The sequence below is a fragment of the Pacificoceanicola algae genome (assembly GCF_049341065.1).
Taxonomy (GTDB): Bacteria; Pseudomonadota; Alphaproteobacteria; order Rhodobacterales; family Rhodobacteraceae; genus Pacificoceanicola.
On record NZ_JBMPIX010000004.1, the window covers coordinates 1 to 114,159 of the forward strand.

The 114,159-nt window shown below is 60.0% G+C and carries 103 protein-coding genes (1 of these 103 only partly in view); 59 read left to right on the plus strand and 44 right to left on the minus strand.

Going from position 1 to position 114,159, the window contains the following annotated elements:
* The 3 genes from ACOYQJ_RS07120 to ACOYQJ_RS07130 form a co-directional block, all read left to right on the plus strand.
* The coding region (locus tag ACOYQJ_RS07120) for an integrase core domain-containing protein (RefSeq protein ID WP_422905324.1) at positions 1-342 on the plus strand (342 nt) is incomplete at its 5' end.
* Between the two features lie 257 nt (positions 343-599).
* Positions 600-1,571: a translocase gene (locus tag ACOYQJ_RS07125; protein WP_422905325.1), complete on the plus strand. Its 972-nt coding sequence runs from the start codon at positions 600-602 to the stop codon at positions 1,569-1,571.
* Between the two features lie 22 nt (positions 1,572-1,593).
* Positions 1,594-3,156, plus strand: a complete 1,563-nt coding sequence (locus ACOYQJ_RS07130) for a phosphate ABC transporter substrate-binding/OmpA family protein (protein WP_422905326.1) — start codon at positions 1,594-1,596, stop codon at positions 3,154-3,156.
* Here the strand turns inward: ACOYQJ_RS07130 and radC are convergent.
* From radC to dnaK, 3 genes are all read right to left on the minus strand, one after another.
* Positions 3,148-3,912 carry a RadC family protein gene (gene radC, locus ACOYQJ_RS07135; RefSeq protein ID WP_422905327.1) on the minus strand — a complete coding sequence of 255 codons (765 nt, stop codon included), beginning with the start codon at positions 3,910-3,912 and terminating at the stop codon, positions 3,148-3,150. The two genes, ACOYQJ_RS07130 and radC, sit on opposite strands and share 9 nt — an antisense overlap.
* Before the next feature lie 129 nt (positions 3,913-4,041).
* Positions 4,042-5,187, minus strand: coding sequence for a molecular chaperone DnaJ (gene dnaJ, locus ACOYQJ_RS07140; RefSeq protein WP_422905328.1), 1,146 nt, complete (start codon positions 5,185-5,187; stop codon positions 4,042-4,044).
* Between the two features lie 82 nt (positions 5,188-5,269).
* Complete coding sequence (dnaK, locus tag ACOYQJ_RS07145; RefSeq protein ID WP_422905329.1) at positions 5,270-7,186, minus strand: molecular chaperone DnaK; 1,917 nt, start codon at positions 7,184-7,186, stop codon at positions 5,270-5,272.
* A gap of 204 nt (positions 7,187-7,390) precedes the next feature.
* Between dnaK and ACOYQJ_RS07150 the strand changes: the two genes are divergently transcribed.
* Positions 7,391-7,996 carry an alpha-ketoglutarate-dependent dioxygenase AlkB family protein gene (locus ACOYQJ_RS07150; protein WP_422905330.1) on the plus strand — a complete coding sequence of 202 codons (606 nt, stop codon included), beginning with the start codon at positions 7,391-7,393 and terminating at the stop codon, positions 7,994-7,996.
* Positions 7,997-8,002: 6 nt separating this feature from the next.
* Here the strand turns inward: ACOYQJ_RS07150 and ACOYQJ_RS07155 are convergent, their stop codons facing one another.
* Both ACOYQJ_RS07155 and ACOYQJ_RS07160 read right to left on the minus strand, forming a co-directional pair.
* A complete protein-coding gene (locus tag ACOYQJ_RS07155) occupies positions 8,003-8,620 on the minus strand; it encodes an SH3 domain-containing protein (RefSeq protein ID WP_422905331.1) in 618 nt (205 codons plus the stop codon).
* 93 nt (positions 8,621-8,713) lie between these two features.
* On the minus strand, positions 8,714-9,544 hold the full coding sequence (locus ACOYQJ_RS07160) for an ABC transporter permease (RefSeq protein WP_422905332.1): 831 nt from the start codon (positions 9,542-9,544) through the stop codon (positions 8,714-8,716).
* A 123-nt stretch (positions 9,545-9,667) separates the two neighbouring features.
* Here ACOYQJ_RS07160 and cysQ point away from each other — a divergent pair, with 123 nt between their 5' ends.
* The 8 genes from cysQ (at position 9,668) to ACOYQJ_RS07200 (ending at position 19,116) form a co-directional block, all read left to right on the plus strand.
* Positions 9,668-10,465 (plus strand): 3'(2'),5'-bisphosphate nucleotidase CysQ, encoded by a 798-nt coding sequence (gene cysQ / locus ACOYQJ_RS07165; protein WP_422905333.1) that lies wholly within the window; start codon positions 9,668-9,670, stop codon positions 10,463-10,465.
* 1 nt (position 10,466) lies between these two features.
* Complete coding sequence (locus ACOYQJ_RS07170) at positions 10,467-11,720, plus strand: glycosyltransferase family 2 protein (RefSeq protein WP_422905334.1); 1,254 nt, start codon at positions 10,467-10,469, stop codon at positions 11,718-11,720.
* Positions 11,721-11,843: 123 nt separating this feature from the next.
* Positions 11,844-12,740, plus strand: coding sequence for a UTP--glucose-1-phosphate uridylyltransferase GalU (gene galU / locus ACOYQJ_RS07175; protein ID WP_422905335.1), 897 nt, complete (start codon positions 11,844-11,846; stop codon positions 12,738-12,740).
* A gap of 5 nt (positions 12,741-12,745) precedes the next feature.
* On the plus strand, positions 12,746-13,729 hold the full coding sequence (gene galE / locus ACOYQJ_RS07180) for a UDP-glucose 4-epimerase GalE (RefSeq protein WP_422905336.1): 984 nt from the start codon (positions 12,746-12,748) through the stop codon (positions 13,727-13,729).
* Positions 13,686-14,918 (plus strand): glycosyltransferase family 4 protein, encoded by a 1,233-nt coding sequence (locus tag ACOYQJ_RS07185; RefSeq protein ID WP_422905337.1) that lies wholly within the window; start codon positions 13,686-13,688, stop codon positions 14,916-14,918. The genes galE and ACOYQJ_RS07185 overlap by 44 nt, the downstream gene beginning before the upstream one ends.
* Before the next feature lie 53 nt (positions 14,919-14,971).
* Positions 14,972-15,982: a glycosyltransferase family 2 protein gene (locus ACOYQJ_RS07190; RefSeq protein ID WP_422905338.1), complete on the plus strand. Its 1,011-nt coding sequence runs from the start codon at positions 14,972-14,974 to the stop codon at positions 15,980-15,982.
* Positions 15,979-17,679 (plus strand): DUF5927 domain-containing protein, encoded by a 1,701-nt coding sequence (locus tag ACOYQJ_RS07195; RefSeq protein WP_422905339.1) that lies wholly within the window; start codon positions 15,979-15,981, stop codon positions 17,677-17,679. The genes ACOYQJ_RS07190 and ACOYQJ_RS07195 overlap by 4 nt, the downstream gene beginning before the upstream one ends.
* A 6-nt stretch (positions 17,680-17,685) precedes the next feature.
* The gene (locus tag ACOYQJ_RS07200; RefSeq protein WP_422905340.1) at positions 17,686-19,116 is read left to right on the plus strand and encodes a nodulation protein NodH; all 1,431 of its coding nucleotides are present in this window, start codon (positions 17,686-17,688) and stop codon (positions 19,114-19,116) included.
* 34 nt (positions 19,117-19,150) lie between these two features.
* Here the strand turns inward: ACOYQJ_RS07200 and ACOYQJ_RS07205 are convergent, their stop codons facing one another.
* The 6 genes from ACOYQJ_RS07205 to ACOYQJ_RS07230 form a co-directional block, all read right to left on the minus strand.
* Positions 19,151-19,615 (minus strand): PTS sugar transporter subunit IIA, encoded by a 465-nt coding sequence (locus tag ACOYQJ_RS07205; RefSeq protein WP_422905341.1) that lies wholly within the window; start codon positions 19,613-19,615, stop codon positions 19,151-19,153.
* A 60-nt stretch (positions 19,616-19,675) separates the two neighbouring features.
* Positions 19,676-20,239, minus strand: a complete 564-nt coding sequence (hpf, locus tag ACOYQJ_RS07210) for a ribosome hibernation-promoting factor, HPF/YfiA family (protein WP_422905699.1) — start codon at positions 20,237-20,239, stop codon at positions 19,676-19,678.
* A 258-nt stretch (positions 20,240-20,497) separates the two neighbouring features.
* The gene (lptB, locus tag ACOYQJ_RS07215) at positions 20,498-21,256 is read right to left on the minus strand and encodes an LPS export ABC transporter ATP-binding protein (protein WP_422905342.1); all 759 of its coding nucleotides are present in this window, start codon (positions 21,254-21,256) and stop codon (positions 20,498-20,500) included.
* Positions 21,256-21,747, minus strand: coding sequence for a lipopolysaccharide transport periplasmic protein LptA (lptA, locus tag ACOYQJ_RS07220; RefSeq protein WP_422905343.1), 492 nt, complete (start codon positions 21,745-21,747; stop codon positions 21,256-21,258). Before lptA ends, lptB begins: the two co-directional genes overlap by 1 nt.
* 14 nt (positions 21,748-21,761) lie before the next feature.
* Positions 21,762-22,361: an LPS export ABC transporter periplasmic protein LptC gene (gene lptC, locus ACOYQJ_RS07225; RefSeq protein ID WP_422905344.1), complete on the minus strand. Its 600-nt coding sequence runs from the start codon at positions 22,359-22,361 to the stop codon at positions 21,762-21,764.
* A 19-nt stretch (positions 22,362-22,380) separates the two neighbouring features.
* Positions 22,381-22,995 (minus strand): ribonuclease D, encoded by a 615-nt coding sequence (locus ACOYQJ_RS07230; protein WP_422905345.1) that lies wholly within the window; start codon positions 22,993-22,995, stop codon positions 22,381-22,383.
* Between the two features lie 919 nt (positions 22,996-23,914).
* Between ACOYQJ_RS07230 and ACOYQJ_RS07235 the strand changes: the two genes are divergently transcribed.
* Positions 23,915-24,604: a sugar transferase gene (locus ACOYQJ_RS07235; protein ID WP_422905346.1), complete on the plus strand. Its 690-nt coding sequence runs from the start codon at positions 23,915-23,917 to the stop codon at positions 24,602-24,604.
* 52 nt (positions 24,605-24,656) lie between these two features.
* On the opposite strand, the gene ACOYQJ_RS07240 is transcribed toward ACOYQJ_RS07235, so the two are convergent.
* Complete coding sequence (locus ACOYQJ_RS07240) at positions 24,657-25,460, minus strand: HTD2 family dehydratase (RefSeq protein ID WP_422905347.1); 804 nt, start codon at positions 25,458-25,460, stop codon at positions 24,657-24,659.
* A 33-nt stretch (positions 25,461-25,493) separates the two neighbouring features.
* Here ACOYQJ_RS07240 and ACOYQJ_RS07245 point away from each other — a divergent pair, with 33 nt between their 5' ends.
* Positions 25,494-25,892: a VOC family protein gene (locus ACOYQJ_RS07245; protein ID WP_422905348.1), complete on the plus strand. Its 399-nt coding sequence runs from the start codon at positions 25,494-25,496 to the stop codon at positions 25,890-25,892.
* Positions 25,893-25,954: 62 nt separating this feature from the next.
* Here ACOYQJ_RS07245 and ACOYQJ_RS07250 read toward each other — a convergent pair whose 3' ends face one another.
* From ACOYQJ_RS07250 to ACOYQJ_RS07260, 3 genes are all read right to left on the minus strand, one after another.
* Positions 25,955-26,506, minus strand: a complete 552-nt coding sequence (locus tag ACOYQJ_RS07250; RefSeq protein WP_422905349.1) for an NADPH-dependent FMN reductase — start codon at positions 26,504-26,506, stop codon at positions 25,955-25,957.
* Positions 26,507-26,604: 98 nt separating this feature from the next.
* Positions 26,605-27,273 (minus strand): YiaD family glycine zipper/OmpA-like lipoprotein, encoded by a 669-nt coding sequence (locus tag ACOYQJ_RS07255; RefSeq protein WP_422905350.1) that lies wholly within the window; start codon positions 27,271-27,273, stop codon positions 26,605-26,607.
* Between the two features lie 126 nt (positions 27,274-27,399).
* Positions 27,400-28,236, minus strand: a complete 837-nt coding sequence (locus ACOYQJ_RS07260; RefSeq protein WP_422905351.1) for a methylated-DNA--[protein]-cysteine S-methyltransferase — start codon at positions 28,234-28,236, stop codon at positions 27,400-27,402.
* 92 nt (positions 28,237-28,328) lie between these two features.
* Between ACOYQJ_RS07260 and nth the strand changes: the two genes are divergently transcribed.
* The 3 genes from nth to ACOYQJ_RS07275 all read left to right on the plus strand — a co-directional run bounded on the left by nth (position 28,329) and on the right by ACOYQJ_RS07275 (position 31,241).
* The gene (gene nth, locus ACOYQJ_RS07265; protein ID WP_422905352.1) at positions 28,329-28,973 is read left to right on the plus strand and encodes an endonuclease III; all 645 of its coding nucleotides are present in this window, start codon (positions 28,329-28,331) and stop codon (positions 28,971-28,973) included.
* Entirely contained in the window at positions 28,970-29,959 is a 990-nt protein-coding gene (locus ACOYQJ_RS07270) for an adenosine kinase (RefSeq protein ID WP_422905353.1), read from the plus strand. Before nth ends, ACOYQJ_RS07270 begins: the two co-directional genes overlap by 4 nt.
* A gap of 94 nt (positions 29,960-30,053) precedes the next feature.
* Positions 30,054-31,241 carry a S8 family serine peptidase gene (locus ACOYQJ_RS07275; protein WP_422905354.1) on the plus strand — a complete coding sequence of 396 codons (1,188 nt, stop codon included), beginning with the start codon at positions 30,054-30,056 and terminating at the stop codon, positions 31,239-31,241.
* An 8-nt stretch (positions 31,242-31,249) separates the two neighbouring features.
* On the opposite strand, the gene polA is transcribed toward ACOYQJ_RS07275, so the two are convergent.
* Positions 31,250-34,057, minus strand: a complete 2,808-nt coding sequence (polA, locus tag ACOYQJ_RS07280) for a DNA polymerase I (RefSeq protein ID WP_422905355.1) — start codon at positions 34,055-34,057, stop codon at positions 31,250-31,252.
* Between the two features lie 142 nt (positions 34,058-34,199).
* Entirely contained in the window at positions 34,200-34,379 is a 180-nt protein-coding gene (locus ACOYQJ_RS07285; protein WP_422905700.1) for a zinc-finger domain-containing protein, read from the minus strand.
* A gap of 77 nt (positions 34,380-34,456) precedes the next feature.
* Here ACOYQJ_RS07285 and ACOYQJ_RS07290 point away from each other — a divergent pair, with 77 nt between their 5' ends.
* Positions 34,457-35,374 (plus strand): ABC transporter ATP-binding protein, encoded by a 918-nt coding sequence (locus ACOYQJ_RS07290; protein ID WP_422905356.1) that lies wholly within the window; start codon positions 34,457-34,459, stop codon positions 35,372-35,374.
* Positions 35,375-35,499: 125 nt separating this feature from the next.
* On the opposite strand, the gene ACOYQJ_RS07295 is transcribed toward ACOYQJ_RS07290, so the two are convergent.
* Positions 35,500-35,868: a histidine triad nucleotide-binding protein gene (locus ACOYQJ_RS07295; RefSeq protein WP_422905357.1), complete on the minus strand. Its 369-nt coding sequence runs from the start codon at positions 35,866-35,868 to the stop codon at positions 35,500-35,502.
* A gap of 34 nt (positions 35,869-35,902) precedes the next feature.
* Positions 35,903-37,480, minus strand: coding sequence for a DUF5928 domain-containing protein (locus tag ACOYQJ_RS07300; RefSeq protein ID WP_422905358.1), 1,578 nt, complete (start codon positions 37,478-37,480; stop codon positions 35,903-35,905).
* A gap of 142 nt (positions 37,481-37,622) precedes the next feature.
* On the opposite strand from ACOYQJ_RS07300, the gene ACOYQJ_RS07305 reads away from it, so the two are divergent.
* Positions 37,623-38,441 (plus strand): sulfotransferase family protein, encoded by an 819-nt coding sequence (locus ACOYQJ_RS07305; RefSeq protein ID WP_422905359.1) that lies wholly within the window; start codon positions 37,623-37,625, stop codon positions 38,439-38,441.
* On the opposite strand, the gene ACOYQJ_RS07310 is transcribed toward ACOYQJ_RS07305, so the two are convergent.
* On the minus strand, positions 38,420-39,052 hold the full coding sequence (locus ACOYQJ_RS07310; protein WP_422905360.1) for a TetR/AcrR family transcriptional regulator: 633 nt from the start codon (positions 39,050-39,052) through the stop codon (positions 38,420-38,422). The genes ACOYQJ_RS07305 and ACOYQJ_RS07310 overlap by 22 nt on opposite strands.
* A gap of 96 nt (positions 39,053-39,148) precedes the next feature.
* Here ACOYQJ_RS07310 and ACOYQJ_RS07315 point away from each other — a divergent pair, with 96 nt between their 5' ends.
* Positions 39,149-39,472: a darcynin family protein gene (locus ACOYQJ_RS07315; protein WP_422905361.1), complete on the plus strand. Its 324-nt coding sequence runs from the start codon at positions 39,149-39,151 to the stop codon at positions 39,470-39,472.
* 46 nt (positions 39,473-39,518) lie between these two features.
* On the opposite strand, the gene ACOYQJ_RS07320 is transcribed toward ACOYQJ_RS07315, so the two are convergent.
* Complete coding sequence (locus ACOYQJ_RS07320; protein ID WP_422905362.1) at positions 39,519-40,094, minus strand: DUF1285 domain-containing protein; 576 nt, start codon at positions 40,092-40,094, stop codon at positions 39,519-39,521.
* 69 nt (positions 40,095-40,163) lie between these two features.
* Here ACOYQJ_RS07320 and ACOYQJ_RS07325 point away from each other — a divergent pair, with 69 nt between their 5' ends.
* From ACOYQJ_RS07325 to ACOYQJ_RS07360, 8 genes are all read left to right on the plus strand, one after another.
* A complete protein-coding gene (locus ACOYQJ_RS07325; RefSeq protein WP_422905363.1) occupies positions 40,164-41,171 on the plus strand; it encodes an AAA family ATPase in 1,008 nt (335 codons plus the stop codon).
* On the plus strand, positions 41,168-42,046 hold the full coding sequence (locus ACOYQJ_RS07330) for a DUF58 domain-containing protein (RefSeq protein WP_422905364.1): 879 nt from the start codon (positions 41,168-41,170) through the stop codon (positions 42,044-42,046). The genes ACOYQJ_RS07325 and ACOYQJ_RS07330 overlap by 4 nt, the downstream gene beginning before the upstream one ends.
* Complete coding sequence (locus ACOYQJ_RS07335; protein ID WP_422905365.1) at positions 42,043-44,805, plus strand: DUF4159 domain-containing protein; 2,763 nt, start codon at positions 42,043-42,045, stop codon at positions 44,803-44,805. Before ACOYQJ_RS07330 ends, ACOYQJ_RS07335 begins: the two co-directional genes overlap by 4 nt.
* Positions 44,802-46,841, plus strand: a complete 2,040-nt coding sequence (locus tag ACOYQJ_RS07340; protein ID WP_422905366.1) for a glutamine amidotransferase — start codon at positions 44,802-44,804, stop codon at positions 46,839-46,841. The genes ACOYQJ_RS07335 and ACOYQJ_RS07340 overlap by 4 nt, the downstream gene beginning before the upstream one ends.
* A 76-nt stretch (positions 46,842-46,917) precedes the next feature.
* A complete protein-coding gene (locus tag ACOYQJ_RS07345) occupies positions 46,918-47,451 on the plus strand; it encodes an RNA polymerase sigma factor (protein ID WP_422905367.1) in 534 nt (177 codons plus the stop codon).
* Positions 47,448-49,406, plus strand: coding sequence for a vWA domain-containing protein (locus ACOYQJ_RS07350; protein ID WP_422905368.1), 1,959 nt, complete (start codon positions 47,448-47,450; stop codon positions 49,404-49,406). Before ACOYQJ_RS07345 ends, ACOYQJ_RS07350 begins: the two co-directional genes overlap by 4 nt.
* A 145-nt stretch (positions 49,407-49,551) precedes the next feature.
* The gene (locus ACOYQJ_RS07355; protein ID WP_422905369.1) at positions 49,552-51,708 is read left to right on the plus strand and encodes an esterase-like activity of phytase family protein; all 2,157 of its coding nucleotides are present in this window, start codon (positions 49,552-49,554) and stop codon (positions 51,706-51,708) included.
* Between the two features lie 219 nt (positions 51,709-51,927).
* Positions 51,928-53,655 (plus strand): GMC family oxidoreductase, encoded by a 1,728-nt coding sequence (locus ACOYQJ_RS07360; RefSeq protein WP_422905370.1) that lies wholly within the window; start codon positions 51,928-51,930, stop codon positions 53,653-53,655.
* 33 nt (positions 53,656-53,688) lie between these two features.
* On the opposite strand, the gene ACOYQJ_RS07365 is transcribed toward ACOYQJ_RS07360, so the two are convergent.
* The 8 genes from ACOYQJ_RS07365 to ACOYQJ_RS07400 form a co-directional block, all read right to left on the minus strand.
* Positions 53,689-54,585: a LysR family transcriptional regulator gene (locus ACOYQJ_RS07365; protein WP_422905371.1), complete on the minus strand. Its 897-nt coding sequence runs from the start codon at positions 54,583-54,585 to the stop codon at positions 53,689-53,691.
* A 156-nt stretch (positions 54,586-54,741) separates the two neighbouring features.
* Positions 54,742-55,212 (minus strand): Hsp20 family protein, encoded by a 471-nt coding sequence (locus ACOYQJ_RS07370; protein WP_422905372.1) that lies wholly within the window; start codon positions 55,210-55,212, stop codon positions 54,742-54,744.
* A gap of 127 nt (positions 55,213-55,339) precedes the next feature.
* On the minus strand, positions 55,340-56,116 hold the full coding sequence (locus tag ACOYQJ_RS07375; RefSeq protein ID WP_422905373.1) for a trypsin-like serine peptidase: 777 nt from the start codon (positions 56,114-56,116) through the stop codon (positions 55,340-55,342).
* 35 nt (positions 56,117-56,151) lie between these two features.
* Positions 56,152-56,880, minus strand: coding sequence for a trypsin-like serine peptidase (locus tag ACOYQJ_RS07380; RefSeq protein ID WP_422905374.1), 729 nt, complete (start codon positions 56,878-56,880; stop codon positions 56,152-56,154).
* A 156-nt stretch (positions 56,881-57,036) separates the two neighbouring features.
* The gene (glcF, locus tag ACOYQJ_RS07385) at positions 57,037-58,329 is read right to left on the minus strand and encodes a glycolate oxidase subunit GlcF (protein WP_422905375.1); all 1,293 of its coding nucleotides are present in this window, start codon (positions 58,327-58,329) and stop codon (positions 57,037-57,039) included.
* A 1-nt stretch (position 58,330) separates the two neighbouring features.
* The gene (locus ACOYQJ_RS07390) at positions 58,331-58,681 is read right to left on the minus strand and encodes a hypothetical protein (RefSeq protein ID WP_422905376.1); all 351 of its coding nucleotides are present in this window, start codon (positions 58,679-58,681) and stop codon (positions 58,331-58,333) included.
* The gene (locus tag ACOYQJ_RS07395) at positions 58,678-59,802 is read right to left on the minus strand and encodes an FAD-binding protein (protein WP_422905377.1); all 1,125 of its coding nucleotides are present in this window, start codon (positions 59,800-59,802) and stop codon (positions 58,678-58,680) included. Before ACOYQJ_RS07395 ends, ACOYQJ_RS07390 begins: the two co-directional genes overlap by 4 nt.
* 75 nt (positions 59,803-59,877) lie before the next feature.
* Positions 59,878-61,326: an FAD-linked oxidase C-terminal domain-containing protein gene (locus ACOYQJ_RS07400; RefSeq protein ID WP_422905378.1), complete on the minus strand. Its 1,449-nt coding sequence runs from the start codon at positions 61,324-61,326 to the stop codon at positions 59,878-59,880.
* A gap of 160 nt (positions 61,327-61,486) precedes the next feature.
* Between ACOYQJ_RS07400 and ACOYQJ_RS07405 the strand changes: the two genes are divergently transcribed.
* From ACOYQJ_RS07405 to ACOYQJ_RS07415, 3 genes are read left to right on the plus strand one after another with little or no spacing between them, the layout of a single operon-like run.
* On the plus strand, positions 61,487-61,897 hold the full coding sequence (locus ACOYQJ_RS07405) for a CopD family protein (protein WP_422905379.1): 411 nt from the start codon (positions 61,487-61,489) through the stop codon (positions 61,895-61,897).
* A 3-nt stretch (positions 61,898-61,900) separates the two neighbouring features.
* Complete coding sequence (locus ACOYQJ_RS07410; RefSeq protein ID WP_422905380.1) at positions 61,901-62,611, plus strand: DUF599 domain-containing protein; 711 nt, start codon at positions 61,901-61,903, stop codon at positions 62,609-62,611.
* Positions 62,612-62,647: 36 nt separating this feature from the next.
* The gene (locus ACOYQJ_RS07415) at positions 62,648-62,995 is read left to right on the plus strand and encodes a hypothetical protein (protein WP_422905381.1); all 348 of its coding nucleotides are present in this window, start codon (positions 62,648-62,650) and stop codon (positions 62,993-62,995) included.
* Here ACOYQJ_RS07415 and ACOYQJ_RS07420 read toward each other — a convergent pair.
* Entirely contained in the window at positions 62,987-63,775 is a 789-nt protein-coding gene (locus ACOYQJ_RS07420; RefSeq protein WP_422905382.1) for a hormone-sensitive lipase, read from the minus strand. The two genes, ACOYQJ_RS07415 and ACOYQJ_RS07420, sit on opposite strands and share 9 nt — an antisense overlap.
* Positions 63,776-63,861: 86 nt before the next feature.
* On the opposite strand from ACOYQJ_RS07420, the gene ACOYQJ_RS07425 reads away from it, so the two are divergent.
* The 4 genes from ACOYQJ_RS07425 (at position 63,862) to ACOYQJ_RS07440 (ending at position 67,803) form a co-directional block, all read left to right on the plus strand.
* Complete coding sequence (locus ACOYQJ_RS07425; protein ID WP_422905383.1) at positions 63,862-65,337, plus strand: NAD-dependent succinate-semialdehyde dehydrogenase; 1,476 nt, start codon at positions 63,862-63,864, stop codon at positions 65,335-65,337.
* A 2-nt stretch (positions 65,338-65,339) separates the two neighbouring features.
* Positions 65,340-66,269: a hypothetical protein gene (locus tag ACOYQJ_RS07430; RefSeq protein WP_422905384.1), complete on the plus strand. Its 930-nt coding sequence runs from the start codon at positions 65,340-65,342 to the stop codon at positions 66,267-66,269.
* Complete coding sequence (locus tag ACOYQJ_RS07435; protein WP_422905385.1) at positions 66,266-66,628, plus strand: hypothetical protein; 363 nt, start codon at positions 66,266-66,268, stop codon at positions 66,626-66,628. Before ACOYQJ_RS07430 ends, ACOYQJ_RS07435 begins: the two co-directional genes overlap by 4 nt.
* A gap of 71 nt (positions 66,629-66,699) precedes the next feature.
* Entirely contained in the window at positions 66,700-67,803 is a 1,104-nt protein-coding gene (locus tag ACOYQJ_RS07440) for a 5-methyltetrahydropteroyltriglutamate--homocysteine S-methyltransferase (RefSeq protein ID WP_422905386.1), read from the plus strand.
* Between the two features lie 10 nt (positions 67,804-67,813).
* On the opposite strand, the gene ACOYQJ_RS07445 is transcribed toward ACOYQJ_RS07440, so the two are convergent.
* On the minus strand, positions 67,814-68,317 hold the full coding sequence (locus tag ACOYQJ_RS07445; RefSeq protein ID WP_422905387.1) for a P-loop nucleotide/nucleoside kinase family protein: 504 nt from the start codon (positions 68,315-68,317) through the stop codon (positions 67,814-67,816).
* Between the two features lie 342 nt (positions 68,318-68,659).
* Between ACOYQJ_RS07445 and ACOYQJ_RS07450 the strand changes: the two genes are divergently transcribed.
* Positions 68,660-69,862, plus strand: coding sequence for a M24 family metallopeptidase (locus tag ACOYQJ_RS07450; protein WP_422905388.1), 1,203 nt, complete (start codon positions 68,660-68,662; stop codon positions 69,860-69,862).
* Positions 69,863-69,986: 124 nt separating this feature from the next.
* Here ACOYQJ_RS07450 and ACOYQJ_RS07455 read toward each other — a convergent pair whose 3' ends face one another.
* Positions 69,987-71,033, minus strand: a complete 1,047-nt coding sequence (locus ACOYQJ_RS07455; protein WP_422905389.1) for a LacI family DNA-binding transcriptional regulator — start codon at positions 71,031-71,033, stop codon at positions 69,987-69,989.
* 160 nt (positions 71,034-71,193) lie between these two features.
* Here ACOYQJ_RS07455 and ACOYQJ_RS07460 point away from each other — a divergent pair, with 160 nt between their 5' ends.
* The 10 genes from ACOYQJ_RS07460 (at position 71,194) to ACOYQJ_RS07505 (ending at position 80,242) form a co-directional block, all read left to right on the plus strand.
* Positions 71,194-72,201, plus strand: a complete 1,008-nt coding sequence (locus ACOYQJ_RS07460) for a carbohydrate ABC transporter permease (RefSeq protein WP_422905390.1) — start codon at positions 71,194-71,196, stop codon at positions 72,199-72,201.
* Positions 72,201-73,034 carry a carbohydrate ABC transporter permease gene (locus ACOYQJ_RS07465; protein ID WP_422905391.1) on the plus strand — a complete coding sequence of 278 codons (834 nt, stop codon included), beginning with the start codon at positions 72,201-72,203 and terminating at the stop codon, positions 73,032-73,034. Before ACOYQJ_RS07460 ends, ACOYQJ_RS07465 begins: the two co-directional genes overlap by 1 nt.
* A 22-nt stretch (positions 73,035-73,056) precedes the next feature.
* Positions 73,057-74,331, plus strand: coding sequence for an extracellular solute-binding protein (locus ACOYQJ_RS07470; protein ID WP_422905392.1), 1,275 nt, complete (start codon positions 73,057-73,059; stop codon positions 74,329-74,331).
* A 62-nt stretch (positions 74,332-74,393) separates the two neighbouring features.
* Positions 74,394-75,497, plus strand: a complete 1,104-nt coding sequence (locus ACOYQJ_RS07475) for a glycoside hydrolase 5 family protein (RefSeq protein ID WP_422905393.1) — start codon at positions 74,394-74,396, stop codon at positions 75,495-75,497.
* Complete coding sequence (locus ACOYQJ_RS07480) at positions 75,497-76,552, plus strand: ABC transporter ATP-binding protein (protein WP_422905394.1); 1,056 nt, start codon at positions 75,497-75,499, stop codon at positions 76,550-76,552. Before ACOYQJ_RS07475 ends, ACOYQJ_RS07480 begins: the two co-directional genes overlap by 1 nt.
* Positions 76,553-76,559: 7 nt before the next feature.
* Positions 76,560-77,582 carry an aldose epimerase family protein gene (locus ACOYQJ_RS07485; protein WP_422905395.1) on the plus strand — a complete coding sequence of 341 codons (1,023 nt, stop codon included), beginning with the start codon at positions 76,560-76,562 and terminating at the stop codon, positions 77,580-77,582.
* Positions 77,583-77,840: 258 nt separating this feature from the next.
* Complete coding sequence (locus ACOYQJ_RS07490; RefSeq protein WP_422905396.1) at positions 77,841-78,089, plus strand: hypothetical protein; 249 nt, start codon at positions 77,841-77,843, stop codon at positions 78,087-78,089.
* Between the two features lie 66 nt (positions 78,090-78,155).
* Positions 78,156-78,422, plus strand: a complete 267-nt coding sequence (locus tag ACOYQJ_RS07495; protein WP_422905397.1) for a hypothetical protein — start codon at positions 78,156-78,158, stop codon at positions 78,420-78,422.
* Between the two features lie 10 nt (positions 78,423-78,432).
* Positions 78,433-79,044 carry a DUF1523 family protein gene (locus ACOYQJ_RS07500; protein ID WP_422905398.1) on the plus strand — a complete coding sequence of 204 codons (612 nt, stop codon included), beginning with the start codon at positions 78,433-78,435 and terminating at the stop codon, positions 79,042-79,044.
* 10 nt (positions 79,045-79,054) lie between these two features.
* Entirely contained in the window at positions 79,055-80,242 is a 1,188-nt protein-coding gene (locus tag ACOYQJ_RS07505; protein ID WP_422905399.1) for a leucine-rich repeat domain-containing protein, read from the plus strand.
* 20 nt (positions 80,243-80,262) lie between these two features.
* Here ACOYQJ_RS07505 and ACOYQJ_RS07510 read toward each other — a convergent pair whose 3' ends face one another.
* From ACOYQJ_RS07510 to ACOYQJ_RS07530, 5 genes are read right to left on the minus strand one after another with little or no spacing between them, the layout of a single operon-like run.
* Positions 80,263-81,135: a dimethyl sulfoxide reductase anchor subunit family protein gene (locus ACOYQJ_RS07510; RefSeq protein WP_422905400.1), complete on the minus strand. Its 873-nt coding sequence runs from the start codon at positions 81,133-81,135 to the stop codon at positions 80,263-80,265.
* Positions 81,135-81,884, minus strand: coding sequence for a 4Fe-4S dicluster domain-containing protein (locus ACOYQJ_RS07515; protein WP_422905401.1), 750 nt, complete (start codon positions 81,882-81,884; stop codon positions 81,135-81,137). Before ACOYQJ_RS07515 ends, ACOYQJ_RS07510 begins: the two co-directional genes overlap by 1 nt.
* The gene (locus ACOYQJ_RS07520; RefSeq protein WP_422905402.1) at positions 81,881-84,712 is read right to left on the minus strand and encodes a molybdopterin oxidoreductase family protein; all 2,832 of its coding nucleotides are present in this window, start codon (positions 84,710-84,712) and stop codon (positions 81,881-81,883) included. The genes ACOYQJ_RS07515 and ACOYQJ_RS07520 overlap by 4 nt, the downstream gene beginning before the upstream one ends.
* Before the next feature lie 58 nt (positions 84,713-84,770).
* Positions 84,771-85,523: a TSUP family transporter gene (locus tag ACOYQJ_RS07525; protein ID WP_422905403.1), complete on the minus strand. Its 753-nt coding sequence runs from the start codon at positions 85,521-85,523 to the stop codon at positions 84,771-84,773.
* Entirely contained in the window at positions 85,520-86,653 is a 1,134-nt protein-coding gene (locus tag ACOYQJ_RS07530; RefSeq protein ID WP_422905404.1) for a citrate/2-methylcitrate synthase, read from the minus strand. The genes ACOYQJ_RS07525 and ACOYQJ_RS07530 overlap by 4 nt, the downstream gene beginning before the upstream one ends.
* Before the next feature lie 36 nt (positions 86,654-86,689).
* Between ACOYQJ_RS07530 and ACOYQJ_RS07535 the strand changes: the two genes are divergently transcribed.
* Positions 86,690-87,541 carry a phosphate acyltransferase gene (locus ACOYQJ_RS07535; RefSeq protein ID WP_422905405.1) on the plus strand — a complete coding sequence of 284 codons (852 nt, stop codon included), beginning with the start codon at positions 86,690-86,692 and terminating at the stop codon, positions 87,539-87,541.
* 59 nt (positions 87,542-87,600) lie between these two features.
* Here the strand turns inward: ACOYQJ_RS07535 and xsc are convergent, their stop codons facing one another.
* Together xsc and ACOYQJ_RS07545 are read right to left on the minus strand one after the other, a co-directional pair.
* Positions 87,601-89,379 carry a sulfoacetaldehyde acetyltransferase gene (gene xsc, locus ACOYQJ_RS07540; protein ID WP_422905406.1) on the minus strand — a complete coding sequence of 593 codons (1,779 nt, stop codon included), beginning with the start codon at positions 89,377-89,379 and terminating at the stop codon, positions 87,601-87,603.
* Between the two features lie 261 nt (positions 89,380-89,640).
* Positions 89,641-90,810, minus strand: a complete 1,170-nt coding sequence (locus ACOYQJ_RS07545) for a glycosyltransferase family 4 protein (RefSeq protein ID WP_422905701.1) — start codon at positions 90,808-90,810, stop codon at positions 89,641-89,643.
* Between the two features lie 210 nt (positions 90,811-91,020).
* Here ACOYQJ_RS07545 and ACOYQJ_RS07550 point away from each other — a divergent pair, with 210 nt between their 5' ends.
* The 3 genes from ACOYQJ_RS07550 to ACOYQJ_RS07560 are packed head-to-tail and all read left to right on the plus strand — an operon-like array spanning position 91,021 to position 94,223.
* On the plus strand, positions 91,021-92,418 hold the full coding sequence (locus tag ACOYQJ_RS07550) for a hypothetical protein (RefSeq protein WP_422905407.1): 1,398 nt from the start codon (positions 91,021-91,023) through the stop codon (positions 92,416-92,418).
* A 3-nt stretch (positions 92,419-92,421) separates the two neighbouring features.
* Complete coding sequence (locus tag ACOYQJ_RS07555) at positions 92,422-93,720, plus strand: glycosyltransferase family 4 protein (RefSeq protein ID WP_422905408.1); 1,299 nt, start codon at positions 92,422-92,424, stop codon at positions 93,718-93,720.
* Entirely contained in the window at positions 93,717-94,223 is a 507-nt protein-coding gene (locus ACOYQJ_RS07560; protein WP_422905409.1) for a DUF1697 domain-containing protein, read from the plus strand. Before ACOYQJ_RS07555 ends, ACOYQJ_RS07560 begins: the two co-directional genes overlap by 4 nt.
* Here ACOYQJ_RS07560 and ACOYQJ_RS07565 read toward each other — a convergent pair.
* Positions 94,214-94,705, minus strand: a complete 492-nt coding sequence (locus ACOYQJ_RS07565; protein WP_422905410.1) for a serine O-acetyltransferase — start codon at positions 94,703-94,705, stop codon at positions 94,214-94,216. The genes ACOYQJ_RS07560 and ACOYQJ_RS07565 overlap by 10 nt on opposite strands.
* A 232-nt stretch (positions 94,706-94,937) precedes the next feature.
* On the opposite strand from ACOYQJ_RS07565, the gene ACOYQJ_RS07570 reads away from it, so the two are divergent.
* From ACOYQJ_RS07570 to ACOYQJ_RS07580, 3 genes are read left to right on the plus strand one after another with little or no spacing between them, the layout of a single operon-like run.
* On the plus strand, positions 94,938-96,992 hold the full coding sequence (locus ACOYQJ_RS07570) for an acyltransferase family protein (protein WP_422905411.1): 2,055 nt from the start codon (positions 94,938-94,940) through the stop codon (positions 96,990-96,992).
* Complete coding sequence (locus ACOYQJ_RS07575) at positions 96,989-98,554, plus strand: GMC oxidoreductase (protein WP_422905412.1); 1,566 nt, start codon at positions 96,989-96,991, stop codon at positions 98,552-98,554. The genes ACOYQJ_RS07570 and ACOYQJ_RS07575 overlap by 4 nt, the downstream gene beginning before the upstream one ends.
* Complete coding sequence (locus ACOYQJ_RS07580; protein ID WP_422905413.1) at positions 98,551-99,318, plus strand: SDR family oxidoreductase; 768 nt, start codon at positions 98,551-98,553, stop codon at positions 99,316-99,318. Before ACOYQJ_RS07575 ends, ACOYQJ_RS07580 begins: the two co-directional genes overlap by 4 nt.
* A 6-nt stretch (positions 99,319-99,324) precedes the next feature.
* Here ACOYQJ_RS07580 and ACOYQJ_RS07585 read toward each other — a convergent pair whose 3' ends face one another.
* Positions 99,325-100,089 carry a WecB/TagA/CpsF family glycosyltransferase gene (locus ACOYQJ_RS07585; RefSeq protein ID WP_422905414.1) on the minus strand — a complete coding sequence of 255 codons (765 nt, stop codon included), beginning with the start codon at positions 100,087-100,089 and terminating at the stop codon, positions 99,325-99,327.
* Positions 100,090-100,349: 260 nt separating this feature from the next.
* Between ACOYQJ_RS07585 and ACOYQJ_RS07590 the strand changes: the two genes are divergently transcribed.
* The 6 genes from ACOYQJ_RS07590 (at position 100,350) to ACOYQJ_RS07615 (ending at position 108,654) form a co-directional block, all read left to right on the plus strand.
* Positions 100,350-101,474, plus strand: coding sequence for a Gfo/Idh/MocA family protein (locus ACOYQJ_RS07590; RefSeq protein ID WP_422905415.1), 1,125 nt, complete (start codon positions 100,350-100,352; stop codon positions 101,472-101,474).
* Positions 101,462-102,433, plus strand: coding sequence for an NAD-dependent epimerase/dehydratase family protein (locus tag ACOYQJ_RS07595; protein ID WP_422905416.1), 972 nt, complete (start codon positions 101,462-101,464; stop codon positions 102,431-102,433). Before ACOYQJ_RS07590 ends, ACOYQJ_RS07595 begins: the two co-directional genes overlap by 13 nt.
* Entirely contained in the window at positions 102,430-103,647 is a 1,218-nt protein-coding gene (locus tag ACOYQJ_RS07600; RefSeq protein WP_422905417.1) for a glycosyltransferase family 4 protein, read from the plus strand. Before ACOYQJ_RS07595 ends, ACOYQJ_RS07600 begins: the two co-directional genes overlap by 4 nt.
* A complete protein-coding gene (locus ACOYQJ_RS07605) occupies positions 103,644-104,603 on the plus strand; it encodes a glycosyltransferase family 2 protein (RefSeq protein WP_422905418.1) in 960 nt (319 codons plus the stop codon). The genes ACOYQJ_RS07600 and ACOYQJ_RS07605 overlap by 4 nt, the downstream gene beginning before the upstream one ends.
* An 11-nt stretch (positions 104,604-104,614) precedes the next feature.
* The gene (locus tag ACOYQJ_RS07610; protein WP_422905419.1) at positions 104,615-106,711 is read left to right on the plus strand and encodes an NAD-dependent epimerase/dehydratase family protein; all 2,097 of its coding nucleotides are present in this window, start codon (positions 104,615-104,617) and stop codon (positions 106,709-106,711) included.
* Positions 106,712-106,932: 221 nt separating this feature from the next.
* The gene (locus tag ACOYQJ_RS07615) at positions 106,933-108,654 is read left to right on the plus strand and encodes a CpsD/CapB family tyrosine-protein kinase (protein WP_422905420.1); all 1,722 of its coding nucleotides are present in this window, start codon (positions 106,933-106,935) and stop codon (positions 108,652-108,654) included.
* 143 nt (positions 108,655-108,797) lie between these two features.
* Here the strand turns inward: ACOYQJ_RS07615 and ACOYQJ_RS07620 are convergent, their stop codons facing one another.
* From ACOYQJ_RS07620 to ACOYQJ_RS07630, 3 genes are all read right to left on the minus strand, one after another.
* Positions 108,798-110,123: a GumC family protein gene (locus ACOYQJ_RS07620; RefSeq protein WP_422905421.1), complete on the minus strand. Its 1,326-nt coding sequence runs from the start codon at positions 110,121-110,123 to the stop codon at positions 108,798-108,800.
* Between the two features lie 255 nt (positions 110,124-110,378).
* The gene (locus tag ACOYQJ_RS07625; protein WP_422905422.1) at positions 110,379-111,047 is read right to left on the minus strand and encodes a 4'-phosphopantetheinyl transferase family protein; all 669 of its coding nucleotides are present in this window, start codon (positions 111,045-111,047) and stop codon (positions 110,379-110,381) included.
* On the minus strand, positions 111,044-114,159 hold the 3' portion of the coding sequence (locus ACOYQJ_RS07630) for a MupA/Atu3671 family FMN-dependent luciferase-like monooxygenase (RefSeq protein WP_422905423.1). The gene runs 1,462 nt beyond the window's last position; only the last 3,116 of its 4,578 coding nucleotides appear in the window; the start codon falls outside the window, past its right edge — the gene reads right to left on this strand; it ends in the stop codon at positions 111,044-111,046. The genes ACOYQJ_RS07625 and ACOYQJ_RS07630 overlap by 4 nt, the downstream gene beginning before the upstream one ends.

A 114,159-nucleotide genomic window follows, 5' to 3' on the forward strand; every position in this document is an offset into this window, starting at 1 on the left:
GCTACCGACCGTCCTCCGCTTCATCCCGCCGCGACACCGAGCAAGTGCGAAATCAATGGGGCGTGGCCGTCGCTTACGGACCTATGGGCCTACGCCAACGACGTCACGCTGGACTTCTCAAGGCCGGGTAAGCCGACGGACAACGGGTTCATCGAGGCCTTCAACAGCAAACTTCGGTCGGAGTGCCTGAACGCCCATCGGTTCATGAGCCTTGCCGACGCCCAGGAAAAGTTGGAAGGTTGGCGTAGACACTTCAACGAGGATCGTCCCCACAGCGCGATCGGATACAACGTCCCGATTGCCTTACATTATCCTGATGACGTTACCAGCCCGTCATCGTGAAACAGCCCGGAAAATCCGGCTTCCGGTGGTCCAACCTTGGGGAGCAGAGCACCATCCCGCGGACTCTCGTTATGAATGAGGGACCGGCAGGGGGCAGGTCACAGAACATCTGCGTGTCAGGGTCGACCTGCAGCGCTTTGGTTGCGCATTTCAGCACAATTGCGCCAGAAATGCCGCAATGACTCCGCCGAGGCGCCAAAAGCCTGCCACCATTGAGAGCCAAGATGTTTCCAATCTGTTAATCAAGGGAGGCCGTCATGGCACGTCTCAAGAGCTATATCATTGGTGGCGTCACCCTGATCTGCGCATTGGCGATCGGTTACATCATGCAATACGGCATTGCCCTGCCTTCTGGCGGCAAAGCAAACTTGGAAGAGCCTATCGAGGTCGGAGATATCACACTGACGTCCTCGGGCCTTGGTGCGCCGCGCCTGCCAATCGAGGGGCTACAGCAAAGCGCCCTACCGCAACCCCCGGTTCGCTCTGCTCCGGTGCAATTGGCCGCGTTTGATGCGCCGATCCCGCCAGAGGATGAGCCAGCAGGGTTCGCCTGCGACATCGAGATGAACGCGACGACAACCGCAGGCGCGATGGTGTCTTTGACGCTGGACGCGCCGTGTCACGCCAGCGAGCGCGTGACCATCCATCATCAAGGCATGATGTTTACCGAAGTCATGCAGCCCGACGGAACGCTTCAGATCAATGTGCCCGCGCTTGACGAAAACGCCACCTTTATCGCCGCCTTCACAAACGGAGAAGGAGCGACTGCCAAGACCGATGTCACCTCGCTGCCCTTCTATGATCGCGTCGCAGTGCAATGGAAAGGCGAAGCTGGTCTTCAGCTGCACGCCCGTGAATTCTCGGCCGACTATTTCACCGATGGCCATGTCTGGTCTGCCTCCGCTGGCGATCTGGGTCGTGCAGCCAATGGCGAAGGCGGCTTTCTGGTGCGCCTTGGGCAAGAAAGCTCCCCTGATGCGCTGATGGTCGAGGTCTATTCCTTCCCCTCAGGCACCGCAAAAAAAGGTGGAGACGTTCTGTTGTCGATCGAAGCCGAGGTAACTGCTGCCAACTGCGACGGCCATGTAGAGGCACAAACACTGCAAATCCGCGAAGGTGGCAAGCTGAAGGTTGGTGATCTGACACTCGAAATGCCCGAATGTGACAGCGTTGGTGACTTTCTGGTGTTGAAAAACATCGTCGAAGACCTGAAAGTCGCCGCACGTTAAGAAGCGGTAAAGCAGGTTTCTCATGCGATATTTTTGTGCGGCGGTTCTCGCCGCACTTTTCTTTGTACTGGGTCCGGTGAGCGGAGCATTGGCGCAGGATATCACGCTGCGTTCGCGCGATGGCGGGGTTGAACTGACCGGCACTCTTCTGGGCTTTGACGGTGAGTTTTATCGCCTTCGCACACAGTACGGCGAACTGACGGTCGATGGCTCTGGCGTATTTTGTGAAGGTGTCGGCTGCCCTTCGCTTACTGATTACGTCGCCGATCTTTCTATCTCGGGATCGGCCACCATCGGCACTGTCCTGATGCCCGCCTTGATCGAATCCTTCGCGCTGCGCACAGGTTTGAGCGCTGTGCGCGAAGATCTGGATCCTGCGCTTTTCCAGTACAAGCTGACCGATACGAAATCGGGCAAGCTGGTCGGCCGGTTCGCGTTCCGCGTCAGCAACACCGACGAAGGCTTTGCCGATCTGCTTGGCGATGACGCCGACATCGTGATGGCGCTGCGAGAAATCCGGCGCAGCGAAGTTGCCCTTGCCCGGGAGGCCGGGCTTGGCGATCTGCTGCACCCCAATCGCAGCCGGGTACTGGCGCTTGACGCCATGGTGCCGATCGTGGCGCCGATCAATCCGGTCGATGCGATTTCACCAACGGACCTTTCGCGTATTCTGTCGGGGAATCTTGTAAACTGGCGAGAATTGGGCGGCCCGGATGCCCCTGTCACCGTGCATCTTCGCGACGCCGGGTCCGGGTTGTCTCAGGGTGTGGAGGATCGGTTGCTGACCCCAGCGCGCTCCGAGCTTAGGGCCGAGGTGATCCGCCACAGCACCAACGCGGAACTGGCCACCGCGATCGCGCGCGATCCTTTTGGCATTGGCCTTGCCAGTTTTTCCGAAATTGGAAACGCAAAGCCGCTAGGGCTGACTGGCCCTTGCGGGTTCCAACTGCGCGCCGCCCGACGCAGCATCAAGACTGAAGATTTTCCTTTGACCGCGCCGATGTTCCTTTACCTGCCGGCCCGTCGTCTGCCTGCGCTGGCGCGGGAGTTTCTGACCTTCACCCGCTCACCTCCGGCGCAAATCGTTATCCGGCGCGCGGGCTTTGTGGATCAGGCCCCCGAGGAGGTCCCGGTCGATCTGCAAGGCAACCGCTTTACTAATGCCATCCTCGTGGCTGAAGGCGAAGGCGGGCTGGACGAGCTCCGTCGAATGACCCGAACCCTCTCCGAAATGCGCCGCTTGACGACCTCTTTCCGGTTCGAGGCCGGATCGTCACGGCTGGATGCGCAATCGCGATCGAACGTGCAACAATTGGCCCGGTCGCTCGAAAGCGGTGCCTATGACGGGCGGAAACTGGTTTTTGTCGGCTTTTCTGATGGGCAGGGGCCCGCGCAAAGCAACATGGCCATCGCCCGAAAGCGCGCCGAGACGGTGCGCCGCGCCGTTCTGGAAGCCGCGGAAACCGCCGACACCAATCAGGTCGAAATCCTGACCGAAGCCTTTGGCGAAGCCATGCCGATGGCCTGTGACAACAGTGCTTGGGGACGGCAGGTCAATCGACGGGTCGAGGTCTGGCTAAAGTAGGCCTTCGGCGCGAAAGCTCAGCTCGCGCGATTTTCCAATAACCAGATGATCGTGCAGTGTGATCCCCAAGGCATCGGCTGCCAGCCTGATTTGCTCGGTCATTTCGATATCAGCGTGGCTCGGGGTGGGATCCCCAGAAGGGTGGTTGTGCACGAGGATCATTGCAGTGGCATTCAGTTCCAGCGCACGTTTGACCACTTCGCGTGGGTAAACGGGCACGTGATCGACGGTGCCGCGCGCCTGGGCCTCATCAGCGATCAGGACATTCTTGCGGTCCAGATACAGCACACGAAACTGTTCAATGTCGCCATGTGCCATGGCGGTCTGGCAATAGTCCAACAGCGCGTCCCAACTGCTGAGCAAATGTTTGCGGATCACCCGAGACCGCGCCAACCGGTGCGCCGCCGCCTCAACGATCTTCAGTTCGGTGACAACCGCGTCACCCAGTCCTTTAACCTGCTGCAAACGCGCAATGGGCGCCGACACCACGCCGTTGAAATCGCCAAAGGTTTCCAACAACTCCCGCGCCAGCGGCTTGACGTCCCTGCGGGGAATGGCGCGGAACAGGACCAGTTCCAGCAGTTCATAGTCCGGCAGAGCATCGGCACCACCAATCAGGAACCGTTCGCGCAGGCGCGCGCGGTGATCCTTGATGTAACTGGGCAAGCGGTCAGATCGCGGCAACACCGCTTGGGGCGCTTCGTCGTGGTCGAAAAGCGCAGCCTGGCTGTCAGAGAAATGCGGGCCTCGGGTCATGACCTGAGCATGCGGCAGATTTGGTTAGCGGCGGGTTAACAAAAGCAAAGGGCGGAGGTTTCCCCCCGCCCTATCAACTCAGACTTCAAGCTGACGGATGAAACGCCATCTTCGGCGCTGATCATCAGTTCACCCTTTCATGGAATCCCAGAAGTTCTTGACCGAACTAAAGAAACTGGACGCCTCTGGATTGTTGTCCTCGCTCAGGTCCTCGAACTCGCGCAACAGTTCTTTCTGCCTTGAGGTCAGGTTCACAGGCGTTTCTACCGCCAGTTCGATGAACATGTCGCCATGACCGCCGCCGCGCAGCGCGGGCATGCCTTTGCCACGCAGACGCATCTGACGGCCCGACTGGCTGCCCGCAGGGATTTTCACTCTGGAACGCCCGCCGTCAATGGTCGGCACCTCGATGTCTCCACCCAAGGCGGCCGCGATCATGGAAACCGGAACACGGCAGTGCAGCTCGGTTCCTTCACGCTCAAAAATCTTGTGCGCTGTCACCTCGATAAAGATGTACAAATCACCTGGAGGACCCCCGCGCATTCCGGCTTCGCCTTCGCCGGCAAGGCGAATACGCGTGCCAGTCTCAACCCCGGCGGGGATGTTCACAGACAGCGCACGATCCTTGTGGACGCGGCCATTGCCACCGCATTTACCGCAGGGATTCTTGATAATCTGGCCAAGGCCCGAACAGGTTGGGCAAGTGCGTTCGACAGTGAAAAAGCCCTGCGTTGCCCGCACCTTGCCCATGCCGGAACAGGTCGGGCAGGTGGTCGGTTCAGCACCGCCTTCAGAGCCGGACCCGCTGCATTCATCGCATTGTACCGAGGTCGGGACATTGATGGTTTTCTGCAACCCGCCAAAAGCCTCTTCCAAGGAGACGCGCAGGTTATAGCGCAAGTCTGCACCCCGCGCCGCGCGTTGACGCCCGCCCTGACGGCCACCCATGAAGTCGCCGAAAAGATCGTCGAACACATCCGAGAAAGCGCTGGCAAAATCGCCGCTTCCACCCATGCCGCCGGGCCGACCACCGCCGCCGCCCATGCCGCCTTCGAATGCCGCGTGGCCAAAGCGGTCGTAGGCCGCCTTTTTCTCGGCGTCCTTGAGGACCTCATGGGCTTCGTTGGCTTCCTTGAACTGCGCCTCGGCCTCGGGGTTGTCGGCGTTGCGGTCCGGGTGCAGTTCCTTGGCCTTCTTGCGATAAGCCTTTTTGATTTCGTCTGCTGACGCGCCCTTGGAGACCCCGAGCACGTCGTAGTAGTCACGTTTGGACATGATCTGCCCTCCTTATACCGGAACAAGGAGGGGCCGGTCCGGCGTCCGGACCGGCCCCAACTTGGTTCCGCAGGCGAAAGCCTTAGGCCCGCTTGTTGTCGTCGAGATCCTCGAAGTCCGCATCAACGATGTCATCATCTGCCGGACCAGAGCTGTCCGCCGCTGCGGGCTCATCATCACCCTGCTCGGACTGCGCCTTGTAAATCGCTTCGCCCAGACGCATCGCGACTTCGGTCACGTTCTGGATGCCAGACTTCAGTTTGTCCGCGGTCGCGTCGTCTTTTTCAAGCTCGTCCCGAAGGGCAGCAACGGCCAGTTCGATGGCTTCGACGGTCGAGGGATCAACCTTGTCGCCGTGTTCTTCGATCGACTTCTCGGTCGAGTGGATCAGACTTTCCGCTTGGTTGCGGGCTTCGACCAACTCCTTGCGCTCTTTGTCGGATTCGGCGTTTTCTTCCGCCTCCCGAACCATCTTTTCGATGTCCTCGTCCGACAGACCGCCGGAGGCCTGGATCGTGATCTGCTGTTCCTTGCCGGTCGCCTTATCCTTGGCGCCCACCGACACGATGCCGTTGGCGTCGATGTCAAAGGTCACCTCGATCTGGGGCATGCCGCGCGGCGCGGGCGGGATGTCCTCAAGGTTGAACTGGCCCAGCATCTTGTTGTCGGCGGCCATCTCACGCTCGCCCTGGAATACGCGGATCGTCACGGCCGACTGGTTGTCTTCGGCGGTCGAGAAGACCTGAGACTTTTTCGTCGGGATCGTGGTGTTCCGGTCGATCAGACGGGTGAACACGCCACCCAGCGTTTCGATGCCCAGAGACAGCGGCGTCACGTCCAGAAGGACAACGTCCTTCACGTCACCTTGCAGAACACCTGCCTGAATGGCGGCGCCCATGGCAACCACTTCGTCCGGGTTCACACCCTTGTGCGGCTCTTTGCCAAAGAACTTGGTCACCTCTTCGATGACTTTCGGCATCCGGGTCATACCGCCAACCAGAACGACTTCGTCGATGTCCGAGGTCGACAGGCCCGCGTCTTTCAGAGCAGCCTGACATGGCTTGATCGAGGCTTTGATCAGGTCACCCACAAGGCTTTCCAGCTTGGCGCGGGTCAGCTTCATCACCATGTGCAGCGGCTGGCCGTCCTTGCCCATCGAGATGAAGGGCTGGTTGATTTCGGTCTGGCTCGCCGAGGACAATTCGATCTTGGCCTTTTCCGCCGCCTCTTTCAGACGCTGCAGGGCCATCTTGTCCTTGGTCAGGTCAACGCCGTTGTCCTTCTTGAACTGCTCTGCGAGGTAGTTGACGATGCGCATGTCAAAGTCTTCACCGCCAAGGAAGGTGTCGCCGTTGGTGGACTTCACTTCGAACAAGCCGTCGTCGATTTCCAGAATGGTAACATCGAAAGTACCGCCGCCAAGGTCATAGACCGCGATGGTGCGGGTTTCTTTCTTGTCGAGGCCATAGGCAAGCGCAGCCGCGGTCGGCTCGTTGATGATGCGCAGCACTTCGAGGCCGGCAATCTTGCCAGCATCTTTGGTGGCCTGACGCTGGGCGTCGTTGAAGTAGGCGGGCACGGTGATAACGGCCTGCGTCACTTCTTCGCCAAGATAGGACTCAGCGGTCTCTTTCATCTTGCCCAGAATAAAGGCCGAAATCTGCGAGGGCGAATATTTCTGGCCCTTGGCTTCGACCCATGCGTCGCCATTGCCACCGTCAACGATCTTGAACGGGACAATGTTCTGGTCCTTCGTGACTTCCGCATCCGTAGTGCGGCGGCCGATCAGGCGCTTGACGGCGAAAATCGTGGCTTCGGGGTTGGTCACGGCCTGCCGCTTGGCGGGCTGACCGACGAGCCGTTCGTCGTCTGTGAAGGCGACGATAGAGGGTGTTGTACGTGCGCCTTCCGAGTTTTCGATGACGCGCGCGGTGCTACCATCCATGATAGCAACGCAAGAGTTAGTTGTGCCGAGGTCGATACCGATCACTTTGGCCATTTTCGATCCCTTTCTAAAGTCAAGGCGATGTCACGAGACGTCGGACCCATTTTGGCATCCTGCCCCGCATTTCTGAGGCCTTTGGGGATTGCCCCGCAGGCGGCTTCGGAGGGTATATAAGGAGGGGAATTGCCCCCTGCAAGCACCGCACAAGGCGCATTTGACCGGAAAATTGCAACTATTGGCCCGGAAAAGGCAAAAGCGATGGATGATCCGTTAACTCTCAAGGGATTCCGCATCTATCCCGACTATCTCGATCGGTCGCAACAAGCGGCTATGATCGAGGATTTACGCGGCGTTTTGCGGGCTGCGCCGCTGGTCCAACCCGTCACACCGCGGGGCAAGCCGATGTCCGTGCGCATGTCTGCCGCCGGGCAGTTTGGCTGGGTGACCGATCGAAGCGGGTATCGATACGAACCGCGCCATCCAAGCGGCGTGGACTGGCCCGCGATCCCTGCCTCGGTTCTGTCGGTCTGGGATGCGCTGGCCGCCTGTCCGCGCCAGCCGGAATGCTGCCTGATCAACTGGTACGGCGAAGGCGCCCGCATGGGACTGCATCAGGACAAGGACGAGGCGGATTTCACCTGCCCGGTTCTCTCGATCTCTCTGGGGGACGAGGGGCTGTTTCGCATGGGGAACGTCGCGCGCGGCGGCAAGACCGAGTCGCTTTGGCTGCGTTCGGGCGACGTGGTCGTGATGGGCGGCGCTGCGCGTCTGGCGCATCACGGAGTGGATCGGATCCGGTTCGGATCGTCCACTCTGTTGCGGGATGGCGGACGGATCAATCTGACTCTGCGGGTGGTGACCTGAACCGCCTCAGTTGCCGCTGTCCAATGTACAGCACCCGCTGTAAAATGCCCTGTCCGCCCCCTCAAGAATAAGCGCGACCGTCAGGCCGAATTCCTGATCCGACATGCCGTCGTCGCAGTACCCCGGAGCGATCACCGCGCTCATTCTGTCCGGGCCGCTTTCGCCAAAGATCGCGTAGGGCCAGAACCGTCCGCTGGCGGGGGTCAGGTTGCCAATGGCATAACTCTTCGCATCCCCGAATTCGTCAAACGTCGCAGTCTGGCCCTGTTGGATGGACAGCCCCCAGAACGGTTCCGTCCCGGAACAGGACAAAGCCTGCCACTTTGGCAAATAGCCGTCCGGCACGGCTTGCATATACCGAAGCGACGCCCAGCCCGACTGCTCACCCAAGTTGACGAACCCCCATTTTCCCGCACCGTCGGTCTTGATCACTTCGACCCCGGCTTGGCTCGGGCTCAGTGTCCCGACGATCTCTGAACTGGCGTTTGGTTCCCTGCGCACATTCAGAACGTCGTCTTGCGCCACATCAACAACATCATAAAGCGCCGGAAAGTCCTGCGCCGCGGCGGGAAGGCCAAGGCAAAAGGCCAAACAGGCCGCGAGGGGGAATAACAGTCGGGACATCAGAAAATTCCTTTGAGCATGAATAATGCCTAAATCCTAACCTGAAAGCTTCAATCGACCCAGCGTTGAATCCCTGACGTTGCCGAACCCGTCCTAGCGCCGCGCGCTCCACGACGCCGAGGCGTGTTTGCGCGTGAAAAACTCACCCATCAGGCCAATCATGATCAACACCAGCGACAGGTACAGCGCGTATTCCCAATTCGAATTGCGCGGGTTGTAATCGACAAAGGCGTAGCCGCGCGACTGGTCGATGCTGTGGAACAGTGGATTCCAATCGAACATTACCAGCATATAACCAGGCATGGCGTTGGCCACGAACATCTTGCCCGAGGCGATCATGTTTGCCCGCTGGTAGACCGTTGAAATGATGCTTACCGGCGTTGGGAACCAAGGCTTGACCGCAAGGAAAACCATGCCGATGGCCGCGCCAGAGAACCACGACAGAAGGATCATCGCCAAACAGCCGATTGGATCGTGAATCTCCTGCAAAACGAAGGGGTTAAAAGCCACATCATAGACAAACATGATGGCCAGAAGCGAAAGCAGCTGGATGTACAACGTGCTCAGCATCGCAGAGGCAATCGCAATCGCGGTATTCATCGGCGCATGCTGCATCATCGGGCTGGCCGGCCCTTCTGATCCTGCCACAGCGCCAAGGGTCTTGGAGTGCGTCATGTAAAGGAAAACACCAGTCATGATGTAAATCATGAAGTCGCCGCGAATGGCCGTGCCACGCATCCCGAGAATCTGGAACATGAAAAAGAACGCCAGCACAAATATGACGGTTTGCAGCATGTTCATCAGGATCGCGAGAATGGCATTGCCATGCGTCTTCCGCACCGCCCTGACCGAGTTATGATAGATCAGTTCGGCAATATAGACCGCAGAACCCAACCGCGAGCGGGGTTTGTTAACCTGAAACATGCGCTCACTGCTCCGATGCGAGGCCCGAATTGCGGCTTCTTGCCGTTCTTTACATTTCGCACCATAAGGCGGGTAGGTTTTCAAATCAATAAATCCGCACGCGCTGCGAACAGGAGTATTGCCGTGAACTATTCCCAATTGGTCTCTGTCATGCGCCGCCTTGCTCTGGAAGCGGGCGACAAAATCATGGACGTCTACAACGCTGACGACTTTGATGTTAAGGTCAAATCAGACGACAGCCCCGTGACCGAAGCCGATGAAGCCGCCGATGCCCTGATCTCGGCCGGGCTTCGGGCGGAATTTCCTGACGTGGCCCTTGTCACCGAAGAACAGGCGGACAGCCACGAAGTGTCGGCGATGACCTTCCTGATCGTCGACCCGCTGGACGGCACAAAGGAATTCATCAAACGGCGCGGCGATTTCACCGTGAACATCGCGCTGGTCGAAGACGGCGTTCCGACACGCGGCGTGGTCTATGCACCGGCGCGAAACCGCATGTTCTACACCGACAGCACCGGTCATTCGGTCGAGGAAATGGGCCCATTCGACGTTGACGCCCCGGGCGAAACCAAGCCAATCAAAGTGTCCGAGCCGAACAACAGCGCATTGATGGTTGTGGCCTCCAAATCGCACCGCGATCAGGCAACCGACGATTACATCAACAAATATTCCGTCAAGGACATGAAAAGCGCGGGATCGTCGCTCAAGTTTTGCCTTGTTGCGACGGGTGAGGCAGACCTTTATCCGCGCGTCGGCCGCACGATGGAGTGGGACACCGCAGCTGGTCATGCGGTTCTCAATGGCGCTGGCGGACGGGTTGTCCGCTTTGATGACCACAGCCCGCTGGCTTATGGCAAACAGGGGTTCGCAAACCCATTCTTCATCGCCTACGCGCCCGGTGTGGATCTGAAAGACGCCTGATATGGACTGCGCGCCTGTCAGCGTCATAGTGGTCAGCCAAGCGCGGCCACAGGCGCTGGCGCGCTGTCTGAACGGGCTGTCACAACTGGATTATCCGACATTCGAAGTGATCCTTGTTGCCTGCGCCGAAGGGCTAGCCGTTGCCCGGGCGCGGCCCGAGGCAGCGCAGATGAAGCTGATCCCCTTTGACGAGGCGAATATCTCGGCCGCACGCAACGCCGGAATTGGAGTGGCTGCGGGTGAAATCATCGCCTTTATCGATGACGATGCTGTGCCCGAGCCGCTGTGGCTGCAGCATCTTGCCGCCCCCTTTACCGCATCCGAGGTTGCTGCCGCGACTGGTTATGTCATCGGGAGAAACGGGATTTCCTTTCAATGGCGCGCCCGCTGTGTCGACCGTTTCGGGCAAACCGAGGATCTCGCTTTGGAAGGCACGGAACCAGTGGTTCTGCCCCCGCAAAAGGGCCGGGCGATCAAGACTGAAGGCACCAACATGGCCGTGCGCCGGGATACCTTGGCAAAAATGGGCGGCTTCGATCCAGGGTTCCGGTTCTATCTCGACGAAACCGATCTCAACATCCGACTGGCCCAGGAGGGGCTGGGAACCGCCGTCGTTCCTTTGGCGCAGGTGCACCACGGTTTTGCAGCCAGTGCGCGGCGCGGTGCCGACCGCACACCACGCGACCTGACCCAGATCGGCGCCTCTCAGATGTTGTACCTGCGCAAACACGCACCCGAGACAGAGCGGAAAAAGGCGTGGAAAGCCTTTCGCCGCGAACAACGTCTGCGCCTTATACGCTTGATGCAGCGCGGACCTTTGGGTTCGGACGATGTCTGGCGTCTGATGCGCAGCCTTGATCGCGGTGCACGCGAAGGCGCCGCGCGCAATTTCGCACCGCTGGTCCCGCTCCCCCCGTCCTCGGAAAAGTTTCGACCGTTCCCCGGACGCCCGGGCGCTCCGCGCAAGTTTCTGTCCGGACGGTTCTGGCAAGCCTCCGCTTTGCGGCGAGCTGCCGCCAAGGCGGTCGAAAACGGCGAGATTGTCAGCCTGTTCCTGCTGTCGCCCACAGCGCGATATCACCGAGTGCGCTTTACCGAAAACGGTGTGTGGGAACAGACCGGAGGACGCTTTGGCCGCAGCCTGCGGAATGCTCCTATACTGCGCTACCGGCGCTTTTCCACCCGCATCAGGTCGGAAATCACCCGGATCGAGCCAGTTCGTGGTGGATTTGACGACAATAATGCGAAAAAATAGGCACAAACGCGGACTGTTTTAGCAATCATGTTATGTTTGACCTACACTATTGAACAACACGCTATAGTGCTGCTGCAGCATCCGTGCGATAAGCGCGAAGTGAATTGAGTAAGGAGCAAGGTGATGCGTAAAAAGGTAACGAAAGCGATCTTCCCCGTCGCAGGTATGGGAACCCGTTTTCTTCCAGCCACCAAGTCGGTCCCGAAAGAGATCATGACCTTGGTTGATCGCCCCCTTGTTCAATACGCCATCGACGAAGCCCGCGCTGCTGGCATCAAGGAATTCATCTTTGTGACCTCGCGCGGCAAAGGCGCGCTTGAGGACTACTTTGACCACGCGCCGCAGCTGGAACAGGAGCTGCGCAAGAAGGGCAAGGATGACCTGCTTGAAGTGCTGAAATCCACCAACATGGACTCCGGTGAGATCGCTTATATCCGCCAGCACCGGGCGCTTGGCCTTGGCCATGCGGTCTGGTGCGCGCGCCGGTTGGTCCACAATGAACCCTTTGCCGTGATGCTGCCCGACGACGTGATCGCCGCCGAAAAGCCCTGCCTTCAGCAGATGGTCGAAGCCTACGAAGAAACCGGCGGCAGCATGGTTGCCGCGATGGAGGTGCCGCAGGAAAAGACATCTTCCTACGGTATTCTTGACGTCAAAGAAGACATGGGCTCCATGGTTTCGGTCAAGAACATGGTCGAAAAGCCTGCCGCTGGCACCGCTCCGTCAAATCTGGCGGTGATTGGCCGGTACATTCTGTCGCCCAATATTTTCAAGCATCTGAACAAGATGAAGTCCGGCGCGGGCGGTGAAATCCAACTGACGGATGCCATTGCGCAGGAGCTTCTGCCCGAAGGCGACGGTGTTTTCGGCTATCGCTTCCGTGGCCAGCGTTTCGATTGCGGGTCGAAGGCAGGGTTCCTTCAGGCCACCGTGGCCTTTGGCCTTGCCCGCGATGATCTGCGTGATGATCTGGAAAGCTACCTTCAGGAAATCATGGCAGCCAAGAAGGCCGCGGAATAACCAAAGTGACAAACGTACTTGTAACTGGCGGCGCGGGCTACATCGGTAGCCACGCGTGCAAAGCCTTGAAGCAGGCGGGATTTACCCCCGTCACCTATGACAATCTGGTCACCGGCTGGGAAGACGCGGTAAAGTTTGGCCCCTTCGAAAAGGGCAGCTTGTCTGATCGCGCCCGTCTGGATGAGGTGTTTGCGCGCTATCAGCCCGTCGCCGTCATGCATTTTGCCGCGCTGTCTCAGGTCGGCGAGGCGATGGCCAAGCCCGGCATCTACTGGCGCAACAATGTCGAAGGTTCATTGACCCTGATCGAAGCTGCCGTTGCGGCGGGCGTCATGGACTTCGTGTTTTCCTCGACCTGCGCGACCTACGGCGAGCATGACAATGTGGTGCTGGACGAAAACACGCCGCAGGAACCGCTGAACGCCTATGGCGCCTCCAAGCGTGCAGTCGAGGACATCCTGCGCGATTTCGAGGCCGCACATGGGCTGCGACACGTCATTTTCCGCTATTTCAACGTGGCGGGTGGCGATCCGGACGGCGAGGTGGGCGAGCATCATCGCCCCGAAACGCACCTGATCCCCGTGATGCTTGAGGCGATCGATGGCAAGCGGCCCGCACTGACGATCCATGGAACCGACTACGATACGCCTGACGGCACCTGCATCCGCGACTACGTGCACGTCTGCGATCTGGTCGATGCGCATGTGCTGGGGTTGAAGTGGCTTCAGGACGACAAGGGCAGCCACGTCTTCAACCTTGGGACCGGCAAGGGGTTTTCCGTGCGCGAAGTCATTGATGCGTCGCGCGCTGTCACCAACCTAGACGTGCCCTATTCCGAAGGTCCGCGCCGCGCCGGAGATGCGACCAAGCTGGTGTCCGGTTCGACCCGCGCCGAGGCGGACCTGGGCTGGAGTCCACAGCGTTCATCACTGCCGCAAATGATTGGTGACGCGTGGAATTGGCATCGAAATGGGCATTACGACAAATAGCCCAGCCGCCGCGCGGTTGCTGGACCTGACCCGTCTGGTTCGCCGCGCCGGACGTCCCTTTACGGGTGTGGATCGCGTCGAAAAAGCCTATCTGGACCATTTTCTTTCGCTGGATACGCCGCTCTTTGGGCTGGTGCGCAGTGCGCTTGGTTATGTGCTGCTGGATCGCGCCGGCTGCGCCAAACTGCGTGATAAGCTGACCGACCATGATTTTGGCCCCGCGGACCGCCTGTCCCGGATCAAGCGCGGAATGGATCCGCTGCGCGCCCGGGCCGAGGCGGACCTGCGACGCATCTGCCGTGACCGCTGCTTGCCGATCAGCTTGCCACGGATGCTGCGCAAACATTTGCCCAAGGGCACGTGCTATTTGAATGTCGGGCATTCCAATCTGACGGACCGCGTGATTTCTGCGTTGCGTTTGATCCCCGGCGCCCGCATCGGCGTTATGATCCATGACACGATCCCGTTGGATTTCCCGCAGTATCAGCGAAAGAAGACTGCCGAGGCCTTTGCGCGTTTCCTGAAATGCGCCGTGCGCCGCGCCGATCTGATCATCTGCAATTCGCGGCAAACCAAGGCCGATGTCCTGCGCCACGCCGCACCGCAGACGCCCAAGACATTGGTCGCGCATCTGGGGGTTCACGAACCGACACCCGGCATCGCGCCGTCGGGGCCTTGGGACGGGCATCCCTATTTCGTTTGCCTTGGAACAATCGAGCCGCGCAAGAACCATGCCTTGCTTTTAGACCTTTGGGGCGACATCCCCGAGGCGCACTTGCTGATCTGTGGCCATCGCGGTTGGGAAAACGACGCCATTTTTGCCCGGCTAGACGCAAAGCCACCCCTCGTGCACGAACTGCCCGGTTTAAGTGATCCGGAGGTATCCGGCTTGCTCAAAGACTCTCGTGGTCTGCTGTTCCCCAGCCTCGCCGAAGGCTACGGCCTGCCCCCGATCGAAGCCGCGGCGATGGGGGTTCCGGTTGTGTGCAACGACCTGCCAATCTACCGGGAAGTGCTTGGAAATATTCCCGTTTACGCGTCGGTCTCTGACAGGTATCTTTGGCGCCACGAGATAAGGGGTTTGGCGAATTCGGATCAAAACCGCGGCGGGGCAGAAAAAAGTGCTGGGATGGGGTGGCAACCGCCCTCATGGGACGCGCATTTCAAGACCGTGTTAAGGATGATCTGATAGCCGCTTGAGTGGTACAGAGCCGTATCAACGGCCATCTTAGGGGCATACAGTTGGGCGCATGGCGGTCATATCGGCTTCGGCTCCAGCGAAAGCGCTGGCTTATTCGCGCCTTTCGCAAACGGCGTGAACTGAACCCCGTCACCAATCGCACCGCCAATATCCAACCCTCGGACATCTTGCTGTTTTGCACGCAACGCAACGAAGGGGTGCGCCTGCCTTTCTTCCTGCAATACTACCGCGACATGGGCGTGAACCACTTTTTCTTTGTCGATAATGACAGCGATGATGGCTCGCTCAACTACCTGTCTCAACAAGAGGATTGTTCGGTCTGGACGACCCCGGCAGGGTACAAGCGGTCGCGATTTGGGGTCGATTGGCTGAACTGGCTTTTGAGGAAGCACGGACATGGCCATTGGTGCCTGACCGTTGATCCGGACGAATTGTTCCTTTACCCGTTCTGCGACACTCGCCCCCTGCGCGCGCTGACCGACTGGCTGGATGCGTCTTCGATCAAATCCTTTTCGGCGATGCTGCTCGACATGTACCCGAAAGGGCGGATCGACCAGCAGCCATACATGCCCGGCCAGAACCCGCTTGAGATCGCGTCGTGGTTCGATGCCGGGAATTACACGCTGAAAAAGAACCCGAAGTTCGGAAATCTCTGGATACAGGGCGGCCCCCGCGCCCGCGTGTTTTTCGCTGATGAGCCCGAGCTGGCCCCAGCGCTGAACAAGATCCCGCTGGTCAAATGGGATCGGAGCTATGCCTACGTCAGCTCAACCCACAACCTGCTGCCGCGCGGGCTGAACCTCGTCTACGATGAATGGGGCGGTGAGAAGGCAAGTGGCATTCTGCTGCACACCAAATTTCTGGAAACCTTCACCGAAAAAGCCGCCGAAGAACTGGACCGCGGCCAGCATTACGGCGCGTCGCGTGAATATCTGGCCTACGCGGATGGGATCAAGGACAACCCCGAGCTTTGGTGCAAATGGTCCGAGAAATACATCAACTGGCGACAGCTTGAGATTTTGGGCCTGATGTCCAAAGGAAACTGGGCATGACGGTAGGGGTCGTCATGCTGGTACACACCGCGCTGGACCGGGCCGAACAGACCGCCCGTCACTGGGCGCGCGGCGGTTGTCCGGTGGTGATCCACGTCGATAAGATGGTGCCAAAACCCACTTACAATCGCTTTGTCGCAAAGCTGGCCGATGTGCCCGACATCATCTTTTCCAAACGACATCGCTGCGAATGGGGCACCTGGGGTCTGGTCGCCGCCAGTCAGGACGCGGCAGAACTGATGTTGGAGCGGTTCGAAGCCGTCAGGCACGTCTATCTTTCCTCCGGGTCTTGCCTGCCGCTGCGACCGGTTCACGAGTTGCGGCAATATCTTCGTGACCGCCCCCGCACCGACTTTATCGAAAGCGCCACAACTGCGGATGTTCCCTGGACCGTTGGCGGCCTGGACGAAGAACGCTTTACCCTTCACTTCCCGTTTTCCTGGCGCAAGCATCGCTATCTTTTTGACAAATTTGTCGAGGCGCAGCGCCTTATCCGCTACAAACGCAACATTCCCGAAGGCGTGGTGCCGCATATGGGGTCGCAATGGTGGTGCCTGACGCGCCAGACCCTGTCTGCGATCCTCCAAGATCCTGCCCGGCCCAAATATGACGCCTATTTCCGACGCGTCTGGATCCCGGATGAAAGCTATTTCCAGACATTGTCGCGGCTGTATTCGACCAATATCGAAAGCCGTTCTCTGACTCTGTCCAAGTTCGACTTTCAGGGCAAACCGCACATCTTCTACGATGATCATTTGCAGCTGTTGCGGCGATCCGATTGTTTTGTGGCGCGCAAGATCTGGCCCCATGCCGAACGGCTCTATCAGGCCTTCCTGACAGATCCCGAGCGCGCCATGTCGCGCCAAGAACCCAATCCCGGGAAGATCGACCGTATCTTTGCCAAGGCGGTGGAACGTCGGACACGTGGCCGCCCCGGCCTTTATATGCAAAGCCGTTTCCCGAACTTTGGCTGGGAAAACGGGATGACCGCCGGGAAATACTCGGTGTTTCAGGGCTTTGCAGAACTGTTTCAGGACTTTGGCCCATGGCTGGCCAGAGCGACCGGGGCGCAGGTGCATGGTCACCTGTTTGCGCGCGATCGGGTGGAATTTGCTGGCGGGCAGACCGTCATAAACGGGGCGCTTTCGGGCAACGCGAAACTCCGCGATGCAAACCCCAAGGCATTTCTGACCAACCTTCTTTGGAACACCCGGGGCGAACGGCAGTGTTTCCAATATGGTCCCGCCGACAACCCCGATATCAATTGGCATATAGCGCGCGACCCCAACGCGCAGATCAGCGTCATCTCGGGCGCCTGGGCGGTGCCACTGTTCAAATCCAATGCCAATTTCGCCGACCTTCGGGCCAAAGCCGCCTTGTTGCAAAAGATCGAAAGCAAGATGCTGGACGAACTGCGCAGCCCCGATGTCAAAGCGCGCGTGCGCATCTGGACAATGGCCGAGTTCATCGAGGCCCCGATGGAGCCCCTGCAGATTATCATCGATGAGATCGGCCAGAAGTCTCTGCGCCGACTGGCCGAAGCGCCTCGGCTGGAAGACCTTGCCGGTTTTGGCCAGTTCCTGCAGAATCTCAAAAATCAGGGGATGCACCCTTATCTGATGGGTGATTTCCCGGTTGACCCCATACCGCGCCATATCCGCGACCAAGCCCGCAAACCCTATCTGATCAAGAAATAGGCCCACATGTCCGACCGTTTCGACTGCTTCGTTGTCTTTGCCGAAATGCGCACCGGGTCCAACTTCCTTGAGGCGAACCTGAACGCCTTTGACGGGATCACCTGCCACGGCGAAGCGTTCAATCCACACTTCATCGGCTACCCCAAGTCCGAGGATATACTCGGCATTACTCAGGATGAACGGGATCGCGCGCCCATCAATCTATTGGAACAGATCCGCGAACGCACCCCGGGCGGGATTGGCGGTTTTCGCTATTTCCACGATCATGACCCGCGGATACTTGACGCACTCCTGACCGATCCGCGTGTCGCCAAGATCGTCCTGACGCGCAACCCGGCTGACAGCTATATCAGTAAGAAGATTGCGCAGGCCACGGGCCAATGGAAGCTGACCAACGTCAAACGCCGCAAGGACGCCAAGGCGCAATTCGACGCGGCCGAATTCAAGACCCATCTGGCCGATTTACAGGACTTTCAGGTGACCATCATGAAGGCGCTGCAAACCACGGCGCAAACCGCGTTTTACGTCGCTTACGAAGACCTTCAGGATGTCGAGGTGATGAATGGCCTTGCCCGATGGCTCGGCGCGACTTCGCGGTTGGACAGCCTGAACACCGCGCTGAAACGGCAGAACCCCGAGCCGACGTCTGAGAAGGTTGAGAACTTTGAGCAGATGGCAGACGCCTTGGCGCAGCTGGATCAGTTCAATTTGTCTCGCACTCCGAATTTCGAGCCACGTCGGGGGCCTGTGGTGCCCTCTTACATTGCCGCTGCAAAGACGGCGCTATTGTATATGCCAATCCGCTCAGGTCCCGAGGCGGCGGTGACACAATGGCTGTGCGAACTGGACGATGTGCAAGAGGGGGATTTACCCAGCAAGTTCACCCAAGGATCGCTGCGCAACTGGAAGCGCGAGCGTCCCGGGCATCGCAGCTTTACCGTAGTGCGCCACCCGCTGGCCCGCGCACACGAAGCCTTTTGCACGAAGATCCTGACCACGAAAAAAGGCAGTTTTGCCGGGATCCGCAAAACCCTGCGCCGCGCCCATAACCTGCCGATCCCCGAAGGTGAGCCTGACGCCAGCTATGACGCGGCCGCCCACCGCGCGGCCTTTACGGCTTATCTGGCATGGGTCAAAGCCAATCTTCAGGGGCAGACCGCTGTACGCGTCGATGGGCATTGGGCGACGCAGGCGCAATGCATTCAGGGGATGGCGGAATATACGCTGCCTGACATGATTGTTCGCGAAGACGAGATGGAAGGAAATCTGCCCGCCCTCGCGATGCAGGTCGGTCATCCCGCGCCGCTCGACCCCCGGCAGGTGCCCAACCAAGCGCCCTTTTCCCTGGCCGAAATCTATGACGACCAGATCGAGGCGCTGGGCCGTGAGGCCTATCAGCGCGACTACGTGATGTTTGGTTTCGACGACTGGTCCTAGAGCGTTTCGGCTTTTCCGAAAAGCCCTGTTCGCGTCAGGCGGCTTTGACCGCCTCCGACTCAGTCAGGATCGTGTAAAGCGTTGCGGCGTCCGGATTGGCCCGCAGTTTGGCGCAAAGATTTGCCTCACGCAGGGTGCGGGACACCAGGGCCAGCGCCTTGAGATGCTCAACGCCCGCCTCTTCGGGGGCGAAAAGGGCAAAAATCAGATCGACAGGCTGGCGATCCACGGCTTCGAAATCAATCGGCTTTTCCAGAAGGATGAAGGTGCCAACCACCTGATCCAGCCCTTCGATGCGTGCATGGGGCAAAGCAACGCCATGCCCCACGCCTGTTGGACCAAGCGACTCGCGCTCCATCAATGCTTCGACGGTCGCACCGGTGGGCAGGCCATGCGCTGCCCCGGCAAGATCGGCCACATCGTGCATCAGGCGTTTCTTGCTGGAAACCGCACTGACGACCTTTACGGCCTCGGGTTTGAGTAGGTTTGTAAATTTCATGCTCTGCCCGTCTGCTCGACCATCGTTACTTTTTTATTAACGCGACCGCTAATTCGGGATTTATGGATCAATCCACCCGATATTGCCATCCTCGCGTCGGTAAACGACGTTCAAGCCATCCTTCTTTTCGTTTCGGAACACCAAGACCGGAGCCCCGGCCAATTCCATTTGCATCACCGCTTCACCGACGGTCAGCGACGGGATGGAGGTTTCCATCTCGGCCACAATGATTGGCTGCAGCGATTCAGGTTCTTCTGCATCCACGTCCGCATCCGAAGCGAGGATATACGAGGATGCCCCGAGAAGTTCAACGGGTTCCGTCCGGTCCCTATGGTGATCTTTCAACCTGCGCTTGTAGCGACGCAGCTGTTTGTCCATTTTCTCAATGCAGTTGTCAAAAGCGCCGTAAATTTCAGTCGCATGTGCTTTGGCCGAAGCGTTCAATCCGGTAGAAAGATGAACAACGGTCTCGCAGACATATTCATGAGCGCTTTTGGAAAAGATGATGGTCGCGTCGGTCGGTCGCTGTGAATACTTGTCCAGCGCGGTGCCCAGCTCATTCTTGACATGAATCTGCAGGGCTTCGCCAATATCGATCTGCTTTCCCGTAATCTGATAGCGCATGTTGAGTCCTTTTTTGTTTTCACCAGCAAACAAGACGGTTCAAGGCGCGGACGCCCCTTGGTCTGGTTTGCTGGTCAGGGAAGACACGCCAAAGCCGCAGTTTGCGAACATTGGCCCCCAGAAGTGAAGGATCTGTCGTTCAGCCATACAGCAAAGCGGCGTGTCATACCCTCATTTGAGAGGAGAATGCCCCCGGCTGTCAATCGAAACCGAGTAAAAAGAACGCGTGAACAAGAAACAACCTGTCGCCAAGGCGCGTCAGCCCATGCGGAAACTGTCGCCAAGGTAAACGCGTCTGACATTTTCGTTCCGAACCACCTCTTCGGGGGTGCCGGACATCAAAACCTTGCCGTCGTGCAGGATATACGCCCGGTCCACGATTTCGAGCGTTTCGCGCACGTTGTGGTCGGTTATCAACACGCCGATGCCGCGCTTTTTCAGGTCAGCCACAAGGTGCCGGATGTCCCCGACGCTGATTGGATCGACGCCAGCGAAAGGTTCATCCAGCAGCAGGTACTTGGGATCGGCGGCAAGACAGCGCGCGATTTCAACTCGGCGCCGTTCGCCCCCCGAAAGGGCCAAAGCCGGTGCACGGCGCAGATGCTCAATAGAGAATTCGCCTAGCAACTCTTCAAGCCGTTCGCGGCGGCGGTGCCGATCCTTTTCCACAATATCCAAGACCGAGGCGATGTTGTCTTCGACGCTAAGCCCCCGGAAAATCGACATTTCCTGCGGCAAATAGCCAATTCCCAAGCGCGCACGGCGGTACATCGGCAGATATGTGGCGTCGCGCCCGTCGATCAGAACCTCGCCCGCATCTGGATTCACCAATCCGGCAATGGCGTAGAATGACGTAGTCTTGCCTGATCCGTTCGGCCCGAGCAGCGCAACGACTTCGCCGCGATCAAGACGCAAAGTCACGTCGCGGATCACCACTTTCTTGCGGTAGCTTTTGCGCAAATGGTTAACCCTGAGACCGCTGGTCCCTTCGGTTACCGTCAGGTCGGGGCGGGCCATTACTGGTCCTCGCCCTGCTGAAGTATCGTCTTTACCCGGCCCGACATTGTTGCCGCGCCGGTATCAAGGTTCACCACCATCTGTTGCGAAGTCAGCGCATTCGGCCCCTGCGTCAGCAGCACGTTGCCCGACATAACGACCGTGCCACCGTTGATGTTGTAGTCGGCGCGTTCTGCCTCGGCGGCCTCTTCACCGCTGACAAGCGTTACGCCGCCGGTGGCTTCGAGCCGGTCAATCCGGCCCTGGCTTTCGGAGTAGACCACCAAGACGCGCGGCGCAGCCAGACGCATGTCGCCCTGAACGATCACGACATTCCCGGTATAAAGCGCCGTTCCATCCTTTTGGTTGACCGCAAGAGAGTCAGCCGTGACCTCGACCGGGGCCTTGGTATCTTGTTGAAGTGAGCCGAATTTGACCTCAGTGCCCTGTTGAGCCGCGGAAATAACGGGAAGCCCCGCAACAAGAAGGGCAAGCAATAAACGTCTGATCATTTGGCAGCACTCTTTCAATCTTGTGGCAGGTATATCAGCTTTACCCCGTCGGTGAAAAGCAGTTGCACATCGCCATCCTCTCCGACGGCTTCGATCCGCATCTTTCCTGCCTCAATTGTACCCAAAGGCCCCTCGCCCTGCACCGGGCCACCGCTTTCGGCCTCGATCTTGTCGATGGCGGAATTCAGCGTCTCGGTCGTCAGGACATATCCGGTCGAGCTTTCGATCGTCACGCCACCTTCCATCACCGCCATCTTGTCGCTGTCACGCAGCGTGGCATGCAAAGCGTTCAGCAGAATTTCACTGCCGTCGTTCATTCGCATCCGCGCAGCAAGCTCCTCTGCGCGGATCACGCCGTCGCCTTCTGGCGTTGCCGTGCTGGCGGTCATTGTCAGCATGTCGCCTCTTTCCGTGGTGCCCGCGTAATAGGGCGCCCCAACCCGCTCGCGGGAGGCGCCTTCGCCGGGCAGGCCTTCGGCAAAAGGCATATCCAGAACTTGTTCAGTGCTGCGCGACAAAAGAAACAGAGTGGACAGCAGGATCAGCGCGGCCAAAGGCAGCAGGATCTTCAACCAAGCAATGACTTGGGAATACAGCCCGTCGCCGCGCGCCATGGCCTATGCCCCCGTTTCGTCAGGCATGGGCGAAGATGTCCGTTTCCGGCCAACCCTCGAGATCCAGTATCGCGCGCGTCGGCAGGAAATCAAAACAGGCCTGCGCAAGGTCCATCCGGCCTTCGCGTTCGAGCATTTGGTTCAGCACATCGCGCAACCGGTGCAGATGCAGCACGTCTGAGGCGGCATAATCCATCTGCGCCTTGCTCAGTTCCGCCGCCCCCCAATCGCTGGATTGCTGCTGCTTCGAGATATCGACGCCGATCAGCTCTTGGGTCAGAGCCTTGAGGCCGTGGCGGTCGGTGTAGGTGCGTACCAGACGGCTGGCGATCTTGGTGCAATAAACCGGCGCGGCCAAAGCGCCGAAAGCGTTGTACATCGCAGCTATATCGAACCGGCCAAAATGAAACAGCTTGAGGATAGAGGGATCTTTCAAAAGGCGGGCAAGGTTCGGCGCCTCGGTCTGGCCTTTTGCGATCTGAACCAAGTGCGCATGGCCGTCCCCGCCAGACAGTTGCACGACACAAAGCCTGTCCCGATGCGGGTGCAGACCCATCGTCTCGCAGTCGATCGCCACCATAGACCCCAGATCGAGATCGCCGGGCAGGTCGCCCTGATAAAGATGATTGGCCATAAGCTACCCTTTCGCTGCCCGGTTCAGACCTGCAGCACATATCCGCAGGCAGAGCCGCATTCAACTCTGCTCACCGTCCGGGTCCGCCACATTTCGACGGCAGTTATCTTAAATGTGGCGCGATTCGGGCGGATGTGGGCCAAAATATGGCGTGAGCGCGCCTTGATTCGGACACATTCGATCACGCAAATGATGGGCGTGTAACATTTCGTGAGCGTCGGCACTCGCCTGTTAATTGTTCCAATTTCCTTAAAACTTTTCTGTTCCCGACTGGCATACTCCAGGTACCACAGAGGCTTTGCATTGCAAAAAATTCGCTGGCGGGTCGCTAACTCCCTCAAGAACCTACTGTTTCCCGTTTTGGCTAGGAACGCAGGTTTCGCTATCTACGCACCGCCAATTCGCCAAACGGTTGACCTCTTTTTCCCGGATCGTCGACGATAGGGAAACAATAGCGCCTCCATTGTCACCAAAGGGCACACGGCCTCCAGAGCAGGATGTGGAGTATTGTCGCTGCGCCAATCTCAATCGCCCGAAAGATCCGGGGAAAATTCGCGCCGATACGTCACGTATGCCTGATAACCCTCAAGAAGCCCAATAAAAGAAGACGTTTCAACCATAAAGTGCGCCCGAAACCCTTTGTTGACGGTGGAGGCCACTCAAGGGCATAAAGTGGAAGTCGAGCGATAAGGACACAATTTGGTCTGAATTCGCGCAATACGGCACTTGGGGGTTGGTGCTTCCACTTGGGAGTAATGGTTAGTCTGCTGAGTTTTATCCGATCGGTTTTCGGGTAGTACATCAAAGCCAAATTTCGGCGCAAGATTTCAACATCGCTTCTGCGGTGAATAATATTCTTTTGCCTGCAAATTTGATCAGCGCTCACCACGCTCCGTCTCGAATGACTTAGGAGGTCATCTTGACATTGCATCTTCGCCAGCCGCTGCCCACGGCAAGTATCGAGACCCTGATTGACGAAGCCCTTCTTTCGCGGCCGCGTCCGGCAGTGTATCGTGACCATCTGAAGCGCATTCTCGACGTCGCCTTGATAGCTTTTGTCGCCTTTCCTGTTCTGCTCATCATGATCCCGCTGGCACTTCTCATTGCAAGCGACGGCGCATCGCCTTTGTATTTCCAAAAGCGCGTGGGCCGAAACGGACGCATCTTTTATATGTGGAAATTGCGCTCGATGGTGCCGAACGCCGACGCCCTGCTTGAGGCGCATCTTTCCGCAAATCCCGAGGCCCGCGCCGAATGGAATCGCGACCAGAAGCTGAAGAACGACCCACGCATCACGCGCGTCGGCCGCCTCATCCGAAAGACTTCGCTGGACGAACTGCCCCAGTTGTGGAACGTCCTGCGCGGCGACATGTCGCTTGTCGGGCCGCGCCCGATGATGGTCAACCAGCAAGACCTGTACCCCGGCACCGCATATTACGCGCTGCGTCCGGGCATCACTGGTTTCTGGCAGACCTCGGTCCGCAACGAATCCAGCTTTGCCGAGCGCGCCGGATTTGACACCGACTACCTGCGCAAACTGTCGTTCAGCACCGACCTCGCCGTGCTGCTGCGCACCGTCAAGGTCGTGCTCAAAGGCACCGGCTGCTGAATCACTTTCTCTCTCGCCAAAGAAAGAGGCCTCGCCATCTGGCGGGGTCTCTTCATATCTCGATCTGCGCGTGCATGCACTGCCGCCCGTCGGGCCCGCGCACCCACATGTCGGTGCCATTCTGGCAAAACGTTGCCGTCTCGAAATGCAAAAGCGGGGCAGTGGCCCGAAAACGGAAGCTTCTGAGCGGAGCGGTTTTCGATGCCATTAACATCAGCTTTTGCGCCAGCAGGGGCCCGTGCACCACAAGCCCGTCATACCCTTCGACATCGCGCGCATAGTCCAAGTCATAATGGATACGGTGGCCGTTGAATGTCAGCGCAGAATACCGAAACAGCAGCGTTGAATCAAATTTCGCCTCTTCGGTTTGCTGCTCATCGCTTCGTGCCTGTGGCGGAACAGAACGCGGGGCATTGGGGTCAGGATCTTCGCGATAGACCAAATCATGCAACTCGGTCACGCAAAGCTGCCCGGCCTGAGACACCTCATGGCGCAGGGTGACAAACCCCAATGCGCCCGTCCGCCCAACTTTCTTGTCGACCTTCACAACTGTGCTGACCTTTTCCGCAGTCTCCCCGGCGCGCAGCGGCGCATGAAACGTCAACGCACCTCCGGCCCACATCCGCCGTGGCAACCCCAGATCAGGGATCAGCCCCTGGCCAACACGCGGATGCCCGTCGCGGCCCAGACCTTCCGGGGGCTGGGGCACCCAGAAATACAGCTGGTGAAAGAACGGCGGCAAAGGGCTGCCAGCTTCAATGTCCGGAGCGTCGCCTATCGCAACCTGAAACGCTCTGGCACGTGCGGGATCCATAAGGTCGGTTTGACGCTGCTTGGCCAAAGGCGCATCCTGCATGGGCTTTCTCCTATTTGCCGGACTATTCCAGCCATGCCCATCGCCGTCCAGTCCCTCGATCATCTTGTTCTGACCGTCGCAAACATCAGGAAAACCTGCGATTTCTACCAAAGCATCATGGGGATGACGCCCGAAACTTTCACCCCCGCCGACGGCAGCACCCGCTGGGCGCTCAAATTCGGTGCGCAAAAGATCAATCTTCACCAAGCCGGGCAAGAATTCGACCCAAAGGCCAGCAATCCAAGGCCCGGCTCTGCCGACCTTTGCCTTCTTTCGGACGCACCAATCGCCGAATGGCAAAACCACCTCTCTGAAAATGGCGTTTCCATCGAAGAAGGCCCCGTGCACCGCACTGGTGCCACAGGGCCTATTCTGTCGATCTACCTGCGCGATCCTGATGGCAATCTGATCGAGATTTCAAACCCGGCCTGATACCCTTAATTGGTCCGCGAAATTCCAGCGCTGCGGGGGCTGGCGCCCGCGCTGCGCCTCGGTCAGCCGCGCATCCTAAGCGCTTCTCGGCGCAACTCACCCATCAACTCATCCAATAGCTTGATCCCAAGCTCGTTGGTCAACCGGCCCTGATCATCCCATTGTTGCGCCGTCTGGGCGACCGTGACCTCCGGCCCGGTCAACAGGCGCGGGCGGAAAGGGGACAGGACCAAGCGGGCCATGTTCTGCGATCTCTCGCCTCCGGCACGCCCCGCCGCTGCCGAAACGATGGCCACGGGCTTGTCCCGCCAAGGGTTGCCCTCTGTCCGGCTGATCCAATCCAACGCATTCTTGAGCGCGCCAGTAATCCCCTTGTTGTATTCCGGGCTGGCAACGATCACCGCATCCGCTTCGGCGATCTGATCCGCCAAAGCCTGCACCTCGGGCGGGATGCCGTTTTCTTCCTGTAGGTCCTGATCGAACAGAGGAAAACGAATGTTGCCTTCAACAAAGCTCGCCTCGCCGAAACGTCGCGCTGCTTCCTGCAAAAGCAGCCGATTGGTGGACGCTTTGCGCAGCGACCCACTGATGCCTACCAATTTCAATTCGCTCATCTGTGCACTCCATGCTCGCGTTGCTGTAAGTACCTACAACGCAACAACGCCGCGGCAAGCCGCGGCGTTGTGTGAAGCCCTGTGCGAAAATGCGCAGATCAGCTGTTGGGGTAGATCACGATCTCGACCCGGCGGTTCTGCGCCTTGCCTTCCGCGGTCAGGTTCGACGCGATCGGCTGATCCTCGCCGCGGCCAATAACCGAGATACGGCTGCCCGGAACACCTTCCGAGATCAGGACATTGGCAACCGACTGTGCACGGCGCTGCGAAAGGTTCAGGTTGTAAGCCGCGTCACCATCGCTGTCGGTGTGGCCGATGACCTGAGCCGTAGTGTTCGGATAGGCCAGCAGGCTGGCCCCGACGTCGCGCAGATCGGCCACCAGAGCGGGGCGCAGCTGTGCGCTGTCGGTTGCGAACAGGATGTCCTGCGGCATGGTCACGATCAGACGGTCGCCGGTGTTGCGGATCGTCGTGTTCGGTCCAAGCTGCTGGCGCAGTTCAGCCTCTTGCTTGTCGAGCTGGTTGCCGATGGCAGCACCTGCCGCTGCGCCGACAAGCGCGCCGGCCACGGTTGCGCGGTTACGCTCGCCGACATCGCTGCCGCCAGCCAGACGGCCGGTAATGGCGCCAAGGCCAGCACCGATCAACGCGCCTTGCTTGGCCTGACGGTTGGGATCGTTTTGATCGAACATGGGACCGGTGGTGCAGGCGCTTAAGCCAAGGGATGCCACAGCGGCCAGAAGAATCGGGAATTTTGCCCGGATCATATTGCGTGCCTCTTATGTTAGTCGCCCCGACTTCATGGGGTCTTTCACTTTTGATATACAATAACATGGGTTGTTCCCGCACGCATGTCACGGGGAAATCGGCGAAGCTCCGCGCATGCAGAGGCGCTAGGCGTCTTCCCGCGCCGCCTCCCATGCGAGAATGGCGCGCTTGACGGGCAGCCCCCAATGATAGCCGCCAAGTCCACCAGATTTGCGCAGCGCGCGGTGACACGGGATCAGATAGCTGATCGGGTTACGCCCAACGGCGGTTCCGACGGCGCGCACGGCCTTGGGATGCTGTATCGCTTCGGCAATTTCAGAATAGGTTGTTACATGCCCCGACGGGATCTGCATCAACGCTTCCCAGACCTTGATCTGGAATGGCGCCCCGATCAGGTAAAGCGGCAAGGGTCCGTCCTGTTTCACCCCAAAGGCGTTCAGAACCCAAGGACGCAGGCGCATGGGGTTTTCGACGTACTCGGCCTTGGGCCACCGGCCGACCAGATCCTCCATCGTCTCGTCGGCCGTGGTTTCGGCGGCAAAGCCGATGCCGCAAATGCCCTTGTCGGTGCCCATGACCAAAGCCGGGCCGAAGGGGCTTTCGAACCAGCCCCAATAAATCACCATCCCGGCACCGGCGCGGGCATAGTCGCCGGGGCTCATTGCCTCCCACCTCAGGAACAGATCGTGCAAGCGCCCACCGCCGGAAAGCCCGGTTTCATGCGCAGTTTCAAGCGTCGTAAACCGCTGTTGCAGAAGCGATTTGGCATGGCCCAGCGTCAGATACTGTTGGTAGCGCTTCGGCGACACCCCAGCCCATTTGCTGAACAAGCGTTGAAAATGCGCCGGACTCATGCCGATTTCGCGGGCCAGATCTTCGAGCGTGGCTTGCGGGCCCAGAACATCAACCGCATCAATGGCGCGGCGCATGACGTTGTAATGATATCCTTGATCGTCAGGCATGGTCATCTCCTTTACCACAGGTTTATCCGGCAACACCTTGTATAACGACCCGAATATTGCGCATCCCGATACTGCGGGGCATAACCGCTGATATGGCCAAGCAGCTTGATTATCATACGATCCGCGAGATCTTTACCCGCTTTCAGCAGTCCGAACCCGAACCCAAGGGCGAGCTGAACCACGTCAACGCCTATACCTTGGTGGTGGCGGTGGCGCTGTCTGCCCAGGCGACCGACGCGGGGGTGAACAAGGCCACGGAAAAACTGTTCAAGATTGCGGACACGCCGGAAAAGATGCTGGCGCTGGGCGAAGACGGTGTGATCGAGCATATCAAGACGATCGGCCTGTACCGCAACAAGGCCAAGAACGTCATCAAGCTGTCGCGCATTCTGGTCGACGATTACGGCTCTGAGGTGCCCTGCTCCCGCGCCGCGCTGGAAAGCCTGCCGGGCGTGGGTCGCAAGACAGCCAACGTCGTGTTGAACATGTGGTGGCACTATCCGGCGCAGGCCGTGGACACGCATATCTTTCGTGTCGGAAACCGCTCGGGCATCTGCCCGGGCAAAGACGTGGTCGCCGTCGAACGCGCGATCGAAGACAATATTCCAGTAGATTTCCAACAGCACGCGCATCACTGGCTGATCCTTCACGGGCGCTATATCTGCGTTGCGCGCAAACCAAAATGCAAGGCTTGCCTGATAAGTGACCTATGCCAATTTGAGGACAAAACGTTATGAAGAAATACAAGGTTGTGGGCATCGGCAACGCCGTGGTCGATGTGATTTCGCGCGCCGAGGATACCTTCCTGAACCTGATGGGGATCGAAAAGGGCATCATGCAACTGGTCGAACAGGATCGGGGCCAGACACTGTATGCCGCGATGGAAGGCCGGGTTCAGACGCCGGGCGGCTCGGTCGCCAATACCATTGCCGGGGTTGGCACGCTGGGCCTGCCCACCGCCTTTATCGGTCGCGTACATGACGACGCTCTGGGCCATTTCTACGCCGATGCCATGACCAAAGAGGGGATCGATTTCGTCAACGCGCCGGTCGAGGGCGGCGAATTGCCGACCTCGCGCAGCATGATCTTTGTCTCGCCCGATGGCGAACGCTCGATGAATACATACCTCGGGATTTCTGCGGAACTGGGGCCGGATGACGTCGACGAAGACGTAACCAAACAGGCCGAGATCGTTTTCCTTGAGGGCTATCTATTCGACAAGGACAAAGGCAAAGACGCCTTCCTTCGCGCTGCGCGCACCTGCCGCGCTGCCGGTGGCCTTGCCGGCATCGCCATTTCCGACCCCTTCTGCGTCGAGCGGCACCGCGGCGATTTTCTGACCCTGATCGCCAACGAAATGGACTATGTCATCGGCAACGAGGCCGAGATCCGATCGCTGTATCAAAACGACGATCTGGATGGAGACTTGAAAGCGGTTTCGGACATCTGCCCCTTGGTGGTGTGCACACGTTCGGGCGATGGCGTGACCATCATTCGCGAGGGCACACGCACCGACATTCCCGTGGAAAAAATTGTTCCTGTCGATGCCACCGGTGCGGGCGATCAGTTTGCCGCGGGCTTCCTTTACGGTTTGGCAACGGGCGCCGACATGGAATTGGCCGGGCGCATGGGCTGTGTCGCAGCCACCGAGGTGATCAGCCATATGGGTCCGCGTCCCGAGGCAAACATGCAAGCGCTCTTTCGTCAGAAGGGCCTGATTTAGCGCCGTTTTTCACGCACCATTAACGAAACTTCTCTTCCCGTAGCCGATCGTCAAGAGTAGCCTCTCATGTAAGGTATTTTTATCGGAGCATTTTTTGACCCGTTTCATTGTCCTCCGCGACAGGTCGGGCAACTGGCGCAGACCTGCCGTTCCATCGCTGAACGCGATAGAACCCACCCGTCCGGATGAACCGGCCGAGCCTGAGATTACGACCGTAGAACTCTCGCCCAAGTATGTTGATGAGATTGAAAAAGATCCGTCTTTCCTTGGTGTGTCACCCGTCGTTCCGACCAGGCTGCTGGCGCCCGAGCCAATGGACGAGTTGCGGGCCGACGAGTTGGTGCCGGGATGGGGGCAAAGCGCCATCGGTGCGGATCGGACTCAGTACACCGGCAAGGGGGCGCGAATCGCGCTGCTCGACACAGGGATAGACACCCAACACCCTGCTTTTGCCAAAATTACACCGATGACACGCGATTATGCTGGCACCGGTATCGAAGACGCCAACGGCCATGGCACACATGTCGCAGGCACGGTTCTGGGGCGCGATATGGGCGGGATGCGCATCGGGGTGGCGCGCGGCGTCACGTCGCTGTTGGTTGGCAAGGCACTGACAGACAGCGGCCATGGACGGTCAGAAGATTTTCTGCGTGCGCTGCTGTGGGCCCGGGATCAAAAGGCCGATGTCATCGGGTTTTCACTGGCCTTCGACACCGCCGCCCATATCGAGATGCTCACAGCCAATGGCTATCCGATGACGCTGGCGACTATGGCAGCGGTTCATGCCTATCGCGGCAACCTTCGGATTTTCGAAAATCTGCTGGGTATGATGGACCCTGCGACCCGCCCACTGGTGATGGGGGCCATCGGCAACGATTGTCTGCGTACCATATCGCCGGAATTTGAAACCGGACCCGCTGCGCCGTCGGCGGCACGCGGCGTTTTGACCATCGGTGCGCTGGGCCCTGGTAGCGCCGGCTTTTCGCCAGCCCCGTTCAGCAACATCGGCCCATCCCTGATGGCACCCGGGGTTGGCATTGTCTCGGCCAGCGCAGGCGACGGTGTCCGCAGCATGAACGGCAGTTCAATGGCCTTGGCCCACGGTTTGGGCGTGGCCGCCTTGTGGGCTGAGCATATGCGGGAAACCGGTCAAAAAGTGAATGCACAGACCCTCGCAACCAATTTGGTCAGCGCGGCAACAACCGATGGATTATCGCCGCACCTGACCTTGTTTGAACGCGGCCAAGGCTTGATCCAGGCGCCGCGCAGCACCTTGGAATAACGCCCAGTTCAGTGCGCCTCGGCCCAGTTGGCGCCTTGGCCTGCATCCACGATCAGCGGAACGTCCAGTTTCACCACAGGCTCGGCCGCGCCCTGCATGATTTCGCGCGCGGCGCCAACCAGGTCATCGACCGCGGCCTTTTCGACCTCAAAGATCAATTCGTCATGCACTTGAAGCAGCATCTTGGCGGGTAGTCCCGCTATGGCCTCAGGCATCCGAACCATGGCACGTCGGATGATATCCGCCGCTGTGCCCTGAATCGGCGCATTGATCGCCGCGCGTTTGGCAAAGCCTGCGCGCGGGCCTTTGGCAGCGATCTCGGGCGTGTGGATCACCCGGCCAAACAGGGTTTCTACCCGCTTATGTTCTTTGGCGAACTCGATGGTGTCGTCCATATAAGCCTTGATGCCAGGGAAGCGTTCGAAATAGCGATCTATGAAACCCTGCGCCTCGGCCCTCGGAATGCGCAGATTTCGGGCAAGACCAAAGCCCGAAATGCCGTAGATCACGCCAAAGTTGATGGCCTTGGCCTGACGGCGGATGTCCGGGGTCATCTCCCCCATCGGCACATTGAACATCTCGGACGCGGTCATGGCGTGGATGTCTTGCCCCTCGAGGAACGCTTCTTTCAGGGCGGGGATGTCCGCCATATGCGCCAGAATGCGCAGTTCGATCTGGGAATAGTCGAGGCTCACCAGCACCTTGCCTTCTTCGGCCACAAACGCTTCGCGGATGCGCCGCCCTTCCTCGGACCGGACAGGAATGTTCTGCAGGTTCGGATCGTTGGAGGCCAGTCGCCCGGTGTTCGCCCCGGCGATCGAGTACGAGGTATGTACCCGCCCGGTTTCCTTGTTGATGTGCTCTTGCAGCGCATCGGTGTACGTAGATTTCAGCTTTGACAACTGCCGCCAGTCCAGCACCCGTGCAGGCAGGTCGTGTTCGGTGGCAAGGTCTTCGAGAATGTCGGCCCCTGTGGCATAGGCTCCGGTCTTGCCTTTCTTGCCCCCCTCAAGCGCCATCTTGTCGAACAGGATTTCCCCAAGCTGCTTGGGTGAGCCAATGTTGAATTTCTCACCAGCCAATTCGTGAATCTCGGCTTCCAGTCCGGCCATTTTCTGGGCAAAGGCGTTCGACATGCGGCTCAGAACTTCGCGATCCACTTTGATCCCGGCCATTTCCATGTCTTTCAGAACGGGAACCAAAGGCCGCTCCAACCCCTCGTAAACACGGGTCACATGCTGCAGGTGCAACTGCGGCTTGAAGGTCTTCCACAGGCGCAAAGTAACATCTGCATCCTCGGCGGCATATTTCACCGCCTCGTCCAGCGGGACCCTGTCAAAAGTGATCTGCTTTTTGCCGCTGCCGAGCAGGTCTTTGATCGGGATCGGCGTATGGCTCAGATAGCGTTCGGACAGGGTGTCCATGCCATGCCCATGCAGCCCGGCGTTCATCGCGTAGGACATCAGCATGGTGTCGTCGATCGGCGCAATATTCACGCCGTAACGAGCAAAGATCTTGGCGTCGTATTTCATGTTCTGACCGATTTTCAGAACGGCCGGATCTTCCAGAAGGGGTTTCAACGCGTCCAACGCGGCGTTCAGACCGATCTGCCCTTCGGCCAGATCGTCGCTGCCAAACAGATCGTCCGTGGCGGTTGCGCGGTGGATCAGCGGGATATAGCAGGCCTCGCCCGGCTCGACGCTTAGCGAAATGCCGACCAGATCGCAGGCCATCTCGTTCAGACCCGTCGTCTCGGTATCCACGGCCACATAGCCACGCTCGTTTGCCTTGTCGATCCAGAGCTGCAAAGCCTTCATGTCCGAGACGCATTCGTATTTTGACGGGTCGATCGCTGGCCAATCCGGCGCCTTTTCAGGTGGGTTGGCGCCCTCGGGGGCGGTGTCGGGCATGGCCGGGGCCTCGACATCCAGCTTGTCCGCAATGCGTTTCGTCAGGGTGCGGAATTCCATTTTCGTCAGGAATTCCAGCAGCTGTTCAGGCACCGGTTCCCGCACCTCAAGATCATCCAGCGTAAAGGGCAGCTCCATGTTTTCGTCCAGCTGCACGAGCCTTTTCGACAGTTCGATCTGTGCGCGGTTGTCGATCAGAGTCTGCCGCCGCTTGGGCTGCTTGATTTCTTCGGCCCGATCCAGAAGCTCTTCGAGCGAGCCAAATTCGTTGATCAGCAAAGCCGCCGTCTTGATCCCGATGCCCGGGGCGCCCGGCACATTGTCCACGCTGTCGCCGGCCAAAGCCTGCACATCGACCACGCGTTCAGGCCCAACGCCAAACTTTTCCTCGACCCCTTCGCGGTCGATCAGCTTGTTCTTCATCGGGTCCAGCATCTCAACACCGCCGCCGACCAATTGCATCAGGTCCTTGTCCGAAGACAGAATCGTCACGCGCCCGCCCGCCTCGCGCGCCTGCCGCGCAAGCGTTGCCATGATGTCGTCCGCTTCAAAACCTTCAAGCTCTTCGCAAGCAATGTTAAAGGCCTTGGTCGCTTCACGCGTCAGCGGAATCTGCGGCCGCAGGTCTTCTGGCATGGCCTCGCGGTTGGCCTTGTACTGATCGTACATATCATTGCGGAAGGTGTGGCTGCCCTTGTCGAAAATCACCGCCACATGGGTCGGCGCGTCCGAGCCGTTGTTGCCGTCGATATATCGCTGCAACATGTTGCAGAAGCCGGAAACTGCGCCGATCGGCAGTCCGTCAGATTTGCGCGTCAGCGGCGGAAGCGCGTGGAATGCACGAAAGATAAAGGCCGATCCGTCGATCAGATGCAGATGGCATCCCTTGCCAAAATTGCCCGCCATGCTCGCTCTCCCGAAGTGCTGTTCGGGGGATGGTTTGCCATGATCCGGCATCCGTTGCCAGAGACGGATTTCGACACCCTGCCTCAGGCTATCGGAGTCTTGAAAGAAACAGCGCCTGGATCAACGGCCGCAGAAGGCAGGATCAAACCTTGCCTTCAAAATCCTTGTGCACGTATTTCGCGTCGCAATACGGGCATTCAACAAAGCCGACCTGCTCGGGGATCTGCAACCAGACGCGCGGGTGCCCCAAAGCCCCTTCACCGCCGTCACAGGCGATACGGTTGCTGTCAACGATCTTCGTTTCGGGCGCCTCGATGGTCATGGAACGCATTCCCTTTTCACTGGCTTTGCACTACCTGCGTTATGGGCCAAGAGCCAAGCAGGGGCAAGAGACAGAGCATGACGCAAGACGCAATCCGCATATCCGGTCTGAAGAAAACATACGAAGGCGGTAAACAGGCGCTCAAAGGCATTGATCTGTCGGTTCCCGCAGGCTCGGTCTTTGGGTTGCTCGGCCCGAACGGCGCAGGCAAATCGACGATGATCAACATCCTCGCCGGACTTGTGACAAAAAGCGCCGGACAGGTCGAAATCTGGGGGTGGGATCAGGATCAGAACCCACGCCAAAGCCGCGCCGCCATCGGTGTCATGCCACAGGAACTCAACCTTGATCCCTTTTTCACCCCGCGCGGCGCACTCGAAGTGCAGGCAGGGCTCTATGGCGTGCCCAAATCCCAGCGCCTCACCGCGGAAATCCTCGAAATGGTTGGCCTGACCGACAAGGCCGAGGCCTACGCCCGCACGCTTTCCGGCGGCATGCGCCGTCGTCTTCTGCTGGCCAAGGCCCTTGTCCACAGCCCGCAAGTCCTGGTGCTGGATGAACCCACCGCCGGTGTTGATATCGAGCTGCGTCAGATGCTGTGGAACAACGTCCGCAAGCTGAACCGCGACCGCGGCATGACCATCATCCTGACAACCCACTACCTCGAAGAGGCTGAGGAAATGTGCGACGAAATCGCCATCATCAACCACGGCGACCTTGTTGCGCGTGACAGCACAAAGAACTTACTTGGCCAACTCGACGCCAAGACCATGGTCATCCAGCCAGATTCTCACCCCGCCACGCTACCAGAGGCCTCCGGGATCACTGTCGAAACCCGCGAAGACGGCACCCTCGCGCTTAGCTACCACGCGGCACGAACCTCAGCCGAAGAGGTCCTCGGCGCGGTGCGTGCCGCTGGCATCCGAATCCGCGACGTCCGCACCGAACAGGCCGACCTTGAGGATGTGTTCCTCTCGCTGACGCGGAGCAGATAGGCTTCATTGGTCCCAAAATATCCCGGGGGAGCGCCAAAGGCGCTGGGGGCAGAGCCCCCGACCCCCGAGGCTAGAGCCGCAGGCCGTTAACGAAATCTCCTGTGCGCCGCAGACGCCCCTTTGGATTAACCCCGGCTCAACATCCGGCCAAGATTGCGCCCGGCAAGCACGTGCACATGTAAATGCGGCACTTCTTGCACGCCATTCTCGCCCGCATTCGAGATCAGGCGCCAGCCATTCTCGGCCACGCCTTCCATCTTGCAGACGTCTCCCACCGCGCGGACATAATCGACAATCTCCGCCTCCGTGGCCTCCTGAGCGAAGTGGTCGAAACAGACATATGCGCCCTTGGGGATCACCAGAACATGGGTCGGCGCTTGCGGTCGGATATCACGAAAAGCCAACGAATGCTCGGTCTCCAGCACCGTGCTGTTCGGGATCTCCCCACGCAAGATTTTGGCAAAGATATTCTGGTCGTCGTAAGCGTAACCCATGTCAGTCCTCAATTTTCGGCCGCCGTTTCGGGCCCTAGTCAGCATATAGATAATCTGTCTTCGCGAGTTCCATCGCCTTCTCGTCCGAAATCGTCAGAAACTCGGCCAGCGCCCGCGCATTCACTTCGGGCGCATCGGCTTCGCGAATGCGCAGGAAGTTGTCAAAATGCGCGTCCCGGATCTGGTCGCTTTCGTGGATCATGTCATTGCGCACTGTCGGCAACAACCGCTCAAGCGTTTCGCGGGGCGTGCGTTCGCCAGCCAGCCCGACACGTTTGGCGTGGCCAATCAGGTATTCATCCGAAAACAGACACTCGATCTCGATCATGCGCGTCACTGACCTGTCCCGCCCGAAATCCTCCAGCAGATCAAGGTTCGCGGGGTCGATGCACACAATCAGCCGATCCGTCTCGTAATAGTCGTAGAGCATCCGCATCAGCGCCCGCCGATGCCGGTGCCTCTTGCCCATCGTGGACTGAATTCCGCCAAGGTCAGGCAGCGGGCAAGCCTCTTCATTGAACAGGTATTCGATGCAAGGGATGTTGGTCATCAAACGCACACGTTCCAGCAGACGCTTGGCCACGTGCCACTTCTTGCACACCACGATCAATAGTTCGCGTTCTCGCCCCAGCGAGCTTTCCTTTTCCCAGAACCGAGAGGCAAACCTCCGCCCGATCCGGCCCTTTTCGGTCAGGAATTTGTACAGCGACCGCCCTTCGTTCGAAATCTGGAACCGCACCCCTTCCGAGGCATAGAGCACCCCCAATCGTCGGCGCAGTTCCGTCGCATCGGGGCTGATCTTGCGGGCGAACAGGAAATCCTGACTCAGCAACAGATCGTAGTGATCGTTGTAAAACGTCACCGGCATCCCGTAATCCGAGAACATCAAAAAGGTCAGCGTCCTGCTGTCGATTTCATGTGCGGGCACCAGATGCCGCACGAGCGTCTGAAAAAATGTCTCATCCGGAATCCAGGTGGTCCGGAAGAATTTCATCACATCGCGGCGCTTGCGGGTGAAATCAAGGATCCACTCGATCGTCCGACGGCGCAGGCACCACCATTGGCTGCCGATCATCACTTCAAGATCTTCGGGGATCTTCCGCGTCAAGCCCAGACGCCGCTGGGTTTCGAACATCGTATAAAACCGCCGTTTCTGGCTGCGTTCGTTGAACCAGTGGCGATAGATCAGACGTTCTTCTTTCCAGCCAGTCTTGATCCACTCCGACTGAAAATAATCAAAGCTTTCAATGTAGTCGCAATCACGCCGGTCCAGAAATTCATGCGCGTATTCGGCTGATTTGATCGCCATGCAATCACCAGACAGCATGTAAAAATGCGTCGCGCGAGGAAAGCGTTCGACCGCCGCCTCAACCGCGTGCAGCGTCGCCTGAACCAAGCTCCATTCGCCCCAACCGCATTTGATCCGCTTCTTGGCAAAGGTCACGTTGGGATTGTCTGCCAGCGCCGCACGGATTTTCCGGTAGGCCGCATTTGGCGCACGGCCGTCGAAATGGATCGACATATAGTCGCCCACGGCCGTCAAACTCTGCGCCTGCTTGATGATGGCGTCAGGATCTTTGTGACACAAAAGAATGAAGGCAATTTTTGCCATTCCGGAAACGAGCCGCCCTACTTTTGCCAGATTGTTTATGTGATAAGGGTGAACGTGCGTTGAATAAACCTGCTTTCTTTGCTTTTTTTAAGGGAATTTCGTCTCAGATCGAGAGTAAAGCAGATCGTTTGGAGGGGTGTTCATGGGGTTCCCAGGCACTTGGATGACAGAAAGTCAGAGTGTTGTTTACAGAGTTGTGCCCAAATGTGCCTGTTCGACCATCGGTCAGATCATGTATTATTCGGATCACGGCGAATTTTTCGACGGTGACATCCACGATGCCACCGAAGGCATGCACAAATGGGCCATCGAAGAAAGCCAGCCGGCGATCAAGGCCAACGTAAAGACGCGCACATCTTATACTTTTACCTGTGTCCGCAATCCCTACACCCGGATCTTATCCTCGTTTTTCGACAAGATTTGCGGTATTCAGCGCAATGGCAAACGCTACCGCGGCAACCTTGTGCCTTTGTTGATCCAGAAATACGGGATCGAGGTTGGCGGCAAGGACGGTAAGGATGAGTTTGACCAGATCAAAAGCTTTCGCCGCTTTTTGCTGTTCACCCGCGACACCATTCGCTGGCGGCGTCCGATGGAGCCTGACATCCATTGGAGCGCCATGTCAGGGCACGTCAGCACCTTTATCGTGAATGGCGGGCGCTATAACAAAATATTCTGGACCGAGCAGTTCAACGACGGCATGCAACAGGTTCTGGACAGCATCCAAACGCCGCATCAGGTCGATCTCGCGAACATTCCGCGCTTTAACGAATCCGAAGGCCACGGCCCCAAGCGTCTCCACCCGGTCGAAGACTATTTCGACGATCTGTCGATGCACCTTATGAAGGAAATCTATCACCGGGATTTTGCGCTGTTCAAATACGACTTCGACAACCCGGGGAACAAGATGCCCATCGGGCCGATTGATCTGGACGAGATTCACGCCAAACTGGGCGACTGATCAGGCAACTCGTCCGCGTCCCGCTTTGGCAAGGGCAAGTCCAGATATCCGCAGACCGCGCGATAGGCGCGCTCGGCCAGAGCATCCGTGTCGGTTTCGCCAGCTGCCAGCGCGGCGTGGACCATGCCCGCCGTCATGCCGGACAGATCGGTGGCTGCGGTCTCGGGCTCGGGCACGTAGTGATTGGACAGAACCTCGGTCAGTTGCGCGTGGACCAATGCCTTTGACTGCCGCGTTTCTCCATCCAAGGGCAGGGTTTTCTCGGCCTCTTCAAGAATCCGCGACAGTTTTGGCGCCCTTGCATGGTGCCGGATCGAGGCTTTGAGGATAATCCAGACAGTTGCCTGCAAATCCTTCCCGTCACAGCGCCGCATCGCGTCAGCAATATCTTCGCGCATCTGAGCCATTTGGCGGCGCACCAATTCGGCTGCTATGGCGTCCTTGTTCGGAAAATACTGATAAAGCGATCCGATACTGACCCCGGCCCGCTCGGCCACCAAATTGGTGGTCAGCGCCGCCATTCCGCCATGCTCCAAAACCTGAGCCGCCGCGGTCACGATCGCCTCATACGAGGCGCGCGACCGGCTTTGGAGCGGTGTTTTGCGAGGCATGAGAGGAGGATCGACAGCCATGAGGAATGCGAGTTTGAAACCTGAGCAATTCCTCAGATCATGCCAACACCAGTCAACAAATCAAGGAAATTCCCGGTGACCATAACCATATTTATCCTGCTGCGCGCCCTGCCAGCTTGGCTCGCCTTGCCCCGCTCTGACCGCGACGACATTGCTGAAAAGGCCATGGCAAGCTCGGGCCTCGCGGCATGCGGCGCTCTTCGTTTGTATGATTGCGAAGCCTTCACTGCCCGGTGCAGCGACATGGCCGTGGTCGAAACCACGGATCTGCAAGGTTTCTACTTTGCGATGGAGCGCCTTCGAGACAGCCCGCTGTTCGCGGTGCCCTATTTTGAGCTGATCGACATCCTTCCAGGCATTGAAAACGGCTTTCGCCAGTTCGCGGAGGGCGGGAGGTAAGGCACGCAAACGCGTCGCCCAACCCGCAAATGAGCAATTACTCAGATCACGGCAGTTCGGCCGATGGAATAATCGGAAAGAATTCACCGTCGGACCACAGACCGAACCAATCCTCGTGATGCACGCCCAAATCGATCAGACGGTAAAAGCTTTTCCGGTCAATCAGCGCCTCAAGATCGGCACGGATATGGATATAGGGCGACGGCTCGCCGGTTCCGGGATCACGGTCAACCCGGATAGGATGGTCGGGACCGGCAAGCGCGTAATCGCCGACATGGGTCTCAAAGGTCAGGCGTTGCGCTTTGCCTTCGCCAGCAGCTTCAAAATCCACGGCGACGAAGGGCGCATCGTCGACGGTAATGCCAACCTTTTCAACCGGCGTCACAAGGAAATACTTGTCCCCGTCCTTCCGCAGAATGCTTGAAAAAAGTTTCACCAGTTCGAACCGGCCAATCGGCGTTCCCAGATAGAACCAAGTCCCGTCGCGCGCGATGCGCATGTCCAGATCACCGCAGAACGGCGGGTTCCATTTGTGCACAGGCGGCAGGCCCTTGCCTTTGGCCGAGCGGGCCGAGGCTGCAATGCCTTCGGCAGATGGGGTCACGACATTTTGTCCGCTCATAACTTTTGCCATTTCCTTCCCAAGAGATACACTCATACCCAAGTATATAGTCCAACTAGGAGAAATAACATGGCGCAGGCCGAAGATCTGGTCGCCGATATCGAGGCACTTGAGGTCCGTCTGGCTGAGGCCAAGCGTTCGATCACCAGCCGTTTTATCGGTCAGGAACGGGTGGTTGACCTGACTCTGTCGGCTTTACTGTGCGGCGGTCACGCGCTGTTGATCGGCCTTCCGGGGCTGGGAAAAACCCGTTTGGTCGAAACGCTGAGCACGGTCATGGGCCTCAATGGAAACCGCATTCAGTTCACGCCTGACCTGATGCCCGCCGATATTCTGGGCTCGGAAGTGCTCGAAACCGGGATGGACGGTTCGCGTGCCTTCAAATTCATCGAAGGCCCGATTTTTTGCCAGCTTCTGATGGCCGATGAGATCAACCGCGCCTCGCCGCGCACCCAGTCCGCTTTGCTGCAGGCGATGCAGGAAAAAGTCGTCACGGTCGCGGGCCAAACCCGCGTACTAGAGGCGCCGTTTCACGTTCTCGCAACGCAAAACCCGATTGAGCAGGAAGGCACCTACCCCCTGCCCGAAGCCCAGCTGGACCGCTTTTTGGTACAGATCGACGTACCCTACCCCGATCGCGGAACAGAAAAGGACATCCTGCTGGCGACGACCGGCGTCGAAGAGGCCGAGGCGCACGAGGTCTTTGACGGTGCCAGCCTGATCGCGGCGCAGCACCTTCTGCGGCGCATGCCGGTTGGGGATGCCGTGGTCGAAATGATCCTCGATCTGGTCCGCGCGTTCCGACCGGACGATCCCGCCGCACCTGACCGCGTCCGCGAGATGGTCGCCTGGGGTCCCGGTCCGCGTGCCGCGCAGGCGCTGATGATGACCGTTCGGGCGCGCGCGCTTTTGCAGGGACGTCTGGCACCTAGCCCCGAAGATGTTCTGGATATGGCCCGCCCGGTGCTTGTTCACAGAATGGCGCTGACCTTCTCGGCGCGGGCGCGCGGCGAGGATCTCGGCGCGCTGATTGACGAGATCGCGGGCAGCATGTCGCGGAGCGAGGCCGCCGCGTGACAGCCACCGTCACAACCCTTCGCCAGAATGCTCAGGAAGAGGCCAGCCGTTTTCCGGCATTGCTGGCCCGGGCCGAGCAATTGGCCGGAACCGTCCTGCTGGGCGAACATGGCCGTCGGCGTGCCGGGATGGGTGACGATTTCTGGCAATATCGCCCGCTGCGCCCCGGTGACAGCTATCGCCAGATCGACTGGCGGCGCTCGGGCCGTGGCGACGAGCAGTTCGTGCGCGAACGCGAATGGCAGATTGCGCAAAGTGTTCAGGTCTGGGTCGATCCCGGCGCCTCGATGCGCTTTTCCAGCAGCAAGGAGCTGCCTTCCAAAGCGGATCGCGCCCGGCTGATCGCTTTGGCTGCTTCGATCCTGCTGATCCGCGCCGGTGAGCGCGTTGGCTTGACCGGTTGGAGCCTGCCGCCGCGCCGCGGCGACATTCAGATCCTGCGTCTGGCCGAGGTGTTCAGCGCAGAAGGCCAGGATGACTATGCCGAACCCGAAGCTCGCGGCATCATCCCGCATTCGCGCGCTCTGTTCGTGTCGGATTTTCTGGGTGACATCACAGCGGTCGAGGCTGCGTTGACCAAGGCCGCCGACCGGGGTGTACGCGGACTGCTATTGCAGGTTCTGGACCCCAGCGAAGAAAGCTTTCCTTTCCACGGGCGCACGATATTTGAAAGCATGGGCGGTAGCCTGGCCTTTGAAACGCTCAAGGCCGGGGAGTTGCGCGAAAAGTATCTTGAGCGCCTTGCCGAACGCAAAGCCCGGTTGGAAGACCTCTGTCGCCTGACCGGCTGGCAATTCAGTTGCCATCACACAAACACCAGCGCGCAAGCGGCGCTGCTATGGCTGTATCGGGCCATGGACGGGGGCCACGGATGACTTTGTTTGGTGCACTTGGGTTTACCGCACCCTGGCTTTTGCTGGGCCTGTTGGCGCTGCCGATCCTATGGGTGATCCTGCGCGCCGTGCCCCCGGCCCCCATCCGGCGACTGTTTCCCGGCGTGGTCCTTTTGCTTGGCCTGAAAGACGAAGAGCAGGTGACCGACCGCACGCCGTGGTGGCTGTTGCTGCTGCGCATGTTGGCGGTCGCCGCCGTGATCATCGGCCTCTCTGGCCCCGTGCTGAACCCCGAGAACGAAGGCGAGGCCGCAGGTACCGGGCCGCTGCTTGTGGTGATGGACGCCAGCTGGGCCTCGGCCAATGACTGGCGCGCGCGCATGACCTCGCTTGAGGGGCTTCTTGCCAAAGCCGGGCGAGAGCAGCGCCCCGTGGCGCTGATGCGCCTGACCGATCCGCAGCCGGTCCAGTTCCTGTCTGCTGATGTGCTACGCAGCCGGTTGACCGGCATCCTGCCCGAACCGTGGGAGCCGGGGGCCGAACGCGTCGCCCAAGCCATCGAACTGCTGCCGGAGGAAGGATTTGACAGTTGGTGGATGTCTGACGGTCTGGCCCGTGACGGGCGCGAAGATCTGCTGAGCGCGCTTGAAGGCAAAGGTCGGGTCAGCGTCTTTGAAAGCCCCCGATCGCTTTACGCGCTGGAACCCCCGCGCTTTGCCGATGGCAACTTGCAGATGACCCTGCACCGTTTGCGCCCGGGCCCAGAGGTGCAGGTGACTTTGGCGGGCAATGGGCTGGACCCGGCTGGCAATCCTGCGGTGCTTGTCCGCTCACCCGTCACCTTTGCGGCAGATGCGCTGCTGGCCGAGACCGAGCTTGCCATCCCCGCCGAAATGCGCGCCCGCATCACCCGGTTCGAAATCGAAGGCAACCGCAGCGCCGGTGCCGTGACCTTGCCGGACGACAGCCTGCGGCGGCGCGAGATTGCCCTGATCGCCGGGCGCGAGGATCGCGAAGGGCTCGAACTGCTGTCGCCGCTGCATTACCTCCACAAGGCTCTGGCCCCCAGCGCGGACATTCTGGATGGTGCCCTGTCCGACATTCTGCCCGCCAATCCAGATGTGATCGTTCTGGCCGATGTGGCCACCCTGTCCGCCGCCGAGCAGGACGGTCTGGATGAATGGCTGAACAACGGCGGCATGCTGCTGCGCTTTGCCGGTCCGCGTCTGGCCGCCTCGGATGTCAGCCGCGACGCCGAAGACCCGCTGATGCCGGTACGTCTGCGCGCCGGAGGCCGCACCGTCGGCGGCGCCATGAGCTGGGGCGAACCCAAGACACTTGCCCCCTTCCCCGATGACAGCCCGTTTTTCGGCCTGGCCATTCCGGAGGACGTGACCGTAAATTCGCAGGTGATGGCGCAACCTGATCCCAATCTGGCGGATCGCGTGATCGCGCAACTGACGGACGGCACTCCGCTGGTCACGCGTAAACGCGTGGGGCAGGGCCAGATCGTGCTGTTCCACGTCACTGCCAACGCTGAATGGTCCAGCTTGCCGCTTTCGGGACTGTTCGTGCAGATGCTAGAACGATTGGCGGTATCGTCGTCCGCCGCTCAGCCCGAGGCCGAGGATTTGGAAGGCACCATCTGGCAGCCGATCCGGGTTCTCGATGCCTTTGGCGTACTGCGCGATGCGGGCACCCTGCCCGGTGTCGCGGGCGAAGATCTGGTGGCCGCGCGCCTTGGTCCCGATCTGCGCCCCGGTGTCTATCAGGGCGAAGATCGCAGTATTGCACGGAACGTCGTGACCGCCGAGACCGAGCTTGCGCCGGTTGTCTGGCCGGACCGCATTCCCGTTCAGGGTCTCAGCACGCCGCGCGAAACACCGCTGGCCGGTTGGCTGCTGGGCCTTGCGATCGCGCTGCTGCTTGCGGATGTGATCGCCTCGCTTGCACTGTCGGGACGACTGCGGGGGCCAAAGGCGACCCCGGTCATGGTGCTGCTGGCAGCACTGGCACTGAACCCGCAGGGCGCGAAGGCGCAGGATGACGATCGGGCGATCGCCGCCACCTCCGAAGTGGTTCTTGCCCATGTTCTAACCGGCGACACGCGGCTGGATGACCTTGCCGATGCGGGGCTCAAGGGGCTGTCGGATACGCTGTTCTTCCGCACCTCGATCGAGCCGGCCAATCCGATGGGCGTTGATCTGGAAACCGACGAACTGGCGTTTTTCCCACTGCTCTATTGGCCAATAACGCCCGACCAGCCAACGCCTTCCGATGCCGCTTATGCCAAGCTGAACGAATACCTGCGATCAGGCGGGATGATCCTGTTTGACACGCGCGATGCGGATATTGCGGGCTTTGGCGCCAATACACCCAACGGGCGCAAGTTGCAGGAACTGGCGCGCCCGCTGGACATTCCTCCGCTGGAGCCGATCCCCGAAGATCATGTCCTGACCCGCACCTTCTATCTGTTGCAGGACTTTCCAGGCCGCTATGTCGGCCGCGATGTCTGGGTCGAGGCAGCGCCGCCAGATGCCGAACTGATCGACGGAATGCCGTTCCGTAATTTGAACGACAATGTCACGCCTGTGGTGATCGGTGGCAACGATTGGGCTGCAGCATGGGCAGTGGATGCGCAGGGTGCCCCGCTGCTGCCGCTGGGCCGCGGCTATAGCGGCGAACGCCAGCGCGAAATCGCCAACCGCTTTGGCGTCAATCTGGTGATGCATGTGCTCACCGGGAACTACAAATCCGATCAGGTGCACGTGCCTGCTTTGCTCGACAGGTTGGGACAATGACCGGACAGATCGTATTTGACCCCCTCTTGCCGTGGTGGCTGGTGGCCAGCCTCGGTGCCCTGGCCCTTGGCGGCGCTCTGCTTGCGCTTTGGCGTGGGTTGTCCGGCTGGGCCTTGCGTCTTTTGGCGGGGGCTGTGCTGGTCGCTGCGCTATCGCAGCCGTCTTACCAGATCGAAAACCGCGCGCCGCTGGCCGATATCGTGTTGATGCTGGTCGATCAAAGCGCCTCGCAGCAACTGGCCGAACGGGCAGGTGTCACCGCAGACACCGCCGATCAGCTTGAGGCGCAGCTGAACGCCCGCCCCAATACCGAAGTCCGGCGCATTCCCGTGGGCGATGGTGAAGGCGATGCCGGAACCCAGCTTATGACAGCGCTTTCCACCGCCATGGCGGAAGAGCCGCGCGGGCGCATCGCCGGGGTCTTCCTGCTGTCCGACGGCCGTTTGCATGACCTCGAGCGCGCCCCCGATTTGCCCGCCCCGATGCACCTTCTTCTGACCGGGCGCAGCAGTGACTGGGACCGGCGGCTGATCGTTCGCAACGCGCCTGCCTTTGCCATCCTTGGCGAAGAGGTGGAGCTGACCCTGCGCGTCGAAGACGATGGCGCGACCCCGGGCGATCGGTCCACCCCGCTTCTGATTTCGGTCGACGGCGAGGATCCGCAGGAATTCAACGTTCCTATTGGCGAAGACCTCAACCTGCCCATAACCCTGCCGCACGGCGGGCTGAACGTGATCCAGTTCACCGTCCCCGAAGCTTCGGGCGAATTGACCGACCGAAACAACACCGCGCTTGTGCAGATCAACGGGGTGCGCGACCGTCTGCGCGTGCTTCTGGTCAGCGGCGAGCCGCATCCAGGGGGGCGCACATGGCGCAACCTGCTGAAATCCGACAGCAGCGTCGATCTGGTGCATTTCACCATTCTGCGCCCGCCGGAAAAGCAGGATGGCGTGCCCGTGAACGAGCTGTCCCTGATCGCTTTCCCAACGCGCGAGCTGTTCCTTGAAAAGATCGACGATTTTGATCTGATCATCTTTGACCGCTACAAACGGCGCGGAATTCTGCCCTCGATCTATCTGGACAACATCCGCAACTATGTCGAAACCGGCGGCGCCGTTCTGGTTGCTGCAGGGCCGGATTTTGCCAGCGCGGATTCCATCTATCGCTCACCCCTTGCCGAGGTTTTGCCAGCTGAGCCAACCGCCCGCGTGGTCGAACAGGGCTATCGCCCCAAGGTGACGGATCTGGGCGAAAGGCACCCGGTGACCGCTGGCCTGCAAGGCGCCGACACATGGGGCCGCTGGATGCGCCAGATCGAACTTCGCCCCGATCGCGGCGAGGTCGTCATGTCCGGAGCTGATGACCGCCCGCTTCTGATCCTCGACCGCGTAGGCGAGGGGCGCGTGGCGCTCTTGGCCTCGGATCATGCCTGGCTGTGGTCGCGCGGCTTTGAGGGCGGCGGGCCGCAACTGGAACTTCTGCGCCGGCTGGCGCACTGGATGATGAAGGAACCCGAACTGGAGGAAGAGGCGCTTTGGGCCGAGGCCACGGGCCAGACCATGCGCATCATACGCCGCTCTCTGTCGGACGACGTGGGCGCCGTGACCATCACCCATCCCGATGGCACGACCGACGAGGTGCCGCTGTCCGAAGTCAGCCCGGGCCGTTTCGAAGCGCTGTTTCAAGGGCCTGAAATCGGCCTCTACCGTCTGGAAGAAGGCGACCAAAGCGCCGTGATCGGTCTTGGCCCCGCCGCGCCGCGCGAGTTTGAGCAAACCATCGCAAGCGGAGAGGCGCTGAAACCGTTGATCGACAACCTGCGCGGCGGCATTCCGCGGATAGAAGAGGGTCTGCCGCAAATCCGCAATGTCCGCGAAGGCCGCCCCGCTGCAGGACGCGGCTGGATCGGGATCACCCCGCGCGCGGCCTATGAAACGCTGGACGTCCGCCAATCACCGCTGCTGCCCGCGTGGCTGGTGTTGATCCTTGCCTCGGCTCTGATTGTCGGCGCTTGGCTGCGCGAAGGGCGGAACTGAGACAAGAATTTTGCAGAAAATTCTTTTCGATCCCAAGGAATGGCCAAGCCAGCGCGTCTGATCCAATGTGATGCGCATGAAAGCCAGTGATGAGGACCTTGCCCGCGCCGCCGCAGATGGCGACCGCACGGCCTTTGCCCTGCTGATAAGCAGGGTGCATGACCGTGTCTTTGCGTTGGCCTTTCGCCTGACCGGAAGCCGCGCCGATGCCGAGGATCTGACTCAGGATATCTGTGCCGCCCTGCCCGCCAAGCTACGCAGCTTTCGCGGCGAGGCACGGCTGACCACTTGGCTGTATCGCATCACGGTGAACGCCTCGCGCGACCGGTTTCGCAGACTGGCCACACATACCCGCGCCGCCGAAGGTTGGGGCGATTGGGAAATCAGTCGCAGGGCCGCAGATGCCGAGACCGCCGAGCGAATGGATTGGCTGCGGCTGGCAATGGACGCGCTGACCCCGCCCGAGTTGCGTGAAACGCTGGTTCTGGTGCTCGAAGGGTTAAGCCATGCCGAGGTGGCAAGCATCCTTGGCGTTTCGGAAGGCACCATAAGCTGGCGCATCTCCGAGGCGAAAAAGAAACTGAAACAGATGAAGGAGGCCGAGGCATGAGCGACGATCTGGACGATCTCAAACGCGCATTGGACGCGGCCACGCCTGCGCCTGACCCGGACAAGCGCGCGGAGAATATCGCACTCGCGATGAAAAATTTTGACGCGCTCCAAGGAAACGGAGTCGCGGCGCGTCACACCTCTGACCGCCCCAAAGAGGGGCCTGTCAAAGGAGTGATGAAAATGCTGACCAAAACCCTGTCCTCGCGCGGCGTTCTGACCGCGACCACGGCCCTTGTGGCCGTCGCCATGGTGGCCCTGATCCCGGTCTTGCAGGATATGCCCGGCCCGAAAGGCCCCGGCTTGACCGTGACTGAAAGCGACGCGGTGCATGAAACCGGTAGCAAGGGCGCTTTGGAGCCTGTGATCCTGCCCGACGCGGCAACCGAAGAAGCACCCGAAGACGAGGCCGTCATCGTCTTTGATGACGCGGCCGCATCCAATATCGCCCCGGCACCGAGCGTACAATCGCGAGCAGCAGCACCAGCGGCGGGCGGCGCATTCATGAAGGCCGAGGGCCCGATCACCCTGCCCGCGCCGCCCCCTTCAGACAGCATCATCGCGCCCGAAGCCGATACCGAGGCCTTTCCGCAGGCCGAAGCGAACCCGATCAAGGTTACTGCAGAAGACCCGGTTTCGACCTTTTCGATCGATGTCGACACGGCCTCCTGGTCGATCATCCGCAATTCGCTGACTGCCGGGTATCTGCCGCCGAAAGAAGCCGTGCGGATCGAGGAGATGGTCAACTATTTCCCCTATGATTACCCCGCGCCCGAAGGCGACGCGCCTTTCCGCGCCAGCGTTGGCGTCAGCGACAGCCCATGGCGTGCAGGCACGCAAATCGTGCACATCGGGTTGCAGGGCGCCCTGCCCGCCACGCGCCCGGCGATGAACCTCGTCTTCCTGATCGACACCAGCGGCAGCATGGATCAACCCAACAAACTGCCGCTTTTGAAGCAGTCTTTCCGGCTGATGCTTGGCCAACTTGGCGCCGAAGACTCGGTCTCGATTGTCACTTACGCTGGCAGCGCTGGCCGGGTACTGGACCCGACCCCCGCCACGGAGCGCGACACCATCCTTGCCGCGCTTGATAATCTGCAAGCCGGTGGCGGAACCGCCGGCCAGGCTGGTCTGCAACAGGCCTATGACACCGCCAAGGAAATGACCGAAGACGGCGAGGTGTCCCGCGTGATCCTTGCCACGGATGGCGATTTCAACATCGGGATCAGCGATCCGGACGCTCTGAAAGATTTTATCGCCACGCAGCGTGACAGCGGCACTTACCTGAGCGTTCTGGGCTTTGGCCGCGGCAATCTGGACGATGCCACGATGCAAGCGCTTGCACAGACGGGCAACGGCATGGCGGCCTATATCGACACCCTGTCCGAAGCGCAAAAGGTGCTGGTGGACCAGTTGACCGGCGCCTTGGTGCCAATCGCCGATGACGTCAAGATTCAGGTCGAATTCAACCCAAGCACCGTCGCCGAGTACCGGCTGATTGGCTATGAGACCCGGGCGCTGCGCCGCGAGGATTTCAACAACGACAAGGTGGACGCGGGCGAGATTGGCGCAGGCCATCAAGTGACCGCGATTTACGAAATCACGCCCGTCGGCTCGGACGCGCGCATGACCGATCCGCTCCGCTATGGCGCGCAGACGGTGACAAGCGACAGCACTGAACTTGGTTTCTTGCGCCTGCGCTACAAGGCGCCGGGGGCCGATGACAGCCAGTTGATCGAAACCCCGATCACCAAGGGCACAGCACCGCTGCCCGACGCGGATTTCGCCTTGGCTGTGGCGGGCTTTGGGCAATTGTTGCAGGGCTCAGACCTGCTGGGCAATTTCGGCTATGATGAAGCCATTGCCTTGGCGCAAAGCGCGCGTGGCGATGACCCCTATGGCTATCGCCAAGAGGCCGTGACCCTGATGCGGCTGGCACAAAGCCTGTCCAAATAACGGATGCGCCCCGGGCATGTCCCGGGGCCACGCCCCCCCGTTTCGACAGGGGCGGGTTACTTTCAAAGCCTTGTTACCAAACCATCATGCCCCTGTTACAACTCATCGGCACTCCGGCGCGGATACGTTATGACAGGGGGATCCCATGACCCGTATGCTTTGCCTGACCAGCGCCCTTGCGCTGATCGCCGGCGCCGCCAGCGCCGAAATGAATTTCAACCGCATTGCCAGCTTTGCCACGCCGCACAATATGGCCGATGGCGAAGACCGGGCCCGCGAAAGCAGCGCCGAGATTATTGCCGCCAGCGAGGACGGCATGACGCTGATCTATACCGATAGCCCGCTGGGTGTGGTGGGGCGCGTCGACATCACCGACCCGCGCGCGCCGAAACCACTGGGCAACACCGATATGGGAGGCGAGCCGACCTCGGTCACGGTGATCGGCAACACTGGTTACGTCGCGGTGAACACTTCGGAAAGCTACACCAATCCGGGCGGCAAACTGGTCGCGCTTGATCTGGCCTCGGGCGAAATTACCGCAACCTGCGATCTGGGCGGCCAGCCCGACAGCACCGCGCATGACGACGCCGGAACGTTCATCGTCGTCGCCATCGAGAACGAGCGCGACGAGGATGCAGGCGATGGCCGCGTCGGCCAGATGCCCGCCGGTTGGGTATCGAAAGTGACGATCACGGATGGCCAGCCCGACTGCGCCTCGATCCAGAAGATCGACATGACCGGTCTTGCGCAAATCGCCCCCGAAGACCCGGAACCCGAGTTCGTAGACGTCAACGGTTTGGGCGAGATCGTTCTGACCATGCAGGAAAACAATGAAATGGTGGTGATCGGGGCCGATGGTGCCGTGATAAACCATTTCTCGGCCGGTGCCGTGGACCTGACGCGGATCGATACCGAGGACGACCGCGCCTCGCTGGAATTCACCGGCGCGCAGATGGGCCGCCTGCGCGAACCTGACGGCGTGCAATGGTTGGACGACACGCATTTCATGATCGCCAACGAGGGCGATATGGATGGTGGATCGCGCTCGATCACCGTTTTTGTCAAGGACGGGACCGAGGTTTTCGAATCCGGCTCGGATTTCGAAACCGCGATCATTCAGGCCGGGCATTACCCGGACAAACGGTCGGACGCCAAGGGAGTCGAGCCCGAGGGCATGGAGTTCGCCAGCTTTGGCGGGACACCCTACGCCTTTGTGCTGGGCGAACGTTCCTCAACCGTCAGCGTCTACGACGTGACCGACCCGGCCAACCCGGCCTTCAAACAGGTTCTGCCGTCGGGCATCGCGCCGGAAGGGATCATCGCGATCCCGGACCGCAACCTGTTCGTCACCGCCAACGAAAAAGACCTTGGCCCAGAAGGCGGCGTGCGGGCTCATGTGATGATCTACGAATATCAGGACACGCCGGCGACCTATCCGCAGATCACCTCGGCGGGCGCTGACACGCTGATCGGCTGGGGTGCCAATTCCGGCATGGTCGCTGGCAAAGATGGCGTGGTCTATTTCGTCAATGACAGCTTTTACGCCTTTCAACCGACGATCTTCACCGTTGACACAAATCAGACCCCGGCGCGGATCATCAAAGCATTGCCAGTGACGCGCAACGGCCAGGCTGCACAAAAGCTGGACATGGAGGGGATCACCCTCGATGGCGACGGCGGGTTCTGGATCGCCTCCGAAGGCCGGACGGACCGCCTTGTTCCGCATGCGCTGTACCACGTCAACGCCAAGGGCGAGATCAAAGAAGAGATCGGCCTGCCATCCGAGTTGATGGCGGTCGAAAAGCGCTTTGGCTTTGAAGGCATCACCAAGGTTGGCGACACCCTTTGGATGGCCATTCAGCGAGAATGGAAAGACGATCCCAAGGATCACGTCAAACTGCTGTCCTATAACCTTGAAACCAAGGAATGGGGCGCGGTGCTGTATCCCAAGGCGGCGCCCGATACCGGCTGGGTTGGCCTGTCCGAGATCGTGGCACATGGTGACTGGTTCTATGTCATCGAGCGCGACAACCAGATCGGCGAAGCAGCCAAAATCAAGAAGATCTATCGCATCCCAGCAGCTGATATGCGGCCCGCGCCGCTGGGCGGCGATCTGCCCGTTGTCAGCAAAGAAGAGGTCCGCGACCTGATCCCCGACCTTCAGTCTTTTGGCGGCTATGTGGTCGACAAGGTCGAGGGGTTGGCGATTTTTGAGGACGGCAGCGCGTGGGTCAGCACCGACAATGACGGCGTCGATGACAGCTCGGGCGAGACCTTCTTCTGGAGCCTCGGCAAGCTTTAAACACCTCCAATAGCTCAATAAATCAACCCCGCGTCCTTCGGCGTGGGGTTTTTCGCGTCGTTTTGCCTGTGCAATTTCATGCATCTACGACCACGATAACCTTGATCGAATAATCGAATTCCGTGAACCTTGGCCCATTGGTGCAACATATTGCATAGTCAACGCGCATGCCAAAGGAGGAGGGTCTTTGGCAAAGCGTCAGGACCAGGGAGGAAACCTATGTTTCGCAATCATCCGAGCCCGCTTTCTGCGGGGGATATCGTCAACGCTTTGGAAGCAGCCCTTTATCGCGGCAAGATCGGCAGACGGCGGTTCATGCAGCTTGCCTTGGCTGCCGGGGCCTCGCTCAGTGCCGTGCGCGCCATGGCGCAAGACGGCGGTGATGCCGCGATCACCCAGCTGTACAACGCGCGGGCGCTGCAGGCGTCCTATGACTATGTGGTGGTTGGGTCTGGCACCGGCGGCGCAACGGTGGCCGGGCGGCTGGCCGAAACCGGCGCTTCGGTTCTGGTGCTGGAGGCTGGCGGGACAGATCAACTTGAAGCCGTTCTGAACCCGGCAATGTGGCCCACCAACCTACGCTCTGAGCGGGACTGGGGCCATACCGCTGATGCGGCTGACAGCGTGAACGGCCGCCAGATCATCCTGCCGATGGGTAAGGTTGTGGGCGGCGGATCGTCGATCAATGTGCAGATCTGGGCGCGCGGCCACAAGAACGACTTTGACATGTGGGCCGACGAAGCCGGTGATGCGGCATGGAACTACGACAGCGTTCTGGAAATCTACAAACGCATCGAGGATTGGCAGGGTGTCGAAGACCCTGCGCGGCGCGGCAAGGGCGGCAAGGTCTGGGTCGAGCAAGTCCAAGACCCCTGCCCAATCGCCCCCGCCATGCTCACCGCCTGCGAAAGCGTCGGCATCCCGGCCTATGCCGACATGAACGGCGAGATGATGGAGAAAGAGGGCGGCGCGGCGCTGGCAAACGTCCGAATCAAGAACGGGCGGCGGGTGAACATCCCGCAAAGCTATCTGTACCCGGTTCTCAAGCAGGGCAACGTGACGTTGCTGACCGGGGCCGAAACGACCAGCCTGATCATGGACGGCACCAAGGTCACTGGTGTGAACTTTGTCAAAGACGGGCAGATGAAGTCCGTCGCTGCCTCGTCCCGCGTGGTGCTGTCCGCGGGGGCGATCAACACGCCAAAGATCCTGATGCTGTCGGGGATCGGTCCCAAGGCCGAACTGGACCGGATCGACGTGCCAACCATCGTGGATCTGCCCGGTGTCGGTCAGAACTTTCAAGACCACGTTCTCGTCGCGGGTTGCATCTGGGAATACAACGAACCACAGGCGCCCAAGAACTCGCTCGCCGAGGCAACCTTTTTCTGGAAGAGCGACTCGGCGCTGGATGGGCCGGACATGCAGCCTTTCCAGATCGAAGTGCCCTATGCGACCGAGGTCACCGGGCCGGAATATGGCCCGCCCGCGGGGGCTTGGACGATCTCTCCGGGGCTTGTGCGACCCAAAAGCCGGGGGCGCGTCTATCTGGACAGCAGCGATCCCATGGCACAGGCCAAGGTCGATGCAAAGTTCCTGTCCCATCCCGACGATCTGACAGCCGTGGTGCGGTCGATCGAGCTGTGCCGCGAGATCGGCAATTCGGAGGCGATGAAGGATTTCGTCAAACGCGAGGTCATGCCGGGCCCCCTTTCGCCCGAAGCCATGCAGAACTTCGCGAAGAACGCTGCGGGAACCTATTTCCACGAAAGCTGTACCTGCAAGATGGGCCGGGACGAGATGTCCGTCGTGGATGCCAACCTGTCAGTCTATGGGGTCGAGGGGCTGACCATCGCCGATGCCTCGATCATGCCGCGCGTCTCGACCGGCAACACCATGGCGCCAACCGTGATCATCGGCGAACGGGCGGGGGATATCCTTACAGCATAAGACGAATGGCGGGGGCGGTCGTTGCTGCCCCCGTTACCCTCGGATCAGGTTGGGCAGCATTTCGGCCAACAGATCCCAGACGATCCGAACCTTTGGGCTGGTGCGCAATTCGCGGTGTGCGACCAGCCAGACTGGATAGGCGATCAGCACCTCCGGCAGTACGCGGCGCAGGTCCCTGTCAGCATCGCCAAGCCCGCAGGGGCCAACCCCGATGCCCAGCCCGGCGCGCGCCATTTCCCAATGAACCATGTGGTTTGTGGCCGTCACCGAAAAATTCTTTTCGGTCACCGGGATACCGCGCTTGTTCAGGGCCTGGATAAAGCTGGCGTTGTCTTCGAGGCCAATAAATTCGGCCTCCACCAGATCATCCGGCTGACTGACAGGGCCAAGTCTGTCCAGATAAGCGGGCGTGGCATAAAAGCTGCCCCGATCTTCAGCCACCAATTTGCCGATCAGGTCGGGCTGGTCCGGGCGCGCGTTGCGAATGGCGATGTCGGCCTCGCGGCGTTTGAGATCGCGGATGGCGTTCGAAGCGACCACCTCAACCTTTATCCCCGGCGCGATATCGCGCAGGCGGCGCAGGACGGGCGGCAACAGCCACATGGAATAGATTTCCGAGGCGGTGACGGCGACATGCCCCTCGACCTCTTGCGCCTGTCCAGACGCCGCGAGCGAGACGGCAGCGGCAGCTTCGCCCATGGCCCGGACATGGTCCATCAGTTGCGTGCCTGCCTTGGTCAGAACCAGCCCGCGACCGACACGTTCGAACAGCATGACGCCAAGCTCTTCCTCCAACGCGGTGACCTGACGACCCAAGGTTGGCTGGGTCATCCCCAAAGCCCGCGCCGCCGCCGAAAGGGACCCCTCTTCGGCGGTGACAAGAAACGCCCTCGCGCGGTTCCAATCGAAGGTGACTGAACGCCAATCCATACGACATTGCATGGATTGGTGGGAGTTTTGTCAATGTCTTTTCAGAATCAAAGGGGCCACAGCGACAGCCGAGCAGAATTTCCGCCAAGATTGACAGCAGACGCAAAAAGGCCCCGGGCGGGAGGACCCGGGGCCTTCGGTGCCCGCAAATAAGGCTTAGTTGACAGTTTTCGCGTCAACCACGTCTTTTTCCACCGAGACGGTCGGCGTGGCGATTTCGATCTGGCGCGGCTTCAAGGCCTCGGGGATTTCCCGTTTCAGGTCGATGTGCAGCATGCCGTCCTCGTGGGTGGCCCCCATGACGCGGACATGATCGGCCAAGTGGAAACGACGCTCGAAGGCGCGGGTGGCGATGCCGCGATGCAGGAAGGTCTTGCCTTCGTCTTCCTCGGCTTTGCGTGCCGAGACGACAAGCGCCTGTTCCTTCACCTCGACCGAAAGGTCGCGATCCGAGAAGCCTGCGACGGCAATCGAAATACGATAGGCGTCGTCGGCGGTTTTCTCGATGTTGTAAGGCGGATAGGTTTGCTGGCTGACATCGCTGGACAGGACACGGTCCATCATGTCTGCGATCTGGTCAAAGCCAACGGTTGCCCGGTACAGCGGGGCGAAATCAAAGTGTCGCATGGGAATCCTCCATTTGAGCGAAACCAATTTTGCGGCGCCCTCCCATCAGGGACAGACGTCAGAGTTGTACCAGAGCCCGATCATCGGCACCCCGGTGCCATTCAAATGGGGAGGAAAATTTGCCGTTTCAACCCCCGCCGGGTGTCACGAAACGTGCGCCGATATTGTTGCGCTCTCCGACGCCGACACGGCGGGCACCCTTGGTCACAATCGGACGGGCCGCATCGGATCGCAATCGCGCCATGAGCGCCTGAACCTGATCCGGCAGGGTCATGCCCAAGGCGACTTTGCTGCCACCCTCCAGACTTCCCATCGCCGAGATCACCGACAGGATGCGCAGTCGTCCGTCTTCACGCACAAAGACCGGTGCGCCGCTGGATCCAAAGGTCACGTCACAGTCGAAAGTCAGAATACCGTCGCGATAGTGCCCGGTGAGGGCGCAGCTTGCCTCCCGCGAGAGGACTTCGGCGCGTCCCTGCCCGTAGGAGACAACGCTGACCGCGCTGCCCTGCGCTGGAGCGCTGGCGACCCTGAAGGGATTGGCCTCGGCGGCGTGGATGGCGCGGTCAAGCCGCAAAAGCGCCACGTCGCGTGGCACCATCGAGGCATCGTGCGACCATGTGGCCGCCCTTTGGTAACCATCAGGCACAACCCATTTCACCACACGGCGATCTGCGATGGACTGGCCGCGATGATACCCCGCACGAAAGCGGATACGCTCGGCCGCAAGCGGTTGGCCGTTTTGGTCAAAGACACAATGCGCAGCCGTCAGAACGATATCGCGGGCAATCAAGGTTGCGGTGCAAAATCCGCCGCCCGAGTCAAGACGGCCCACAGCCTCCCATCCCAGCAACTCGCCGCGCCGGTCCATCACATCAAAGTTGGCCTGTTGCGCAGAGGCCATAGCCCCCAAAACCGCCAAAAGAAGAGTCAGAAATCCTACGGCTTTATGAATTTGGCACCTGTATCCTTGCGATCCCCGGCCGCTTGCCGGACCAGACCCGAGGTCAGACCGGCCCCGTTGGACAAAAGCGCGCGCAAGGTGTCCAGCGGGCCCTCAAGCGATGTCGCCAAGGAGATTGGTTTGCCATTGGTTTCGTCCTTTGCTTTGGCCGAAACGATCGACACAATGCTGGGCGTGCCATCCTTGTCAAAGGTGAAAACCGGTGAGCCTGACGCGCCAAAATCGACCTCGCAGGACAGGATCAGTATGCCCTGCTGCCGCGAGATCACGTTACACATCTCTTGCAACGACGGCGCTTCCGAGCGGTTGTGCGCGTATGAAACCACGCCCACTTCAGCGCCCTGTTCCGGGCGCGGGTGGGTCGCGAACGGAGTAATCGTGGTGTTGCGGATCGGGTGTTGCAATTCGATCAGCGCAAGGTCCTTGCGGACGCGGTTGGTATCGGTCGGGCCGGAAAAATCGTAATCCGGCAAGTGCACTGCCTGACGAACGCGCCGATAGGCCGCCGCGCGGCCATTGCGCCAGCCGGCCAGAAACTGGATCTCGTCCGTCGGAACAGCCGCCCCCGTGGCTGGATCAAACAGGCAATGCGCGGCGGTCAGAACAAGGTCTGGCGCGATCAATGCGCCCGTGCAAAAGGCGTCGCCAGCGATCTCAAGACGACCGACAGCCTCCCACTTGCGGCCATCTTGGCGACTTTCCATTGAGAAAAGCCCCTGCGCCTGAACCGCTGCGCCCCAAAGGAGCGCGACAAGAATCGCTGTAAATCGCACGTAATCAATCCGCTTTTTGCCTAACCAATTAAAAGAACGGTGCGGCAAAAATAGGGCAAGCGCTAGTTTGTATCTGCGACGTCTTTGCTATTCATCTGCAGACAAAGCGCGCGGTTTGGGACCGCCCGTCGCCCAATCAAGCAGTTCCACCGTGTGTACGATCGGCACGTCAGTGCCCGAGCCGATTTGCATCATGCACCCAATGTTGCCCGCTGCGATGATATCCGGACTTTTCGCCTCGAGCGTGCGGACCTTGCGCGCCTTCAGTTGCTGCGAAATCTCTGGTTGCAACAGGTTATATGTGCCCGCCGATCCGCAGCACAGGTGGCTGTCGGATGGCTCGACAACCTCAAAGCCCGCCTTTTTGAGCAGCGTCTTGGGGTGGGTCTTGATCTTTTGGCCGTGCTGCAACGAACAGGCCGCGTGATAGGCCACGCGCAGCCCTTTGGTCTGACCCGGTGCAATCTCAAGCTGCATCAGGACTTCGCTGATATCCTTGGCCAAACCGGCCACTTTCGCAGCCTGATCTGCCAAGGGATCGTTGCGGAACATATGGCCATAGTCTTTGACCGTCGTGCCACAGCCCGAGGTATTGATCACGATGGCGTCCAGCCCGTCGCCTGCCATTTCCTTGCTCCAGGCGCGAATGTTTTTCGCCGCCGAGGCGTGGCTTTCGCTCTCTTTACCCATGTGATGGGTCAGCGCGCCGCAGCATCCGGCGCCCTTTGCGACAACCACCTCGGCGCCGAGCCGCGTCAGAAGCCGGATCGTGGCGTCATTGATATCGGTGTTCAGCGCCTTTTGCGCACAGCCTGTCATCAACGCCACACGCATCTTTCGCGTACCCTTTGCGGGAAAGCTTTGCGGGTCATCGTTCAGACTGACCGGCGGAATGGTCTTTGGCGCCATCTCGAGCATCGCCTTCAGGCGTGGGTCAGGCATGAAGCGCGCAAAGGGCCGTCCGATCTTAGCCCCCAAAAGTGCCAGCCGGAAGCGCGTTGGATAGGGGATGATCCGCGCCAGAATCCAGCGCAGGGCGCGATCTGACCAAGGCCGCTTGTGGTGCTTTTCGATGTAGGCGCGGGCATGATCGACCAGATGCATGTAATGCACGCCGGACGGGCAGGTTGTCATGCAGGCCAGACAGGACAAGCAGCGATCCACGTGCTTGACGGTTTTTTCATCCGGGACGCGCTCGTTTTCCAGCATGTCCTTGATCAGGTAGATTCGCCCCCGGGGGCTGTCCAACTCGTCCCCCAGTACTTGGTAGGTCGGACAGGTCGCGGTGCAAAATCCGCAATGCACGCAGCTGCGCAGAATTTCATTCGCGCGGGCTGTGCCGGGGTCTTTTAACTGGGCGTCGGTAAAATTCGTCTGCATGTCAAACCATCAATCGGGCCGTGGCCAATCCGAACCACGGGAGCGTTGTTGTCAAAAGAGCGATCACGGTCAGCCAGCGGCTGGCGCGGGGTCCGGTCATATGTCGGCGGACCGCCAGAGCGACCATGCCCACCGCGAGAACCCAAGCCAGCCAAAGCGCGACAAGCGATCCCACCGCCCTGTCCGCGCCCATCTGCTGCATTCTCAGAGCCAGCATGACAGCCCCCACCACGCCGACGCCAAGAACAATCAGCGTCGAGGGCTTGGCCGGCAGTCGCAAGATCAGCGCGCAAATCAGGGGCCCACCGATAAAGGTCACGACAAAGGCGCCGACCGTCATCAGAAACATCATGCCATAAGCCCCGGATTGAGAATGCCGCGCGGGTCAAATTTTTTCCGGATTCCCTGGGTCAATGCCGCCACGGGCGCGGGTTCCGGCTGAAACACCGGCAAGGCGCGGCGGCTGGCTTCGCTGCCTCGGATCAAGGTAGCATGGCCGTCAAAGGTGCCGAGTTTGGCGCGGGCATCCGCGCCTTCGGGCATAAGCGCCCAGATCAACCCGCCGCCCCAGTCGTACAACAAAGCATTGGCGCCCAGACGCGCGGTCAGACCCGGCGCATCGGAGGGTTTGCAACTGATCCGCCAGACATCGCCAGCAGCATCCTGCATGGGGGCCACGTCGCGCACCCAGCGCCAGCCCTCGGCGACCTTGGCGGAATCACTCTCGACCCGGACCGCATGATCCTTGAACATCTGCGAAAGCTGCCCGGCACGGTAAGCCACCGAGTGGGTAAACCCTTCGATCCGCAGCATCGTGACGGGCGTGTCGTCCAAGCCGATCGGCACATGTGCCGCGCCGTTGATCTCGAAAGGAGAGCCCAGCGCCCGCGCCATGACCTTGACCGCCTCGGCGTCATCAAGACCGTCGATCAGGATACTGGCCGCCGCCTCGGGTGTCGGCAGGACTTTCAGACTGACCTCGGTCAGCACTCCCAAAGTGCCCCAACTGCCAGCCATCAGCTTGACCAGATCATAGCCGGTCACGTTCTTCATCACGCGACCGCCGTTCTTGACCACCTGCCCCGCGCCGTCGACAAAGCGCACGCCCAGCAGGAAATCGCGGCAGGCCCCGGCCTGTATCCGGCGCGGCCCGCTGACATTCGCCGCGACGACACCGCCAATCGTCGGCTCGCCCCTGGTGCCCAGCAAACCGCGATAATCCATTGGCTCGAAGGCCAGCCTTTGGCCTTCGGCGTCAAGCGCGGCTTCAATCTCGGCCAAGGGGGTTCCGGCCTTCGCAACCAGCGTCAACGATCCCGGTTCATACAGCGTAATCCCCGACAGCCCCCCGGTTTCAAGCACCTCGCCCGAAATCGCCCGACCAATCGAGCGTGTCCCGCCGCCGCGAATATGCAGCGGCCCGGTTGCCCCGGCAATCATCTCGGCCAGTTCGGCCTCGGTCTCAGGTCTCATGGTTTCACTGATCCTCAAATTTCGCGAAGAGTCGTCACTGATGCGCCATTGTTTCGGCGCAGCGTCAAAGCTCAATCATTCCGCCGCCAAAGGCAAAGCGCGCCGCCCTTCGGACGCGGCAAGCGGAAACACCTTGGCGGGGTTCAACAGCCACCTTGGGTCGAACACATCCTTGATGGACATCTGCGCCTCAAGATCAGCGGGGTCATACTGATCCACCATCAGATCGCGCTTTTCGATCCCGACGCCATGTTCGCCCGTCAGACAGCCACCCACCTCGACGCACAGCTTGAGAATTTCCGCCCCGAAAGCCTCGCACAATTCCAGCTGGCCCGGCTGGTTGGCGTTGAACAGGATCAAGGGGTGCATATTCCCGTCACCGGCGTGGAACACGTTCGCCACGTCCAGCCCGAATTCCTTGGACATCTCACCGATGCGGCGCAGCACATAGGGCAGTTCCGACACCGGGATCGTCCCGTCAAGGCACATGTAATCGTTGATGTTGCCCATCGCACCAAAGGCAGACTTGCGACCTAACCAGATGCGCGCCGCTTCGTCCGCATCCTTTGCCTCGCGCAGCTCGACCGGGTTGTGTCGGCGGGCGATGGCAGTGATCTTTTCCAGTTGTTCGGCGATTTCGGCCTCGGAGCCCTCGACCTCGACGATCAGCAGCGCCTCGCAATCGGGGTAGCCTGCCTTGGCGAAATCTTCGGTCGCGCGGATGCAGGGCGCATCCATGAATTCGATCGCCACGGGCAGAACGCCCGCCTTGATGATGTCGCTGACGCAGGCGCCCGCCACCTCATTACTGTCATAACCGATCAGAACGGGCCGCGCGCCTTCCGGTTTGCGCAAAATGCGCAGAGTGGCCTCGGTCACGACGCCCAGTTGCCCTTCGCTGCCGCAGATCACGCCCAACAGATCCAGCCCGCCCGCATCCAGATGCGCGCCCCCGATCCGGGACACGGTACCGTCCATCTGCACAAGCGTCACGCCCATCAGGTTGTTGGTCGTCACGCCGTATTTCAGGCAATGCGCCCCGCCCGAGTTCATGGCTATGTTCCCGGCAATCGCGCAGGCCAACTGCGAGGATGGATCGGGCGCGTAAAAGAAATCCTCTTCTTCTACCGCGCCGGTGACCGAAAGGTTCGTCCGCCCGGTTTGCACCCGGATAAAGCGGTTCTCATAATCGGTTTCGAGCACGTCGTTCATCCGCGCCACACCTAGAATAACACTGTCTGCCGTGGGCAAAGCGCCCCCCGCCAGCGAAGTGCCTGATCCGCGCGGAACAACCGGAACCCCCTCTTCAAAGCAGATGCGCAAGACCTTGGAAACTTCTTCGGTGGACGATGGCAGAACAGCGGCCAAAGGCGGACAGCGATAGGCGGTCAGCGCGTCACATTCGTAGGCGCGCGTCTCGGCGATGTCGTCGATCACGGCGTCGGCTGGCAAAACCGTGCGCAATCGCGCAACGATGGCCGCCTTGCGGGACAGGATATTGGCATCAGGTTCCGGCATCTGCATGGGTAATCCCCCCTTCGCGGGCGTGGCGCATAGATCCAGCCAACGCAAATCACATGAATTGGTAATTTTATATAACCAAAATCCCGATTTTGCGAGTCCCAATTCGCCGCATCCCGCGCTGCATCTTGCACTTCGCCGTGCTTCGGGGTCAGGTGCGCCTATGACATGGGTGAAGATCATACATATTCTTTGCGTGATGGGCTGGATGACCTCCATTTTCGCCGTGCCGCGCGCCATCATCTATTGGAAGCGCGAATATGAAAAGCTTGGGGAAAACGGTCCCTTGGGCGACCTGACTTATCGGCTGTACCGCTTTTCGGCGGGCTTGGCCGTGATCGCCTTTATCACCGGGCTCTGGTACGCGCACTGGCTGGGCTGGCCCGCCTGGGTGCACCTCAAGATCACGCTGGTGCTGCTGCTTCTGGGGCATTACCTGTGGACCGGGCGGCTGGTGAAGCGCGCGCAACAGGGGATTTTCACCGAATCTGACCTTTACCTACGCATCTTCAACGAGGTCAGTGTAATCGGCACCATTGCGATCCTTTGGGTCGTCGTGGCCCAGCCCTTCTGAGCCATGGACCTGACCCAGCGCCTTGCCCTGTTTTCCACGCTCGATTTTGTCGCTGTCGGGTTGCTGGTGTTGGTCTGGCTGGTCTCGACCCAGATGATCGAGCATTCGCCGAAATCGCGCCCATCGACCTCAAGCCTCATGGCGCAGTACCGGCGCGAATGGATGGTCCAGTTCGTCAGCCGTCAGCCCCGGATCTTTGACAGCCAGATCGTTGGCCAGTTGCGACAGGGAACCGCCTTTTTCGCATCGGGCAGCATGATCGCCATTGGGGGCGGCTTTGCCTTGCTGGGCAATACCGAACGGCTGCGCGGCGTGGCGCAGGACCTGACGCAATCCGCCGATCCGCTCTTTGTGTGGGAAATCAAGCTGTTCCTGATGCTGGCTTTCGCCGCCAATGCCTTTCTCAAGTTCGTCTGGTCGCATCGGCTGTTTGGCTATTGCGCCATTTTGATGGCCGCAGTGCCAAATGATGAAACCGATGCATTGGCCCTGCCCCGCGCCGCCAAAGCAGGCGAGATCAACATTATCGCGGCCCGCAGCTATAACCGCGGGCTGCGGTCGGTCTACTTTGGCATTGCATCTGTTGCATGGCTTGCGGGCGCCCCTGCGCTGATCGCGGCGGGGCTGTTTACGGCGGGCGTCATTTTGCGGCGCGAATTTGCCTCGCAGTCGCGGGCGGTTTTGCTGACCACAATCGACCGCACGGACACGTGACTTTGCGCGGCGCTTGGGCCTGATAGGTTGACGCGCATGAAATTTGCCATTGCCCTCACCCTGCTTGCCAACGCCGCCATCGCCGAGCCACCCAAGGTCATTAAGGTCACAACCCGTACGCAGGGCGACAGCCACAGCTTTTCCGTGACCCTACGCCATCCCGATACCGGATGGGATCACTACGCCGACGGCTGGCGGATCGAGACCGAGGACGGAGAGGTTCTTGGAACCCGCGTCCTTGTCCACCCGCACGAGACCGAACAGCCATTCACCCGTTCACTTGGCGGCATTGCCGTGCCAGAGGGCGCAACGCGGCTGTATGTCCGGGCGCGCTGTCTGCTGGATGGCTGGAACACGGAACGTACCCCCGTCACACTACCCTAGCAGCCTGGCCACCATGTCGCTGCCCGGATCGGCCAGCGCCTCAATGACATCGAAATGGTGCTTACCCGGCTCGACCACATGTCCACAGCCCCATGCCTTGGCCAAAGCCTCGGCCTGCTCCAGAAACGCCGGACGTTCGTCGGCCCCGACCCAGACGGTGACAGGCACCTCAGGCGCCGGATGCAAGGCCGGGCTTTCGGCCTGAGCCTCGTCTTCGTCGATCCTGAGGTCCGCGTTCATCGAGGTCCGCATCATCGGGCGCAGGTCCGCCACGGGTGAGATCGGCATGACATGGGCCAGACGGGCGCGCACATCATCGGGCAGCACTCCGGGTTCGGCCATGCGGGCCGCCAGATGCCCGCCGGCAGAATGCCCGGTCATCCGGATCGGCCCCGGGATCTCGTGGGCGACCACGGCGATCGCCTGTGCCACTTGCCGCGTGATGTCGGCAATTCGCACGCGCGGGCAAAGATCGTACGAGGGCAAGGCCACCGCCCAGCCGTGCTCTACCGCTCCTTCCGCCAGATGGGACCACAAAGACCGGTCGAATTTGAGCCAATAGCCGCCGTGGACAAAGACACAAAGACCCTTGGGAACGCCTTCGGGCAGGAACAAATCCAGCGCCTGCCGCGTTCCGTGTCCGTACATGACGCCCAACCGCGCTTTGCCGGTGACGGACAGGCGTTTGCGAAAGGCATCGGCCAGCGCCTCCCATTTGGGAGGAAACTCAGCCGCGTCAGGAATATAGGCGGCATTGGCATAGGCATCATCAAGTTCCATAAAATTCCTCTAACTGGCCCTATACTTTTACCTCACCAAATGTTCTGCCTTTTGCCAAGAGATTCAAACACATTCAGGAGGATCCGATGCTTGATCAGTCCACAAATCTCAAAAGCCTGCTGAAGGATCCCAGCCTTCTCGAAACACGCTCCTATGTGAACGGCCAATGGGTCGAGGGCGACGGCACCTTCGATGTGACAAATCCCGCGCGCGGCGACGTCATCGCCGAGGTCGCCGATCTGTCACGCGCTCAGGTCGGGCAGGCTATTGACGCCGCCTATGTAGCGCAAAAGGACTGGGCCAAATGGACGGGCAAGGAACGCGCCGCCGTGATGCGCAAGTGGTTTGATCTGATGATGGAAAATCAGGACGATCTTGGCACCATAATGACCGCCGAGCAGGGCAAACCGCTGGCCGAAGCCAAGGGCGAAATCGCTTATGGCGCTTCTTTCGTCGAATTCTTTGGTGAAGAAGCCAAACGCATCTACGGCGAGACAATCCCCGGCCACCAGCGCGACAAACGCATCACGGTGATGAAACAGCCCATCGGTGTCGCGGCTTCGATCACGCCTTGGAACTTCCCCAACGCCATGATCACCCGCAAGGCTGCGCCCGCACTGGCCGCTGGCTGCGCCTTTGTCGCGCGCCCTGCAGCAGAAACGCCTCTGTCGGCCATTGCCTTGGGTGTTCTGGCCGAACGTGCCGGCATCCCGGCGGGTGTGTTCAACGTTGTCTGCTCTTCGCGCTCCTCGGATATTGGCAAGGAATTCTGCGAGAACCCAAAGGTGCGCAAACTGACCTTTACCGGCTCGACTGAAGTGGGCCGCATCCTGCTGAAACAGGCGGCGGATCAGGTGATGAAGTGCTCGATGGAGCTGGGCGGCAACGCGCCTTTCATCGTGTTTGACGACGCCGATCTGGATGCTGCCGTCGAAGGCGCGATCCTGTGCAAGTTCCGCAACAACGGCCAGACCTGCGTCTGCGCCAACCGCATCTATGTGCAGGCCGGGGTCTATGACGCCTTTGCCGAGAAGCTGAAGGCACGCGTTGAGAAAATGAAGGTCGGTGATGGCCTTGAAGAGGGCACGGATCTTGGTCCGCTGATCAATTCCGACGCCATCACAAAAGTGCAGGAACATGTGGCGGATGCCACCGCCAAAGGCGCAAAGGTGATCCTTGGCGGCGGCGAGCCCATTCAGGGGCCGGGCTATTTCCTGCCCCCGACCGTCGTCACCGGCGCAACGCAGGACATGGCCTTTTCAAAGGACGAAACCTTTGGCCCGCTGGCACCGCTGTTCAAGTTCGAAAACGAGGATGACGTGATTGCCATGGCGAACGACACGATCTTTGGCCTTGCCTCGTATTTCTACGCCAAGGACCTGTCCCGTGTGTACAAGGTCGCCGAGGCACTGGAATACGGCATCGTCGGGGTCAACACCGGCATCATCTCGACCGAGGTGGCGCCCTTTGGCGGGGTCAAGCAATCCGGCCTTGGCCGCGAAGGCAGCCATCACGGCATCGAGGATTACCTCGAGATGAAATACGTCTGCATGAGTGTCTGACCATGGGCGGGTCTGAGCCGCGGATTGCGCGGCTCTACCTCTATCCTGATCTGCGCCGCCGCGTCGAAGAGGGGCGGCGCGGGTTCCTGACCACACTCTGCGGCGTGCTGCGCGACAACGGGTTTGACGTCCGGATATGCGGCGATGATCCCGATGAACTGGCAAAGGCACGCGACCGGTCGGGATATTCGATCGTTCGGATGATCGATCCACCATCACCGCGCGGCGTGACCTTTCGCCGAACCTATTTTGCGCCTTTCTGGCATATCGAAGGCAGCGCCGCGCGCTGGGATTGGCCTGTGGCCAAGGCCAGCTTTGATCCGGCAGATGTGAAACCGCACAAGGCCGAAAGGTTCATGACCAACATGCGGGCCCGCCACTTTCCCGGCGCAACGACATCCCGCGATGGGTTGGTCCTGATCCCGCTGCAAGGGCGCCTGCTGGAAAAGCGCAGTTTTCAAACCTGTACCCCGCTGCAAATGGTTCAGGCGGTTCTTGAGCATGACAAGACTCACCGCATCCACGCGACGCTGCACCCAAGCGAAACCTATTCCCCGCAAGAGATTGCCGCGCTTGAAGACCTCTCCCATCGCTTCCCCCGCCTGAGCTATGGCAAAGGTGAAACAGACCGGTTTCTTCCGGTCTGCGACTATGTCGTCACGATGAATTCCTCGGTGGCTCTGGCGGGATATTTCCTTGAAAAACCTGCCGCATTGTTTGGCCGCATCGATTTCCACCACATCGCCGCGAAGGCGCATGACCTTGGCGCTGAAGCGACCCTTGGCGCCGTCCCCGACCTGCGACCCGACTATGCCGCCTATCTCTGGTGGTTTCTGCGTGATATGGCCATTGATGATAGTCGCCCCGATGCCGAAACGCGCATCGTGCAGGCGCTGGTTCGCGCCGGATGGCCCATGAAAGGTGCGTCATGACCGATCTTCTGACACCGGAACCGCGACCTTTGCCAAGCCTGCTGGAGGATTGGGCCGCCGCGGCACGCAGCGGAGCAGGCTCGCCCTGGCTGAGCGCGGCTCAGGCCGAGGCGCTGGCCCGGTATGCGCTTGCACAAGGAGAAGGCGTTCACTTGATGGAGGCCGCCGCCTATACCCTGCACGAACCGCCGCGCGATATCGGATGGGAAATTCTTGGCGCGGATCCGCAGGGCGAAAACTGGGACGACCATCGGGACCCCGCGCGCGCCTTCGCCCTGCTGCGCCAAAAGCTGACGATGGCGCGCCGCAATGGCGCGCGACTGCAGTACAAGCTGTGGCTCAGAACGGCCGGGACTTGACCTTTTGGACCCGTTTTCCCGAATAGAAAAACGTGTCATGACATTGGCGAACACAACCGGGAGACCCAAACATGAGTGATGCACCCAGACCGCCGTTCCGCGCCGACCACGTTGGTAGCCTGTTGCGCCCGAAGGCCGTTGCCGAAGCGCGCGCCGCTGGCCTGAAAGGCGACGCCCTGCGCGAAGTCGAAGACCGCGAAATTCCGCGTCTGATCAAGATGCAGGAAGACGCCGGGATCAAGGCGATCACCGATGGCGAAGCGCGCCGCGCATTCTGGCACTACGATTTCATGGACATGCTGACCGGCCTCGATATCGAAGAGGACGAGGGCGAAGGTTTCAACTTCAAGGGCGTCAAATCCCCCGGCGTCTTTCCCGCAATCAACGGTCCGCTGGATTTCCCGGACGATCACCCGATGCTGGAGCACTTCAAATTCGTCGCGCAGCACACCACTCAATGCCCGAAAATCTCGGTTCCCGGCCCATCGGCTGTGCATTTTCGTCTGAACCCGGACCGCATCCGCTATGAGCCCTACCGCGATATCGAAGTGCTGTTTGATGCGATCACCAAGACCTATCAAAAGACCGTCGCCAAGTTTTACGAAGCGGGTTGCCGCTATCTGCAACTGGACGACATCTTTTTCGCCTACCTTTGCGATCCCAAGCACCGCGCCGAAAAGGCCGAGGCGGGCCTGGACCCCGATTGGCTGATCAGCAAATACGCCGACATGATGCGCAACGCCATCAAGGACCGCCCGGAGGATATGACCATCGGGATGCACATGTGCCGCGGCAACTTTCGCAATGCACACGCTGCCGAAGGGGCCTATGACCAAGCCGCCGAGGCGATCTTTTCCACCGGTGTCGATATCTTCTTTATGGAGTATGACACCGAGCGCGCAGGCGGCCTTGAGCCACTGAAGCTGCTGCCGAAAGGCAAACAGCGCATCATGCCGGGCTTTATCACCACCAAATCCGCCGAACTGGAAAGCATGGACTGGCTCAAGTCCAAGTTCGACGAGGCGTCCAAATACGTCGACATGGATCAGCTGGGCATCGCCCCGCAATGCGGCTTTGCCTCGACCGAACATGGCAACGCCCTGAGCGAGGACGACCAGCGCCGCAAACTGGAACTGGTCGTGCGCTGCGCCGAGGAGCTTTGGGGCGGCGTATGACCCGCCCCGACTACGACTGGTCCGCCCACCGGTGCAAAACGACGTCAAAACCTTCGTCGGCGGTGGGCGGGACAAAATGTTTGGACAGCTGCGCAAACTGGTCTTCGCTCAGCGCGAAGGGATGGTCGCCACTGGCGTTTCGAGCACGCAGTCTTTCCAGACAAACATGATCCGGCACATCGAGGACGTGCAACCTATGCGCGGCCTTCGTTCTGTGCAGAATGTCCCGCATCCACGCCCGCTGCGCGACGGTATTGCCCGGGAAATCCAGCACGACGGACATCCCCGCGCCCAGCAGGTTGGCCACATGCGGACCCATCACCTTTTGCAGCCGGGACGCGTTGCGCACATAGTCGGCGATCGAGCCCATCTGGTCGGCGTACAGAACCGAAAGCCAGTCATCCTCGGCGATGACGACAGTGTTTGGTTGCGCGCCCAACTGGGCGGTCAACGTGGATTTACCAGAGGCAGCTTTCCCGCACACAAGGTGCAGGGTTGGTTGTTGTTGAGACATGAGAATACCGAAATTGGCGCGGACTGCGCGCATGTAAGTTCAAATTGGATGCAGGATACCCGGCCCGGCGTATCAGGCCGGGATGGTAATTCGGTTGCTCTGGCAAACGACCAGGTTTCGAGTACGGGTTCTCATGCGCCATAAATTACAAGAAAAGTGGTGTCTGGTGCAACGTCCCGCTTGCGAAGAGGCTTGCCAAACCACGCGGCCCAGCGCATCTTCGCGCCAAGGGCAGACGATGGCGTCGTCTTTTTCAAAGCCCTGATCCGTCCTGAACGCCGGGACCTTGCTTTGCCAATGCGGTGGGGGAAGGTTCCCCTTCGCGCTTCTCAGGAGGGTTTCATGGAACGTCCCCAACAGTACCGTTTTCATCAGGGCGAAAAGGTTTTGCCCTTTGCGTCCGAGGAATATGACGCGCGCCTTGCCGGGCTACGCGAACGGATGGACGCGGCCGGTGTGCAGGCCTGCGTTTTCACCTCGATGCACAACATCGCCTATTACTCGGGCTTTTTGTATTGTTCCTTCGGGCGGCCCTATGGCCTTGTGGTCACCGATACCGAAAGCGTCACGATCAGCGCCGGCATCGACGCGGCGCAACCTTGGCGGCGCAGCCACGGCGACAACATCACCTACACTGATTGGCAGCGGAACAACTATTGGCGCGCGATTGAATCCGTGATCGGCACCGGCAAGGCCATCGGTTTCGAAGGTGACCACCTTACGCTGGCTCAGCGCGACCTTCTGGAAGATTTCCTGAAGCCGTCGGTTACACTCGACATCGCCCCCGCCACCATGCGCCAGCGGATGCACAAATCCGAGGCCGAGATTGCCCTGATCCGCCACGGCGCGCAGGTTGCCGACGTGGGTGGCTATGCCATCAAAGACGCCATCAAGGCAGGCGTGCGCGAGATTGACGTTGCCATGGCGGGCCGCGACGCGATGGAACTTGAGATCGCCAAACGCTTTCCCGATGCGGAATACCGCGACACATGGGTCTGGTTCCAGTCCGGCATCAACACCGATGGCGCCCATAACCCGGTCACCGCGCGCGCCTTGCAGCGCGGCGATATCCTGTCGCTGAACACCTTCCCGATGATCTCGGGCTATTACACCGCACTCGAACGCACCCTGTTTGTCGAAGAGGTCGATCCGGCATCGCTGAAGATCTGGGAGGCGAACGTCGCCGCGCACGAATACGGCATGGCCCTGCTGAAACCCGGCGCCTCCTGCGCCGAGGTAACGAACAAGATCAACGCATTCTTTGCAGAACGCGACCTGCTGCAATACCGCACCTTTGGCTACGGCCATTCCTTCGGTGTGCTGTCGCACTACTACGGGCGCGAGGCCGGGCTGGAGCTGCGCGAAGATATCGACACGGTGCTGGAACCGGGCATGGTCATCAGCATGGAACCGATGCTGACCATTCCCGAGGGCACCCCCGGCGCGGGCGGCTACCGCGAGCATGACATCCTTGTCATCACCGAAGACGGCAATGACAACATCACAGGCTATCCCTACGGGCCAGAGTTCAACGTGGTCAGCTAAACTCCACAGCGCCCCGCTTCACATCGGGGCGCTACATTTTCGTCCGGACCACCCCTTTATTGGATGTTCTCTTTGCGGACAAAACGCCTTTTCGCGGCGGCTGCGCCAATGACTGCTTTGGGTGTCAGTCGGTACGAGCTTGAGCCGCGCCAAGCACGTGCGATTGCCGAGTGACCACTGGACACTCCATTCGCTCAATTGAGGGCAATTCATTAATCTTCAGCAGTTCTTTCACGCTCCATTGGCCCATTTCACGATGGGGTAGCAAAACGGTGCTGAGACCGGGTGAAAGATGTTGGGCAATTTCCTGATCGTCATATCCCATGACTGCGATGGTCTCACCAATAATCTCGCCAAGTTCCTTGAGTGCCTCGTAGCAGCCGACCGCCATCAGATCGTTGGCGCAAAAGATGGCGTCGGGGCGGGTCTTTCCAGCCAAAAGTTTCAATGTGGCCTCGCGGCCCCCACTGGGCAGGAAGTTGCCTTCGACGATGAGGCTCGGGTCAACCGGGATACGGGCCGCGCGAAGCGCGCGTTCGTAGCCTTCCATCCGCTGGTCAGAGGCTTCCATCCAGCTTTCACCTGAAATGAACGCGATGCGGCGATGCCCTACTGCGAGGAGTGCTTTTGTCGCTTCTTCTCCACCGCGCCGTTCGGCTGGGACGACGGATGCGTATTTGCCTGCCGCGTCATAGCAATTCAGCAGTGTTGCACGGTGGCGTGCCAAACCGTCTGGCGGTACAACTTCGCGGGTCAGGATTGAGCCGTAGATGACGCCGACAACGCCGTCATGCGCCCATTTCTTGAGAACCTCCGCCTCATATTGCGCATCGCCCCCCGTCATGACGACTTCGACGATGATGTCGTTTTTCCAGGCTTCTTCCTGGACGCCTTCAATTGAGATTGCGGCAAAGGGACTGGTTGCGATTTCGTCCAGCATCAAGCCGATGACACCAAGGCCAGCGGACTTTGGGGGACGGCCTGCACCGCGCGGGCGATAGCCCAAAGCGTCTACCGCGTCCGTCACCCGTTTGCGGGTTTCGCGGCTGATGCGCATGTCCTCCAGACCATTCAACACAAACGAAACGGTGGATTGTGAGACGCCAGCGTGAAGGGCGACGTCCTTCATCGTGACGCGCGACGTGCCTTTTTCATTAGGTTTTCTTGCCAAAATTATATTCCTTGCTTTGCGCTAATAAATATTGCTAATAATTTTAGCACAAGAAGAATCAACGCACTTTGGGAGGAGGCGATCGATGGCTTCGCGGTCAAAACTATCGCAGACGCAAGCCGCTTGGCTTTTGCTTGCGCCATTCCTCATCACCTACACCTTGTTCCTGATCTATCCGTTCTTTCGTGGAGTCTGGATATCGCTGCACGATTGGAACCTGCTGGCCGTCGCGTTCAACCCTGACGCAAAAGAATTCGTGGGCCTGCGAAATTACGAAAGGGTGATGTGGGGCAAAGGCATCACATGGTCCGTTTTCAACGCCCCTATTTTGCAGTCGCTCGGCCTCGCGGGCGCCGTGCTTTCGATCTTCCTCTCCCGGATGGGCCGTTTGAGCCGCTTCAATGTGATCGCCCTTGGCGTCGTTTCAGTGCTCTTGGTTGTCCTCCCCGGCTTTCATCCGGGAGAAGGAGGACGTTGGTATGACCGGCGGTTCTGGCCTACGGTCGGCAACACGCTGGTGTTTGTCGGCTTTGCAGTTCCCGGTGTGACCATTTTTGCGCTTCTGTTGGCGTCAGCGCTCAACCGCGAAACCCGTGCGATGGGCATTCTGCGAACATTGTTTTTCCTCAGTCAGGTGCTCTCGGTCACGGTTGTGACGTTGATTTGGCAAATTATGTTTTCGCCGCGTCAGGGCTTGATTGCGAACATCACTGAAACCTTCGGTGGCACGCCGATTAACTGGCTAACAGATCAACAGTTCGCCATGGCGGCGATTGTCATCGCGACAGTTTGGTGGTCACTCGGCATTGCCATGATCCTGTTTCTGGCGGGACTTCAGGACATCTCCAAAGATATTTACGAGGCTGCTGCGCTCGACAATGCGCGCGGCTGGAAAGCCTTCTGGTTCATCACCCTACCAAACCTGACACGCACGATTTCGGTCGTCGTGATCCTGCAAATCATCCTGCATTTTCAGGTTTTTGGTCAACCGCACCTGATGACCCAAGGTGGTCCGAACGATTCAACGCAAGTGCTCGTCCGCTACATCTATCAGACCGGTTTCCGCGATAGCGAACTTGGCCGCGCAAGCGCCATGGCCGTGTTCTTGTTCCTCATCATGGGGTCGTTCTCGATCATCCAATTCGTAATCGGGCGGGAGAAAGACTGATGAATCGCAGCTATTACTGGCTTGTCCTCGGCCTCTCGATCCCCGCATTTCTGTGGCTCGTGCCAACACTTTGGATGGTGTCGCTGTCGTTCCAACCCAACGAGGTTCTGGCCCGAACAACATCATCGACCTTCTTCGGTCTGATCCCGCTGCCCTTTACAGCGGAGAACTACGCAGCGCTGTTTTCGTTTGGCCAGACGCCGTGGTGGTTCATGAACTCGATCATCGTGGCAGTTGGTATGACGTTGGGCGTTCTGTTTGTCTCAACCACCGCAGGCTACGTGCTGGCGCGGATGGATTTTCCGTTCAAGCGCACAATCATGGTGATCTGCCTGATTGGTCTGATGGTTCCCGAACAGGCCGTGTTCATCCCGCTCTATACGATGTTCGCCGAGTTTGGCTGGCACAATTCTTATCACGCATTGATCCTGCCGCGCATGGCTGTGCCGATCGGGGTTTTCTTGATGATGCAGTTCTTCAAGGCGATCCCAAAAGACATCGAGGAGGCCGCCCGTTTGGACGGTGTCACATGGCTCAAGATTTTCTGGTACGTCATGCTGCCGCTGGCGCGCCCTGCCATGATGACGCTTGCCATCCTGACGTTCCTCTATGCTTGGAACGACTACCTCTGGCCGCTCGTCAGCGCCCAGCAGCGGGAATACTTCACGATCACCTTGGGCCTTGCATCCATTCAATCAAACTTCGCGCAATCAGAAGGGCTGGGCCGTGTCATGGCCTCGGGCGTGATCGCGTCCCTTCCGGTTGTCATCTTGTTCCTGATTTTCCAGCGGTACGTGGTTCAAGCCATGACGGCCGGCGGATCAAAGGGCTAACGCACACTAAGGGAGGAAACTTATGAAATATGCGCTTCTAACGGCGGCTATGGCCGCAGGGATAGCCACAACGGCACCCGCACAAGAGATTACATTGGGCCGGTTCTTCGGAGCATGTGAGGACGCAGGTACGGACACCACTGCATCCGCAGGTGAGGCCTGCATCATTCAGTCTATTATCAACGCCGCCGATGCCGAGCTTGATGGGATCAGCATCAACACCCTGCCCACTGACTGGGGCAATTACTACGATCAAGTCAAAGCCGCCTATGCGGGTGGTACGCCCCCCGACGTTCACGTCATGCACCGACACCGTGTGCCCGAGTTTGCCGGTCTTGGTGCAATCGCCGAGATTTCCGGCGAGTTGGAAGCAGCCGGCATCGACCCATCCGACTGGTCGCCAGCAGCTTTGGATGCTGTCAGTTTCAATGGTGGCATCTACGGCGTCCCAATGGATTTCCACGCCAACCTCTGGCACGTGAACATGGACCTGATGGAGCAAGCCGGTTTGGTTGCAGATGGCAAGCCTGTGCTGCCAACGTCACCGGATGAGCTCCTTGCTCATGCGCAGCAGTTCAAGGACGCGACCGGGCAGGATTACCTTGCCGCTGACTTTGCCCAGTTCCCATTGGGTGTGCGGACGGTTCTGGCGCTCTTGTGGCAGCAGGACGCCAACATCTTCACAGATGACGGCACGGCGACCATCAACACACCCGAAGCGCAAAATGCTGTCACGGCCATCACCCAGCTGTTTGATGCCGAGTTGGCCAATCCGCAGCTAAACTACGCAGACAGCCAGCAAGCGTTCCTGAATGGCGAGGCCGGAATTTTGGTCAACGGCACATGGGTCGTTGATTTCTACACTGCTGAAGCCGCTAAGGAAGAAGTCGGCCTCGACAACTACTATGTTGCCGACTTCCCGACGTTGTTCGCAACGGGTGCGACTTGGGCCGACAGCCACATGTGGGCAATTCCTGCATCCCTTGAGGGAGAGCAGCGTGCCGCTGCGTTGAAGGTCATGGCGTTCATCAACGACCATAACATCGATTGGGCCCGCACTGGCCACATGTCGGTTCGCACATCTGTGGTTGAAAGCGCAGCCTACCAAGGCTTGCCGCATCGCGATGAATACACCGGCACAGCCGCCATCGCACGCGACACGCCACCGTCTGAGCGTTACGGCGCAATCCAGGACGTGCTCAACCGTGAGCTTCAGGCCATCTGGCTGACAGACAAGCCTGTTGGCGATGCATTGGCTGACGCAGAGATCGAAGTTCAGGACCTGCTGGACCGCTAAGAAACCTACCGCCCCGTTGCAACCAGCGGGGCGGTTCACGTTTTACGAACAAAGGTGCGCCCATGACCCGTTGGACAAGCAAACACGCCAAAGACTGGTGGCAAGGCCGCCCTTGGGTCTGTGGTTTCAACTTTCTACCCTCGACCGCTGTCAACTTCATCGAAATGTGGCATCCCGATACCTTCGATATGCCGACGATTATACGGGAACTTGGTTGGGCGGCCGACATTGGTTTCAACGCAATCCGCGTCAACTTGCCGTATCTTGGTTGGGTTCATGACGCCGACGGGCTTATGGATCGACTCGATCAGGTAATGGACGTGGCCCACGGTCTTGGCATCGACACAATCCCATGCCTGTTTGATGATTGCGGATTTGGCGGGGATGAACCTGTTTGGGGATCGCAGGCCGAGCCAGTGCCTGGCGTTCACAACAGTCGCGCTGTCGCCTCACCGGGTCGGGCAATTGTTATGGACCCCGAACAGCGTGAGAGCTTGCAAGCCTACGTTCAGGCAGTCGTTCGCAAGTTCCGTGACGACCGCCGCATCCTGTTCTGGGATTTGTATAATGAACCCGGCAACCGGATGAATTTTTCGGATGGTGATTTTGAGCATTACGCTTCTGCACTTGAACAAAGCGCTTTGTCACTGATGGAAAGCTGCTTTGAATGGGCAAGGTCACAATATCCGATCCAACCGCTGACGGTCGCAGCATGGACTACCCCACTGCCGGGCGATGACAGTCACCCTTACCAAACCGAGATTGACCGCAGCGCATTGCTGCATTCAGACATTGTCACATTCCACGCCTACTGGAACCGCGCACGTGTGTCCGAATTTATAGACGTTCTGACCGTCCTCGACCGCCCGATCCTGTGCACCGAGTGGATGGCCCGCGCTGTCGATAGCCAGATCAGTGACCAACTCGAGCTTTTTCATGACCGTCTTGTCGGATGTTTTCAATGGGGGCTGGTCAAGGGTCGCACGCAGACGTGGGTGCCGTGGCCAGACGAGTTGGTCAAGGCGCATGGCGGAGATCCGAGCCGTGACATCTGGTTCCACGATTTGCTGCATGAGGACGGGCGACCCTACGACGAACGAGAAATTGAAACCATCAAGCGGCTTACCTCAAGCGAAGCGCGGATGCATGAAAGGACGGCAATCTGATGTCAGGCGTCACGATGAATAACGTCGTCAAGAAATATGGTGACGTGCAGGTGATCCACGGGATCGACATGCAAATCGAAGACGGCGAATTTTGTGTTTTCGTCGGCCCGTCCGGATGTGGCAAGTCAACTTTGTTGCGCATGGTCGCGGGATTGGAAGAGACAACCGCTGGCACGATGACCATCGGTGCGCGGGACGTGACAAAACTCGACCCGTCTGATCGTGGTGTCGCGATGGTTTTCCAGACTTATGCGCTCTATCCGCATATGACCGTGAAGGAGAATATGGGCTTCGGCCTGCGTATGAACGGCCACGCCAAACCCGAGATTGAAAAGAAGGTTGCTGAAGCCAGCCGCATTCTGAAACTGGATGAATATCTGGACCGAAAGCCCGCGGCACTTTCGGGTGGTCAACGACAACGTGTTTCCATCGGGCGTGCCATCGTCCGCGGCCCCGAAGTTTTCCTCTTCGACGAACCCTTGTCCAACCTTGATGCCGAATTGCGGGTCGAGATGCGGGTTGAAATCGCCCGTCTGCACAAGGAAATCGGTGCTACGATGATCTACGTGACCCACGATCAGGTCGAGGCGATGACGCTGGCCGATAAGATCGTGGTGTTGCGGTTGGGGCAGATTGAACAAGTTGGCTCGCCGCTAGACCTGTACCGTGATCCCGACAACAAATTCGTCGCAGGATTTATCGGCTCGCCTGCAATGAATTTCCTCGATGCGACAGCAGGCGAAGACGGAGTGACGATCCCGTCCTTGAAGATGACCGTCCCGAACCTGTCGGGCGCGACTGGTAAGGCCATTACAGCCGGACTGCGCCCCGAGCACCTTGAAATCGATCCAGCAGGCGATGCCCTGCACGTTGATTTGGTGGAAAGCCTGGGCGGTGTGTCCTTCGCCTATCTGGTTTCGGACACCGGCGAGAAAATTGTCATCGAAGAGCGCGGGGATGAACGGGTCAATGAAGGTCAACGTGTGGGCCTGAAGTTTGATCCCAAGCGGCTCTACCTCTTCGACGCCGAAACAGAACAGCGTCTGCGCGGATAAGACGCCTGTGACACCGAAAATTCAGCCCTTTGGAATGCTGCCGGATGGAACACCGGTGGACCGTGTATCCATTGTCGGCGGGGGGCTGACTGCGAATATCCTCACCTACGGCGCAACGGTTCAGGATTTGCGGCTCGACGGGGTAGACCATCCACTCGTCCTTGGTGCGCCTGTGCTGAAGCCATATCTTGGGCCGATGACGTATTTCGGCGCGATCGTCGGACGGTTTGCGAACCGGATTGCTAACGGAAAGTTCAGCATAGGCGACGAAACTAACCATGTTCCGGCCAATTGGCTCGGTCGCCATGCCTTACATGGTGGCCCGGTTGGTACAGGGCAGAAAGTCTGGAAAATTGGCGCGCTCTCCGCAGACAGCCTGCGCCTTGATCTGACTTTGCCGGACGGAGATATGGGGTTCCCCGGCGAAATGTCGGTAAGCGCACGCTTTTTCCTTGGCGGTGACGGTGACCTTGCCATCGACATTCAGGCAACGACCGACGCCCCAAGTCCTTGTTCCTTTGCACATCATGGATACTTCAATCTGGATGGTGGTGCCGACATTACGAACCATTTACTGTGGATAGATGCGCAATCTTACCTTCCCGTCGATGATGATCTGATCCCAACTGGTGAGGTGGCAGACGTGGCAGAAACACCCTTTGATTTCCGCACAGCGCGCGAGCTTGAATCAAGGAGAATTGATCACAACTTCTGCCTGTCCGCCCGCCAGGTTCCCCTACGACCTGTGGTCGAACTATTCAGCGGCGAGAGCGGGATCGCCATGCGTGTCGAAACCACCGAGCCAGGGCTTCAGATCTACGATGGTGGGTACATCCCGAAAGAGGGACTGCCTGGGCTGGATGATTATCGCTACGGACCGTTCGCAGGGATCGCGATGGAAACGCAAAGCTGGCCGGATGCGCCAAACCGCCCCGATTTTCCGAGTGCCATACTCCTGCCGAGTGAGACATATTCTCACCAGATCCGCTATCGCTTTCAACGGAACCGCAGGCAAGTTGGGTGGGATTAGAAGGCCGATTCATCATCCTGGGACGGCGGAAGTTACAAGGGTAATGCTATTGCCTGCAGCCAATTGAGCGGACTTTCATGCATCGTGCAGCATCCGGTAAAATGGGCTCAAACCAGCCATACCGATTTTTCGCTGACCGCCTGCGTTGACCCCGGCGAAGCAAACGCACATCTATAAGTCATGCTCATTGGTCTCGCCCTTCCTGTCGCTTTGCTCATACTTGCTGCAATCCTTGTGACGCGGGGGATTGAAGCGTTGATGCCGGAAAGCATGGCTGGGATCGTCGCGACATTTGTCCTTTCACTGCTGTTGCTTTGGGCCTTTTCGGCAGGCCTGTTCGCGGCGCTGTACTTTTGGCGCGGCGTGACTTTCGCCTCATTCTTTGGAGAGTCGCAGGGCTGGCGGCATTTTCTTTGGCTGGGGGCCAAAGCCGCTCTTGTCTGGGGGCCAATCATGTTGCTGGTTGTCATCACCGCCCCGAGCCGCTGGAAAGAGTCCGTATGGTGACGCACGTCCGGGTCTTGATTTTCCCGCGCCGTCCAGTCAGGTGAAGGGCAAAGGGGACCAAGGTTCATGTATGCGCTTCTTCAGCTATTGGTGGTCGGCTTCATCATTTTGACCGTGGTCTACGTGGCCCTGTCGATTTATTCGCGCCGCGTGCGGCGGGCCAAGCTGATCAACGAGTGGAACGACGAGGGCCGGATTGGCGATCGCGAAACCTTTGTCGAAGAAGGCCTCAAGGACTATGATCACTCGCTCAGGCGCAAATTGATCCTTGGGGTTTACGTGGTGCCTTTGGTGTTGATTGGCACTATCATCTATCTGACGAATTTCCGCTAAGGAGGCCAGGATGGTCTATGTGAAATGGGTGTTTATCACGGCGTTCTGGCTGCTGGTCGCGGCGTTCCTGCACTATACGCTGCCGCAGCACGATATCGCGCGCATCACCGACACCTATGAAAAGCGGATTGATCCGGGCGAAAACAGCCTGTTCTGGGCGCAGGCCGACGTGGGCACCGATGGGACACTGCAAAACCGCGATGTGTTCTTTATCCAGACCCGCCGTCGCGGCGATGACGTCATGGTTTACCGCAACGAGGACACCGGCTGGGGTTGGCCGCCGTATTTCAAGTTCGACACCTCGAACCTTCAGGCCGAGGCGGCTGACCTCCGCTCGATCGCGAGCGATCCGCAATGGGTGGTGATCACCCACTATGGCTGGCGGAACGAGTTCATGACGATCTTCCCCAACGCCATATCCGTGCGTCCGGTCGATGACCCGGACGTGCGCATTATCCCCTGGCTGAACATCTTCATCCTGACTTTGCTTGCCGCCACCTTTTGGGCTCTCCGCGTTCGCTGGGTCCGCTTCCGCGAACGCCGCATCGACCCTGCGCTGGAAAGCGTCGAGGATTCGGTACACGCAGGTGGCAGCCGTTTGCGGCGCTTTTTCAGTCGTTAATAGGGCCATCATGCGAACTGTTTTTCTGACCTTTGCCTTGTGGATGTTGGCCGCGCCCTTGGCGGCACAGCAGGACTGTGTCGAGTTTCTAGGCAAGTGCCACAACACCGGCAGCAGTTACGTCACCGTGAAACTACGCCAAGACGGTGCCGATCTAAGCGGGATCGGCGTTCTGGACTGGGCAGAATCGGTGGAATTGATCGGACCCGAAGGGCAACGTCCACCGGTGTCCATCGCGGCGCTGGCCAATCTGCCAAATCTCAACAATCTGAGGTTGGAGAACCTGACCGTTTCAGACCCCGGTGCCCTTGGTGAACTTCAAGTCGAGGATCTGGGATTCAAAAGTGTCTCTGCGGACGATTTCTCTGGTCTGGCCCGCGTGGCGCAATTGCGTAAACTGCGCTTTGTGAATGTGTCCGGCCTGCCCGGTCTGAAGCTGGCCAACCTGCCGCCGCTGGTCGATCTGACCTTGGTCGACACACCCTTGCCCGCGCTGGACGGGCTGGAGCGGCTGACCGACCTGCAAAGCCTTGTTCTGGCAAATACAGGTGCAACTGATCTGTCGGCTGTCGCGGCGCTGAACCTGCGCAGGTTCATCATGCGGGGCGAGCGGCTGGACGACCTGTCGATGCTGTCCGGCAGTCCCAATCTGGCGTTTCTTGTCCTCAATGGCTCTGAGGTCACCTCGCTGGACAGTCTTCCGCACCCGGACAGTTTGATGAATCTCAGCGCCTTGGACAGTGCACTGGAAGATATCTCAGCTCTCTCGGTCGCCAAAAAGCTGCGCAATCTTGATCTGCGCGGCAGCAAGGTTGCGGATGTGACCGGAATCCACCATCTGCCGCTGCTCGAAGAACTGGACCTGCGCGAGACACCCGTTTCTGACCTGTCTCCACTTGCCAATCTGCGCGCGCTGAAAAAGCTATGGCTGACTGACACGAAGGTGGCAGACCTAGGGCCGTTGGCCGGGTTGCCGTCGATCGAACAACTTTCGATCTCAGGCATTCCCGCCACGCAGGCTTATGCGCTGGCGGCGCTGGACAAGGTGACGATCCTGTGGATGAACCACACACGCGTGGGCGATCTGAAACCTTTGCTGGACATGGACGCCCTGCAAGCGCTGCGGATCGATGATGAAAAAATGGTCGCGCGGGAGCGTTTGGAACAGTTCATCGCCCAGCGGGTCCTGCCCGAGTAGGCGCGGACCATACGGGGGCCTTACCGTTTGCCGTAGTAAAGGCCCACAACGTGCTCTGCCTCGGCAAAGAACAGCCAGCGGGCGGTCAGTACCCCCGCGACGTGCGAGAGCACTGCCAGCGCCGCCAGGATGTGGTTGAATGGCAAGGCAAGGCAAAGAATGGGCAGTACGCTCATCAAGGCCAGCGCGATCACCCGCAGTTTCGCGGCATGTTTGCGCCCCACGACAAAGACCATTTCGCGCAGCAAGTAATTGTTGCCGGTATGCGGCGGCTCGAACGCGCGGGCGGTGCCGATCGGACCAAGACCGGTAGCCGTCGCAAGTGTGGTGCCAGACTGGGCAAAGCGTTTGTCACCATCGTACCAGATATACATCTGCACCAGCCCCGACAACACCAACCCCGCCGCGGTGATCGAAACCCTGCCGGACAGCAACGCACCGCCCGACAGGCTGAGAAGCAAGAACAACAGCGGTGTCGTCCAGTGATGCCAACGCGGCACAGTCTTCAACTGCGCATAGATCATCGAGGTCGCAAAGACGGTGGCAAGGCAGAGTATCGCGGCCAGCCAACCCAGCGGAGCAATATGGATGTCAAAAAACACCAAGAACAGGGCGTATAGACCCGAAAGGCCAAGCGCCGCCAAGGCCAGCCATGCTTCGCGCGACAGCCAGCTTGTGCGCCATTGCGAAAACGCCTTGAGTGCGCGCTCCTTGCGGCCAAGGTGAAAGGCCGAGGCCATCAGCCCGCCCACGGCCAGCAGATAGGCGATCAGGAAAAAGACAAAAGCCGTCCCGCCAGTGGGCGGTATGGCGTCGATGCCAAGCCAGAACAGCAGGCCAAAGCCGAGGCCGGAAAAGGTGGTAAATGCGATGATCGATGGAGCCGGATGCATCAGAGCTTCTCCAACGCTTTGTCGAGCCAGCCAAGAAAGCCACGCGGTTCTTCCGCGACAGGCGCAAGGAAGGGGGCAAGCACATCGACCTGCCCTTCCCACGTGTCCTTGGGGCGTGGCGGCAGGTATTTGTTGACGGGTTTGGTGCCTTGTTCTGGCATCAGGTCCACCCCGCCGCGCTCGGCCACCAGTTGGCTGACGGCGCTGCTGGGGTCACCAAGATCGCCGAAATGCCGCGCGCCTGACGGACATGTACGCACGCAGGCCGGAACGCGATCCTCCTCGGGCAGATTTTCGTTATAGATCCGGTCGACGCAGAGGGTGCATTTCTTCATCACCCCCTCGGCGGCATCCAGTTCGCGCGCGCCATACGGGCAGGCCCATGCGCACAAACCACAGCCGATACAATCGCTCTCGTTCACCAGAACGATGCCGTCCTCTACACGCTTGTAGCTTGCGCCGGTGGGGCAGACGGTGACGCAGGGCGCGTCGTCGCAATGCAGGCAGGATTTGGGAAAGTGGATCAATTGCGCCGCGCCCGACTCCGGCTGCACCTCGTAGCTGTGCACGCGGTTCAGAAAGCTGCCTGTCGGGTCGGCGCCGTAAGGGTCCTGATCGGACAAAGGCGCGCCGTAATTCTCGGTGTTCCAGCCTTTGCAGGACACCACGCAGGCGTGACAACCAACACAGGTATCCAGATCGATCACAAGTCCAAGCTTGGTTTGGGTCGAGGTCGGAAGATCGGTCATGGCTTCACCTTCCAGCGCAATTCAGTCGGGGCGGGCGGCACGGGCGAGCTTTGGGCAGAGAAACTCGGCAGGCTTTCCCCGGGCGATTTCGTCTTTTCAAGTCGCACACGCAGATCAAACCATGCCGCCTGCCCTGTGACCGGGTCCGAGTTGGACCAGCGCAGCCCGTCGCCTTTGGGCGGCAAAAGCTCGTGGATCAGATGGTTGAGCAAAAAACCCTTGGTCGCCTCGGGCGCGTCCGGGTCCAGCGCCCATGCGCCTTTGCGCTTGCCGATGGCGTTCCAAGTCCAGACCGTGTCTTTGTTCAGGGCGGCCATATGGGCGGCAGGAACGGTGATTTCCCCGTGGGACGAGGTGACGCGCACCCAATCGCCGTCAGACATGTTCAGCTTTTCCCACCAGTAGGTCGGCAGATACAGCGGGTTATGACCATGGATTTGCCGTAGCCACGCGTTTTGCGAGCCCCAGGAATGATACATCGCCATGGGACGTTGCGTCAGGGCGTGCACCGGGAATTCGGCAGGGTCTTCGTGCGCGTCTGACAGCGGGGCATACCAAAGCGGCAGGGGGTCCAGCGTGGCCTTGATCCTTTCGCGCAGATGCTCGGGCGGTTGATGCGGGCCTTTCCCTTCGGCAGCGGACTGAAAACGGCGAAGCGGTTCGACGTACAGCTGGAACAGATAGGGCGCGGGCGCATCAAACAGCCCCATTTGCACGGCCCAGTCCTGATAGGCCATGTTCCAAGGCTTGTAGAACTGGGCCTCGTCCGGGATGTGGAAGGTGGCAAAGCCGCCGTTCGCAATATAGCTGTCGATCTGGGCGATATTGGGATCCCCCCGACCATGGGTCAGACCGCGTTCGGACATACGCCAGCCCGCAAGCGGGCCGATCCCGGGCTTGCGCAGGTGGTTGGTGATGTAATCGGCGTAATCGGCATAACGCGCCTCGCCGTTGTCATCGACAAATCCGAGCAGGCCCAGCCGCGCCCCAAGGTCGATCAGCACGGACTGAAAGCCGCGAACATCGCGGTCAGGCTGCACCACTGGCCAGCGGATCGCGTCCGCGGCCGCGTCCGGTTCGGAAATCGGGCGATCCAGCAGCGAAATGCAATCGTGCCGTTCAAGGTAAGTGGTGTCTGGCAGGATCAGGTCGGCATAGGCCACCATTTCCGAGCTGTAGGCATCGGAATAGATGATCCGCGGGATCACGTATTCTCCGTCCTCGTCGGTATCGGTCAGCATCTCCATCACCGCGCGGGTGTTCATCGACGAATTCCACGCCATGTTCGCCATGTACAAGAACAGCGTGTCGATCTTGTAGGGATCTCCGGCATGAGCGTTCGAGATGACCATATGCATCAAGCCGTGCGCCGAAAGCGGGTTTTCCCAGGTGAAGGCCTTGTCGATGCGGATCGCCTTGCCGTTGGCGTCCAGTGCAAGATCAGCCGGACCCTGCGGATAGCCTAGGTGCGGGCCATCCAAGGGTGCGCCGGGCGTGGCGGTAAAGTGCGGTTTCGGATGCGTCTCGGCCGCCTTCGGATAGGGCGGTTTAAAGCGCATCCCGCCGGGTGTTTCGACCGCGCCCAGAAGGATCTGCAGGATGTGCAGTGCGCGGCAGGTCTGAAAGCCGTTGGAATGGGCCGAAATCCCGCGCATGGCGTGAAAGCTGACCGGGCGCCCGATCATCTTTTCGTGCCGGTCACCGCGAAAATCTGTCCAGGGTTGGTCAAGCTCAATCGCCTCGTCAAAGGCGGTGCGGGCCAGTTCGGCGGCGATGGTTCGGATGCGCGCGGGCTCGATCCCGGTCTTTGGGCCGATCTGTTCCGGGGCATACTGCGGATCCAAATAGCGTTCCGCGATCTTGTGCATGACAGCGGCGTGGGTGATGCCCGCCTTGCGGAAATGGCCGGTCAGATCCGGCTTTACGCCCGGTTGATCGAAAGCTGTCAACTTGCCGGTCACGCGGTCGATGACCTGCGGCTTGCCGTTTTCATCGCGCAGAAACAGGCCATAGTCGGGCGACTTCGGATCGCCATTCAGGATCACCGGCGCATTGGTGAAACGGGCAAGGTAATCAAGATCGATCTTGCCCGCTGTCAGCAGGCAATGGATCAGCGACATGATGAACAACCCGTCCGTGCCCGGCATGATGCCAATCCATTCATCCGCCACGGCGTTATAGCCGGACCGGATCGGGTTCACTCCGATCACCTTGGCCCCGCGCTCCTTGAGCCGACCGATCCCCATCTTGATCGGATTGGAATCGTGATCCTCGGCCACACCAAAGATCATGAACAGTTTGGTATGCTCCCAATCCGGCGAGCCGAACTCCCAGAAGGCGCCTCCCATGGTGTAGATACCCGCCGTCGCCATGTTGACTGAGCAGAACCCACCATGCGCCGCGAAATTGGGCGTACCAAATTGCTGCGCCCAAAAGCCGGTAAAGCTTTGGCTTTGATCGCGTCCGGTGAAAAAGGCGAGTTTTTCGGGCGCCTCGGCACGCAGGGGGGCCAGCCAACCAGTGGCAATCTCCAACGCCTCGTCCCAAGTAATTTCCTCAAACTTGCCGGACCCGCGCGGTCCGATGCGTTTCAAAGGCGCACGCAGGCGCGAGGGCGCATTGTGCTGCATGATACCGGCGCTGCCCTTGGCGCAAAGCACCCCTTTGTTGACCGGGTGATCGCGGTTGCCCTCGATATAGGCGACCTTGCCGTCCTTCATATGCACGTTGATCCCGCAGCGGCAGGCGCACATGTAGCAGGTGGTCTTGCGAACCTCGTCCGATACATGGGGCGAGGTGTTCAAGGCTGGCTGCCGGTATTTTGTCATGCGTTAACTCCCTGAATCGCGACGCTAACGCCTTGGCCGTGTTGTGCAAGGCCCCACATCAGCTAATCCCCAATCTCAAAAGTCCCATGGCCGCGAGTGAAATCAAAAGGCCAAGGCAAACGGGGCGGTAATAGGGTTCCCACTTTGGAGTGAACAGCGCGCGGCCCAGAAACAGCCCCGCCAGTGTCGGCACGATCAGAACAACGGCGCGCAGAGCGGCTTGTCCGGTCATCGTGCCCACCACCAGATGGCTGATCAGCCCAAGTGTGCCGCCGCCGAGGATGTAGATATTCAACGTACCACGCATCTGCCGTGCGGGCAGACCCCGAACCAGCGCATAAATCGCGATGAACATGCCGCCTGCCCCGGAAATCCCGGTGATCAGTCCGGCACAAAATCCGCTGAGCATTGTGCCGGGACGCGTGGCCAGAAACAGCAGGCGCAGCCGGGCCAATTGCGCCAGTGCCAAAACGATCAGCACCAATAGCGCTAGCGTCTTGGACACACCGGGATCGAGCGACAGGCTGAACAACAAGCCGAGCGGCAAACCCAACGCAGAACTGACAATCAGCGTCAGCGCTGTGGTACGCTCGGCATCTGCCCAGCCGCCTTTCATCAGGATCAGGCTCGCCGCCATTTCCAGAAACCAGAAGACCGGAAGCAGCTGGACCGGAGAGATAAAGCTCGCAAGGATCGCCATGGCCAGCGCCGACAGGCCAAAACCCGCAAAACCGCGGATCGCGCCCGCTGCAAAGCAGGAGCCGATAGCCAATCCCGCGACGCCGGGCGGTAGATCGAGAAGACCGCTCACCTTTGGTCGATGGCCTTGTAGGGGCGCGCTTCGGGACCGTTGTACAGGGTCAGCGGACGGATCAGGATATTACTGCGTTGCTGTTCAAGGCATTGAACCAGCCAGCCCGGCATTCGGCCGATGGCAAAGATCGGGACATACAGGTCCATCGGAATGCCGTGCAACTGATAGATGACGCCAGAATAGAAGTCGACGTTCACGTTCAGGCCGTGGCGGGCATAGGGCTTCATCGCCTCGACCACCGCTTGCAGGATCTCGTACCACTCGGGCGCCCCCATTTCTTCGCCCAACTTGCGCACACCGTCGCGCATATGACGCGCGCGCGGATCTTCGGCGCGATAGACGCGGTGGCCAAAGCCGGTGACAGCCTCACGGTTGCCGCGTTTCTCTTTGACATAGGCGGCCGCGTTTTCGGGTTTGCCGATCTCTTGGACCATCTTCATGACATCCTCTGCGGCGCCGCCATGGGCAGGGCCTGCGAGGGTGGACAGGGCAGTGACCATGGCCCCGTGCAGGTTTGCTTCGGTCCCCACAGTCACCCGTGCCGCAAAGCTTGAGGCATTCGCCCCGTGCTCAGCGTGCAGAATGAAATCGACATCCGCCAGCCGCGCCGCGTCATCTGACGGCTTTTCCCCCTTGAGCATCCACAGCCAGTTGGCGGCATGGCCGAGGGTCCGTTCCGCTGGCACCGGGTCGCGACCATTGCGGATCGCTTCATGCGCAGCGATGATCATCGGCACCTGTGAGGTCAGTCGAATACCGTTCTTCAGAAACCCCTCTTCGCCCTTTTCATGGCTGGACGGTTCCAGCGCAGCAAGCGCGCTGACACAGGTGCGTAGCACGTCCATGGGATGGCCGTCCTTGGTGGCGCGAATGATGTCGTAGATCTGCGGCGGCAATTCGCGCGCCGCCTTGAGCTGGGCGTCGAACCCGGCAAGCTGCGCCTCGTTGGGCAATTCGCCGTGGATCAGCAGGTAGCAAACCTCTTCAAAGGTGCTGTGCTGCGCCAAATCGTGAATTGTGTAGCCGCGATACAGCAACTCGCCTTTGGCCCCATCAATATGGCTGACCCCGGAGCGCTCGAAATAGATGCCTTTAAGCCCTCGGTTGATCTTGACGTCGTCGCTCATTGCGGGCTCCTTTTCGAGTGAACAGAGGAGGATGGCATGCCGATCCTGGATGAGATTTTCGAAAGCGCCCGTGGGCGCGGCGCGCGGGTTGTGTTCCCCGAGATGGCGGATGCACGCGTGGCTGAGGCCTGCAAGAAGCTCAAGGCAGACGGGCTCTGCGAACCCCTGCGCCTGTCAGAACCAACCGAGGCGCAATTGGCCGCTTTGGTCGACGCGCGCGGCATGAAAGAAGGCATCGCACGCAGGATGCTGGCCAAGCCCTTGTTTCGTGCGGCAGCCATGGTCGCAGCAGGAGAGGCGGATTGCATGGTCGCGGGCGCCGACAGCCCAACCCGGCGGGTGATCGAAGCGGCCAGCATCGGGATTGGATTGGCTGACGGGGTCGCCCTGCCATCATCGTTTTTCCTGATGGTCTTCCCGGATGGACGTGAGATGGTATTTGCCGATTGCGCGGTGAACGTTGCGCCGGATGCAGAAGGGCTGGCCAGCATCGCGCGCGCATCCGAGACATCAGCCAAGGCGCTTCTGGGCGCGGCAAGGGTCGCGCTGCTGTCCTTTTCAACCGGAACCAGCGGCGCGGGCGACAGCGTCGAAACCGTGCGTCGCGCCGCTGAGATCGGGGGCTTTACCGGCCCGGTGCAGGCGGACGCGGCGTTGAACCCGCGTATCGCGGAAAAGAAGGGGATGGGGGCGGGGGACGCCAATGTGTTGATCTTCCCTTCCTTGGATGCAGGCAACATTGCCTACAAGCTGGCGCAGGAGTTGGCGGGCGCGCAGGCGCTTGGGCCAATCTTGCAAGGCTTTCGCCACCCGGTCTGCGATCTGAGCCGGGGGGCAAATGTCTCTGATATCGTGGCGGCCACGGCAGTGACCGTCGCTTTGACCTAGGCGGGGCCAAATCTCTTCCAAAGAGATTTGCAAATTCCTTTGAAAGGAATTTGTCGGCCTCAAACTCTCTGTGGTCGCATGTCGGCCTTGTCGATGCCGGCCACCACGTTGGGTTTCTTCATCGCATCGCGGCGGAAGGGTTCGCCAAGTTCTTGGTTGATCAAAGCTTCGATCAGCGTGGTCTTGCCATGTTCCATCTGGTCCTTGATCGCCTTATCCAGCGCCGCTGTCAGTTCATCCATCGTACGCGTCTTGACACCTTGCAGACCGCAGGCCTTGGCGATGTCGGCATAAGACACATCCTCGTCCAACTCGGTCCCGACAAAGTTGTCGTCATACCACAAGGTCGAATTCCGCTTTTCCGCCCCCCATTGGTAATTGCGGAAGACGATCTGCGTGATGGCCGGCCATTCAGCACGCCCGATGGCCGTCAGTTCGGTCACCGAGATGCCAAAGGCGCCGTCCCCGGCAAAGCCCACCACAGGCACATCCGGGCAGCCGATCTTGGCCCCGATGATGGCAGGCAGGCCGTATCCGCAGGGACCGAACAGGCCAGGAGCAAGGTATTTGCGCGGCTCGTCAAAGGTTGGATAGGCGTTGCCGATGGCGCAGTTGTTGCCGATGTCACTGCTGATGATCGCGTTGCGCGGCAGGGCGCTTTGGATCGCGCGCCATGCCATACGAGGGCTCATCCAGTCGGGCTTGTCATCGCGGGCGCGCTGGTTCCATGACGTGCCGGGATCGTCGTCTTCGTGATCCATGGACGACAGCTGTTGCGCCCATTTCGATTTGGTCTCGGCGATCTTGGCCTTGCGCGCGTCGCGGCCCGCGTCACCTGCGTTTTCGGCCAGTTGCCGCAGGATACCGTGCGCGACCTTGGCGGCGTCGCCGACAATGCCAACGCTGACCTTCTTGGTCAGGCCGATACGGTCCGGGTTTATGTCGACCTGAATGATCTTCGCGTCAGCAGGCCAGTAGTCCATCCCATACCCAGGCAGCGTCGAGAAGGGGTTGAGCCGGGTGCCAAGACACAGCACCACGTCGGCCTCCTTGATCAGCTCCATCCCGGCCTTCGATCCGTTATAGCCCAGCGGTCCGGCAAACAGAGGATGCCCGCCCGGAAAGGCATCGTTGTGCTGATAGCCAACGCAAACCGGCGCATCCAGCCGTTCGGCCAGCTCCATACTGGCGGCGATCCCGCCCTTGGACAGCACCACGCCGGCGCCGTTCAGAATGACCGGATTTTTGGCTTCGGACAGCAGCGCAGCCGCCTCGGCGACCGAATTTTCGCCACCCGGAGAGCGTTCAAAGTTGATCGGTTCGGGGATCTCGATATCAACGATCTGCGTCCAGTAATCGCGCGGCATGTTGATCTGCGCGGGTGCGCTTGCCTGTTTCGCCTTGGAGATCACGCGGGTCAGCACCTCGGCGACGCGTGACGGATCGCGCACCTCTTCCTGATAGGCCACCATATCCTTGAACAGCGCCATCTGCTCAACCTCCTGGAAGCCGCCCTGCCCGATGGTCTTGTTCGCCGCCTGCGGCGTGACCAGCAGCAGCGGTGTATGGTTCCAATAGGCGGTTTTGACTGCAGTCACGAAGTTGGTGATGCCGGGGCCGTTCTGGGCAATCATCATGCTCATCTTGCCGGACGCGCGGGTATAGCCATCGGCCATCATCCCGCCCGAGCCTTCGTGCGCGCAGTCCCAGAACATGATCCCGGCCTGCGGGAACAGATCGGAAATCGGCATGAAGGCTGAACCGATGATACCAAAGGCATGTTCAATCCCGTGGCGCTGGAGGACTTTTACAAAGGCCTCTTCGGTGGTCATTTTCATGGGTCTGTCTCCTGAAACGGGAATGCCAGCACAAGCGGCGGAGGTTTGGCGCCACGGTAGAGGGCGCGGCGATGGGCGGATAGGGCCAGATTGGCAAACGGAATAGTGCCAAATTGCTGCGAGGCGCTGTGCCAATTCATGAATGCCAGTCGCCTTTCGAAAAATGACGACTGCGGCGGGAAAGATAGACTGATGTTATACCACATACACCGCGCGTCATCTGCCCAATGTCGATGCGTTCGCCGCAAACGGGCCGGACCGTTACTGGCGCTTGTCGGCGATCGCCTTGTGCAAAAGGCCAGAAGTCGTTTCGCCCCAAATGTCCCAGTTCAGGCGGTCTTCGTATTCCTGCCGGGCGCTTTGGGTCAGGGTGATATAGGTTTCGGGCGCGTCCAAATACCGGACGATCTGCGCGGCGAAAGCCTCGGGGCCGGACCCCATCGGCAGGGCGTGGCCGTTAACTCCGTCCCGGATTGGCACGCCGCCAACCCGCAGGCACAAGGATGGCAGCCCAAATGCCGACGCCTCGCAAAAGGCAAACCCGTAGGATTCGAACGAGGGCTGCACAAGGAAATGCGCACGGGCCAGCTCGGCGTTGAAGTCTGCAAGTTCAGCGGGAACAGATTTGTCCAACTGCGGATGAATCGTGACCCATTCGTTGACGTGGAAGGACGGCGGCACACAGCCAATCACTGTCAGCCGGGCGTCGATGCCCTTCGCACGCAAGGCCTGCATCGTGTCAAAGGCAATCGGGCCGCCCTTTGCGAACCAGTTGCGCCCGATCATCAGCAACTGCACAGGAGTCCCGCGGGAAATGTTGCGCGGCGCAGGAGTCTCGGGACGGTCGATATTCGCGCCCCAAGGCACCAGAACCGAACGCTCCGGTGCCATGCCATAGCGCGCCTCTGCTGCCAGTTTCAGCCATTCAGAAGGCCACAACAGCAGGTCCACCTTGCTGAGAACCGCGTTTTCCTGTCGTTCGACCCAGCCATCCAGAAGCGGACCAATGCTGAACAACCTTTTATGGGCCTGCCCGATCTCAGAGGTGCGATAGACCGTTTGCGTCGCGTCCGAGGAATAGGCAGTCACCATGCCACGCGGCACCCGCAAATGCGCCAAAGACTGGAACGAATAGGCGGCGAACAGCACGTCATATTGACCCTTGGCCAGTTCGTCCTGAATGCCGCGCGCAATGATCCGGGACAGCGCCAGTTGGGCCCGCCAGCGCAGGCGCAGGTTTACCGACTCCGGCATGGCAGCAATCACCCGGCGCACCGCATCCATGCTGTGCCAGCCGGAGGACAGAACTGTCACCTCACCGGCATGGCTTTGCAACGCATCGAAAATGCGTGCATTCCCTCCGGAATAGAGGTTTCGATCCAGCGGAGACATATCGCAAAGATACGCAATCCGCAGCCTGTCCTTGACCATTGCCACCCCACGACTCGTACATTTGGAAAATTGCGCGCAAAATAAGGCCAAACTTGGGCACTGTTTCGCCGTTGCCGCAAAAGCCCCCCAACGAGCCCTTGATCGTTTCTCATTCCTTGCTTTCGGCCCAATGTGGACGCGACATTGCCGCAGCCCGTTGCTAGGATGACGGCACTCCGGCGCTATGCGTCATGGCAACCGAGGCGTTTGATGCCCAACCCGATAGCCTTTTTCGCGCTGGCCATTTGGCCGCTCGTCTCGGCGGTGCTGTTCATGCGCCTGCCGCGCGACCGTGCGCTTATCTGGTCGTTGATGCTGGGTTACCTCTTCTTGCCGGAACCGCCTGCGGCTTTCGACCTGCCGCTGATGCCGCCGCTGAACAAACACAACATTCCGGCGCTGGCGGCCTTTGCGCTGATGCTTTGGCGCTATGGTCACAAGGGGCCTTTGTTGCCGGTGTCCTGGGTTGGGCGAGTGTTGATCCTGACCTTTGTCTTCTCCCCCATCATGACCGTCATGACCAACGAGGACCCGGTGTTCTTTGGGCAGGTTGGCCTGCCCGGTCTGGCGATGAAAGACGCGGTTGCGCTGATTGTTCAGCAGGCCTTGCTGGTGCTGCCCTTCCTTTTGGCCCGTCAGCACCTGGCGAACGGCGGCGCCCAGCGCGAACTTTTGGTGGCGCTGATGATCGGCGGGCTGGTCTATTCCCTGCTCATGCTGATCGAAATGCGCCTGTCGCCGCAGTTGAACCTGTGGGTGTACGGCTATTACCAGCACCTTTTCGGGCAAAGCATCCGCGCTGGCGGCTATCGCCCGGTGGTTTTTTTGTATCACGGGCTTTGGGTCGCCTTTTTCGTCATGACCTCCGGGGTGTCGGCATGGGCGCTTTGGCGGATGGATGACAAATGGAGCCGCGTGAAGCTGCTGGGCGCGGCGCTCTATCTGACGGCGATCATTTTCATGGCCAAGTCCTTGGGCGCCTTGATCTTTGCCGTCGCGCTGATCCCGGCAGTAGCATTTCTCAGCCGTCTTGCGCAGATCCGAATGGCGATTTTCATCGGCCTTCTGGCGGTCAGCTATCCGATGTTGAAAGGCGTCGATCTGATCCCCGAACAAAAGCTGCTGAACGCCATCGCCAGCATTGAGCCGGAACGGGCCCGGTCGCTCGACTTCCGCTTTGACAATGAGCAGACCTTGCTGGACCGGGCCTATATCAAACCAGTGTTTGGCTGGGGCAGCTGGGGGCGAAACCATATCCTTGATCCGGTCAGCGGCAATATCCTGACGGTAACCGACGGGCGCTGGATCATCGTGATTGGCGTTTATGGCTGGGTGGGCTTTCTGGCCGAGTTCGGACTGCTTGTCTGGCCACTGATCCTGCTTTGGCGCGAATCCTTTGCGCACAGGGAAATCGCCGTTTCCCCCTTTGTTGCGCCTATCTCCCTGATCCTTGCGGTCAACATCTTTGACATGTTGCCCAACGCCACCCTGACGCCTTTGACATGGCTGATTGCCGGGGCGCTGACTGGCTATGCAGAACAATTGCGCGCCGAGCGGCTGAAACTGCAGCAGCATGTTTCGCGGCTGAACTGGCAATCGGTGATGTAATCCATGAGCACAGGCAAAAGACTGCGCGTGCTGGCCATTGCCGAGGCGGCAAATCCGGAATGGGTCAGCGTGCCTTTGGTCGGTTGGTCTCTGGCCACGGCGCTGCGCGACGTGGCTGACGTGCACATCGTCACCCAAGTCCGCAACCGCGAGGCGTTCCTGCGTGCCGGTCTGCGCGAGGGGGCGGATTTCACCGCCATCGATTCCGAGAGCTTCGCCCGCCCGATGTGGAAACTGGCCGAGCTTTTGCGCATGGGCGACGGCAAGGGCTGGACCATGGTGCAGGCGATCAACGCCCTGAGCTATCCGCATTTCGAAAGGCTGGTCTGGAAGCAATTCGGGACCAACATCCAAGGTGGCGCTTATGACATCGTGCACCGGATCACCCCCCTGTCGCCGACGATATCGTCGTCGCTGGCGGGAAAATGCGCGCGCGCCAACGTGCCGTTTGTGCTCGGTCCGCTCAATGGCGGCGTGCCCTGGCCTCAAGGGTTCGAAGCCGAGCGGCGCGCCGAAAAGGAATGGCTGAGCTACATTCGGTCTGCCTACAAACTGCTGCCCGGCCGCGGGGCAACACTGCGCCATGCCTCGGCGATCCTTGCCGGGTCGCGGCACACCGCCAAAGAAGTCTCCGCAGGCGTGGCCGACAAGGTGATCTATCTGCCCGAAAACGGGATTGACCCGGCGCGGTTCAACCGTGCAGCCGCGCCAGGCGGCCCACTGCGCGGCGCTTTCGTCGGGCGTCTGGTTCCCTACAAGGGGCCGGACATGTTGATCGAAGCCGCCATGCCCCTGCTTCAGAGCGGACAGCTCAAGCTTGAGATCATCGGCGATGGACCGATGATGTCTGCCTTGCTGGAACAGGCCAAGGGGCTTGAGGGCGTGTCTTTCCACGGCTGGAAACCCCATGATGAGGTGCAGGATATTCTCGCCTCGTGCCACCTGCTGACCTTCCCCTCGATCCGGGAATTCGGCGGCGGGGTGGTGCTTGAAGCAATGGCCTTGGGCGTGGTCCCATTGGTCGTCGATTACGCCGGTCCCGGCGAATTGGTTGGGCCGAGTGTCGGCCTGAAGGTTCGCTGCGGAACACGGGCCGAGATCACGCGCGACTTCGCAGCGGCGCTGACGGCGCTTGCCGACGATCCCTCGGGCCTGCCCGCCATGTCACAAGCTGCGCGAGACCGGGTGCAAAGCCACTTTCTTTGGAGCCAGAAGGCCCGGCAGATCGCGCAGGTCTATGACTGGGTTCTGGCGGGCCGCTCAACGCCAAAACCTGATTTTTTCGGAATGTCTGAGCCATGACCCGCTTTTGCGCCCTTTTGCGCGCCGTGAACGTGGGCGGCACGGGCAAACTGCCAATGGCCGATCTGCGCGCCATGTGCACCGATCTGGGCTTTGCTGACGTGCAGACCTATATCGCCAGCGGCAACGTGGTTTTCAGCAGCGATGCGGCGGCGGACGCCGTGAAATCGGCGCTTGAGGCGCGGTTGGAAAGCTACGCAGGCCAGTCCATGCCGGTGATGCTGCGCGATGCGGATCAGATGCGAGCGGTTCTGGACGCGATACCATTTGCGGGTGCCGATCCGAAACAAGTCGTGGTGCTGTTTCTTGACACAGCGCCCGGCCCGAATGCGCTTGAGGCCCGTCATCAAAAGGACGAAGTCCTGCGGGCAGGCGCACGCGAAGTCTATGTCTATTATCCAAGCGGTATGGGGTCTTCGAAACTCACCTATCCCGCGATGAAACTGGGCACAGCGCGCAATCTCAATACCCTGCGCAAACTGGTGGACTTGCTTCACGCCTGAGAGATCACCCTCGCCGGTATGCCAGCCACCGTGGCGCCAGCAGGTACGTCTTTGGTGACAACCGCATTCGCCCCGATCACCGCGTGATCACCGACCGTCAAGGGACCAATCAGCTTGGCCCCGGCGCCGATATCCACGTGACCGCCCAAAACCACTGCCCCGGCAAGGGTGACTTGATGGAATATCATGCAATTCACCCCAATCTTGGCGTCAGGATGGATGATGATGCCGGTCGGATGGGTCAACCGCAGCCCGCCACCGATTTCCGTGTTCAGGTGAATTTCGGACTGGCAGATTGTCGACCAGAAAAGATGGTTCAGTGCCCAGTATTTGGAGTACAGCCGCGCGACGACACCGCCGTTCGCCCGGGCCGCTTGATACCTCCGCAGCGCACGCATCAGCTTTTGCCCCGGATCCCAATACCGACCGATGGACTCGCGGCTCCAATCCGGGGTCTGCGCCGATATCTGATTGCCTGTCATGTTGCCCAACCTTCGGCCCGTTAAACGCCCAATTCAGGTCAAGATTTGGGCCATACTTGACGCTATGGCAACACTTACCCGGCCGAAGGGGCGCGGAGCGCTTGACTTGGGCGCGACTGATCCTGTTATTGACCGCACCATCGGGTGGGGGTCCGAAACGTAAGACTAGCCGGCGAACCCGGGAGGAAGGCGCAATGACGGCCCCGCACGTGACAAAACCGCAGGTTCTTGGGTGAGCAATCCCCGCAACCAGACTTTGCCATATCGCGGCGACATCGACGGGCTGCGCGCCGTCGCAGTGCTGTCGGTGGTGCTGTATCACTTTGGTCTGCCCCTGCAGGGCGGCTTTGTCGGTGTTGATATCTTCTTTGTCATCTCCGGCTTCTTGATCGGCGGCATCCTTTGGCGCGAATACGATCAGACGGGCACGCTATGGTTGCGCCATTTCTACGTTCGCCGTTTTCGCCGCCTTGCGCCCGCATTCTTCGTTATGGCCATCGTGACGACCTTGCTGGGTTGGGCGCTTTTACTGCCTTTCGAGTTCCGTGAATATGGCAAGACGCTGATCTCGGCGACGGTCTATCTGTCGAACGTGCTGTTCTTCCGCAGCGCCGGGTATTTTGACGCCGCGTCCGAAAGCAAACCTTTGCTGCACACCTGGTCGCTGGCCGTGGAAGAACAGTTCTATATCTTCCTGCCGTTGCTGATCCTGTTTCTGGCCCGCTGGCGCTGGGGGGTTCTGGGGGCGATTGTCGCCGCTTGGGGCTTGTCGCTTGCCGGATGCATCCTTTTGACACCGGGTTTTTCCACGGCCACCTTCTATCTTTTCCCTTTTCGCGCGTGGGAATTGCTGACTGGCGTGTTGCTGGCGATCTGGGGGTACGAGACAGGGCGCCAGTGGCGCGGCTGGGCGGTGCTGTCGTGGTTGGGCATGGCGCTGATCTTGGTGGCGATCGTGTTTATCCCGGCGGGTCCGCTTTTCCCCGGAATTCTGGCTATCGTACCGGTACTCGGCTCGGTCTTGATCTTGGCCAATGGGTTGAACAGAAACCCGGTGAACCAACTGTTGTGCAACCGCTATGCGGTCTTCTTCGGGGCGATCTCATATTCGTTGTACCTATGGCACTGGCCGATCTTCACCCTGTCCACCTACCTGAGGGATGGCTACGCAAACCTGCTCGAGGCACTGCTCTGGATGGCGCTTTCCGTGGGGCTTGGCTGGGCGTCGTGGCGTTTTGTCGAAAACCCGGTACGACGCGCAGCGAAATTGCCGGGGGGCGTCGTTCTGAGCGGTTCCGCGCTGGCCTCGGCCATATTGCTTGGGCTGGGCGGCTGGCTTTTTGTCAACGACGGCATGCCCGGGCGATTTGGCCCCAAGGCACAGGTGCATATCGCCGCCTCAGGAGATTTCCTGCAGGATTGGAGCCGCTGTTATATCGCCGACACCCTGCCGCTGGATGGGCTTGAGGTTTGCCCCATCGGACCGGACGGGCCGCCAAAGGTGCTGGTTTGGGGCGATAGCCATGTACGCGCCTTCAAGGAAGGGCTGGATCTGGCGGCAAAAGAAACCGGTGTACCGGGGATGATCATCTGGCGCGCGGGCTGCCCGCCGCTGTTCCATATCCGCAAAGTCGAATCCGCCGCCACGCAGGCACAGGACACCGCCTGCACGCAGGCCAACAAACAGATCGAGCAAAGCTTTGGTCGCCTCCCGGCCCTCGACAGCATCTTGCTGATTGGCCGTTGGAGCTATTATGCCAGCGGCATGGGTGTTGGCTTGGATGCTGAGAACACGATTACCCTGCACCCAACCGATGCGCCGGAACTGGTCGGCCATAAACAGGCCAAGCTTCTTGCGGTCACGGCGAACGACACGGTACGTGCACTTGGCCGTTGGGCGCCTCGTCTATTTGTCATGCGACAACCGCCCGAAATCCCGAATTACGACAGCCGCAAGGCCGCGCGCGAGGCCACGCATGCGGGTTGGCCCCTGGCGGCCAGGCCAATGACCCAAGGTGCTGTGTCGCGGGATGCACTGGCACTGCGCGCCTCATTGGCGGATGCGCCTTGGGTGCCTTTGGCCGAGACCGGGCAAATCGATTATATCGACAGTTGGCCGAAATTTTGTGATGCCAAGACCTGCTCCGCCGTTATTGAGGGCGTCGGGCAATACTTTGACAACAACCACATCACCAACAGCGCCGCTTTGCGGGTGCGTGATCTGTTCCAACCGATCTTTGCGCAAAGTTCCCGGAAGACCGCGCTGACGGATGACCTCGGGCAATGACCCACCCGGCCTCGGACACCGATTGGGATGCGATTGTCATCGGCACCGGTATCGGCGGCGGAACGATTGGACGCGCTTTGGCGGAAGCCGGGCAAAAAGTGCTGTTCCTTGAACAAGGCTCCGAAGGTTATCGCAGCGAAACCAACGGTATGTCCGAGGTCTTCGTCCCCGAGGCGCGCCTGACCAGAGGTCTTTGGCCTGAACCTTTGCACGTCACACTGAACGGCAAGGAAACCGCATTCTATGCGCCCTTGGGCGCGGGTCTTGGCGGCTCATCTGCCTTTTATGCGGCAACTCTTGAGCGCCCCGAACGACACGATCTTGAGGATTCGTCCCAGCGACCGCATCCCACCGGCGGCTGGCCTGTGGGCTTTGATGAGATGCAGAACTGGTACGCCAAGGCCGCGCGCATGTTCCGTGTGTATGGCACCTCTGACCCACTGTCACTTGAGCCGCCTTTGCCATTGCGTCCGCCGCCCGGGCTTACGCGGACAGAACAGCTATTGATGGACAGCCTGACGGAAGCCGGGCTGCAGCCCTATCACACCAATACCGCGATCGAACGGGTTGACGGCTGCCTGAACTGTCTTGGTACGAAATGCCCCAAGCGTTGCAAGATGGATGGGCGATCCGCCGGGGTTGAACCCGCGCTGGAAACGGCGAACGCCCACCTGATCAGCCGCGCCAAGGTCACCCGGCTGGCCACCAACGGCGACGAGATCGCCCATGTCGAGACGCAGATCGAAGGGGAGACACACCGTTTTTCCGCCCGGCGCTATATTCTGGCGGGCGGCGCGCTTGGGTCGGCCAAGCTGTTGCTGGCATCGGCAAATGATGGCTGGCCAACCGGGCTGGCCAACCGTTCGGGTCTTGTGGGGCGGAACCTGATGTTTCACCTGAACGAGATGTTTGCCCTCTGGCCCAAGCGCGGCGGCCACGACGACGGCGCGACCAAGGCGATTTCCCTGCGCGACCTTTACCATGGCGACGCGCGGTTCGGCACAGTTCAGGCGATGGGCATTCGTGCGTCTTATGGCGAGATCGTGCATTATCTGAACCTGATACTGGCCCGCACCGCGCTGGCCCGGATCCCCGGCGCAGGTCAACTGACCCGGCTGCCTGCCGCCATCGCCGCGCAGCTTTTTGGACATGCCCAGATCTTTGTCGGGTTGATGGAGGATCTGCCCTACGAGGCAAACCGCCTGACCTATGACCCCGCCCGGCCAGACCGCCTTTCGGTCACCTATGATTTTGCACCCGAACTGCTGAGTCGTCGCCGCGCTTTTCGTCAGGCCATCCGGCGCGCCTTTCGCGGTCATCGCCGGATGTTCCTTGGGATCAGCCCCGAGCTGAATTATGGCCACCCCTGTGGCACGCTGCGTTTTGGCGACGACCCGGCGCGCTCGGTCTTGCGCCCCGACTGCCGCAGCCATGATGTACGCAACCTTTGGGTCACGGATGCCTCGTTCATGCCAACTTCGCTTGGGGTGAACCCGTCGCTGACCATCGCCGCCAACGCCTTGCGCGTGGCCGATATCTTGACGCGCGAGGGCCAGTCATGACGTTGATAACCCCTTCTGACGGGATCGCGATCGTCACCGGAGCAGGCTCGGGGCTGGGACGGGCCTTGGCGATCGAGCTGACTGGACGCGGATTCTCTGTGGCCGGAACTGGACGGCGCGTCGAGGCCCTGCGCGAAACAGCTGATCTTTGCCCGCAAGGCCTTTTCCACGCCGAACCACTGGATGTATCAGACGCCTCCGCAGTTGTGGAAACATTTTCCCGAATTCGGAAAAGGCATGGCCCAATTGCCCTTTTGATAAACAATGCCGCCGTTTACCCCCAACGCGATTTTCTTGAAGAAACCCCTGAAAGCTTTATGAAATCAGTCGCGGTTAACCTTGGCGGAATTGTCAATTGCAGCCACGCTGCGTTGCAGGACATGGCAACGAGTGGCGAGGGGCGCATCCTCAACGTCGCGACCTTTGCGGACCTCGATCCTCTGCCTAGTGCAGGCGCTTATTCGGTATCCAGGGGCGCGGGGCGCATCCTGACTCGGACTTTGGTTGCCGATCTCTGCGATCGCCTGCCCGGCATCGTGATTGGTGACTGGATGCCCGGCATGCTGCGTACCCAGATGGGCATTCAGGACGGGTTAGACCCAGCGCAGTCGGCGAAATGGGGAGTCAAGCTGGCCTTGATGCGCGATCCGTCCTTGACCGGGGCCGTATTCGAGATGGACCGGGAAATTCTTCCGCCCCGCGGACTCCAAGACAAGATCAAGGACCTGATCCTGATGCGTCGGCGCAAACCACGACGGCTGTGACGCAGGTCAGGCGCCGGTCCCTTTCACGCGTAGCGCAACGGCGCGCAGCATCTGGCCGGGCAAAATCGCAAAACATTTGATGTAACGCAGCCCAAGGCGTTTTGGATTGGCCATCATCCGCCACAGCCATTCCACGGCATAGCGTCTCGCCCAATCCGGCGCACGCTTTTGCGTACCAGCAAAGAAATCCAGACCGGCCCCGATTGAGGCGAAGCCGACGCCCGGCGCGACCCGGCGACCTGTTGCCGCGAACAATTCCTGTTTAGGGGCACCAAGTGCGACAAAGCACAGCCCCGCGCCGGACTCTTCGATCTCTTTCAGTATTTTCACACTTTGAGGGCTGGCAGCATCAAAGCCCATCGGGGGGGCGATACAGCACACAACCTCAAGATTGGGAACTTCGCGCTCAAGGTAAGCCTTGGCGGCCGCAAGCGCCTGGGCAGTCGATCCGGCAAAGGCCACCTTTACCCCTTGCCGCGCAGCGATCCGCGACAGCGGCAGGATCGCCTCGGACCCGGGGATCAGCTCAACAGGGCGCCGGGCCATCCGCGACATCCAGACGATGGGATTGCCATCAGCCACAATGAAATCCTGAGCGGCATAGGCCGCGCGAAATGCAGGAGAGGTGTTCAGTTTGACAAGATGATCCAGATTTATCGTCGCCAGAGCAAAACCTTCGCGTCGCGCAAAACGTTCGGCCACGCGCGCCTCGAGCGAGGCCCAGGTTGCCACGTTCACCGGAACTGTCTGTCTTTTCAGCGTAAAATGCATGGATACCATTCCCGTCCCGCAGGGTGACGCAAATCACACCCGCCTGCCGAGCCTTATGCACAACAACCCGGTCCGAAAAAATGGCAATAATTCGACTTTTTCGTCATTTTCGGAAAATTCTGAAAACCGTCCGTTTTGTCGAATTCTGGCCACGTTTTCCGTATAGTGATCCCACAGGCAATGGTGGGCTGAGCAGTGGTAATCTGGTTCAATCTTGAGATGTCCTGCCTCGGCAGGTCTTTGATCCGTGCGAGGCGCGGATGACGGGACGTGTCTTGCTTTTGGGTTGCGGTTTTGTGGCCGATCTTTACATGCGCTCGCTCGCCGCAACAAAAGGCATCGAAGTCGCCGGTGCCTTTGATCTAGACGCGGCGCGGCTCAAGACGTTTTGCGAGTTCTGGAACGTCCCTGCCAAGCCGTCGTTCGAGGCGCTTCTTCAGGATGCGCCCGACGCGCTGGTGTTGAACCTGACCAATCCCGATGCCCATTATGAAACGACCCGCGCCTGTCTTGATGCCGGTCGCCACGTCTATTCGGAAAAGCCGCTGGCCATGACCGTACAGGACGCCAAGGTGCTGCACGGACTTGCTGCGCAAAAAGGACTGATGCTTGCCTCGGCGCCCTGCTCGGTGCTGGGAGAGGCGGCGCAAACGTTGGGTCATGCTTTGCGCAATGGCGTGGCGGGCACGCCGCGCGCAATTTATGCCGAGTTGGACGATGGTTTCATCCCTCAGGCCGCGTTCACCAAGTGGCTGTCGGAAAGCGGCGCCCCCTGGCCTTATCAAGACGAATTCCGCGTCGGCTGCACGCTTGAACACGCCGGATATTATCTTGGCTGGCTGATTGGCTGGTTTGGTTCGGTTCGCACGGTGGTTGCTGCCAGCGCCGAAACCATTCCCGCCAAACAGGGCGCCGGGCCATTTGCGCCCGACCTCTCCGTCGCGACCTTGTTCTTTGAGAACGGCCCAGTGACGCGGCTGACCTGTTCGATCGTGGCGCCGCACAACCATTCGATCCGGATCGTCGGAGACCGGGGCGTTTTGAAATGCGATGCCGCGTGGGACAACAGCGCCAAGGTCCATTTTGCCAAACGGATGACCGTCCGGCGCCGCCTGATGGAATCGCCTTTTCCCAAGCGGATCAAACTCGCTGCCTCGACGCACCCCAAGGTCAAACGTTGGGGCGCGGCGGCAATGAATTTTATGTTGGGGCCCGCCGAAGTCCTTGAGGCGCTGGAGCAAGGCCGCGCTTGCCGCGTCGGCGGCGACTTTGCCCTGCACATGACCGAGGTCACCCTGGCAATCCAGACCGCAGGCGAACACAGCGGCGCCCAGACCATGACCACGCGCTGCGACCCTATGGAGCCGATGCCATGGGCCCGTTGACGCGCATCCTGATCACCGGGGCCAGCGGCTTTGTCGGGGCCAGCGCCACCCGCGCCGCCCGTGCGCGCGGGATCGAGGTGGTTGCCGTCTACAGGCGCAATCCCCGCCCGGAATGGGCTGATGACACCGGGATCATTCCGATCCGGATCGATCTGTCCGATACTTCCAACACAAAACCGTTGACCGAGGCCATGGAAACTGTCGGCGCTGTCATTCATGCCGCCGCCCATCTTGGCGACGATGCCATCGCGCATGAATCGGACACTCTGCGCGGCACGCAGACGCTTTTGGATGCGATGGAGGGGTTTGACGTGGCCTTGGTGCTGATCAGCACGATTGCCGTCTATGACACCATGCGCCTTGAGCCCTGGCAGAAGCTGGACGAATCCAGCCCGCTGGAAAAACCCGAAAGCGCCCGCGATATCTATTGCGCGGCAAAACTGCGGCAGGAACAGTTGGTTCGCGCCAGCAGGCGACCGGCTTGGCTGATCAGGCCGGGTGTTGTTTATGGGCCAAGGCGCACGTGGAACGATCTCATGGGGTTCAACGCCGCCGGTCTGCATGTGCAGATCGGTCAGACCGGAGAGCTGCCCTTGATCCATGTGGATCATCTTGGCGCAGTGCTGGTTCAAGCCGCCGTGACAGATCCCCATGGACTTCAGATCCTGAACGCAATTGACGATGATCGCCCGACACGCGCCCGCTTTCTGAAAGCACATCGCCAAACGGCCGGGAAGCCCAAAGCGGTCCTTCCTCTGCCCTACGGGTTCTGGCTGGCCCTGGTTCAGGGCTTGAAACCGATCAGCCACAAGCTGCCCGGCCTGTTTCGCGAACCCATTGTCAAAGCGCGGCTGATGCCCCTGCATTATCCCAACACAGCCTTGCGCGACGCGCTGGGCGGAGAAGACAGCGACCGATTTGAGGTCATGCTTGCCCGCTGCACAAAGGGCGCGCCATGACCCTGACCAAGCTGGCCTATCTGACGGGGGAATACCCCCGCGCCTCGGACACGTTCATCCAACGCGAAGTCGCCGCCCTACGCGCGATCGGGCACGAAGTGTTGACCTGCTCGATCCGCACCACCGGGGCCGAACACCTAGTCGGGCCGGAACAACGCGCGGAACATGCCAGCACTTTCAAGGTTCTGGACGCCTGCAAGTCGCCGCTGCGGCTAACTCGGGCGCATATACGCTGGCTCAGGACGCCGGGCCGTTACCTGCGCGCTTTGGCGCTGGCGTGGCGGACCGCGCCAAAGGGGATCAAGGGACGGCTCTTTAATCTGATCTATTTTCTAGAGGCCGGCGTTTTGGCCGCGCATCTTTCGGATAAGGGCGTGCAACACCTGCACAACCATATCGCCAAAGCCTCTTGCACCGTGGCGATGCTGGCCTCGGCGCTTTCGGGTATCCCCTACAGCTTTACCATCCACGGGCCGGATATCTTTTTTGAACCGCACCACTGGCGGATTGATGAAAAGGCCGCGCGGGCAAGCTTCGTCGCCTGCATCAGCGACTTTTGCCGTTCCCAATTGATGAGCTTTGCCGCACAACAGCATTGGAACCGGTTCCATGTGGTGCATTGCGGCGTCGATCCTGATCGTTACACCCCGTCGCAACACGGCGGCGCAGAACTGCTCTTTGTGGGGCGACTGGCGGGCGTGAAGGGTGTGCCGGTGCTTCTGGATGCCTTGCGCGGGCTCGACTTTCGCGATTTGCGGCTGACCCTGATCGGAGACGGGCCTGACCGCGCATTGCTGGAAGCCCAAGCCAAGGGTCTGCCCGTCGACTTCGTTGGCTACAAATCGCAGGCCGAGGTCGCCGAGGCGCTGGCCAAGGCCGATGTCTTTGTCCTGCCCAGCTTTGCCGAGGGTGTGCCTGTTGTCCTGATGGAGGCAATGGCCTCGGGCTTGCCGGTCGTCGCGACCCGGATCGCCGGGGTTCCGGAACTGGTCGTTCACGAGATGTCGGGCTTGCTGGTTCCGCCGGGCGACGTGATCGGGCTGCGCTCGGCCATCAAGACCGTGCTCGACAACCCGGACATTCGGCGCGAAATGGGCGTAGCCGGGCGCGAAACCGTCGAGGCGGACTTCAACATTGGCTCTGAAGCGCGCTGGTTGTCGACCCTGTTCGAGGGCTACCGTCTTGGGTGTCCACCCTTGGGAAAACGCCTATGACCCCGGTGGATGTGGTTCTGATCGGGCGCAACGAAGGCGCGCGGCTGGTCGCGGCACTGAACTCGGTGATGGGGCAGGCGCGGCAGGTGGTCTATGTGGATTCAGGTTCGACCGATGCCAGCGTGGCAGAGGCTGAACGGCGCGGCGCAACGGTGGTGCAGCTGGACATGGCCATCCCCTTCACCGCCGCCCGCGCCCGCAATGCCGGATTCGACGCGCTGGAGGATCCGCAGATCGTGCAATTTATCGACGGCGACTGCGCCCTTGTTCCCGGCTTCATTGCCACCGCCCGCGCTCATCTGGAAACCAATCCGCATCTTGCCATGGTGACCGGCTGGCGCCGTGAGATTCACCCCAACGCAAGTGTCTACAATCAGTTGTGCGACTGGGAATGGCGCCGCCCCGCAGGGCAGATCGACGCCTGCGGTGGTGACATGATGGTGCGGGCCGAGGCTTGGCGAAGCGTTGGCGGCATGGATCCGGCCGTGATTGCCGCCGAGGATGACGAATTTTGCACCCGGCTGCGCAAAGCAGGCTGGCTGCTGGAACGGATTCCACAAGAGATGACCCGCCATGACGCCAATATGCTGCGCTTTGGCCAGTGGTGGCGCAGGGCCGAACGGACAGGCCACGGCTTTGCTCAGGTCGGCCATTTACACCCCGACTATTTCGTCAAGGAACGCCAACGCGTGCTGGTCTACGGGGCCGCCATCCCGCTTGCCATGCTGGTCGGGGTCTTTGTCGCGTGGTGGGTGCCCTTGCTGATCGCCGCGCTATACGCGGTGAACTATATCCGCACCGCCAAGGGGTTGATCCACGAAGGTTTGCCCAAGGATCAGGCATGGCTACACGCGCTGTTGCTGACCCTGTCAAAGCTCCCCAATCTCATCGGCATGGCGCGCTATCACTGGCGCAGCCTGACCGGGCGCGCCATGCGCATCATCGAATACAAGTAAGAGGTCGCCATATGTCCACCACAACCCGCGTTGGCCTGATCGGGGCCGGGTATATTGCCACGTGGCACGCTGATGCCTTGAAAGCGACGCCCGGCGTGACGATTGCCGCTGTCTGCGATGTCTCGGAAACCGCCGCCAAGGGGTTGGCCGAAGCGTATGGGGCGAAACCCTTTACCTCTGTGGACGAATTGATCACCTCGGGGTTGTGCGATGCGGTACACATTCTCACACCACCGCAGTTACATAAGGAAATCGCCTTAAAATGCCTTGAAGGTGGGCTTCATGCGCTTGTGGAAAAGCCTGTGGCCGAATCCGCCGAGCAGACCCGGGAGATATGCCAAGCGGCTGAGAAATTGGGCAAATGTTTTTTCGCCGGGCATAACTTCCTTGGCCTGCCCTCGTACACGCGGATGAAGGCCGAAATGGCCAAGGGGACATACGGCCGCATCTCGGGTTGCGAAATTACATGGGCCCTGCCTTTGGCGCCCTTGAGATCCGGGCCGTTCAACCTTTGGCTGCTGCGTCAGCCCAAGAACCTGCTGCTGGAACTGGGTCCGCACCTGATGGCGTTTGCGTATGATCTTTTCGGCCCGGTCGAAGTGATCCATGCCGAGGCCAGCAAGACCATCGCCCTGCCGGGCGAGGACATACGCCCGCAGGCTTTCCGCATTCTGGCACGCGCTGGCGGGGTCGAGATCACCTTTACCATTTCGCTTGTCGAAACCATGGATGACCGCAGCGTGACCCTGCGCGGCTCCAGCGCACGCGCGCGGCTGGACTATGCGCAGGACGTGTTGATCGTCGAGCGCGAGAATGCTTCGGACCTTGTGGTCAATCCGCTGCGCCGCCAGTTGGACCTGTCGCGGCAACATTTATGGGAAGGGGCGAAGAACGCCGCCGTCCAACTGAAATCGTTGAACACCCAAAACCCCTATGGACGCAGTTTCCGGGACATGAATGCGGCGATCTACGGGTCTTTGAACGGGCCTCAGGATGCTCGGTTCTCAGGCGCCAGTGCTGCGCAGGTGATGCAGGCGCTTGACGATGCAATCAACCTGCTTCCCGCCGACGTGCTGGCGGTCAAAGCCCCCGCAGTGCAGACCCGTAAACCCAAACCCACCGCCATGGTTATCGGCGGCACCGGCTTTATTGGCCGTGCGCTGACCCACCGTCTTGTCGCCGAGGGACGCGATGTGCGCGTGCTGTCGCGTGGGCGCGGCGGCCCTTTCCCCGATCTGCCCGACAATGTCGAAACCGTCAGCGCCTCCTTGCATGACCTTGATGGGCTGATCGCCGCGATGGACGGGATCGAGGTGGTGTTCAACCTTGCCAAAGCTTTGGAGATCAGTTGGGCCGATTGCCTGATCAATGATGTCGGCGTGGCCACGCGCATCGGGATGGCCTGCGAAAAGGCCGGGGTGAAGAGGCTGGTCTATACCGGCACCATCGCCAGCTATGACATGTCCGATCCGAACGCGCAGATCACCGAGCAGACCGGCTTTGCCGAGGATATGACCGACCGCAACCTCTATGCCCGGTCCAAGGCAGAGTGCGAACAGCAGTTGATGAAACTGCACCGCGAACGCGGTCTGCCATTGGTCATCGCCCGCCCCGGTATCGTTGTGGGTGAAGGCGGCCCACTACAGCATTGGGGCATCGGCCGCTGGCACGGCGCCGGCGCTGTCCGCATATGGGGCCATGGCCGCAACATCCTGCCCTTTGTGCTGAATGACGATATCGCAGACGGGCTGATCCGCATGATCGACGCTCCGGTCGAAGGCCAAAGCTTTAACTTGATCGGTGATCCGATGATGAGCGCCCGGGACTATTTCGACGCGATCCATCAGACACTTGGCGCGCGCATCCGGGTCAGTTCCGGGAATCTGTATGCCTTCTATGCCTCGGACGCGGTGAAATACGGCCTCAAGAAATATGCCCTGCGCCGCCCCGGTGTGATCCGCCCCAGCCTTGCCGATTGGAAGAGCCGCGCGCATTTTTCGCCCTTCGTGAACGAGAAACCCAAACGTCTTCTGGGCTGGAAACCCGAATCCGATCGCTCCGCGTTCATTGAGAAAGCGATCGCCCAGGCCAATTTGTTCGGGTTCTGATTGCCGCCGGATTCGTGAACAATCCCCTCAAATCGGTCTTATTCATGACAGATTTGTTTGATGTAACCGTGGTGAGGCAACGCGTGCGCCGTGCAATAAATGGCCATGCACCGGAGTTGAGCTGATATGAATGCCAAGACAGAACATGGCAGAATCATGATTTGGGGCGTCGAAAGGCGTCCGTTGGTGTGCTCGACTTCGGAGGCAGGGGAGGCATGAACATGATGGACCGCCCCAAGTTTCGCCGGAAATTCCGCAAGGATTCTTCACTGGATGCCGAAGATCAGGCCGCGCCCGTCGAGCCGCTGGAAAGCCGCACGCAGCGCTTGGCCCGTCGCAAAGCCGAGGAAGAAGCGCAAGCCCGGCGAGATGCCGATGCAGCGCGCGCCAGGGCTGAGGCTGCCCGGCAGGCTGAAGAGGAGCACGCGCGACGCAAGGCGGAAGAGGCCTGCCAGCGCGCCGAAGCTGAAGCCGCACAGCAAGCCGCAGAAGAACTGGCTCGGCGACGGGCTGTCGAAGAACGTAAGCGCGCCGAGGCCGCTCGCAAGGCCGAAGAGGACCGCAAACGTCAAGACGCCCTACGCCAAGAACAAGAGCGCCGGGCCGAGCAAGAAGCCGCCCGCATTGCCGCAGAACAAGAAGCGGAACGCCAAGCGGCGGAAGAACTCGCGCGCAAGCAAGAGCAGCAGCGCAAGCGCCGCGTCGAAATGCAAGCACGCATAGCCCAGGAAGACGCCGCGCGCAGGGCCGAGAATAAGCGGCGTGTTGAAGAAGCGGCCTGCAAGGCGCGGGAAGAGGCTGAGCGGCTTGAAGCACAGGCTTTGAAAGCCGCCCAAGACGAGGCGCAGGCGCTGCGGGAAGCCGAGGAAAAGGCGCGTCTGGAAGCCGAAGAGCGTGCAAAACAAAGGGCTGAGGCCAAGAAACGTGCCGAGGCGGAAGCCGCCCGATTGGCCGAACTTGAAGCGAAACGCCGGGAGGAAGAGGCGAGGCGCGAAGAACAGCGACTTAAGGCGCAAGCGCAGCTCCGCGAGAAAGAACGGATTGAAGCCGAACGAGCGGAGCGCGCAAAACTCGCGGCCGCCGAAAAAGAGGCGCGCGCGAAGGCCACTGTGCCCCTGGAACTGTCCAATCCAATTGCCCCGGCAAGGCCAAAGCGGCCCGAAGGGGAACCGGCGACAGCTGCGCGCACTCCGATTGAAACCATTTCGTCCGGCGGCTTGACCGCTTGGGACAGAATGAGGGAATTCGAGGTGGATGAAGGCCACCTTGCCGAAAACCGGATCATCACGGCCACCCGCGAAGACCCGGCCTATACCGCCTTTGACGTTCTCAGAACCCGGCTTTTGCAGGCGCTGAACGAAAATGGTTGGAAACGCGTCGCGATCACCTCGCCTACCAAGGATTGCGGCAAGACCTTTACTGCAGCGAACCTCGCGATCAGCCTGTCGCGGCAGGAAAACTGCCGCACGCTATTGTTGGATTGCGACATGCGACGCCCGACTTTGCAGAAGGTCATGGGCATGGCACACCCTGGGTCAATGGGCGACATGCTGCGCGGCAAAGTCGATCCACAGGACCACCTTTTGCGGCTGGGCAAGAACCGGATCAACGCCGGGCGTAACATCGCCTTCGGCTTTAACGAGGTGATTGAGCCCTATGCCTCGGAGCTGCTGCAAGACCCACGCACCGCAGAAACGCTGGCCAAGATCGAACAAAGCGTGGCGCCGGACGTCATGTTGTTCGATCTGCCGCCAGCGCTGTACTATGATGATGTGATCGCCTTCCGCCCACAGTTCGATGGGGTGCTTCTGGTTATCGGCGGCGGGATCACCACCGAAAAGGAAATCAAGGAAGTCGAGCGTCGCCTTGGCGAAGAAACACCGCTTTTGGGCATGGTGCTCAACAAAGCCGAAAACACCGAGATCGACAAATATCATTACTGAAGTCAACTGCGTTTAGAACCAGAAAGCCCCCGCGCGATCACTCGCTCCGGGGGCTTTCCTTTTTGCGTTCCGGCATCTTTTCCACCGTCCGGTCACCTGCGTGACCTGAACCCCGCCGAAACGCGCGCGCTGTAGCGGCGCGATCAGGACCGTGCCAGTCGGGGCAGAAAGCGCCCCAGCAGTTCGGACCATGGAATACTGTTTCCGATCAAGCGGAAGGCGGCGTAGAGCATCGCTGCCAAACCAGCGAACCAGCCAAAGATGCTCAGGCCACGGCGGGTACGGTCGCGGCGGCTTTGCACCTCGGGGATGGCGACGACGGGCTGGATGCCGAGGATACGCTCCATCTGCGCGGCCGATCGGATCGCCGGATTGAAAAGTTCGGCACCAAAGGCCACGGCGATGCCTGCGATCAGGCTGGCCACTGCGCCCATAATGGCGGTCTTTTTGCGGCTGCGCGACACCGGGTATTCCGGAACCAAGGCGGTTTCGAGAACTTCAAAACGGTCCATCTGCTGACGATCTTCCAGCGCCTGCCCCATCTCGGCCTCGGCCTGACGGCGGGTGATGACGCTGTATTGTTCCTGAAGCTGCGTCAGCTGGCGTTCCATCGCGCTCAGTTCACGCTCAACCTCCGGAGCGCCGGAAATCTGCTGCTGAAGTTGGGCAACACGCTCGGCGATCAACAATTTTTGCTCGTTCAGCAGTTGGATATTGGCGGCCTTCACGTCTTCGCGTTGACGATCCGAAGCGGTTTCCTGTGTCAGGATCTTTTGATCCAGATCCAGATCGGTGTCGCGCAGGCTGGCAAGCTGGTCGCGCAGGTCGGCGACACCGGCGGGAAGTTGATCGCTGTGCGCAGACTTGAACACGGCGATCTGTTCTTCGAGGGCGTCGATTTCGCTGCCGACACGCGTCTCTTCCGTTGTGAAGAATTCCAGAGTGTCGCGGGCCCGACCAACCGAACGGTCGCGGGATTGGTCGATCACCGAATACATCAGTTCGTTTGCCAGATCGGCGGCTTTTTCCGGGTCATCCAGACGCACGGTGATGCGCAACCCAGAAGGCGTATTGCCACCGGGCGCAAAGGCTTGGGAGGCGTCGATGATCTGTTCGATGGACGCAGCCTGACGCATGTTGAAAATGCGTTCATTGATCGTGATCGTCGGATCATCCGCGAACAGATTGTGCTTTTCCATGATGCGGACAAGGTTATCGCGCGCCATCAGGCGCTGTTCGATCAGTCGCACACGATGGGCCGCATCTTCGGCGGCGGCTGAAGCTCCGGCAAGCTGATCCGGCAGGCGCGCGTCTTCGATCTGGACGACGGCTGTTGCCTCGTAGGTTTTCATCTGGCTGAGGGCGAAATTTAGCGACAGCACGCAGCCGACAAAGGTGATCAGGGCGATCAGCCAAGCGCGCCGCTTGAGTGCCGATATAACCTCATCGAAGGTCTGAAACTGGTTCATTTCGCTGCTCCCGCAAAGTGGCCCCCAATGCGTTCGAAAGAGACTGCCCCAGCTTTGTCCGCCTTGCGCCGGATTTCTGACCGGGACGCGCCATCTTAGTGTCACAATTTAGCCGGATTGCCATATTTCCGCCATGATTTTCGGTGGCAATTCGGGAAACAATGCGTATCCAGATCCGGGATCACGAACACATTTTCGCCATATTCCCGACGGTTTACAGCCGATCTATAGGGTTTTTTGCGATTTTGGGGAAATTCAGGCCGGAATCGCCGAGATCGACAAGGTCAGCCCGTGATCGCAGCGCTGCACGAACGGCAAAGGGCGGGATTTGATCTGCGGGGGAATCGGGTCTGTTTCGGCAATTGTGGCAAACCTTGCCACATTCTTTGGGTAGCTGACACACAGCCCCTGAAAGCCAAAGATTACGCCGGTCTGCATAAACTGCGCTTTGTAGACGGCCTCTTTGACCGAAAACAGCCGCCGGGCATGTCGCGGCAAGTTTTTTGGGTCGACGCCGGTCCGTTCCTCCGGGCGGCAGATTTCCGCGATCAGATCAGCCTCAAGAGGCAGATCGGGGGCAATGTCGATCCCTACGGACTGCCACAGGTCGCTGTACCCAACCAAGGCGATGCAAAGCCCGCAATCGTGCGAGATACTGCCGACCACCCCATCGGGGAAAACCGGGGCGCGCGTTGGGGCGACGGGAATCGGCACCGGGTCAAGCGACATTTCGGCCAAAGCCGCGCGGGCAGCTTTGCGGCCTCCGGTAAAGTCCGCCTGCCGCTTGGGGATCGCGCGGGCAATGGCCTGCGCTTCGTCCGGGAAAAGAGCCGCTGGATCGACTTCAGCCTGCCCCGCCGACCAGAAAAGCCCGGGCGGAAGCGCCACCTGGGCCATCAATTCGCACAGGGCGCCCAAAGTCATGCGCTGCGGCGGGCCCGCATGGCACGTCGGCGGGCCATGGCATCGGACCGGGCTGCGGCGCGATCATTTTCGGCGGGTTCCAATTGCGGCGCTGGGGCCGTCTGAGACTGCACTTTGGTCGCACCGCGGGAAACGGGTTCAACCATCTCGCCGACGCGCGCGGCCAGATCGGCCAGAACCGGGAAGCGAAAGATATCGGTGATCGACAGCTTGGCCGCGCCCAGGTCTTCGCGGATCGCCCGGTGAGCTTGTACCGCCAACAGGGAGTGCCCGCCAAGGTCAAAGAAGTTATCCCGGCCGGAAACCCCCGGAACACCAAGGTAACGAGTCCATATCTGCGCAATAGCGCCTTCGACGTCAGCTGTTTTCGCGTTGGGTTTAGGTGCAGAAATCGGGTCCATAGAGGGCGTTCGCGCGTCAAGGTAGGGCTGCGCTCTCGGAGCGGGCAGTACCTTGCGATCAACCTTTTTGTTCGGTGTCAGCGGAAATTCCTCAAGGCGCATGAAGCGTCCGGGGACCATGAAACCCGGCAATTCAGTCCCCAGAGTGGCCTTCAGCGTGGCTTCGTTCTGCATCGCACCGGTGTAATAGCCGACCAGACGCAGATCGCCGGGGGTATCCTCGCGCGCCATGACAACCGCTTGGGTCACACCGTCTTGCGCCTCTAGCACGGCTTCGATCTCTCCCAACTCGATCCGGTGACCACGTAGTTTCACCTGATTGTCAACGCGCCCGACAAAGTCGATGGCGCCATCGGCGCGGCGCCGCACCAGATCTCCGGTGCGATACATGCGGCCCGGGTGGAAGGGGTTATCGACAAAGCGTTCGGCCGTCAGTTCGGCGCGCCCCCAATATCCGCGGGTCACGCCCTGACCGCCGATCCAAAGCTCTCCTTCCTCCCCGATACCAAGCGGCTGTCGATCGTCGCCCAGCACATACAACTGCTGGTTCGCCAAGGGCATCCCGATGTTGACGACCGAGGCGTCGCCCGTCGCCTTCTGGGTAGAGGACCAGATCGTCGTTTCGGTTGGCCCGTACATGTTGGTAATCTGGGCATCTGTGATCTGACCAAATTCAGCAACCAAAGCGCCGGGCAGGGGTTCACCGCCCAGATAAAGATGTTTAACTCCCTTCAAAGCCTGACGCGCTTCGTCGTTCATCGCAAACATCCGCGCCATGGAGGGTGTGCATTGCAGATGCGTCACGCCATGACGCAGCAGTTGCGCCGCGATGGAAAAATCGTTCGCTTCGGGTTCGGGCGCGGATTTGGTGGCCTTGACCACCTCAGCCAGCGGTTTCAACCCCTCCAGCACCACTTCACGGTCGATGCCGTAGTCGATCAGGCAGGCGATTTCATCGACACCGATTTGTTTGACTTCTTCGGCGCGGGCCATTGCGTCCTCAATGGTGCCGAACAGGCCACTCTCGTTAAAGTACCGCTCAAAGGCGAAATCGAGGATCGCATCCAGTTCCTCGGGTTCCAGCCCGTCCAGTTGCAGATCAAAGGCGTTGCTCACGCCTTCCGGACGCTTGAAGGCCGGGAAGGCCCAGGCGTATTGCTTGATCAGGCCAGCGGCGGAATTGAGGTAATCTTTCATTGGTTGGCGGGCGATTTCGCGGGCGTGATCGCGGCTGTCCGAAAGGAAGGTATGCAGCATCAGCGTGACGGTGAAATCCTTGGGGTCATGACCCGCCTCGCGCAGCGCGGCATGGTAAAGCTTGATCTTGCCGCCCACCTCATCAACGGACTGGCCCAAAAGGTGGGTCAGCACGTTGCAGCCAAGCCGACCGGCCTCTTTCCAGGTCTCGGGATTGCCCGCGGTTGTCACCCAGATCGGCAGTTCCTTGGACACCGGGCGCGGCTGCGTCACCACCGCATGCGGCGTTTCATCTTTGCGCGGGAATTCCACGGCCTCGCCGCGCCACAGTCTGCGGATCTGGTCGATGTTCTGGGTCATCGCCGCCTTGTTGTTGGGCGGGGTATTTTCGGGACGCAGAACAAAATCGTCTGGTTGCCAGCCGGAAGCGATGGCCAATCCGGCCCGCCCATTCGTGAGGTTGTCGATCACCGACCATTCCTCGGCGATCCGCGCCGGATGGTGCAGCGGCGCCACGACTGATCCTGATCGCACCCCGATATTTCGCGTCACGGCAGCCACCGCAGCACCGGTCACGCTTGGGTTTGGGTAGGGCCCACCAAAGGCGTGGAAATGCCGCTCAGGCGTCCAGACCGCGACAAAGCCATTGTCGTCGGCGAATTTCGCGCCCTCCAACAACAGTTTGTACTTGTCGCGGCCAACGCCATCGTCATTGCCCCAATAGTAGATCGAGAACTGCATCCCGGCGCCGCTGCCCCCCAAGGGCCCATTGGAAATCATGCCGCGATCCTCGTCCGAGGACAGCACCACCTTGAAGCCGCGCGCGGTGGTGTAGAACAGCTCAAGCACGGAAATGTCGAAGGACAGCGACGTGACCGCAAGCCAGGTGCCGCCGTTTTCATGCGCGACCGTATCATCCATCCCGGCATAGAAATTCATCACGTTGCGATGTTCGATCATCACGCCTTTGGGCTTGCCGGTGCTGCCGCTGGTATAGATCAGATAGGCCAGATCCTCGGGCCCGGAGGTGTCAGGCAGGTTGTCGTTGCTGGCGGTATCAAGGCGCGGTTCAGCGTCGATCAGCAAGAGCCGGGCATCATGTGACGGCAGGTCTGCCTCAAGCGCGGCTTGGGTCACGATCACTTGCGCATGGCTGTCTTCGACAAAATGCTGAAGGCGATCAGCCGGATAGCCGGGGTCCATCGGCAGATAGGCGCCACCCGCCTTGAGGATCGCAAGCGCGCCCGTCATCAGATCAACCGAACGGCGACAGCACAGGCCGACAACCTGCCCCGGCGCGACGCCCATCTCACGCAGCACATGCGCCGCGCGGTTGGCGCGGGCGTTGAGTTGAGCGTAGGTCAGGCTTAGTCCCTCAAACACAAGGGCCGTGGCCCCGGGCGTTTTGGCAACCTGCGCCTCAAAGGCGCGGTGCATGGTCAGGCCGTGGTCATAATCCTTGGCCGTGGCATTCCAGTGGTTCAAGACCAGATCACGTTCCACATCGGGCAGGC

Bases quoted from the DNA above. Each gene is read 5' to 3' on its own strand.
- ACOYQJ_RS07125 (WP_422905325.1), top strand. From the start codon at position 600: ATGGCACGTCTCAAGAGCTATATCATTGGTGGCGTCACCCTGATCTGC.
- ACOYQJ_RS07130 (WP_422905326.1), top strand. From the start codon at position 1,594: ATGCGATATTTTTGTGCGGCGGTTCTCGCCGCACTTTTCTTTGTACTG.
- radC (WP_422905327.1), bottom strand. From the start codon at position 3,912: ATGACCCGAGGCCCGCATTTCTCTGACAGCCAGGCTGCGCTTTTCGAC.
- dnaJ (WP_422905328.1), bottom strand. From the start codon at position 5,187: ATGTCCAAACGTGACTACTACGACGTGCTCGGGGTCTCCAAGGGCGCG.
- dnaK (WP_422905329.1), bottom strand. From the start codon at position 7,186: ATGGCCAAAGTGATCGGTATCGACCTCGGCACAACTAACTCTTGCGTT.
- ACOYQJ_RS07150 (WP_422905330.1), top strand. From the start codon at position 7,391: ATGGATGATCCGTTAACTCTCAAGGGATTCCGCATCTATCCCGACTAT.
- ACOYQJ_RS07155 (WP_422905331.1), bottom strand. From the start codon at position 8,620: ATGTCCCGACTGTTATTCCCCCTCGCGGCCTGTTTGGCCTTTTGCCTT.
- ACOYQJ_RS07160 (WP_422905332.1), bottom strand. From the start codon at position 9,544: ATGTTTCAGGTTAACAAACCCCGCTCGCGGTTGGGTTCTGCGGTCTAT.
- ACOYQJ_RS07170 (WP_422905334.1), top strand. From the start codon at position 10,467: ATGGACTGCGCGCCTGTCAGCGTCATAGTGGTCAGCCAAGCGCGGCCA.
- galU (WP_422905335.1), top strand. From the start codon at position 11,844: ATGCGTAAAAAGGTAACGAAAGCGATCTTCCCCGTCGCAGGTATGGGA.
- ACOYQJ_RS07195 (WP_422905339.1), top strand. From the start codon at position 15,979: ATGACGGTAGGGGTCGTCATGCTGGTACACACCGCGCTGGACCGGGCC.
- ACOYQJ_RS07200 (WP_422905340.1), top strand. From the start codon at position 17,686: ATGTCCGACCGTTTCGACTGCTTCGTTGTCTTTGCCGAAATGCGCACC.
- ACOYQJ_RS07205 (WP_422905341.1), bottom strand. From the start codon at position 19,615: ATGAAATTTACAAACCTACTCAAACCCGAGGCCGTAAAGGTCGTCAGT.
- hpf (WP_422905699.1), bottom strand. From the start codon at position 20,239: ATGCGCTATCAGATTACGGGAAAGCAGATCGATATTGGCGAAGCCCTG.
- lptB (WP_422905342.1), bottom strand. From the start codon at position 21,256: ATGGCCCGCCCCGACCTGACGGTAACCGAAGGGACCAGCGGTCTCAGG.
- lptA (WP_422905343.1), bottom strand. From the start codon at position 21,747: ATGATCAGACGTTTATTGCTTGCCCTTCTTGTTGCGGGGCTTCCCGTT.
- lptC (WP_422905344.1), bottom strand. From the start codon at position 22,361: ATGGCGCGCGGCGACGGGCTGTATTCCCAAGTCATTGCTTGGTTGAAG.
- ACOYQJ_RS07230 (WP_422905345.1), bottom strand. From the start codon at position 22,995: ATGGCCAATCATCTTTATCAGGGCGACCTGCCCGGCGATCTCGATCTG.
- ACOYQJ_RS07240 (WP_422905347.1), bottom strand. From the start codon at position 25,460: ATGCAGGATGCGCCTTTGGCCAAGCAGCGTCAAACCGACCTTATGGAT.
- ACOYQJ_RS07245 (WP_422905348.1), top strand. From the start codon at position 25,494: ATGCCCATCGCCGTCCAGTCCCTCGATCATCTTGTTCTGACCGTCGCA.
- ACOYQJ_RS07250 (WP_422905349.1), bottom strand. From the start codon at position 26,506: ATGAGCGAATTGAAATTGGTAGGCATCAGTGGGTCGCTGCGCAAAGCG.
- ACOYQJ_RS07255 (WP_422905350.1), bottom strand. From the start codon at position 27,273: ATGATCCGGGCAAAATTCCCGATTCTTCTGGCCGCTGTGGCATCCCTT.
- ACOYQJ_RS07260 (WP_422905351.1), bottom strand. From the start codon at position 28,236: ATGCCTGACGATCAAGGATATCATTACAACGTCATGCGCCGCGCCATT.
- nth (WP_422905352.1), top strand. From the start codon at position 28,329: ATGGCCAAGCAGCTTGATTATCATACGATCCGCGAGATCTTTACCCGC.
- ACOYQJ_RS07270 (WP_422905353.1), top strand. From the start codon at position 28,970: ATGAAGAAATACAAGGTTGTGGGCATCGGCAACGCCGTGGTCGATGTG.
- polA (WP_422905355.1), bottom strand. From the start codon at position 34,057: ATGGCGGGCAATTTTGGCAAGGGATGCCATCTGCATCTGATCGACGGA.
- ACOYQJ_RS07285 (WP_422905700.1), bottom strand. From the start codon at position 34,379: ATGACCATCGAGGCGCCCGAAACGAAGATCGTTGACAGCAACCGTATC.
- ACOYQJ_RS07290 (WP_422905356.1), top strand. From the start codon at position 34,457: ATGACGCAAGACGCAATCCGCATATCCGGTCTGAAGAAAACATACGAA.
- ACOYQJ_RS07295 (WP_422905357.1), bottom strand. From the start codon at position 35,868: ATGGGTTACGCTTACGACGACCAGAATATCTTTGCCAAAATCTTGCGT.
- ACOYQJ_RS07300 (WP_422905358.1), bottom strand. From the start codon at position 37,480: ATGGCAAAAATTGCCTTCATTCTTTTGTGTCACAAAGATCCTGACGCC.
- ACOYQJ_RS07305 (WP_422905359.1), top strand. From the start codon at position 37,623: ATGGGGTTCCCAGGCACTTGGATGACAGAAAGTCAGAGTGTTGTTTAC.
- ACOYQJ_RS07310 (WP_422905360.1), bottom strand. From the start codon at position 39,052: ATGCCTCGCAAAACACCGCTCCAAAGCCGGTCGCGCGCCTCGTATGAG.
- ACOYQJ_RS07320 (WP_422905362.1), bottom strand. From the start codon at position 40,094: ATGAGCGGACAAAATGTCGTGACCCCATCTGCCGAAGGCATTGCAGCC.
- ACOYQJ_RS07325 (WP_422905363.1), top strand. From the start codon at position 40,164: ATGGCGCAGGCCGAAGATCTGGTCGCCGATATCGAGGCACTTGAGGTC.
- ACOYQJ_RS07335 (WP_422905365.1), top strand. From the start codon at position 42,043: ATGACTTTGTTTGGTGCACTTGGGTTTACCGCACCCTGGCTTTTGCTG.
- ACOYQJ_RS07340 (WP_422905366.1), top strand. From the start codon at position 44,802: ATGACCGGACAGATCGTATTTGACCCCCTCTTGCCGTGGTGGCTGGTG.
- ACOYQJ_RS07345 (WP_422905367.1), top strand. From the start codon at position 46,918: ATGAAAGCCAGTGATGAGGACCTTGCCCGCGCCGCCGCAGATGGCGAC.
- ACOYQJ_RS07350 (WP_422905368.1), top strand. From the start codon at position 47,448: ATGAGCGACGATCTGGACGATCTCAAACGCGCATTGGACGCGGCCACG.
- ACOYQJ_RS07355 (WP_422905369.1), top strand. From the start codon at position 49,552: ATGACCCGTATGCTTTGCCTGACCAGCGCCCTTGCGCTGATCGCCGGC.
- ACOYQJ_RS07360 (WP_422905370.1), top strand. From the start codon at position 51,928: ATGTTTCGCAATCATCCGAGCCCGCTTTCTGCGGGGGATATCGTCAAC.
- ACOYQJ_RS07365 (WP_422905371.1), bottom strand. From the start codon at position 54,585: ATGGATTGGCGTTCAGTCACCTTCGATTGGAACCGCGCGAGGGCGTTT.
- ACOYQJ_RS07370 (WP_422905372.1), bottom strand. From the start codon at position 55,212: ATGCGACACTTTGATTTCGCCCCGCTGTACCGGGCAACCGTTGGCTTT.
- ACOYQJ_RS07375 (WP_422905373.1), bottom strand. From the start codon at position 56,116: ATGGCCTCTGCGCAACAGGCCAACTTTGATGTGATGGACCGGCGCGGC.
- ACOYQJ_RS07380 (WP_422905374.1), bottom strand. From the start codon at position 56,880: ATGGAAAGTCGCCAAGATGGCCGCAAGTGGGAGGCTGTCGGTCGTCTT.
- glcF (WP_422905375.1), bottom strand. From the start codon at position 58,329: ATGCAGACGAATTTTACCGACGCCCAGTTAAAAGACCCCGGCACAGCC.
- ACOYQJ_RS07390 (WP_422905376.1), bottom strand. From the start codon at position 58,681: ATGATGTTTCTGATGACGGTCGGCGCCTTTGTCGTGACCTTTATCGGT.
- ACOYQJ_RS07395 (WP_422905377.1), bottom strand. From the start codon at position 59,802: ATGAGACCTGAGACCGAGGCCGAACTGGCCGAGATGATTGCCGGGGCA.
- ACOYQJ_RS07400 (WP_422905378.1), bottom strand. From the start codon at position 61,326: ATGCAGATGCCGGAACCTGATGCCAATATCCTGTCCCGCAAGGCGGCC.
- ACOYQJ_RS07405 (WP_422905379.1), top strand. From the start codon at position 61,487: ATGACATGGGTGAAGATCATACATATTCTTTGCGTGATGGGCTGGATG.
- ACOYQJ_RS07410 (WP_422905380.1), top strand. From the start codon at position 61,901: ATGGACCTGACCCAGCGCCTTGCCCTGTTTTCCACGCTCGATTTTGTC.
- ACOYQJ_RS07415 (WP_422905381.1), top strand. From the start codon at position 62,648: ATGAAATTTGCCATTGCCCTCACCCTGCTTGCCAACGCCGCCATCGCC.
- ACOYQJ_RS07420 (WP_422905382.1), bottom strand. From the start codon at position 63,775: ATGGAACTTGATGATGCCTATGCCAATGCCGCCTATATTCCTGACGCG.
- ACOYQJ_RS07425 (WP_422905383.1), top strand. From the start codon at position 63,862: ATGCTTGATCAGTCCACAAATCTCAAAAGCCTGCTGAAGGATCCCAGC.
- ACOYQJ_RS07430 (WP_422905384.1), top strand. From the start codon at position 65,340: ATGGGCGGGTCTGAGCCGCGGATTGCGCGGCTCTACCTCTATCCTGAT.
- ACOYQJ_RS07435 (WP_422905385.1), top strand. From the start codon at position 66,266: ATGACCGATCTTCTGACACCGGAACCGCGACCTTTGCCAAGCCTGCTG.
- ACOYQJ_RS07440 (WP_422905386.1), top strand. From the start codon at position 66,700: ATGAGTGATGCACCCAGACCGCCGTTCCGCGCCGACCACGTTGGTAGC.
- ACOYQJ_RS07445 (WP_422905387.1), bottom strand. From the start codon at position 68,317: ATGTCTCAACAACAACCAACCCTGCACCTTGTGTGCGGGAAAGCTGCC.
- ACOYQJ_RS07450 (WP_422905388.1), top strand. From the start codon at position 68,660: ATGGAACGTCCCCAACAGTACCGTTTTCATCAGGGCGAAAAGGTTTTG.
- ACOYQJ_RS07465 (WP_422905391.1), top strand. From the start codon at position 72,201: ATGAATCGCAGCTATTACTGGCTTGTCCTCGGCCTCTCGATCCCCGCA.
- ACOYQJ_RS07470 (WP_422905392.1), top strand. From the start codon at position 73,057: ATGAAATATGCGCTTCTAACGGCGGCTATGGCCGCAGGGATAGCCACA.
- ACOYQJ_RS07475 (WP_422905393.1), top strand. From the start codon at position 74,394: ATGACCCGTTGGACAAGCAAACACGCCAAAGACTGGTGGCAAGGCCGC.
- ACOYQJ_RS07480 (WP_422905394.1), top strand. From the start codon at position 75,497: ATGTCAGGCGTCACGATGAATAACGTCGTCAAGAAATATGGTGACGTG.
- ACOYQJ_RS07490 (WP_422905396.1), top strand. From the start codon at position 77,841: ATGCCGGAAAGCATGGCTGGGATCGTCGCGACATTTGTCCTTTCACTG.
- ACOYQJ_RS07495 (WP_422905397.1), top strand. From the start codon at position 78,156: ATGTATGCGCTTCTTCAGCTATTGGTGGTCGGCTTCATCATTTTGACC.
- ACOYQJ_RS07500 (WP_422905398.1), top strand. From the start codon at position 78,433: ATGGTCTATGTGAAATGGGTGTTTATCACGGCGTTCTGGCTGCTGGTC.
- ACOYQJ_RS07505 (WP_422905399.1), top strand. From the start codon at position 79,055: ATGCGAACTGTTTTTCTGACCTTTGCCTTGTGGATGTTGGCCGCGCCC.
- ACOYQJ_RS07510 (WP_422905400.1), bottom strand. From the start codon at position 81,135: ATGCATCCGGCTCCATCGATCATCGCATTTACCACCTTTTCCGGCCTC.
- ACOYQJ_RS07515 (WP_422905401.1), bottom strand. From the start codon at position 81,884: ATGACCGATCTTCCGACCTCGACCCAAACCAAGCTTGGACTTGTGATC.
- ACOYQJ_RS07520 (WP_422905402.1), bottom strand. From the start codon at position 84,712: ATGACAAAATACCGGCAGCCAGCCTTGAACACCTCGCCCCATGTATCG.
- ACOYQJ_RS07530 (WP_422905404.1), bottom strand. From the start codon at position 86,653: ATGAGCGACGACGTCAAGATCAACCGAGGGCTTAAAGGCATCTATTTC.
- ACOYQJ_RS07535 (WP_422905405.1), top strand. From the start codon at position 86,690: ATGCCGATCCTGGATGAGATTTTCGAAAGCGCCCGTGGGCGCGGCGCG.
- xsc (WP_422905406.1), bottom strand. From the start codon at position 89,379: ATGAAAATGACCACCGAAGAGGCCTTTGTAAAAGTCCTCCAGCGCCAC.
- ACOYQJ_RS07545 (WP_422905701.1), bottom strand. From the start codon at position 90,810: ATGGTCAAGGACAGGCTGCGGATTGCGTATCTTTGCGATATGTCTCCG.
- ACOYQJ_RS07550 (WP_422905407.1), top strand. From the start codon at position 91,021: ATGCCCAACCCGATAGCCTTTTTCGCGCTGGCCATTTGGCCGCTCGTC.
- ACOYQJ_RS07555 (WP_422905408.1), top strand. From the start codon at position 92,422: ATGAGCACAGGCAAAAGACTGCGCGTGCTGGCCATTGCCGAGGCGGCA.
- ACOYQJ_RS07560 (WP_422905409.1), top strand. From the start codon at position 93,717: ATGACCCGCTTTTGCGCCCTTTTGCGCGCCGTGAACGTGGGCGGCACG.
- ACOYQJ_RS07565 (WP_422905410.1), bottom strand. From the start codon at position 94,705: ATGACAGGCAATCAGATATCGGCGCAGACCCCGGATTGGAGCCGCGAG.
- ACOYQJ_RS07575 (WP_422905412.1), top strand. From the start codon at position 96,989: ATGACCCACCCGGCCTCGGACACCGATTGGGATGCGATTGTCATCGGC.
- ACOYQJ_RS07580 (WP_422905413.1), top strand. From the start codon at position 98,551: ATGACGTTGATAACCCCTTCTGACGGGATCGCGATCGTCACCGGAGCA.
- ACOYQJ_RS07585 (WP_422905414.1), bottom strand. From the start codon at position 100,089: ATGCATTTTACGCTGAAAAGACAGACAGTTCCGGTGAACGTGGCAACC.
- ACOYQJ_RS07590 (WP_422905415.1), top strand. From the start codon at position 100,350: ATGACGGGACGTGTCTTGCTTTTGGGTTGCGGTTTTGTGGCCGATCTT.
- ACOYQJ_RS07595 (WP_422905416.1), top strand. From the start codon at position 101,462: ATGGGCCCGTTGACGCGCATCCTGATCACCGGGGCCAGCGGCTTTGTC.
- ACOYQJ_RS07600 (WP_422905417.1), top strand. From the start codon at position 102,430: ATGACCCTGACCAAGCTGGCCTATCTGACGGGGGAATACCCCCGCGCC.
- ACOYQJ_RS07605 (WP_422905418.1), top strand. From the start codon at position 103,644: ATGACCCCGGTGGATGTGGTTCTGATCGGGCGCAACGAAGGCGCGCGG.
- ACOYQJ_RS07610 (WP_422905419.1), top strand. From the start codon at position 104,615: ATGTCCACCACAACCCGCGTTGGCCTGATCGGGGCCGGGTATATTGCC.
- ACOYQJ_RS07615 (WP_422905420.1), top strand. From the start codon at position 106,933: ATGATGGACCGCCCCAAGTTTCGCCGGAAATTCCGCAAGGATTCTTCA.
- ACOYQJ_RS07620 (WP_422905421.1), bottom strand. From the start codon at position 110,123: ATGAACCAGTTTCAGACCTTCGATGAGGTTATATCGGCACTCAAGCGG.
- ACOYQJ_RS07625 (WP_422905422.1), bottom strand. From the start codon at position 111,047: ATGACTTTGGGCGCCCTGTGCGAATTGATGGCCCAGGTGGCGCTTCCG.